The 115,343-nt window shown below is 68.1% G+C and carries 88 protein-coding genes and 3 tRNA genes (1 of these 91 running past the window's edge); 54 read left to right on the plus strand and 37 right to left on the minus strand.

The features are described from left to right. The first annotated feature begins 282 nt into the window (after window positions 1-282). Both DIZ26_RS00010 and DIZ26_RS00015 read left to right on the plus strand, forming a co-directional pair. Window positions 283-3,234, plus strand: coding sequence for a glycoside hydrolase family 3 protein (locus DIZ26_RS00010; protein ID WP_112236489.1), 2,952 nt, complete (start codon window positions 283-285; stop codon window positions 3,232-3,234). Between the two features lie 169 nt (window positions 3,235-3,403). Continuing rightward, the gene (locus DIZ26_RS00015) at window positions 3,404-3,910 is read left to right on the plus strand and encodes a hypothetical protein (RefSeq protein WP_112236490.1); all 507 of its coding nucleotides are present in this window, start codon (window positions 3,404-3,406) and stop codon (window positions 3,908-3,910) included. Between the two features lie 254 nt (window positions 3,911-4,164). Here the strand turns inward: DIZ26_RS00015 and DIZ26_RS00020 are convergent, their stop codons facing one another. Together DIZ26_RS00020 and DIZ26_RS00025 are read right to left on the minus strand one after the other, a co-directional pair. After that, window positions 4,165-4,986, minus strand: coding sequence for a MerR family transcriptional regulator (locus DIZ26_RS00020; RefSeq protein ID WP_112236491.1), 822 nt, complete (start codon window positions 4,984-4,986; stop codon window positions 4,165-4,167). A gap of 320 nt (window positions 4,987-5,306) precedes the next feature. After that, window positions 5,307-5,383: transfer RNA gene (locus DIZ26_RS00025), tRNA-Ile, on the minus strand. 138 nt (window positions 5,384-5,521) lie between these two features. Between DIZ26_RS00025 and DIZ26_RS37710 the strand changes: the two genes are divergently transcribed. After that, on the plus strand, window positions 5,522-5,665 hold the full coding sequence (locus tag DIZ26_RS37710; RefSeq protein WP_166678484.1) for a hypothetical protein: 144 nt from the start codon (window positions 5,522-5,524) through the stop codon (window positions 5,663-5,665). A 171-nt stretch (window positions 5,666-5,836) separates the two neighbouring features. Here the strand turns inward: DIZ26_RS37710 and DIZ26_RS00030 are convergent. After that, window positions 5,837-5,909, minus strand: a tRNA-Asn gene (locus DIZ26_RS00030). A 114-nt stretch (window positions 5,910-6,023) separates the two neighbouring features. After that, a complete protein-coding gene (locus DIZ26_RS00035) occupies window positions 6,024-6,566 on the minus strand; it encodes a hypothetical protein (RefSeq protein ID WP_112236492.1) in 543 nt (180 codons plus the stop codon). A gap of 174 nt (window positions 6,567-6,740) precedes the next feature. On the opposite strand from DIZ26_RS00035, the gene DIZ26_RS00040 reads away from it, so the two are divergent. Then, window positions 6,741-7,184, plus strand: a complete 444-nt coding sequence (locus tag DIZ26_RS00040) for a hypothetical protein (protein WP_112236493.1) — start codon at window positions 6,741-6,743, stop codon at window positions 7,182-7,184. On the opposite strand, the gene DIZ26_RS00045 is transcribed toward DIZ26_RS00040, so the two are convergent. The 3 genes from DIZ26_RS00045 to DIZ26_RS00055 all read right to left on the minus strand — a co-directional run bounded on the left by DIZ26_RS00045 (window position 7,181) and on the right by DIZ26_RS00055 (window position 10,173). Continuing rightward, the gene (locus DIZ26_RS00045; RefSeq protein WP_112236494.1) at window positions 7,181-7,972 is read right to left on the minus strand and encodes a maleylpyruvate isomerase family mycothiol-dependent enzyme; all 792 of its coding nucleotides are present in this window, start codon (window positions 7,970-7,972) and stop codon (window positions 7,181-7,183) included. The two genes, DIZ26_RS00040 and DIZ26_RS00045, sit on opposite strands and share 4 nt — an antisense overlap. A gap of 81 nt (window positions 7,973-8,053) precedes the next feature. Further along, window positions 8,054-9,475 (minus strand): M1 family metallopeptidase, encoded by a 1,422-nt coding sequence (locus tag DIZ26_RS00050; protein WP_198675803.1) that lies wholly within the window; start codon window positions 9,473-9,475, stop codon window positions 8,054-8,056. An 86-nt stretch (window positions 9,476-9,561) separates the two neighbouring features. Further along, on the minus strand, window positions 9,562-10,173 hold the full coding sequence (locus DIZ26_RS00055) for a TetR/AcrR family transcriptional regulator (RefSeq protein WP_198675804.1): 612 nt from the start codon (window positions 10,171-10,173) through the stop codon (window positions 9,562-9,564). Window positions 10,174-10,246: 73 nt separating this feature from the next. Here DIZ26_RS00055 and DIZ26_RS00060 point away from each other — a divergent pair, with 73 nt between their 5' ends. The 4 genes from DIZ26_RS00060 to DIZ26_RS00075 are packed head-to-tail and all read left to right on the plus strand — an operon-like array spanning window position 10,247 to window position 14,283. Further along, window positions 10,247-11,263: a hypothetical protein gene (locus DIZ26_RS00060; protein WP_112236496.1), complete on the plus strand. Its 1,017-nt coding sequence runs from the start codon at window positions 10,247-10,249 to the stop codon at window positions 11,261-11,263. 1 nt (window position 11,264) lies between these two features. After that, window positions 11,265-12,212 carry an aldo/keto reductase gene (locus DIZ26_RS00065; RefSeq protein ID WP_112236497.1) on the plus strand — a complete coding sequence of 316 codons (948 nt, stop codon included), beginning with the start codon at window positions 11,265-11,267 and terminating at the stop codon, window positions 12,210-12,212. Window positions 12,213-12,222: 10 nt separating this feature from the next. Continuing rightward, on the plus strand, window positions 12,223-13,089 hold the full coding sequence (locus tag DIZ26_RS00070) for an exodeoxyribonuclease III (protein ID WP_112236498.1): 867 nt from the start codon (window positions 12,223-12,225) through the stop codon (window positions 13,087-13,089). A gap of 45 nt (window positions 13,090-13,134) precedes the next feature. After that, the gene (locus DIZ26_RS00075) at window positions 13,135-14,283 is read left to right on the plus strand and encodes a hypothetical protein (RefSeq protein ID WP_112236499.1); all 1,149 of its coding nucleotides are present in this window, start codon (window positions 13,135-13,137) and stop codon (window positions 14,281-14,283) included. 28 nt (window positions 14,284-14,311) lie between these two features. Here the strand turns inward: DIZ26_RS00075 and DIZ26_RS00080 are convergent, their stop codons facing one another. Further along, entirely contained in the window at window positions 14,312-14,812 is a 501-nt protein-coding gene (locus DIZ26_RS00080) for a mycothiol transferase (RefSeq protein WP_112236500.1), read from the minus strand. A gap of 131 nt (window positions 14,813-14,943) precedes the next feature. On the opposite strand from DIZ26_RS00080, the gene DIZ26_RS00085 reads away from it, so the two are divergent. Together DIZ26_RS00085 and DIZ26_RS00090 are read left to right on the plus strand one after the other, a co-directional pair. Next, the gene (locus DIZ26_RS00085) at window positions 14,944-15,975 is read left to right on the plus strand and encodes an aldo/keto reductase (RefSeq protein ID WP_112236501.1); all 1,032 of its coding nucleotides are present in this window, start codon (window positions 14,944-14,946) and stop codon (window positions 15,973-15,975) included. Window positions 15,976-16,056: 81 nt separating this feature from the next. Next, complete coding sequence (locus DIZ26_RS00090; RefSeq protein ID WP_112236502.1) at window positions 16,057-17,583, plus strand: phospholipase C; 1,527 nt, start codon at window positions 16,057-16,059, stop codon at window positions 17,581-17,583. Window positions 17,584-17,623: 40 nt separating this feature from the next. Here DIZ26_RS00090 and DIZ26_RS00095 read toward each other — a convergent pair whose 3' ends face one another. Both DIZ26_RS00095 and DIZ26_RS00100 read right to left on the minus strand, forming a co-directional pair. After that, window positions 17,624-18,328: a M50 family metallopeptidase gene (locus tag DIZ26_RS00095; RefSeq protein ID WP_112236503.1), complete on the minus strand. Its 705-nt coding sequence runs from the start codon at window positions 18,326-18,328 to the stop codon at window positions 17,624-17,626. Between the two features lie 605 nt (window positions 18,329-18,933). Beyond that, window positions 18,934-20,097: a hypothetical protein gene (locus tag DIZ26_RS00100; RefSeq protein ID WP_198675806.1), complete on the minus strand. Its 1,164-nt coding sequence runs from the start codon at window positions 20,095-20,097 to the stop codon at window positions 18,934-18,936. Between the two features lie 133 nt (window positions 20,098-20,230). Between DIZ26_RS00100 and DIZ26_RS00105 the strand changes: the two genes are divergently transcribed. From DIZ26_RS00105 to DIZ26_RS00115, 3 genes are all read left to right on the plus strand, one after another. Then, entirely contained in the window at window positions 20,231-22,324 is a 2,094-nt protein-coding gene (locus DIZ26_RS00105; protein WP_112236504.1) for a S41 family peptidase, read from the plus strand. A 58-nt stretch (window positions 22,325-22,382) separates the two neighbouring features. Then, the gene (locus DIZ26_RS00110) at window positions 22,383-23,312 is read left to right on the plus strand and encodes a neutral zinc metallopeptidase (RefSeq protein WP_157979510.1); all 930 of its coding nucleotides are present in this window, start codon (window positions 22,383-22,385) and stop codon (window positions 23,310-23,312) included. Between the two features lie 347 nt (window positions 23,313-23,659). Then, window positions 23,660-24,406 (plus strand): phosphatase PAP2 family protein, encoded by a 747-nt coding sequence (locus DIZ26_RS00115; RefSeq protein WP_232828050.1) that lies wholly within the window; start codon window positions 23,660-23,662, stop codon window positions 24,404-24,406. Here the strand turns inward: DIZ26_RS00115 and DIZ26_RS00120 are convergent. The 3 genes from DIZ26_RS00120 to DIZ26_RS00130 all read right to left on the minus strand — a co-directional run bounded on the left by DIZ26_RS00120 (window position 24,352) and on the right by DIZ26_RS00130 (window position 28,017). Further along, window positions 24,352-26,556: a bifunctional SulP family inorganic anion transporter/carbonic anhydrase gene (locus DIZ26_RS00120; RefSeq protein ID WP_232828051.1), complete on the minus strand. Its 2,205-nt coding sequence runs from the start codon at window positions 26,554-26,556 to the stop codon at window positions 24,352-24,354. The genes DIZ26_RS00115 and DIZ26_RS00120 overlap by 55 nt on opposite strands. Before the next feature lie 145 nt (window positions 26,557-26,701). After that, entirely contained in the window at window positions 26,702-27,109 is a 408-nt protein-coding gene (locus tag DIZ26_RS00125) for a nuclear transport factor 2 family protein (protein ID WP_112236507.1), read from the minus strand. Beyond that, a complete protein-coding gene (locus tag DIZ26_RS00130; protein WP_112236508.1) occupies window positions 27,106-28,017 on the minus strand; it encodes a zinc-binding dehydrogenase in 912 nt (303 codons plus the stop codon). Before DIZ26_RS00130 ends, DIZ26_RS00125 begins: the two co-directional genes overlap by 4 nt. Before the next feature lie 90 nt (window positions 28,018-28,107). On the opposite strand from DIZ26_RS00130, the gene DIZ26_RS00135 reads away from it, so the two are divergent. Next, window positions 28,108-28,488: a winged helix-turn-helix transcriptional regulator gene (locus DIZ26_RS00135; RefSeq protein WP_112236509.1), complete on the plus strand. Its 381-nt coding sequence runs from the start codon at window positions 28,108-28,110 to the stop codon at window positions 28,486-28,488. Then, window positions 28,488-29,261, plus strand: coding sequence for an SDR family oxidoreductase (locus tag DIZ26_RS00140; protein WP_112236510.1), 774 nt, complete (start codon window positions 28,488-28,490; stop codon window positions 29,259-29,261). Before DIZ26_RS00135 ends, DIZ26_RS00140 begins: the two co-directional genes overlap by 1 nt. Here DIZ26_RS00140 and DIZ26_RS00145 read toward each other — a convergent pair. Together DIZ26_RS00145 and DIZ26_RS00150 are read right to left on the minus strand one after the other, a co-directional pair. After that, window positions 29,250-29,999, minus strand: a complete 750-nt coding sequence (locus DIZ26_RS00145; RefSeq protein ID WP_112236511.1) for a DUF427 domain-containing protein — start codon at window positions 29,997-29,999, stop codon at window positions 29,250-29,252. The two genes, DIZ26_RS00140 and DIZ26_RS00145, sit on opposite strands and share 12 nt — an antisense overlap. Window positions 30,000-30,068: 69 nt before the next feature. Then, window positions 30,069-32,159, minus strand: coding sequence for a fibronectin type III domain-containing protein (locus DIZ26_RS00150; protein ID WP_112236512.1), 2,091 nt, complete (start codon window positions 32,157-32,159; stop codon window positions 30,069-30,071). Between the two features lie 281 nt (window positions 32,160-32,440). Here DIZ26_RS00150 and DIZ26_RS00155 point away from each other — a divergent pair, with 281 nt between their 5' ends. Continuing rightward, a complete protein-coding gene (locus DIZ26_RS00155; protein ID WP_232828052.1) occupies window positions 32,441-33,919 on the plus strand; it encodes a lysyl oxidase family protein in 1,479 nt (492 codons plus the stop codon). A gap of 83 nt (window positions 33,920-34,002) precedes the next feature. Here DIZ26_RS00155 and DIZ26_RS00160 read toward each other — a convergent pair whose 3' ends face one another. Beyond that, a complete protein-coding gene (locus DIZ26_RS00160; RefSeq protein WP_112236514.1) occupies window positions 34,003-35,529 on the minus strand; it encodes an MFS transporter in 1,527 nt (508 codons plus the stop codon). A gap of 123 nt (window positions 35,530-35,652) precedes the next feature. Here DIZ26_RS00160 and DIZ26_RS00165 point away from each other — a divergent pair, with 123 nt between their 5' ends. Then, window positions 35,653-36,528: a LysR substrate-binding domain-containing protein gene (locus DIZ26_RS00165; RefSeq protein ID WP_112236515.1), complete on the plus strand. Its 876-nt coding sequence runs from the start codon at window positions 35,653-35,655 to the stop codon at window positions 36,526-36,528. 70 nt (window positions 36,529-36,598) lie between these two features. Here the strand turns inward: DIZ26_RS00165 and DIZ26_RS00170 are convergent, their stop codons facing one another. Continuing rightward, window positions 36,599-37,417, minus strand: coding sequence for a UbiA family prenyltransferase (locus tag DIZ26_RS00170; RefSeq protein WP_232828053.1), 819 nt, complete (start codon window positions 37,415-37,417; stop codon window positions 36,599-36,601). 18 nt (window positions 37,418-37,435) lie between these two features. Here DIZ26_RS00170 and DIZ26_RS00175 point away from each other — a divergent pair, with 18 nt between their 5' ends. The 3 genes from DIZ26_RS00175 to DIZ26_RS00185 are packed head-to-tail and all read left to right on the plus strand — an operon-like array spanning window position 37,436 to window position 40,022. Beyond that, a complete protein-coding gene (locus tag DIZ26_RS00175; RefSeq protein WP_112236517.1) occupies window positions 37,436-38,482 on the plus strand; it encodes a type III polyketide synthase in 1,047 nt (348 codons plus the stop codon). Continuing rightward, window positions 38,482-39,009: an isoprenylcysteine carboxyl methyltransferase family protein gene (locus DIZ26_RS00180; RefSeq protein WP_112236518.1), complete on the plus strand. Its 528-nt coding sequence runs from the start codon at window positions 38,482-38,484 to the stop codon at window positions 39,007-39,009. The genes DIZ26_RS00175 and DIZ26_RS00180 overlap by 1 nt, the downstream gene beginning before the upstream one ends. Beyond that, window positions 39,006-40,022 carry an NAD(P)/FAD-dependent oxidoreductase gene (locus DIZ26_RS00185; protein WP_112236519.1) on the plus strand — a complete coding sequence of 339 codons (1,017 nt, stop codon included), beginning with the start codon at window positions 39,006-39,008 and terminating at the stop codon, window positions 40,020-40,022. Before DIZ26_RS00180 ends, DIZ26_RS00185 begins: the two co-directional genes overlap by 4 nt. Before the next feature lie 313 nt (window positions 40,023-40,335). Here the strand turns inward: DIZ26_RS00185 and DIZ26_RS00190 are convergent, their stop codons facing one another. Then, the gene (locus DIZ26_RS00190) at window positions 40,336-41,883 is read right to left on the minus strand and encodes a PucR family transcriptional regulator (RefSeq protein ID WP_112236520.1); all 1,548 of its coding nucleotides are present in this window, start codon (window positions 41,881-41,883) and stop codon (window positions 40,336-40,338) included. Window positions 41,884-41,973: 90 nt separating this feature from the next. Between DIZ26_RS00190 and DIZ26_RS00195 the strand changes: the two genes are divergently transcribed. Next, window positions 41,974-43,242: an NAD(P)/FAD-dependent oxidoreductase gene (locus DIZ26_RS00195; RefSeq protein ID WP_112236521.1), complete on the plus strand. Its 1,269-nt coding sequence runs from the start codon at window positions 41,974-41,976 to the stop codon at window positions 43,240-43,242. 634 nt (window positions 43,243-43,876) lie between these two features. Here DIZ26_RS00195 and trxA read toward each other — a convergent pair. Continuing rightward, window positions 43,877-44,266 (minus strand): thioredoxin, encoded by a 390-nt coding sequence (trxA, locus tag DIZ26_RS00205; RefSeq protein ID WP_112236523.1) that lies wholly within the window; start codon window positions 44,264-44,266, stop codon window positions 43,877-43,879. Window positions 44,267-45,069: 803 nt separating this feature from the next. Then, a complete protein-coding gene (locus tag DIZ26_RS00210) occupies window positions 45,070-45,945 on the minus strand; it encodes an aldo/keto reductase (RefSeq protein ID WP_112236524.1) in 876 nt (291 codons plus the stop codon). A 947-nt stretch (window positions 45,946-46,892) separates the two neighbouring features. On the opposite strand from DIZ26_RS00210, the gene DIZ26_RS37225 reads away from it, so the two are divergent. The 7 genes from DIZ26_RS37225 to DIZ26_RS00245 all read left to right on the plus strand — a co-directional run bounded on the left by DIZ26_RS37225 (window position 46,893) and on the right by DIZ26_RS00245 (window position 56,625). Then, complete coding sequence (locus DIZ26_RS37225) at window positions 46,893-47,630, plus strand: conjugal transfer protein (RefSeq protein WP_157979511.1); 738 nt, start codon at window positions 46,893-46,895, stop codon at window positions 47,628-47,630. Window positions 47,631-47,655: 25 nt separating this feature from the next. After that, entirely contained in the window at window positions 47,656-47,943 is a 288-nt protein-coding gene (locus DIZ26_RS00220; protein WP_112236526.1) for a hypothetical protein, read from the plus strand. Further along, complete coding sequence (locus tag DIZ26_RS00225) at window positions 47,943-48,503, plus strand: hypothetical protein (RefSeq protein ID WP_112236527.1); 561 nt, start codon at window positions 47,943-47,945, stop codon at window positions 48,501-48,503. Before DIZ26_RS00220 ends, DIZ26_RS00225 begins: the two co-directional genes overlap by 1 nt. Continuing rightward, window positions 48,503-53,452: an ATP-binding protein gene (locus DIZ26_RS00230; protein WP_112236528.1), complete on the plus strand. Its 4,950-nt coding sequence runs from the start codon at window positions 48,503-48,505 to the stop codon at window positions 53,450-53,452. Before DIZ26_RS00225 ends, DIZ26_RS00230 begins: the two co-directional genes overlap by 1 nt. A gap of 156 nt (window positions 53,453-53,608) precedes the next feature. Further along, window positions 53,609-54,394: a hypothetical protein gene (locus DIZ26_RS00235; RefSeq protein WP_112236529.1), complete on the plus strand. Its 786-nt coding sequence runs from the start codon at window positions 53,609-53,611 to the stop codon at window positions 54,392-54,394. 19 nt (window positions 54,395-54,413) lie between these two features. After that, window positions 54,414-55,547 (plus strand): hypothetical protein, encoded by a 1,134-nt coding sequence (locus DIZ26_RS00240; RefSeq protein ID WP_157979512.1) that lies wholly within the window; start codon window positions 54,414-54,416, stop codon window positions 55,545-55,547. Between the two features lie 250 nt (window positions 55,548-55,797). Beyond that, window positions 55,798-56,625 carry a M48 family metalloprotease gene (locus DIZ26_RS00245; RefSeq protein ID WP_157979513.1) on the plus strand — a complete coding sequence of 276 codons (828 nt, stop codon included), beginning with the start codon at window positions 55,798-55,800 and terminating at the stop codon, window positions 56,623-56,625. A 69-nt stretch (window positions 56,626-56,694) separates the two neighbouring features. Here the strand turns inward: DIZ26_RS00245 and DIZ26_RS00250 are convergent, their stop codons facing one another. Next, complete coding sequence (locus tag DIZ26_RS00250) at window positions 56,695-57,798, minus strand: winged helix DNA-binding domain-containing protein (RefSeq protein ID WP_112236532.1); 1,104 nt, start codon at window positions 57,796-57,798, stop codon at window positions 56,695-56,697. 254 nt (window positions 57,799-58,052) lie between these two features. Here DIZ26_RS00250 and DIZ26_RS00255 point away from each other — a divergent pair, with 254 nt between their 5' ends. The 7 genes from DIZ26_RS00255 (at window position 58,053) to DIZ26_RS00285 (ending at window position 68,195) form a co-directional block, all read left to right on the plus strand. Next, window positions 58,053-59,543: a M4 family metallopeptidase gene (locus tag DIZ26_RS00255; protein ID WP_198675807.1), complete on the plus strand. Its 1,491-nt coding sequence runs from the start codon at window positions 58,053-58,055 to the stop codon at window positions 59,541-59,543. 41 nt (window positions 59,544-59,584) lie between these two features. Further along, on the plus strand, window positions 59,585-60,493 hold the full coding sequence (locus DIZ26_RS00260; RefSeq protein ID WP_112236533.1) for an oxidoreductase: 909 nt from the start codon (window positions 59,585-59,587) through the stop codon (window positions 60,491-60,493). 86 nt (window positions 60,494-60,579) lie between these two features. After that, window positions 60,580-62,163 (plus strand): alpha/beta fold hydrolase, encoded by a 1,584-nt coding sequence (locus DIZ26_RS00265; RefSeq protein WP_112236534.1) that lies wholly within the window; start codon window positions 60,580-60,582, stop codon window positions 62,161-62,163. 87 nt (window positions 62,164-62,250) lie between these two features. After that, the gene (locus tag DIZ26_RS00270) at window positions 62,251-63,357 is read left to right on the plus strand and encodes a lactonase family protein (protein WP_112236535.1); all 1,107 of its coding nucleotides are present in this window, start codon (window positions 62,251-62,253) and stop codon (window positions 63,355-63,357) included. A 173-nt stretch (window positions 63,358-63,530) separates the two neighbouring features. Continuing rightward, window positions 63,531-66,041, plus strand: a complete 2,511-nt coding sequence (locus tag DIZ26_RS00275) for a LamG-like jellyroll fold domain-containing protein (RefSeq protein WP_198675808.1) — start codon at window positions 63,531-63,533, stop codon at window positions 66,039-66,041. Window positions 66,042-66,172: 131 nt separating this feature from the next. Beyond that, entirely contained in the window at window positions 66,173-67,093 is a 921-nt protein-coding gene (locus tag DIZ26_RS00280; RefSeq protein WP_112236536.1) for a PD40 domain-containing protein, read from the plus strand. Between the two features lie 193 nt (window positions 67,094-67,286). Continuing rightward, complete coding sequence (locus DIZ26_RS00285; protein ID WP_112236537.1) at window positions 67,287-68,195, plus strand: aldo/keto reductase; 909 nt, start codon at window positions 67,287-67,289, stop codon at window positions 68,193-68,195. Window positions 68,196-68,278: 83 nt separating this feature from the next. On the opposite strand, the gene DIZ26_RS00290 is transcribed toward DIZ26_RS00285, so the two are convergent. Then, window positions 68,279-69,172 (minus strand): hypothetical protein, encoded by an 894-nt coding sequence (locus DIZ26_RS00290; protein WP_112236538.1) that lies wholly within the window; start codon window positions 69,170-69,172, stop codon window positions 68,279-68,281. A gap of 199 nt (window positions 69,173-69,371) precedes the next feature. On the opposite strand from DIZ26_RS00290, the gene DIZ26_RS00295 reads away from it, so the two are divergent. The 3 genes from DIZ26_RS00295 to DIZ26_RS00305 are packed head-to-tail and all read left to right on the plus strand — an operon-like array spanning window position 69,372 to window position 72,353. Further along, window positions 69,372-70,406, plus strand: a complete 1,035-nt coding sequence (locus tag DIZ26_RS00295; RefSeq protein WP_112236539.1) for an AAA family ATPase — start codon at window positions 69,372-69,374, stop codon at window positions 70,404-70,406. Between the two features lie 4 nt (window positions 70,407-70,410). Then, window positions 70,411-71,400: a DUF58 domain-containing protein gene (locus tag DIZ26_RS00300; protein ID WP_232828054.1), complete on the plus strand. Its 990-nt coding sequence runs from the start codon at window positions 70,411-70,413 to the stop codon at window positions 71,398-71,400. Then, on the plus strand, window positions 71,400-72,353 hold the full coding sequence (locus DIZ26_RS00305) for a VWA domain-containing protein (protein WP_112236540.1): 954 nt from the start codon (window positions 71,400-71,402) through the stop codon (window positions 72,351-72,353). Before DIZ26_RS00300 ends, DIZ26_RS00305 begins: the two co-directional genes overlap by 1 nt. Window positions 72,354-72,477: 124 nt before the next feature. Here DIZ26_RS00305 and DIZ26_RS00310 read toward each other — a convergent pair whose 3' ends face one another. Further along, a complete protein-coding gene (locus DIZ26_RS00310) occupies window positions 72,478-74,724 on the minus strand; it encodes a glycoside hydrolase family 9 protein (RefSeq protein WP_112236541.1) in 2,247 nt (748 codons plus the stop codon). A 288-nt stretch (window positions 74,725-75,012) separates the two neighbouring features. On the opposite strand from DIZ26_RS00310, the gene DIZ26_RS00315 reads away from it, so the two are divergent. From DIZ26_RS00315 to DIZ26_RS00330, 4 genes are all read left to right on the plus strand, one after another. Further along, on the plus strand, window positions 75,013-76,026 hold the full coding sequence (locus DIZ26_RS00315; protein ID WP_198675809.1) for a LacI family DNA-binding transcriptional regulator: 1,014 nt from the start codon (window positions 75,013-75,015) through the stop codon (window positions 76,024-76,026). 54 nt (window positions 76,027-76,080) lie between these two features. Next, on the plus strand, window positions 76,081-77,040 hold the full coding sequence (locus DIZ26_RS00320) for an RNA polymerase subunit sigma-70 (protein WP_112236543.1): 960 nt from the start codon (window positions 76,081-76,083) through the stop codon (window positions 77,038-77,040). Between the two features lie 118 nt (window positions 77,041-77,158). Then, complete coding sequence (locus DIZ26_RS00325; RefSeq protein ID WP_112236544.1) at window positions 77,159-77,557, plus strand: SgcJ/EcaC family oxidoreductase; 399 nt, start codon at window positions 77,159-77,161, stop codon at window positions 77,555-77,557. 257 nt (window positions 77,558-77,814) lie between these two features. Further along, the gene (locus DIZ26_RS00330) at window positions 77,815-78,312 is read left to right on the plus strand and encodes a DUF3145 domain-containing protein (protein WP_112236545.1); all 498 of its coding nucleotides are present in this window, start codon (window positions 77,815-77,817) and stop codon (window positions 78,310-78,312) included. A 226-nt stretch (window positions 78,313-78,538) separates the two neighbouring features. Here DIZ26_RS00330 and DIZ26_RS00335 read toward each other — a convergent pair whose 3' ends face one another. From DIZ26_RS00335 to DIZ26_RS00360, 7 genes are all read right to left on the minus strand, one after another. After that, window positions 78,539-79,963 (minus strand): acyl-CoA carboxylase subunit beta, encoded by a 1,425-nt coding sequence (locus tag DIZ26_RS00335; protein ID WP_112236546.1) that lies wholly within the window; start codon window positions 79,961-79,963, stop codon window positions 78,539-78,541. A 43-nt stretch (window positions 79,964-80,006) separates the two neighbouring features. Continuing rightward, window positions 80,007-81,242 (minus strand): beta-ketoacyl-[acyl-carrier-protein] synthase family protein, encoded by a 1,236-nt coding sequence (locus DIZ26_RS00340; protein ID WP_112236547.1) that lies wholly within the window; start codon window positions 81,240-81,242, stop codon window positions 80,007-80,009. A gap of 7 nt (window positions 81,243-81,249) precedes the next feature. Continuing rightward, window positions 81,250-81,387, minus strand: a complete 138-nt coding sequence (locus tag DIZ26_RS37230) for a hypothetical protein (protein WP_157979514.1) — start codon at window positions 81,385-81,387, stop codon at window positions 81,250-81,252. A 29-nt stretch (window positions 81,388-81,416) separates the two neighbouring features. After that, on the minus strand, window positions 81,417-81,665 hold the full coding sequence (locus tag DIZ26_RS00345) for an acyl carrier protein (protein ID WP_112236548.1): 249 nt from the start codon (window positions 81,663-81,665) through the stop codon (window positions 81,417-81,419). A gap of 72 nt (window positions 81,666-81,737) precedes the next feature. After that, window positions 81,738-82,736 (minus strand): beta-ketoacyl-ACP synthase III, encoded by a 999-nt coding sequence (locus DIZ26_RS00350; protein WP_112236549.1) that lies wholly within the window; start codon window positions 82,734-82,736, stop codon window positions 81,738-81,740. A 1-nt stretch (window position 82,737) separates the two neighbouring features. Then, the gene (locus DIZ26_RS00355) at window positions 82,738-83,928 is read right to left on the minus strand and encodes an acyltransferase domain-containing protein (protein ID WP_112236550.1); all 1,191 of its coding nucleotides are present in this window, start codon (window positions 83,926-83,928) and stop codon (window positions 82,738-82,740) included. A 78-nt stretch (window positions 83,929-84,006) separates the two neighbouring features. Then, entirely contained in the window at window positions 84,007-85,218 is a 1,212-nt protein-coding gene (locus DIZ26_RS00360; protein ID WP_112236551.1) for a PucR family transcriptional regulator, read from the minus strand. Window positions 85,219-85,287: 69 nt separating this feature from the next. On the opposite strand from DIZ26_RS00360, the gene DIZ26_RS00365 reads away from it, so the two are divergent. Next, window positions 85,288-86,331, plus strand: a complete 1,044-nt coding sequence (locus tag DIZ26_RS00365; protein ID WP_112236552.1) for a PHP domain-containing protein — start codon at window positions 85,288-85,290, stop codon at window positions 86,329-86,331. A 240-nt stretch (window positions 86,332-86,571) separates the two neighbouring features. On the opposite strand, the gene DIZ26_RS00370 is transcribed toward DIZ26_RS00365, so the two are convergent. After that, complete coding sequence (locus tag DIZ26_RS00370) at window positions 86,572-87,138, minus strand: AAA family ATPase (RefSeq protein ID WP_112236553.1); 567 nt, start codon at window positions 87,136-87,138, stop codon at window positions 86,572-86,574. A gap of 66 nt (window positions 87,139-87,204) precedes the next feature. Here DIZ26_RS00370 and DIZ26_RS00375 point away from each other — a divergent pair, with 66 nt between their 5' ends. From DIZ26_RS00375 to DIZ26_RS37235, 5 genes are all read left to right on the plus strand, one after another. Further along, entirely contained in the window at window positions 87,205-87,543 is a 339-nt protein-coding gene (locus tag DIZ26_RS00375) for an ArsR/SmtB family transcription factor (protein WP_112236554.1), read from the plus strand. After that, window positions 87,540-88,364, plus strand: coding sequence for a VOC family protein (locus tag DIZ26_RS00380; protein ID WP_112236555.1), 825 nt, complete (start codon window positions 87,540-87,542; stop codon window positions 88,362-88,364). Before DIZ26_RS00375 ends, DIZ26_RS00380 begins: the two co-directional genes overlap by 4 nt. Window positions 88,365-88,387: 23 nt before the next feature. After that, the gene (locus DIZ26_RS00385) at window positions 88,388-89,398 is read left to right on the plus strand and encodes a pirin family protein (protein ID WP_112236556.1); all 1,011 of its coding nucleotides are present in this window, start codon (window positions 88,388-88,390) and stop codon (window positions 89,396-89,398) included. A gap of 158 nt (window positions 89,399-89,556) precedes the next feature. Beyond that, window positions 89,557-91,320 (plus strand): HNH endonuclease, encoded by a 1,764-nt coding sequence (locus tag DIZ26_RS00390; protein WP_232828055.1) that lies wholly within the window; start codon window positions 89,557-89,559, stop codon window positions 91,318-91,320. A 171-nt stretch (window positions 91,321-91,491) separates the two neighbouring features. Continuing rightward, a complete protein-coding gene (locus tag DIZ26_RS37235) occupies window positions 91,492-91,635 on the plus strand; it encodes a hypothetical protein (protein ID WP_157979515.1) in 144 nt (47 codons plus the stop codon). A gap of 205 nt (window positions 91,636-91,840) precedes the next feature. On the opposite strand, the gene DIZ26_RS00395 is transcribed toward DIZ26_RS37235, so the two are convergent. Next, window positions 91,841-92,398 (minus strand): hypothetical protein, encoded by a 558-nt coding sequence (locus DIZ26_RS00395; RefSeq protein WP_112236597.1) that lies wholly within the window; start codon window positions 92,396-92,398, stop codon window positions 91,841-91,843. A gap of 148 nt (window positions 92,399-92,546) precedes the next feature. Here DIZ26_RS00395 and DIZ26_RS00400 point away from each other — a divergent pair, with 148 nt between their 5' ends. Further along, entirely contained in the window at window positions 92,547-93,494 is a 948-nt protein-coding gene (locus DIZ26_RS00400; RefSeq protein ID WP_157979516.1) for an LLM class flavin-dependent oxidoreductase, read from the plus strand. On the opposite strand, the gene DIZ26_RS00405 is transcribed toward DIZ26_RS00400, so the two are convergent. Next, the gene (locus tag DIZ26_RS00405) at window positions 93,478-94,971 is read right to left on the minus strand and encodes a peptide MFS transporter (RefSeq protein WP_112236558.1); all 1,494 of its coding nucleotides are present in this window, start codon (window positions 94,969-94,971) and stop codon (window positions 93,478-93,480) included. The two genes, DIZ26_RS00400 and DIZ26_RS00405, sit on opposite strands and share 17 nt — an antisense overlap. A gap of 238 nt (window positions 94,972-95,209) precedes the next feature. Between DIZ26_RS00405 and hisD the strand changes: the two genes are divergently transcribed. Next, window positions 95,210-96,466: a histidinol dehydrogenase gene (hisD, locus tag DIZ26_RS00410; protein ID WP_112236559.1), complete on the plus strand. Its 1,257-nt coding sequence runs from the start codon at window positions 95,210-95,212 to the stop codon at window positions 96,464-96,466. A gap of 101 nt (window positions 96,467-96,567) precedes the next feature. Here the strand turns inward: hisD and DIZ26_RS00415 are convergent, their stop codons facing one another. From DIZ26_RS00415 to aceE, 4 genes are all read right to left on the minus strand, one after another. Continuing rightward, a complete protein-coding gene (locus DIZ26_RS00415; protein WP_112236560.1) occupies window positions 96,568-97,083 on the minus strand; it encodes a GNAT family N-acetyltransferase in 516 nt (171 codons plus the stop codon). A gap of 57 nt (window positions 97,084-97,140) precedes the next feature. Then, a complete protein-coding gene (locus tag DIZ26_RS00420) occupies window positions 97,141-98,760 on the minus strand; it encodes a helix-turn-helix transcriptional regulator (protein WP_112236561.1) in 1,620 nt (539 codons plus the stop codon). Window positions 98,761-98,801: 41 nt separating this feature from the next. Beyond that, window positions 98,802-99,902 carry a flavin-containing monooxygenase gene (locus DIZ26_RS00425; protein ID WP_112236562.1) on the minus strand — a complete coding sequence of 367 codons (1,101 nt, stop codon included), beginning with the start codon at window positions 99,900-99,902 and terminating at the stop codon, window positions 98,802-98,804. 137 nt (window positions 99,903-100,039) lie between these two features. Next, window positions 100,040-102,769 carry a pyruvate dehydrogenase (acetyl-transferring), homodimeric type gene (gene aceE / locus DIZ26_RS00430; protein ID WP_232828058.1) on the minus strand — a complete coding sequence of 910 codons (2,730 nt, stop codon included), beginning with the start codon at window positions 102,767-102,769 and terminating at the stop codon, window positions 100,040-100,042. Between the two features lie 298 nt (window positions 102,770-103,067). On the opposite strand from aceE, the gene DIZ26_RS00435 reads away from it, so the two are divergent. The 4 genes from DIZ26_RS00435 to DIZ26_RS00450 form a co-directional block, all read left to right on the plus strand. Continuing rightward, window positions 103,068-103,514, plus strand: a complete 447-nt coding sequence (locus tag DIZ26_RS00435) for a DUF3052 domain-containing protein (RefSeq protein ID WP_112236564.1) — start codon at window positions 103,068-103,070, stop codon at window positions 103,512-103,514. Window positions 103,515-103,521: 7 nt separating this feature from the next. Beyond that, on the plus strand, window positions 103,522-103,998 hold the full coding sequence (locus tag DIZ26_RS00440; protein WP_112236565.1) for a peroxiredoxin: 477 nt from the start codon (window positions 103,522-103,524) through the stop codon (window positions 103,996-103,998). A 33-nt stretch (window positions 103,999-104,031) separates the two neighbouring features. Further along, window positions 104,032-104,103 (plus strand) — tRNA-Val (locus tag DIZ26_RS00445). A gap of 519 nt (window positions 104,104-104,622) precedes the next feature. Then, window positions 104,623-115,343, plus strand: the 5' portion of a protein-coding gene (locus DIZ26_RS00450; RefSeq protein ID WP_112236566.1) for a non-ribosomal peptide synthetase/type I polyketide synthase. The gene runs 1,315 nt beyond the window's last position; only the first 10,721 of its 12,036 coding nucleotides appear in the window; the start codon lies at window positions 104,623-104,625; its stop codon lies off the right edge, out of view.

Raw genomic sequence — 115,343 nt, forward strand, 5'->3', positions numbered from 1 at the left:
CGCCCCCCGCACCCGCGCCCTCCGCACACGCGCCCTCCGCACACCCGCCCTCCGCACACGCGCCCTCCGCACCCGCGCCCCCCGCACACCCGCCCGCCGCACACCGGGGCCGTCGCCCTTCCCCCGACCGACGCTCGCCGAACGCCGTCGCCCTTCGTGACAGCCGCCGGTTGCACCTCGGGTGGGCGGAATCCACCTCGACTCCGCCTCGTCTGCTCTTGACGAGGCGGGTTCTTGCCCCGATAGTCGAAGCGCTTCGATTCATCGCCGGAGGGAACCGCCATGACCTATCGCCATCGACTTGGGGCCGCCCTGGTGGCGCTGCTGCTCGTCCCCGCCTTCCTGGTGGGCCAACCCGCCCGGGCTGAACCGCTGCCGGAGTTCCGCAACCCGGACCTGCCGCTGAAAACCCGGGTGAACGACCTGACCAGCCGACTCACGCTGGACGAGAAGATCTCGCTGCTGCACCAGTACCAGCCCGCGATCCCGCGACTGGGGATCGCCTCATTCAAGACCGGTACCGAAGCGCTGCACGGCGTCGCCTGGCTGGGTAAGGCGACGGTGTTCCCGCAAGCTGTCGGCCTGGGCAGCACCTGGGATCCGAGCCTGATCAAGCGGGTCGGTTCGGCCGTCGGCGACGAGGCGCGAGCCTTCAACAAGATCGACCCGGCGAAGAACGGCCTGAACCTCTGGGCACCTGTCGTCAACCAGTTGCGTGACCCGAGATGGGGCCGGAACGAGGAGGGGTACGCCGAGGATCCTCTGCTGACCAGCGAGATCGCCACGGCGTACGGGCGTGGTCTGGAGGGCGATGACCCCCGCTACCTCAAGACCGCCCCGACCTTGAAGCACTTCGCCTCGTACAACGTCGAGACGGACCGCGCCGTAATCTCTGCGAGCGTACGGCCGCGCGTGCTGCACGAGTACGAATACAAGGCGTTCCAGCCGGCCCTCACCGCAGGAGCCGCCACCGGCGTGATGGCGTCGTACAACCTGCTGAACGGCAGGCCGACCCACGTGTCACCCGAGCTCGGCGAGACGGTGCGCTCCTGGTCGAAGGATGACCTGATGATCGTCGGGGACGCCGGGGGAGCGGGCAACGTCAGTGGCCTGCAGGGCTACTACCCGACCGCCGCCGAGGGTGCGGCCGCTGCGATCAAGGCCGGCCTCGACAGTTTCACCGAGAACGACGCGAACGGCGGCCCGACCGTTGCCGCCGTCAAGGAGGCGCTGACCAAGGGCCTGCTCACCGAAGCTGATATCGACAAGCCCGTCCAGCACCTGCTCTCGGTCCGCTTCCGGCTGGGCGAGTTCGACCCGGCTGGGCGCAACCCGTACGAGAAGATCGGCCCGGACAGCATCGACACTCCGGCGCACCGCGAGCTCGCTCGCGAAGCCGCCCGCAAGCAGGTCGTACTGCTGGAGAACAAGCAGCAGGCGCTGCCGCTCGATGCAGCGAAGACCAAAGATGTCGCGGTGATCGGTCAGTTGGCCGACACCGTCTACGAGGACTGGTACTCGGGCACGATGCCGTACCGGATCACCCCGAGCGCAGGCATCGCCGAGCGCCTCGGCGCCGCCGGCACGGTCACCACCACCGAAGGCGTGGACCGGATCGCGCTCCGTTCAGTTGCCACCGGCAAGTATGTGACCGCACCGGCCGGAGCCACTGGTGGAGCTCTGACCGCCGACGCGGCGACCGCGGGTGCTGCCCAGTCGCTGGACGTCTTCGACTGGGGCGGCGGGCGCCTGGCGTTGCGCGCGGCTGCCAACGGCAAGTATGTCTCGCGCAGCGGCAACGGGTTGGCGAACGACCAGGACAAGCCCAACGGCTGGTTCGTACAGCAGCAGTTCGGCCTGGAGAAGCTTGCAGGAGGCAACTACGTACTCCGATACCGCGGCAACGAGGTCAAGGAGCCCTGGAACGGCCCCAACCAGTACATCGTTATCGACGCCGACGGGAAGCTCAGCATCGGTGCGGCCACCCAGGACACGGCGGCCCAGTTCAGCCGAGAGGTCCTCGTCAGCGGCACGGCCGCGGCGGTAGCTGCCGCGAAGAAGGCGGACACGGCGGTCGTAGTGGTCGGCAGTACTCCGTTCATCAACGGCCGCGAGGACAACGATCGCCAAGACACTGCCCTGGCCGCCGGCCAGCAGGCGATCGTGAAGGCCGTCACCGCGGCCAACCCGAAAACCGTTGTAGTGCTGGAGTCCAGCTACCCGTTGACGGGTGACTGGACGCAGGCGAAGGCGGTCCTGTGGACCTCGCACGCGGGCCAGGAGACCGGTCACGCCTTGGCGGACGTGTTGTTCGGGGACTACTCGCCATCCGGCCGGCTTCCGCAGACGTGGTACCGCACGGACAAGGAGCTGCCCGCTCCGCTCGACTTCGACGTGATCAAGGCCGGCTGGACTTACCAGTACCACCGGGCGGCGCCGCTCTACCCGTTCGGCCACGGCCTGACCTATGGCACCTTCCGGTACTCCGGACTTCGGGTCAGCTCGCCGGTCATCCCGGCGAACGGACGGCTCAAGGTCACCGTCGACGTGACCAACACCAGCAAGACCGCGAGCGAGGAGGTTGTCCAGCTCTACACCTCTCAGCGCAACTCGCGAGTGGCCCAACCGATCAAGACGCTTCGCGGGTTCCAGCGATTGGCGTTCGCACCCAGCCAACGCCGTACCGTTTCCTTCGAGGTGAAGGCGAGTGACCTGGCGTTCTGGGACGTCACCCGGAACAAGTGGGTCGTCGAGTCCGCCCTCCAGGACATCCAGGTGGGCAGCTCATCGGCCGACATCAGAGCCCGTACGACGGTGGCCGTCCGCGGCGAGGTGATCCCGCCCCGGGACCTCAGCAAGGCCACGGCCGCCACCGATTTCGACGACTACTCGGGCATCGAACTCATCGACGCCACGAAGGTCCGCGGCGACGCAGTCGGCAAGACGTCAGCAGGCGACTGGATCTCCTTCCAGCACGTCCAACTGGGTCACGGCGCCACCCAACTCCAGGCCACCGTCTCCCGCTCCGCAGCAGGAACCGGAAGGGTAGAACTCCACCTGGGAAGCCCCACCGGCCCCGTAGTCGGAACTCTCTCCGTCCCCGCCACCCCCGACCACTACAGCTGGACGACGACCACCACAGCCCTCAACCCTCACCAAACCCGCGGCATCCAAGACGTCTACCTCGTCTTCACCGCCCCCAACACCAACATCCGCAACCTCACCATCAGGTAGCTGACTCCCGGGTCGGGCACCCCCTCCGCCCGACCCGGGACCTTTACGCCAGGGCGTTTCCTGATTTCGACATTGCTCGAAAACCTGGCTGGGCGGTTGGAGTTCCCCTTAGCGTCCTGTGCGGTGACCCGCCGCCCCCAGGCGGTGGGCAGCACACCTGGAGGACTTCGTGGTCGGAAGACACAAGATTGCCGCGGCTGCCGGCGTACTGGCAGGTTTGTTCATCGTGGCAGCAACCGGGGCAGGCGCTCAGGCGCAGACAGTCGCTCCATCCACCGCACAGGTGGCGACCGCCCGTACAGATGGAGCGATCGTCATCCATGCACTCAAACCCACCGCGTCCACACGGACTGTAACCGCGGCGCCGTCGACCTACCCGGCTGTCGAGCGTGTGTTCATCTCCGGTGGCGCGGAAACGCTCTGCTACCCGGGCTATGCCTGCGCGGTCGTGCCGTACGGCAGTGGCTCGTATGTCTTCAAGTTCTTGCACTACGACGGCTACTCCCTGTCGCAGTGGAACGGGTTCGGATACATCATGAACAACCAGACAGGTAGCGCCGCAGCGCGCTGGGACAACCAGGTCGGTGGGGAACTCGGGTGTGTGGCGCCCCCGCTGAAGAGGTTCTTCAGTTGGGACCCGGTGTACCGCATCAGGCTCACCGCCGCAGCTTGCTGACCCGCGACTGACACGCTTCTCACGCTTCGAGCCAGGCCCCGTACCTTCCGGTGCGGAGCCTGGCTCGAGCAATGACCGGACTCATACCTTCTCGCGAGCGTGCCGACGCCGACCCGAGAACAGCGTCCATTACATCCGCCCGTGACGCCGCGCTCTGGAAAGTTGGTAGAAGGACTGATGTCCGGCCGCCGGGTGGCTCTGTCGGCCGGCGGTAGCAGTTGCCGGACGGACGGGGCGGGGGTGAGCTAGGTGCGTCAGGGCTTGGTGACCTCGATCTGGAACTCGTGCACCCACTTGGACTCGTCGTCTGGGTCGAAGGCCAGGCAGACCTCGCGAGCGTAGCCGACGCTGCGGTAGCCGCTGTCGTCGATCCACCGGGCGAGGATCTGCATGCTCTGGTCGGCATCGTTCATCGAGCCCTGGTGGACGATCGTCGCGGCGGTCGTCAGCTCGGGCAGGTCGACGACCCGGAAGTCGCCGTTGGCTGCCTGGTCCGGCTTGACGGTCACGGCGGCGTGGACGACGACAGCCTCGCCGTCGGTCTTCTCGTAGTACGCGACCGGCGGACCGTCCGGCTGGATGTTCGCTGCGCCTAGCCGCTCCCAGATCTGCCCGTACAGCGGCTGGATCACCGGCGTGACGTCGGGTCCTTCGTAGCTCGCCGCCACGGCCGACAGCTCGGCGACGCGGACGGACGGGATCGTCTTCAGTACGACGTCGTCAGTGGACATGTGCCCCTCCTTCTCGATGATCCGGAGCCTCGTCTCGACCGCGTCGAGCCGGATCGCATCCTCGGCCAGCCGCTCCGCCAGCTGGGCGCGGCGGAGCCGGAGCATGCCGCGCAGCTCCTCGGGCCCCACCTTCGCGTCGACGATGTCGCCGACCTGCTGGAGGGTGAAGCCGAGCTCCTTGAGCGCGACGATCCGGTTCAGCCTGCGCAGTTGGTCAGCGGTGTAGTACCGGTAGCTGGTTGCGCTGTCGACGCCGGCCGGTCGCAACAAGCCGATCGCGTCGTAGTGCCGCAGCATCCGCGTCGACACCCGACCGAAGGCGGCGAAGTCTCCGATGGTGAACATGACTCAACGGTGAGCCTTGACACGGTGTGAAGGTCAAGCGGCCTCGCCGTTGCCGAACGGTTCACGGCTGCTTTGCCGGCGAACGCGGTGAGCCCTACCCCTTGAGGCCTTGCACCGTGCCTCGAAGTCCAGTCAGGTCGCGCTGCCATGGGTGTGGGGTCGCTGGTGGCCAGCCGTCGGTGATGTCGGGCTGGTCTGGCAGGCGGTGCAGGCGGCAGTCAGATCCCCGCCTGTCACTCCCAGGTCCCCGAAGTGGACACAGAACATCCTGACAGCGGCATAAGACGAGGTGGGCCTGTTTGGCCGGATGATGGTTGACGTGGTGGGGCGGGTGGGACTCGAACCCACGACCCAGGGATTATGAGTCCCCTGCTCTAACCGGCTGAGCTACCGCCCCGGGCGACGGGTGTGTCGGCGTCGCTGGGTGATGGTATCGGGTCGTGGTGGGAAACCAGGGACTGGTCAGGGTGATGACTGAGCTGTGGCGGGCTGTTGTCGGCGATGATGGGAGCTGGTCCTAGTGAAGGAGCGTTCGATGGGCTGGTTCATCTTTTTGGTACTCGTGGTGGGCGCCGTGGCGGCGTACCGGTTCCGGGTGCCGTTGATCGCCAAGCTGACAGGTCAGCCGCAACACCGCATCCAGCGCGCAATCGACCGCCGCAAGGACGGCCGCAAGTAGCCGTTGAAGAAGGTGCTGGGAGAGAGGGCGCCTGGACAGGTACGGCGACGGTTCGAGCGCGAGCCGAGTTTGCAGGCCTGCAACAACAGGCCGGCTCCGGATGGGTCGGCCTGTGTAGGGCGGAGAATGACAGCAGGCCGACTCCGGTGGAGTCGGCCTGTGGTGGTGTTGCTCCCGCGACTGGACTCGAACCAGTAACCTGCCGGTTAACAGCCGGCTGCTCTGCCAATTGAGCTACGCGGGATCGGGGTGTTTCTTGCTTCCGATCCCTGAGGACCGGATTAGGTTAGCAGGCCCGGGGCGAACTACAAAAATGGGATTCCGGGCGTCTCGTTTCCAGGCTGAAACCGCTTCCGGGTCAGACTCCGAACTCGTCCCGTACGCCGGCCAGGGCCGCCTCGGCGCGGTCGAGCAGGCCGGGTTGGTCGGGCTCCAATCCCTTGTCCAGAACGAAGTTCCACGCGATGGGCGCGTTCGTGTCGGCCGGGTTGCGGCGCCCGACGATCCGGACGCCCTTCTTACCGGCCAGCGGAACGTGCCGCTGGATGACGACGCTGGCGTCGACACGTTCGCGGAGCAGTTGGCCGAAGCGGCCCGGGTCGTCGACGGGGAGATCGGTCGCGCGCAACGGCGTACCGAACGTTGTTGTCTCGTAGACGTGCAGGATGGACTCCTCGGAGTTCCAGGAGGCGCGTTCGATGTGCTCCCAGCCGACGCGGCGTACTGCGGTCGTGCTCTCGGTCGGCAGGTAGACGGCGGCTCGAGTCCCCGCGACCCAGTGGCCGGTGGTCAGCTGGACAGCCGCCAGGATCTCTTCCTTGCCGCTGGTGGAGTGCCGCGCGGCGATCCGTACGGCGTCGGTGAGTTCGGTGGGCCAGGACGAGCGGCGAAGTCTGAGCACGTCCCCATGGTGTCAGCCCGTCGAAATCCCGCCCCGGCGGAGGCCTGTACACCCGCCGGCTGCTGATGTGCTCGGTCGGGATCCACGGCGCCAGTCGACGACGGCGGGGGAGTAGCCGACGCCGGCGGTTCGCTGCCGCCGTGACCAATCCACGAGAACAGGCGTTGTCCTGTTGTGAACAAACACGGGGAAAACACTCAACCTGCTCACGCGGATCCCGGCCTGGCCGCGGCCGCGCTGGTGGTCTTCGCGCACCGGCACGAAGTGGTCCACCTGCTCTACTCGGCGGTCGACGAAGCAGATGCCGTACGGCGTATCGCCAACCTTCTCCAGATCAGCGAGTCCGTCGTCGGCCAGGTGCTGTCCCAGCCGCTGGCCTGGATGCTGCCCCAGTCCCGCGCCGACCTCGAACTCGCCAGCACCAGCCCCGCGGCCCCCGAACTGGCCGCCACAAACCACGACCTGGCGACCACAACCCACGAGCTAGCGACCACCGGCCACGCCAGCACAAGCTCATCCAGCACGAGCTCATCCAGCACGAGCCCGTCGAGCACGAGCCAGTTGAGCGGGAGTCCGTCGGCCGCGGAGCTCGCGGCCGACGGACGGAGTACGGCTTAGTAGCCGGCGAAGACCTGGCGAAGGGTGTCCAGGCTGGCGGCGCCGGTGGTCTGGATACCTTCCGGCGTGTACTGCGGCCGCAGCCGTCCGGCCAGCAGTCGCAGCCAGGCTTCGGCCGGCAACGTCAACGTGCCATCGGCGTTGTCGGCCGGAGCGTTGTCGATGCTCACCGGATCGTTCAAATGGAGCGTCAGCTCAGAAGCCGGCTCGGACGTGGTGACCTGAATCACGGAGAACGAACCGTTGAGCGCGGCCGGCTTGCTGATCCAGCCGATCAGGTTGTTCGGACCTTCCAACAGTTCGACGACCGCTTCCGGCGCGACGGTGGCCTTCTCGTCCAGCCCTGCGCGAACGTCCCACGAGTGCAAGGCGAACTCGTTGAGCCGCATCCGACCGACGGTCGCCACATCAGCAGGCTCCGGCAGGTAGCCCAGCTCGATCCGCAGCTCCTCGCGCTGAGTCGCGTCGAGCGATTCGAAGAGCGCGATCAGGGTCTCGTTCTTCTCCACGAAGCCGTCCGCGCGCTCCTTGGGCGACATCGCGTTCCAGCGGTCCCAGACCGACTGGTTGTAGTCGCCACCGAGGGCGGGATTCCCGTCGAAGGCGGCGCGCACGGTCGACGTCATGATCTCCGCGCCGCTGCCGAGGTGGCTGAGCACCTGCGAGATGTCCCACTCGGCCGCACCCGACGGCCCGGTCAGCTCGGCGTCGCTGAGCTTCTCGACCACCTCAGCGAGGTCGTCGTACCCGGACCGTAGGGCGGCGATGACTGTATCGGCGTTGCTCACAACGTTCTCCTCAGAATGATCACGCGGCAGACCCCCACGGGAGCAACCACCCGCTCGCCCGATCCATTCCTGGCGAGCATGTCAAAGCGTCGGCTTGCCCGCCTGGTAGAGCCAGCTGTGGAAGAACGCGCCGAGATCGCGATGGGTCAGCCGCTCGACGAACCGGATGAAGGTCTGCGTCGAGACGTTGCCGTGCCGGTACGTCGTCGGCCACTGGTTGAGCACCTGGAAGAACGCGCGGTCGCCGATCTTCAGGCGGAGCGCCTGCAACGTCATCGCACCGCGGCTGTAGACCAGGTCGTCGAAGATCTGGTCGCGCCCCGGATCCGCCACCTTGCCGGTCCAGTCTTTCTCGCCGTTGTAGGCCTCTGTGAAGCTCTGTTTCACCGGTACGCCGTTGAACTTCTCCTGGTAGAGCCACTGCGAATAGGTGGCGAAGCCTTCGTTGAGCCAGATATCCGACCAGTGCACCGGAGTCAGGCTGTCGCCGAACCACTGATGGCCGAGTTCGTGCGAGAGCAGGTCGCCGCTGACCTTGCTGGTGCGCTGGTCGTACACCGGTCTGCCCTGGGTCTCGAGGGCGTAGTGGACGCCGACGTCGGCGATGATGCCGCCGGTCGAGCCGAACGGGTAGCGCCCGTACACCGACGACTCCCACTGGATGATCCGCGCCGTGGTCTGGTTTAGCACCTTGCCCTGACCAGCCACGGTGTCGATCGACTGACCGATGGCCGTGATGTTCGGCAGGCCGGCCATCACGCTGCGGGTGACGTTGTACTTCCCGATCGCGAGCATGGCCAGTTCGCTGGCCATCGGCTGGTTCATGTGCCAGCGGAAGGTGGTCTGGCCTGCGTGCTTGGTGGTAGGTCCCGGTTCGCCATTGGCAAGCACGTTGAGTCCGGTCGGGACGGTGACGGTCTGGCTGTACGTCGCCTTGTCGTCCGTCGTGTCGTTCACCGGATAGTAGGTGGCCGCGCCGATGGGCTGGTTGAGCGCGACCGCGCCGTCCTTGGTCGCGACCCAGCCGGAAATGCCCAGCGCCGGGTCGTCGATCTTCTGCGGGACGCCGGCGTAGGTCACGGAGACGGCAAACCTGCTGCCCCGGCGCAGGCCGTGCGCCGGCGTGATCACCAACTCCTGCGCACCGCTGCGGGTGAAGGAGGCGGACCGCCCGTTGATCGAGAGCTTGCTGATCTTCAGCGGTCCCTGGAAATCGAGGTCGAAGCGGGAGAGGTTCTGGGTAGCCCGGGCGAGGATCGTCGTGGTCGCGTTGATCGCCTTGGTTTTGGGATCGAACGCGAGCCGGATGTCGTAGTGGCTGACGTCGTAGCCGCCGTTGCCCATGTCAGGGAAGTAAGGATCGCCCGCGCCGGCTGCACCGGGGGAGAACTGCGGCGCTCGTCCTGTCGCGGCGTTCGCCGCCGGGTTCGCCGTGGCCAGCAATCCGAGGGTCGCAACGCAACTGATCAACAGAAGACGGTGGCGATGGTCGGCACGTCCCATGACTCCTCCTTGGCATTCCTCAACGGCCGGCGTGATCAGTCAGCTACTGCCGGTGGACTGACCCACCCTACGACCGCTCGGTGAACTCACAGGTGGTCGGCCAGACCGTCGAGGACGGCGCGAACGCGGACCAGGTGCTCGGCGGCGACAGCCTCCGCATCCTCACCGGCCAGCACCCGCTGAACCGATGCGAGATGGACGGTCCGGTACGCCGCGACGGCGAGTGCCGCGGTGAGTTCGGGCTCGGGCACCCCCGTGTCTGCCATGGCTCGCGCCATCGCTCGTTCGAGGTGCTCGAGTCGTTCCCGGGCTCGCGTCTGCAGGGCCCGCGACTGCGCAACGAGTCGCCAGAACGGCGCGAACTCGGTCCGGATCGCCGACAAGGGATGTCCCTGCGAGGCCAGCGAGACCAGCAACTCGGCCAGCGCCGAGACTGCCGACCTACCGGCGGCCCGGTCGGTGATCGCGGCCACGACGAGGGCCTCCGCCTCGGGGTACCGGTCGAAGACCAGATCCTCCTTGCGCGGGAAGTGCGCGAACACGGTCGGCCGAGCCACATCGGCGGCTTCCGCGACCTCGGACACCGACACCTCGTCGAACCCGCGCGACAGGAACAAAGCGGTCGCGATGTCCGAGATCCTGGTCCGGACCTCGGTCTTCTTCCGTTCCCGGCGGCCGTGCCGCGGCTGCTCATCCACGAGGGTCAGCCTACGGAACCCATACCCGGATAAAAAATATACTGAGTATGAGTTGGCTGCTAGCCTGCTGAGCATGCGCGCTCTTGGGGTGAACTACGACACCGGGCTGTCGTTCGACGGCCGATCCACCCGCAACCACTTCGACGAGGACACGGTCCGCCGCGAGCTGCGGACCATCGCGGACGAACTGCATGCCCCCGCCGTCCGCGTCTCCGGCAACGACCTCGACCGCCTCACGGTCGCGGGTGCCGCCGCCCTCGAAGCAGGCCTCGATCTCTGGTTCTCGCCGATTCCGATGGACCTGGCACCGGACGAGTTCATCGCTTTCCTCACCGACTGTGCCGCCCGCGCCGAAGAGCTGCGGCAGTACGAGCACGAAGTCGTCCTGGTCCTCGGGTGTGAACTCTCCATCTTCTGCAAGGGATTCGTCCCGGGCGAGACCAATGGTGACCGGATGGCGGTGATGACCGATCCGGCCACCTGGACCGACCCGGCCAAGCTGGCCGAACTGCACGCCGGCCTCGCTCGCTGGGGTGAGGTGCAACAACGCCTGGTCGCGGCGGCCCGCGAGGCGTTCGGTGGCCGGATCACCTATGCCGCGGGCCTGTGGGAGGACGTCGACTGGAGCCTCTACGACATCGTCGGCATCGACGCCTACCGCGACGCGCAGAACAAGGCGGCGTACGGCGAGGAGCTGGCCGCCCGGCTCAAGTGGGGGAAGCCGGTCGCCATCACCGAGTTCGGGTGTTGCACCTATAAGGGTGCCGGCGACCGCGGAGGGATCGGCTGGACGATCGTCGACCGATCGGTGCAGCCGCCGGCGATCGCGGGCGAGTTCGAGCGGCACGAGGACGAGCAGGTGAGCTATCTGTACGAGTTGGTCGAGGAGTTCGACCGGATCGAGTTGGCGGCGGCGTTCTGGTTCAGCTTCGCCGGGTACGAGTTGCCGCATCAGCCGGGTGATCCGCGACACGACCTCGACCTGGCGGCGTACGGGCTGGTGGCGATGAATCCCGACGGCACCAGTTGGCGACCCAAGCGGGTGTTCTCCGCGCTCGCGGAGCTCAACGCGGCCCGGACGGGGAACTGAGATGGACTACACCAGGCTCGGCTCGACCGGGTTGTGGGTCTCGCGGATCTGCTTGGGCATGATGAGTTTCGGCACCGGTGGTGCCCGCGAGTGGCATCTCGGCGAGGACGCCGCCGAGCCGATCGTGCGGCAGGCCGTCGAGGCCGGCATCACGTTCTTCGACACTGCCGACGCGTATTCCAAGGGCACCGGCGAGGAGCTCACCGGCCGGTTGTTGCGGAAGCTCTTCGCGCGCCGCGAGGACTACGTGCTGGCCACGAAGGTCTACTACCCGACCGGGCCCGGGCCGAACGATCGCGGCCTGTCCCGCAAGCACATCCTCGACGCGATCGACGCTTCGCTTCGCCGGCTCGGCACCGACTATGTCGACCTGTACCAGATCCATCGCTGGGACGACGAGACGCCGATCGAGGAGACGATGGAGGCGCTCGCGGACGTAGTACGGGCTGGAAAGGCTCGGTATCTCGGGGCGTCGAGTATGGCCGCGTGGCAGTTCGCCAAGGCGCAGGGAGTCGCGCCGATTCCCTTTGTCTCCATGCAGAACCACTACAACCTCGTGTACCGCGAGGAAGAGCGCGAGATGATCCCGCTCTGCATCGACCAGGGCGTCGGCGTGATCCCGTACAGCCCGCTCGCTCGCGGATTGCTGGCACGAGAAGCCGGTACTACGGCTCGCTCGGGCAGCGACCCCGTCGCCGACGACCTGTACGACGCCGGTGATCTCGAGGTCGTCGCGGCGGTCCGTGAACTCGCGAAGGAGCGTGGTGTCGCGCCCGCCCAGATCGCCCTCGCCTGGCTGCTCGGTGCGAACGGCGTGACCGCCCCGATCGTCGGCGCCACCAAACCGCGGCACGTCGAGGACGCCGTGACCGCCCTCGGAGTCACCCTGACGCCTGACGAACGGTCGCGCCTCGAAGCGCCGTACCGGCCGCACCGGGTGATCGCCTAACGTAGGTCGGGTGCGAGTAGCTACCTGGAATGTGAACTCGGTCAAGCAGCGGATGCCACGGTTGCTGGATTGGCTCGATGAGCGCCAGCCCGATGTGGTGTGCCTGCAGGAAACCAAGCTGGCCGACGACGCGTTCACCGCGTTGCTGGGCAAGGAGCTGACCGGTCGCGGCTACGAGACCGCCCTGTACGGCGAGGTGCAGTGGAACGGCGTCGCTCTGCTCTCCAAGGTCGGGCTGGAGGACGTCGTCACCGGCATCGCGGGTGCGCCCGGGTTCCCCAATCCGGAGGCGCGAGCAGTCGCCGCGACATGTGGCGGGATCCGGATCCACTCGCTGTACGTGCCGAACGGGCGGACGCCGAACTCCGATCACTACCGCTACAAGCTCGCCTGGCTCGCCGCGCTGAAGGAGGTTGTCGCGGCAGGCCCTGCCGAGGCGATCGTCTGCGGTGACATGAACATCGCCCCGACCGACGCCGACGTCTTCGATCCGGCGGCGTACGTCGGGTCGACGCACGTCACCGCGCCGGAGCGGCAGGCGCTGGCCGACCTGATGTCGACCGGGCTGCACGACGTCGTACGGGATCGCTGGCCGGATGAGCGTGTCTTCAGCTACTGGGACTACCGGGCCGGCATGTTCCACCAGGACCTCGGGATGCGGATCGACCTCGTCCTGGCCTCCGATCCGGTCGCCGAACGGGTCAAGGCAGCGTGGGTCGATCGCAAGGCCCGCAAGGGCACCGGCCCGAGTGACCACGCGCCGGTGATCGTCGATCTCGACACCGCGCCGGACGGCGACATCGGACCGGTCGTTCCGCCGCCGTCGGCTCCTCGGACGACCCGCAAACGCACCACGAAGTTGCCGCAGAACCGCTGACTCGACGGGGTAGCTGGCCGGATCGGCCCGGCACATAATGTCGGGATGCCGAACCGAGCCTTGGTGGCGCTGCTGGCAGCGACCCTGATCGTCAGCGCCTGTAACAACTCCGACGCGGAGGGTCCCCAGCAGGGCGATCCGGTGACCTGGACGAAGGTCGACCTGCCGGCCGGCGGGGAACCGGTGACGCTGACCCCCGACGGCGAGAAGCTGCTGATCGGCCTGCGGCACCGGGGCGCGAAAGTCGTTCCTGGCTTGACGATCCGCTCCGCCGACGGCAAATTGACGCCGATCCCGCTGAAGCCGACCAGCCCGTATGCCTTCGAAGCGATCTGGCAGTCGGTGGCGATCGACGGTACGACGATCCTCGCGCTGGGTGGAGCGGCCGGCGGAGCGCACTCAAACACCCGCTACACGGTCTGGACCGGGACGACTTCGGGAGTGGTGGAGAAGCCGCAGGAGTTCAACACGTTCGGCGGTCAGAATGCCGGTGGCGTGATCGGGGCCGTGTTGACGCCGAGCGGTGGCGCGCTGCTCGGCACGTGGGGGAGCGCGGTCTCGGGCCTCGACGCGGCGGTCTGGCTACCGGAAGGTGAGAAGAAGTGGGTCCGGCAGAACGTTGCCGGTACTGCGTTGCAGAGCTCCGCTGCTCTCCTGGTCGGTCCGACCTCCGGCACCGTCGCCGGGGACGACATCGTGCTGGGCGGCTCGCAGGTCAAGCTCGGGCCGAATCTCGTCGAACAGCATGCCGCACTGTGGCGTTCGAACCGGCTCAACCAAGGCTGGTCGCGGCTCGAGCTGCCCGAGGCCGGCACTCGCAGCGAGGTGCGGGCGATCACTTGCACCAAGACGACCTGCCTTGCCTCCGGGTACGTCGATGGCAAGCTCGCGATCTGGAAGATCGAGGGCGACAAGGCCACGCGGTACCAGGGCGTGCCCCAAGTTGCCGTCGGCGACAAGGACCGGGTGCCGTCGGCCGTCGAGTCTGACGGCAAGCTGATCCAACTCGCTGCTGACGGCGGCAGGGTAAAGGTACTGATCGGCGACGACACCCAATGGACCGTCCGCGACGTGACCGGCCCGACTGAGCAAGTCGCGCAGACCGTGCTGGTCGCCGGCGCCCTTTACCTGCTGTCAGGCCCGGTCGGCGGCCCGCTCACCTTGTGGCGGGCCGAGATCGCTGCACTCCATTAGTTGCCCATAGCATCAGTTGCCCACGGCATCAGCTCAGCAGCCCGCGGACGTACGCCGCCTGGCCTGCGTGTTGCAGGTCGTCGGAGAGGACGCTGACCAGTCGCACGCCGAGCGTGACCGGTGGGTTCCACCTCTTGTCGACGACGCGGTCGAGGTCCTCGCCCGTCAGCGTCTTCAAGTAGTCGACCGAACGCGCGTGCACAGCGTCGTAGTACCCGGTGAGTTGGTCGGCCGAGAGTTGGACGGCCGCGACCTGGTCGGCGGAGTGCCCGTAGCCGGTGTCGGACGCGTCGAACGGCAGTCCGAGCCGCTCGTGCCAACCGTCGGCGGTGTAGACCTGCTCGTAGCCGCCCGCATCGGCCAGGTGATCGTCCTGGATCCGGGTCAGGTGCCAGACCAGCCAGGCGATCGAGTTGCCGCTGTCTTCCGGCCTGGTGCTCAGGGTCTTGTCGTCCAGGCCGTCGAGCAGGCCGTGCACGACTTCCTGGATCCGGCCGTAGGAATCGAGCAGCAGTTCGCTGGTGTTCACGGTTCTTCTCCTTCGGGTCATGCGATCGAAAACCACCGTAGCGCGACCTCCCGACAGTTCTGCGTCACCGGGTCGGAAGGCGGTTTAAGGTGGCAAGCGGTCCTCTGTCCCCGATCTCGAGGGAGCAAGCTGTGGAATACCGCACTCTGGGCAACAGCGGCACCATCGTGTCGACGTACGCGCTCGGCACGATGACGTTCGGCAACGAAACCGACGAGGCGGGCGCGCACGAACAGCTCGACCGGTACGTCGAGGTTGGCGGCACCCTGATCGACACGGCCGACGTCTACACCGCCGGCGCTTCGGAGAAGATCATCGGCCGCTGGCTGGCGACGAGCTCCGCGCGCAACACCGTCGTACTGGCTACCAAGGGTCGGTTCCCGACCGGTGACACAGCCAACGATGTCGGTACGTCGCGTCGCCATCTGCGGCGGGCGCTGGATGCGTCGCTGACCCGCCTCGGTGTCGACCACATCGACCTCTACCAGCTGCACGCGTGGGACCCGATCACGCCGTTGCAGGAGACGCTCGGCTTCCTCGAGGACGCGGTCCGGGCCGGCAAGATCTCCTACGGCGGGTTGTCGAACTTCACCGGCTGGCAGCTGCAGAAAGCGTGCGACCTGATCGACCGGCACGGCTGGTCGCCGCTGGTGACGCTGCAACCGCAGTACAACCTGCTGGTCCGGGAGATCGAGTGGGAGATCGTGCCGGCCGCGATCGAGAACAAGCTCGGCCTGTTGCCGTGGTCACCGCTCGGCGGTGGCTGGCTGACCGGCAAGTACTCGTTCGACGAGGAGCCGACCGGCGCGACGCGGCTCGGCGAAGATCCGAACCGCGGTGTCGAGTCGTGGCACCGGCGGAGCAAGAACCAGCGGGTCCGCGAGGTGGTCGACGCCGTCCGCCGGATTGCCGAGGCTCGCGGGATCTCGATGGCGCAGGTCGCGCTGGCCTGGCTGGTGGACCGGCCGGCGGTCACATCGGTGATCCTCGGCGCCCGGACGACGGAGCAACTGGACGACAACCTCGCGGCGGCCGACCTGCACCTCACCGACGAAGAGCGGGCGGCGCTGGACGAGGCGAGCGATCCGGGTGCGGCGGACTACCCGTACGGCGAACCGGGGCTGGCGCAGCGGGATCGCCCGATCGAAGGTGGCCGAGGCTGAGTCTCGCGCCGTCCACCTGGCGGTGTTACTTTCCGGTGGTCTTTCAAGAACCGCAGTGCAACGGTTTCGAAGGAGAAAGTCATGTCTGTCAGGAGTACCCGCCGGATTCCGCTCGTGGCCGCTCTGGGGTCGCTCGTCCTGCTCGGAGCCGCCGTCCCGGCGGTCGCGCTCGGCCATGACCAGAGCGTGCGGACGACGACACCGATCAAACACCTGGTGGTGATCTTCCAGGAGAACGTGTCGTTCGACCACTACTTCGCGACCTACCCGACCGCCGCCAACCCGGTCGGCGAGCCGCGCTTCACCGCCGCACCGGGCACGCCGAGCGTCAACGGGCTGAACACCCCGCTGCTCGCGCCCAACAACCCGAACTCGGTCCAGCCGTTCCGGCTCGGCCGCGACCAGGCGCAGACCTGCGACCAGGACCACAACTACGCCGACGAGCAGAAGGCCGTGCACTCCGGCCTGATGGACCGGGTCGTCGAGACGGTCGGCCGGGGAGCCGGCACCTGCGCGGACTACGGGCACGGGATGGGCCTGGTGATGGGGTACTACGACGGCAACACCGTCACCGGGCTCTGGAACTACGCGCAGCGGTTCGCGATGAGCGACAACTCGTACGGAACCAACTACGGTCCCTCGACGCCGGGCGCGATCAACCTGGTCTCCGGTCAGACGCACGGTTTCAGCGCCGACGCCGACGCCGTACCGGCTGCCAGCGGCACGATGATCGGCGACCCGCAGCCGGCCGGGGACAAGTGCGACACCCGGGACAGCTCCGCGTCGGTCGACCCCAAGAACAAGAACGTCGGCGACCTGCTGAACGCCAAGGGCGTGAGCTGGGGCTGGTTCCAGGGCGGCTTCGCCGACTGCAATGCCAGCCACACCGACGTCGGTGGCGTCACCAGCAAGGACTACATCCCGCACCACGAGCCGTTCCAGTACTACGCGAGCACGGCCAACCTGCAGCACGTACGCCCGGCCTCGGTGAAGGAGATCGGGCACAACGGCCCGGCGAACCACCAGTACGACCTGACCGACTTCTGGGCTGCCGTGAACCACGGCAACATGCCAGCGGTCAGCTACCTGAAGGCGGCGGCGTACCAGGACGGTCACGCCGGCTACTCCACGCCGCTCGACGAGCAGCACTTCGTGGTCGACACGATCAACAAGCTGCAGAAGTCGAAGGACTGGAAGAACACAGCTGTCGTCATCGCCTACGACGACAGTGACGGCTGGTACGACCACCAGGTCGGCCCGGTCGTGAACCAGTCGAACGACCCGGCCCACGACGGGCTGACCGACGGCAACAACTGCGGCACCAACCCGGCGCGGATCGCCGGCGGCTACCAGGACCGCTGCGGGTACGGACCCCGGCTGCCCTTACTCGTTGTTTCGCAGTACGCGAAGCAGAACTTCGTCGACCACTCCACCACCGACCAGACCTCGGTACTGCGGTTCGTCGAGGAGAACTGGAACCTCGGCCAGGTCGGCAATTACTCCTTCGACGAGAAAGCCGGAAGTCTGAACAACCTGTTCGACTTCAGCCACCGCTCGCACGGCACTCTCCGGCTGGACCCGTCGACAGGTCAGCCGACCAAGCACTGACCAACTCGGTGGCGCCGGGCTCACCCCGGCGCCACTCGGGTCAGTTGGGCAGCAGACCGGACCAGACGACCCCGAGCGCAAGGCACGCGAGCGTCACCAGACCGAACGCGCCGACCCACAACAACGCCGGTACGCCGGTCAGCCGGCGCAACTGGTCGGCATCGGAACTGCGGCCGCCACCGCCGCGCCGGGAATGCTGCAACTCGAGCACCGCGCGGGGCGCCGAGAGCAGCAGGAACCACGTGAGCAGATGAGCGAACGCTGACTGCACCGACGGCGAACCCCACCAGGACACCGCGAACACCACGGTGCCGAAGGCAACTACCGACCAGAGCCCGAAGAGGTTCCGGATCTGCAGCAGCAGAATCACCAGTGCCAGGAGGAGACCCCAGAGCAACGCCACGGCGTACCCGCGACTCAGGACGAACGCAGCTGCCAGGCCGAACAACGCAGGTCCTGGGTAACCGGCCAGCAGAACCGCGATCATCCCCGGTCCCGTCGGCCGACCGCGCGAAACGGTGACGCCGGAAGTGTCGGAGTGCAGCCTGATCCCGGCCAGCTTGCGCCCGACAACGAGCGCGATGATGCCGTGCGCACCCTCATGCGCGATCGTCACCACCTGCCGCGTATGCCGCCACACCGGTCGCCACGCGATCAGCGCCAACGCAACCACCCCGGTAGCAACCACCACTTGCACCGATACGGCAGGCTGCGCCGAGGTGATGTTGTCCCAAACCTCACTCATCACCCCATCCTCGCAGCCCTCCGGTCAACCCACGTACGACGGCCCGCTTCGCGTCCTCCTCCGTCGGCCGCTCGACCCACCCACCCCGGTTCGGCGCTCCTCCGTCGCGGCTCGGTAGAAGCGTGGCGGGCCGGGAAGATTCTGCTGGTACTACGGCCCGCTTCGCGTCCTCCTTCGTCGGCCGCTCGTCCCACCCACCCCGGTTCGCCGCTCCTTCGTCGCGGCTCGAACCCCATACGCCGACCCGCTTCCCACCGCCGTACTACAACCCGCTTCGCCCCTCCTACGTCGGCTGCTCGACCCACCCCGAGACGCCGCTCCTACGCCACGGCTGGAAGGCGGGTGCCGTGGGCGGTCGCATGCGGGTTGTCGTTAGCCGATGACCGGCTTCGCATCAGGGTGGCGTACATCCAGCCAGGCAGTGTGCTGGATGTGCCGACTGCTGGCGACGGATTTGAGCGTAGCTCGCGCCCACCGAGCCGACCACTGCCGGTCTGGGGGAACACCAACCCGGCTAGAAAGCGTGCCGAGCCGACAGATTCTGCCGGGCTGCTGGTACGACGACCCGCTCCGCACCCTCTTTCGACGTCCGCCCTCCGAGTAGGTCAGCTCCAAGGGATGTGGGCGACCACTCGTTCTCGGAGTTGTTCGCTCAGGAGCCATAGCTCGTTTGTCGCCGGCCAGTAGGAGAGGTTCTCTGTGTTTCGGGGTGCCTTTGTCCAGACGGTTGTGGAGCTGCCGCCCACTCCTCGGTGTAAGCAGCTTGGGTAGTCGACGCCGTCGCCGATGTTGTCTGCGTACTCCGGACACACCCCCGTGATCACGAACTTCCCCTCGTAAGACACCGCACCCTGCATCCCCCAGACCGGCGAGTCGAAAGCCTCCACCGCCTGGACCACGCCATCGACCGCACGCGGCAGGCCGGCGGCTTCGTCCAGCGGCCAGCGGACGATTCGGCCGCCGCCTCGGGTCGTGTGTTCGGCGGCGACGAAGGAACCACTGCCCGAGTGGTCGATACCGAGGCTCGCGAAGCAGGGTTTCGTGCCGGTGGTGTTGGCGCACCCACCACCGGCGTACCAATAGGCCCCGATCTGCGGCAGTGCGAACGCGTGCCAGAGCGCGTGGTATTTGCCGTCGGCACCTAATCCGACCTCGCCGGTCGACGTGTCGGTCCGCCAGATGTGGGAGAGGTCGAAGACCCGCAGTACGGAACCGCTCGTCGCGACCACGAGTTTGTTGCCGGACCAGAACATGCCGTGTCCGTGTCCCGCGATCGCGGTGAAGTTGCCGTCGGAGGTCGGTTCGACGAGCAGAACATGCCGGTACTTGTACGTCGTCAGGTCGACGAACGACACCCGGATCGCGGTGTCGTTCGCGTTGTGCCAACTCGCCGCCACCACGCGCCGCCCACCTCCCGCGTCGCCCGAACCGGTGACGCCCTGCGGGATCCACACGTTCTCATCGTCGTCCTCACCGTCCTGCCAGCAGAACCCCTTCGGATTCAGAGCGGCCGTCAGGTACGTCGAATGGCACAGCGCGCGCCCGGTCCGATTGGCAGCAGCCAGTACTTCGGTGACGCCGACCGGGGTGAGCCCGGGCTTCTGTTCGAGTGCCGTGACCCGGTCGCCGTACGTCGCGAACGTGTCTCCCGAGACCAGTTGGAACCCCGACGCGTCGATGCGCGGGAAGGACGCAGCAGCGTGCGCCGTCGGTGCTTGGCAAAGGCCGATCAACAGGGCGGCCGTCATCAGTGAACGTGTGATCCGCATGCGCTCGATCGTTGTTCACCGCCGAGGCGTTGGCCATCAGGACAACCGCGTGCCGAGCCGTTGACATCGCCCAGGCCGCGACGGACGGTAGTGGCATCGCGGCCCAGGGGAGGGGCTGCATTTTGGGGGAGTCATGCCTGGACCACGCAAGACCGCTGCCAAGAAGACGACAGCGAAGAAGACCGCCGCAAAGAAGACCGCCGCAAAGAAGACCGCCGCAAACAAGACCGCGGCAAAGAAGACCACTGCGAAGAAGTCCGCGGCAAAGAAGGCAGCCGCAAACAGGATCGTTGCAAACAAGAGCGCCGCCGCAAAGAAGGCCGCCGCGCCCGCGGAACAAGCTGCGACCGTCCCATTGCCGCAGTTTCTCGCGTCGGCGGGGACGTTGACGCTCGACCAGCGGAAACTGCTGGTCGACCAGGCGCTGGTGCTGCTCGAGCAGAACTACGTGCATCTGCCGGAGAAGGTCGCGATGCACGCCGTGAATCCGCTGCAGCGGCTGCGCGTCATGCGGGCCCGGATGGAGCGCCGTACCGCAGAGTCGATGGAAGCCGAATGGATGTTCCACCGGGAGATGTCCAGCATCTTCCATTCGGTCCGCGACCTGCACACCAACTACCTGCTGCCGGCGCCGTTCGCGGGCAAGATCGCCTACCTGCCGTTCATGATCGAGAAGTGCTACGACACGACCGGCGAGCACTACCTGATCACCACCATCGTCACCGGCTACAGCGCTCCGCAGTTCGGCCCGGGCGTCGAGGTGACGCATTGGAACGGTACGCCGATCGCGCGCGCCGTCGCGCTCAACGGAGCCCAGTTCGCGGGCAGCAACGACGCCGCGAACCTCGCCCGCGGTCTCGAATCCTTGACCCTGCGGCCGTTGGTGATCCAGGCGCCGCCGGACGAGGACTGGGTCACCTTGAGCTATGTCGGCCTCGACGGTTCCGCCCAGGAACTGCGTGAGCAATGGAAGGTGACCACCAACCTGCCACCGATGACGAACCTGGACGCGGTCACCCCGGCGTCGGCCTCGATGGGTCTCGACCTCGACTCCGACGAGAAGGCGCGCGCCAAGAAGGCGCTCTACGTTCGTGAGGTGGTCGACCTCGAACAAGGCCAGACGTCGGCCGAACTCACGAAGCCCGTCGCGGTCGGCGGCGCGGACCTGGCGACTACGATGCCGGGCGTCTTCCGGGCCCGCGAGGTCGTCACCGCGCACGGCACCTTCGGTCACCTGCGCATCTTCACCTTCAGTGTCCCGGACCCGATCGCGTTCCGCGACGAGTTCGTCCGGCTCGCGGCGGCGCTGCCCCAGAACGGGCTGATCGTCGACGTCCGCGACAACGGCGGCGGGCACATCTACGCCAGCGAGTTCACCTTGCAGACGATGACGCCGCGGTACATCTCGCCCGAGCCGGTCCAGTTCATCAGTACGCCGCTCAACCTGCGGCTGTGCCGGCGCCACAAGGACAACCCGGCCGGTATCGACCTCGGACCATGGTTCGACTCACTCGACCTCGCCACCGAGACCGGCGCGGCGTTCTCCGCCGCGAAGCCGATCACACCCGAGGACGGTGCGAACGAGATCGGCCAGACGTACTACGGCCCGGTCGTCCTCGTCACCGACGCGAGGGTGTACTCCGCGACCGACATCTTCGCGGCCGGCTTCGCCGATCACCGGGTCGGCAAGATCCTCGGCGTCGACGACAACACCGGCGCCGGTGGAGCGAACGTGTGGACCCACGGGTTGCTCACCACCTTGCTGAACGAGCCCGCGCCACCGGACGCTAGTTCGCCGTACCAGGCGCTGCCCAACGGCGCGAACATGCGGGTCGCGATCCGCCGCACCCTGCGGGTCGGCGAATTGTCCGGTACGCCGGTCGAGGACCTCGGCGTACGGCCCGACGCCACCCACAAGATGACCCGCGCCGACCTGCTCGAAGGCAACGTCGACCTGCTCGACGCCGCCGGCGCCCTGCTCGCGGCGATGCCGATCAGGCGCCTCGGGGTGACGGTCTCACTGGCCGGTACCACGTTGACGGTCGGCCTCGACGTGGACGGTATCGACCGTGTCGACGTGTACCTCGGCGACCGCCCGATCAGCTCGGAGGACCTGGCCGCTGACCCGGTCAACGTGACCGTCCCCGACGTCACCGCCGGCCAGCTCCTGCGCGCCGACGGCTACTCCGGAGGTGAACTGGTCGCGTCACGACGCGTCACCGTCTGAGGTTGCAGCTTGATGTCAGCCGGCGGTCGACACTGCCTCTGCGGGCTATGGTCTGCGGGTGAACCGGACACGGGGGCGGAAGCTGATCGCCGGCGGCGCTGCATTGCTTGCCTTCGGCATCATCGCGGTGGGTGCGATCAGCTGGGACCGCCATCAGGGCGGACAGGCCGACCCAGAAGCATCCGTCGCAGCGGCCGAGGCATCAGAGGCGGCCAAGGCACGCGCTGCCCTGCCCAGTACTACGCCGTCGTCCGCCGATCCGACCGCTGACGACGTCGCGTCGGCCCCGCCGCAGCCCGCGCAGCTGACCAACAACCCGCTCTACCGGGTCGGCAAGCTGCCGGCCACGGGTTGCATCCAGCCGGAGCAGGAGCCCACTTCGGTTGCCAATGTCCGGGCCTTCGAGACCGAACTTCTCCGTTGTCTGAACCGGGCCTGGGCGCCGGTGATCCGCAAAGCCGGCTTCAGGTTCAAGCCGCCGAAGCTGGTCGTGGTGAAGGGAAGGTCGCCGTCGTCGCCCTGCGATGTCGACGACAGCGACGGCTACTACTGCGGCGACACGATCTACGTCGACGCGACCGCCTTTCTCGACGGCTGGCAGGACAACCCGGGCGAGACGCTGGCCTACCTCACGTTCCTGCTCGGCCACGAGTACGGGCATCACCTCCAGGCGCTCACCGGGATCCTCAAAGCCGAATACCAGTGGCAACTGCCGCTCAACGGCATCGACCTCTCCCTCCAGGGCAGCCGGCGCGTCGAACTCCAGGCGAACTGCCTGAGCGGCGTCTCTCTCGGCGCCGAGCAGGACACCTACCTGATCGGCGACGAGGACCTGACCGACTGGCAGGCCGTCGTCCGGAACTTCATCGACCCCAAGCGCGACCACGGCAGCACCGAAAACGCCGCCACCTGGAGCCTCGCCGGGTACACCACCCCCGACCCCAGAACCTGCAACACCTTCACCGCCCCCACTCCCCAGGTCGCCTGACCTCCACCCCGGCCCAAGCCGACAAGGTGTGAGCATCTTCATATCATTCGCAACTATCACTATATTGCGATAATTTGGAAGAGTCCTGCGTGTGCGGGATCACAAGCGAAAACGAATGACCGTTCTTGCGGACCGATGAGATTCGGCGGAACAGTTGGTCTATAGAGAACAGGCATTCGGTTTCTTGGAGGGGGTTGCGGATGGCACAAGTTCACATAGGGCCGGTCGAGCGGGGGGTTCGGGATGACAAGCCGCCGGACGAAGGTCGCCGCCATCTGCGCTTGGTGCCATGTCCCCGAGACGCACCGCGAGCCAAGCTCTGGCGCGTTCTCCGTGAAGTGCTGTTCGTGGCGTTCCTGTTCGGTGCCTACAACCTCGGTCGATACCTCTCAATGGGCCACGCCGGGGAAGCGTTCGCTCACGCCCACCGCCTGATCCAATTGCAGTCGCAGCTCGGTCTTCCGAGTGAAGCGAGCGTCCAGCGAGCAGCTCTGCACGTCCCCGACCTGGCACAAACGGCCAACCGGTACTACGAGTTCGTTCACTTCCCGTTGACCGCGCTCGTGCTGCTGTGGTTGATGATCCGCCGCGCCGCGCAGTACCCGAAGGCTCGTTGGGCGCTGGCCTCGCTGACTGGACTGGCCTTGATCGGGCACCTCGTTTTCCCGCTGGCACCGCCGCGGATGATGCCGGGCTGGATCGATACCGGCGCTTTGCTGGGGCAATCCGTGTACGGTCCGGACGCCCAGAGCGGTCTGGCCAACCAGTTCGCCGCGATGCCGAGTCTGCATGTCGGCTGGGCGTTGATGGTGGCCGTCTTCATGATTCGCGCCACCCGTTCGCGGTGGCGATGGTTGTGGATCGCACATCCGGTGCTGACGTTCACCGTCGTCGTGGTGACGGCGAACCACTACTGGTCGGACGGCCTCATCGCGATCACCCTCGCCGTACCACTGCTCATCGTCTTCCGGCCGAAGCAATTCAAACCGAACGGGCGGGTACGCCGGGACAGCGCACCCGCCCTGCTCGGGGCGACCGATCAGTCGGCCGGGGTGGTGGCCGTGGCCAGCTCCTCGTCCGCGCGGACCAGGTAGGGCTCGCGGTCGAGCACGAGCCGGGCCGCGGCCGCACCGATGTCGAACCAGAGCCCGACCAGTTCCAGCCGGCCTTCGCTCTCGGCCCGCTGCACGCAGTCGAAACTCCGCAGGTTCTCCAGTTGCACCGCCACGTTGGTGACAGACAACTTGTCCGCGGCCGACAACTTGACCCCGGTCACCGGGTCGGCGATCTCCGGAGCCCGAGCGGACCGGCGTACGGATGCGTCCAGGTGGCGAAGCCAGTTCTTCAGCGCTGAGCCTTCGTCCGGTACGCCGTCGAGCGCGGCCGCCGCCGCGCCGCAGTGGGAGTGACCGCAGACCACGATCGAGGCGACGCCGAGCACTTCGACGGCGTACTCGATGGTTGCCGCGACGGACGAGCTGTTCGAGCCGTACGGCGGGACGAGGTTGCCCACGTTCCGCACGCAGAACTGGTCGCCCGGTCCGGTCGTGGTGATCAGGTTCGGCACGATCCGCGAATCGGCGCAGGTGATGAACAGCTGGGTCGGACGTTGCCCGTCCGCCGCGAGCTTCGCCAGTATCGGCCGGATCGGGTCAGCCGACGCCTCGAACTCCCGAATGCCGTCGAGCATCGAGATCCGCTGATCCGGCTCGAGCACCACCTGACCGTGCTGCCACGGGTGCAACCAGCGCGACCGCGTCGACTCGCCGTGCAGCGCCGCCCGGAACGCCGCTCGGTTGAGCTCGACCGAACCGCCGCGCGCGAGGTGCCCGCGTCGCCAGTCCTCGATCGCCTCGTACGCCGCGTGGTCGAGGTGGTCGACCTGAAGCTCCACCCGGACGGGCGTGCCGACCGGGATCGTCCGCAACGTGCGAACCAGCGAAGCCACTCCGAGAAAGACGAGCGCGCCGCGGATTCGCACGACCCACACTCCATCCTCTTCGGTCGCGGTGACAGTGGCCCGGGCGAGCCGCAAGAGCACTCGGACAAGGGCTAGTGCAAGCCCCGCGAGCACCCCCTCGGCCAGACCGAGAACGGCTACCCCGGCCGCGGTCACGACGTACACGAGGAGTTCATCGTGGCGTCGCAGTGTGCGGATGTGGGCGAGCTGAACCAGGCGAAGACCGGTGACGAGCAGTACGCCGGCCAGTGCGGCCATCGGGATGAGCTCCAGCATCGCGCCGGCGGCGAGCACGAACACCGCGATCCAGACACCGTGCAGGACCGCCGACGCCCGAGTGCGCGCTCCAGCGGCAACATTGGTCGAACTGCGCACGATGACTCCGGTCACCGGCATCCCGCCGAGGGCGCCGGAGACCGCGTTCGCCATGCCCTGACCGATCAGCTCGCGATCGAGGTTGGTGCGTCGGCCGCGATGAAGCTTGTCCACGGCAACGGCAGAGAGCAACGACTCGACGCTGGCGACCAGGGCAACCGTCAGCACTGCGGTGGCGATCTGCAGCGCGCCGCCCTCGGGCAGCACCGGGACGATCAACTCCTGTAGCGGAGCACTCGGCAGGTCGACCCGGGTGACGTCGATCTTGAGCATCGCGGCCAGCGCAGTGACGACGACCACCGCGACCAGCGGCGCCGGAACGATCCTTGCCTTCGGCAACCTTGGCCAGAGCAGGAGGAGCAGTACGGTCAGTACGCCGACCAGTACCGCGCCGGGATGATGGGCCACCAGTTGCGCGGGAAGCCCGGCCACGTTGGCGATCAGGGAACTCTGCGCCCGGCCACCGAGCACCACGTGCAACTGCTGAACCGCGATGGTCACACCGATGCCCGCCAGCATGCCGTGCACGACAGCCGGGGACAACGACAGTGCGAGCCGGCCGATCCGGGTGATGCCGAGCAGGATCTGCAGGAGACCGGCTGCGCAGGTGATGGCCGCGGTGGCGGCCCAGCCGAACTGGGTGACCAGTCCGGCGACGACAACGGTGAGGCCGGCGGCAGGACCGCTGACCTGCAAGGGGGATCCGCCGAAGGTTCCGGCGATGATCCCACCGACAACGGCGGCCACCAGGCCCGCGATCAGCGGGGCTCCGGAAGCGGCGGCGATTCCCAGTGAGAGGGGGATCGCGATCAGGAAGACCACCAGCGAGGCTGGTAGGTCATGACGAAGAATGAGGTGCCACGAGCCGCGCTCGGGCGGCGAGTGGGCATGGGAATCGGAAGTGGTCATGGTCGGCACGGGTCCTCCGGCGTCGGTGCTAACGGCATCTGAACGTCGAAACAAAGGGTGTCGATCTGACTACTGATAGTACTGACCGGATCAAGCCCGCACGAGCGCCAATTCCAATTCGTTGCCTGCGGCCCCTTGGATGGCTCTATCCGGCGCTGAACAGAACCCGCCGGGCATGGTCGGTGTCGAGATACTCCCGGACGGCAACGATCTGCCCGTCGCGAACGGTGAAGACGCCCCCGCACCGGTTGTCGTACGTCGCACCGGACAGCGCGGTCGCCTGAGCTGTCCACTCGGCGAACACCTGGTCGCCGTCGGCGAGAATGTTGACCAGCTTGATCACCACCGGAGCGTCGGCAGCGAAGAGTTTGCCCGCGGCCGCGCCGAGGAAGTCGTTGATCACCACATCCCGCCCACGCCACGTACCGGACAGCGGCAGGTCTCCCGGATACGTCCATTCGACGTCGGGGGAGAAGCTGGCCTCGATGGTCGGCAGATCGCCCGCCGCCACTGCCTCGACGTACCGGGTCACGACGGTCTTCGGGTCCTTCATCGTTGTTCCTTCCTGATCATCAGTACTGCGTTGCCACGGATCCGCCGGTCGCGGAGTTCGTCGAGTACGACGTCGGTCTCCGACCAGTCCGCGATCCGCCCGAGCTCCGAATGCAGCCGGCCGGTCGCCACCAGTCGCACCAGGGTCGCCAGATCGGGGCCGTCCGCCGGCTCGGAGTCGTAGTGGAAGTGCTTGATCGAAGCCGCCTCGGGCCCGGCGAAGAAGTCGAAGAAGTCGATCCGCGGCGCCTCCCGGCTCGCCTGGCCGAACCAGATCAGCGTCCCACCTGGCCGCAGCTTCGACAGCGCGACCGGCAGGCTGCTGCCACCGACCGACTCCAGCACCAGATCGAAGGGTCCGCGCGCATCGCTCACGTCGTACGCCAGCGCCTCTGCGCCGAGTTCCAGGAGCCGCGCGCCGCGCTCGGGGGACGAGACGACGGCGGTGATCTCGGCCCCGGCCGCCAGTTCGGTGAAGTAGTGTCCGACCCCGCCGGACGCACCGGTCAGCAGGATGCGCCGGCCGACGACGCTTCCCGCAGTACGCAGGAGCCGGAGCGCGGTCAACCCAGCCAGCGGCAACGCAGCGGCCTGCTTGAACGAAACAGCATCAGGCAGTACTGCGACCTGCTGCGCCCGTACTGCGGCACGCTCGGCCCAGCCCGAGTGCGGTAGATGCGCGACGACTCTCGTGCCGACGGCAGGACCGTCTTCGGTCGTCCGGATCACCGACCCGGCAACATCCTTGCCCGGCCGCCACCCGGGTCGATCCGTCTCCAGCTGGAACGTCTCGCCTCGATTGACCGAGAACGCGGCGACCTCGATCAACACCTCCCCGGGCCCGGCCGAAACCTCCTCCACTTCGCCGAACGAGACCTTCCCAGGTCCTACCGGCACCACTGCGTACACCGAACTCCTCCTTCACTAGACTCGGCAACGAAGCTACGGGCCCTGAATCGGGTCGTGGAAGACGGCACTTTCTACTGCTAAAGGCACCAAATGGATACCGACCAGGTCAGCGGCAGGTGGGACGCCACCAAGGGCGCCTGCCCGACGCGTCAGGTCCTCGGCCGGATCGGTGACACCTGGACGATGCTCGTGATCAGCACGCTGGAGAGCCGGGGCACGCTGCGCTCGGGTGAACTGAAGGCGGCGATCGAGGGGATCACGCAGAAGATGCTCACCCAGACCCTGCGCCACCTGGAGCGCGATGGCGTCGTACGGCGTGACGTAGTTCCTACTGTGCCGATCACCGTCACGTATACGCTGACGCCGCTGGGCGTGAGCCTGAGCGCGGCGGTCGCCACCATGCGCACCTGGGCCTACACACACATGGACGACATCGTTGCTGCCCGCAACGAATTCGACGAGGGGCACTAGTGGATCTGCAACTGACCGGCCGGACCGCTGTTGTCACCGGGGCGAGCAAGGGGATCGGGCTGGCGTGTGCGGAGGCGCTGGCCTGGGAGGGCGCGGAGGTGATCGCGATCTCCCGCAACGCGGAGAATCTCGCGGCGGCCAAGGAACAGCTGGCCGCCAAGGGTCTGGCGCTCAACGTCGTCGCGGCAGATCTGACCGATGCCCACGCGACCAAGGTCGTCTTCGAGCGGATCGGGGCGGTCGACGTGCTGATCAACAGTGCCGGCGCGGCCCGGCGGACGCCGGTCGACGAGCTGAGCAGCCAGACCTTGCACGCGGCGATGGAAGCGAAGTACTTCACCTACATGCACGCGATCGACGCCGTGATTCGCGGGATGGCCGAGCGTGGCAGCGGCGCGATCGTGAACGTGGTCGGTCAGGGTGGGCGTCAGGCCAACGAACTGCACATCGGCGGCGGCGCGGCGAACGCGGCACTGATGCTCGCTTCCGTCGGCTACGCGAAGGCGTACGCCGGCCGCGGCGTCCGGGTGAACGTGATCAACCCGGGGATGACGCTGACCGGTCGTGTCGACGAGGGCCTGGAGGCCGCGGTGCGTTCGACCGGCCGGCCCAAGGAAGAACTGCTCGCCGAGATGGTCCAGAGCATCCCGATGGGTCGCGCGGGCGAGCCGGCGGAGGTCGCCAACGTCGCGACCTTCCTCGCCTCACCGCGGGCGAGCTATGTCACCGGAGCCGTCATCACCATGGACGGCGCCGGCACGTCAGCCATCTGAGGGTGGGATCCCGCCGGAGAACGCCGTTCGCGGGCGCGGGACCGCTTGACCGTCGATGGTGATGTCGACCCGCTCGTTGAAGAACGCGATCAGTCCGGCGATCGGCAACAGCGCAGCCGTCGGGAAGTCGTAGCTCCAGGCGAGATCGGGATGCTTGCCCACTGACCAGTACCCCGTCGTGCGGCCCTTGTAAGGGCAGGCGGTCCTGGTCTCGCTAGGCGTCAGGTGCTCGAAGTTCACGGCGAGCCGGGGGAAGTAGTACCGCGGCGGCAACCCGGTCTCGAAGACGATCACGGTCGACGACGACTCGGCGAGCACCAGCCCGTCCCGTTCCACCTTGACCGACCGCGACGACCTGATCGCATCGCACCGGCTGTACGGGTCGCGGGGATGGACGAAGACCTCTTCCTCTTCCTCGAACCAACTGTCCATCGCGTCCCAGTCGAAGCGCACCAGCCCGGCGGCCACCCCGTCGTCGTACACGCGAGCCTGACCTTTCCCGGCCGTGTGCACCCGGGCCTTGCCCCGATCGTGCTGCTCTGTCTCACCCGTATCGACCAGTACGCCGTCCGCCACGTCCGCCAGCGGCACGTAGTACTGGGGATAGGGCGGGAACTCCCACAGGTACTTCGCGTCAAGCGTGTCGAGGACGACCCGGCCGCCCAGCGTCGCGCGGATCCGCCGCGGCACCGGTTCCACGTGATCGATCCGCCCGACCACTTCGGGGTATCCGCTCATCTGCCCACCATAAGCGCGCAACGTCCGAAGTACCGAGGGTCAGGGCCCTCGGTACTTCGGACGTAAGCGTCAGACGGTGATCCAGTCAATGTCGGCGATGTAGCCGTTCGGGTTGCTCACCTTGATCGAGTTGGAGCCGGCCTGGAGCTTCACCGGCAGGTAGACCACCTGTGGCGTACCCCAGTCGTTGTCGCCGAGACCGTGGTAGTTCACCCAGTAGGTGTCGGCGTCGTTGATCGTCAGCATGCTCTGCCGGCTGGTGTCGCCGTCGGTGTGGGCGATCTTGACCAGGTACGTCCCGGTCGTCGGCACCGTGATGCCGTTCAGCGTCACGGACGCGTCGTACCCGATGTTGCCGATCTTCTGCCCACCCGAGCACAGCGTGCACCCATTGGCGCTCGCGTTGCCGGTCAGCGTGCTCGTCGATGCCTCCGCCTCGTACCGGGTCGGCCCACCCGACTTCGCAGTCAGCATCGTGACCGGCGCGCTCGCCTCCGACGACTTGCCGCCGTCGACACCCTTGACCTCGAACGTGTACTGCGTCTGCGGAAGCAACCCGGTGACCACGACACTGGTCGACGCACTCGTCGCCACCTGCTTGCCGTTCGCGTAGACCTTGTACGACGTGGCGCCGGTGCTCGGCCGCCAGTTCAGGGTCACCGTCGTCCGGCTGACGTCGGTCGCCTTGACGTTGGCCGGCTTCGAGACCGCGCCGAGGTTGTTCGGGTAGATCTTGTACAGCTTCGACCCGTGGGCAGGCAACGTGGCGCTCACCTGGCCGCTGACGTCGCTGGTGTTGCTGCCGGCCCAGACGTCTCGCACCTTGGCCTTGCCGGTGATGCCCAGCTCGTCGAACCGGCCGGCCACGGTGGCCGGGCTGTCGGCGAGGTTGAAAAGGCCGACCGTGACACTGCCGTCGGCGTTCTTCGCGTACCACGTCTGCTGCAACTGGTTCTGGTTCAGCGGCCGGGCCGGTACGCCGGCCTGGTCGATCGCGATCACCTCGCGATTCGTCAGCAGCCTCAGCCCGTACGCGTCGAGCTTGGTCAGGTCGTCACCGGCGAACAACGGCGCCGAGTTGATCGCCCAGAACGTCATGTACGTCTGGCGCTCGGTCTCGTTGACGCCGTCCATCGCGCCGACGCCCACGTTCAGCGCGTCGAGGTTGTTCCAGTGTCCCGGTCCGGCGTCGTCGACCCACTGCGCGACGTCCCACCAGCGCTGCACCACCGAGCCGGTCCAGCGGACGATGGTGTCGCAGTAGCACTCGACGTCGGTGTCGATCCGCCAGCCGTTCGAGTTCGCCTTCCAGGTGTCGGCGTACCGGTGGCTGAGGGACCACGACAACGTGTACTGCATCGGGCGGCCGGCGTTCTGGACCGCGCGCCACCAGGACTCCACGTCCTCGGTGTTGTTGTGGTTCGGGTCGTCCGGAGCGCCCTTCCAGGAGCCGGGACCGACGCCGTCCATCTTGATGAAGTCGACACCCCAGCTCGCGAAGGTCTTCGCGATCGAGTCGGCGTACTTCTGCGCGCAGGGGCTGGCGTAGTTGATCTTGTACGCCTGGTCCCAGCCGTTGGTCGTGCGCAGGTCGGGGTAGACGATGTCGCGGGTGAAGCAGCCGGGCGCGTCGTAGATCGGTGTGTTGCCGTCGCGGTAGACGTCGAAGCCGAGACCGACGACGGTGTAGATGCCGAACTTCAGCCCGAGCTGGTGAATGTCGTCGCCGAGCGCCTTCATCCCGCGCGGGAAGCGGGCGGGATTGGCGACAGGGCGGCCGTACTCGTCGCCGCCGAGTTGCCAGCCGGCGTCCACGTTGACGTACTCGTAGCCGTACGGCTTCAGCTTGGTCGCCAGCGCGTGCGCCTGGGTGAGGATGTTCTTCTCGCTGATGAAGCAGCCGGGGCCGTCCGGGTTCACCCCGGGATAGTTGGTGGACTGCAGACTCCAACTGCTCCACCCCATGTACGGCTTGGCCGCAACCTGTGGATAGCTGGCAGGCACTGGCGTCTTGGCGGCGGGGATGCCGGCGCTGGCTGGGGCGATCGCGGCTGCCGATACCAGGGCGGCAGCTGCGAGAGCGGCGACGCCGGTACGCCGGCGGGCGCGGGTTCGGCGTACGGGCGGGGGTTGCGGGGCGGCAGTAGGGCGGACTGACATGTGTTCCTCCGTCGCGTCCGAGATCTGGGGGAGCGGACGGTGCCGAGCCTAGGTGCGCTTAATTTACAACGTCAAGTAACAGCCGTTGGTAACTGCCCGTAGTGCTGTGACTCAACTGCGACACAACTGACATCAACATTGCGACCACCGGGCTCCGTCATACCCCGTGTAAGTGAGGCGCGGCCCGGGAGGCGGGCCCGCTCGTATGGGAGGGGTAAACCATCAACACTTCAAGGAAATTCGGCCGTACCGCGATCGCCGTCGCGGGTGCCGCGGCACTGGTGGCCGCGGCCGCCGGCGCCGCCGGTGCCGCAACATCCGGCCCGGACAAGGCAACCGCTGGAGCCGCCGCGACGCCGGCGCTCAAGTTGGTTGCCGGAAGCAATGATGTCACGCTGGACCGGATCCCGGACTACGGCGTGATGATGGACTTCGGGACGCACGTGGTCGCCGGCCAGAAGCCGGTCGAGATCCGCGCCACCCGCAAGTCGTACGGCGACCCGATCGTCGCCAAGCAGTACGTCGGCGGGTATCCCGTCTCGTTGCCGAAGGGCTCGGTCACGGACTGGTCGGGGCTCAGCAAGTTCCTGCATGTCACGCTGACCGACGCGACCGGCAAGAAGGTGCTCGACCGCGACCAGGCCTTCTGCCTCAACGGTGAGGGCTCCCGGACCCGGCCGGACGCGCCCGACACCTCGCCGTACCCGTCGGAATGCAGTGCGAACCCGTTCACGCTCGGCGCGGTCTGGGGGCTGCAGGCCGGCTGGTCGGCGAACACCTACAACTACTACGACGAACAGGCTCCGACCGACCTGCCGGTCGGCAAGTACACCGCCAAGATCAGCATCAACAAGCAGTACCGCGACTACTTCAAGATCGGTACGGCGGACTCCGCCGTCACGCTCAACGTCACGATTCAGGACGAGCAGGGTTGCGACCCGGGTCACGGCGTTGTCCGAGGCTGCAAGTCGAAGGTCGCCCAGTCGCTCAAGCCGGGCACCATGAAGAGCGCCGCGCTGACTCCGAACGCCAAGCGGCCGACCGGTAAGGCGAGCGTGCCGAAGGGCCCGAAGCCGGACCTGCGTCCGCTGCCGGCCTGGCAGATCACGGTCGCCCCCGGCGACGAAGGCCCGAGTGCCCAGCGCGACTACCTGTCGTTCGCAGCGAACGTGTGGAACGCCGGTCCGTCCAAGCTGGTCCTCGACGGCTTCCGTCAGCAAGGCAAGGATCTGATGGACGCCTACCAGTACTTCTACGACGCCAACGGCAAGCAGGTCGGCTACCAGAACACCGGGACGATGGAATGGGACGCCCGGGAAGGCCACAACCACTGGCACTTCACCGACTTCGCCCGCTACAGCCTGCTGTCCAGCAACCAGACCGAGGTCGTCCGCAGCCAGAAGGAAGCCTTCTGCCTGGCCGCGACCGACTCGATCGACTACACGGTCAAGAACGCCGAGTGGCACCCGCAGAACACCGACCTGCACACCGCGTGCGGCAACCACGGTTCACTGTCGGTCCGCGAGGTTCTCGACGTCGGCTCCGGTGACACCTACATCCAGTCGCTCCCGGGCCAGTCGTTCGACGTGACCGACCTCAAGAACGGCACGTACTACGTGCAGGTGGTCGCCAACCCGGAGAACCGCCTGTTCGAGTCCAACACCAAGAACAACGTGTCGCTGCGCAAGGTCATCCTGGGCGGCACCCCGCACCACCGCACCGTCAAGGTCCCGCCGGTCCAGTTGGTCGACGCGCCCTGATCCCTGTCGCCGGCAGGCACCTGGGGGGCCTGCCGGCGATCGGTACTAGTGGTGGCTTACGTCTGTGGCGCTGAGGCTTGCGTCTAGTGGTGCTGGGGCTTGCGCCTCGTACGCCGGGGGCGCGGGGCCGGGTCGCCGCCTCGGTGATGCCTTCTGACCAACGGGAACGGCCGGTCGATCCGAGGTGCCGCGGGCCGGGCGAGCCGGACGGGGACCTGCTCGAGGCCCAGCCGGACCGATGGTTGCAGCCACGGCGAACGCGGCGAGCGGTGAACGACCACCCGGAAGCGCCCGGCCCGGGCGAGAGTGATGCCGATGGCAACCGTCGCGGTGGCCGGGATCAGCCCGGCCAGCAGCAGACCGGTCCGCGCACCCCAGTGTTCGGCGATCCAGCCGACCGTCGGCCCGCCGATCGCGCCGCCGCCGATGAAGACCAGGTTGTAGATGCCGGCCACCCGGCCGCGGAGCCCGTCGGGCGTGGTCAGTTGCACCATCGACTGGGCGGCGGTGAGGAACATCAGTGTGGCCATCCCGAGCGCGCACAGCAGCGGCAGGAAGGTCCACAACGAGGGCTGGATCGCGGCCACCATCTCGGTGATCGCCAGGATGGAGGCGATCCCGACCAGGTTCCGCAACCGGGTCGGACGGATCCGCCGGGCCGACAACAGCGCCCCAGCGAGGGATCCCACGGCGACGACGGAGTTCAGTACGCCGTACCCGGTGGCGCCGGTGTGGAAGACCACCTTGGCGAACGCGGTCAGCGTCACCGGCAGGCTGATCGTGAACATCCCGAAGATGCCGACCAGGACGACGGCCCAGCGGACGGCGGGCTCGTGGAAGGCGTACCGGACGCCGTCGCGCAGGCCGTCGCGGATCCGGATGCCCGCGCTCGCCTTGCGGGACGCGTTCAGGCCGGGCATCTCGTGCTCGCGCATCATCAGCAGCGCGGAGATCGAGCCGAAGAACGTCACGGCGTTCAGCGCGAACGCCCAGCCGGTGCCGATGGCACCGATCATCGCCCCGCCGAGCGCCGGGCCGATCAGGCCTCCGAGCTGGAACGTGGACGAGACCATGCTGATCGCGTTGCGGAGCCGCTCGCGGCCGACCAGTTCGGTCACGAACGACTGCCGGGTCGGGTTGTCGACGGCGGTGGCCAGGCCGAGGATCAGCGCGAGCGTGTAGACCTGCCAGACCTGCACTCCGCCGGTCAGGGCGAGAACGGCGAGAATCCCGGCGAGGGTGCCCATCGTGGACTGGGTGACCAGCAGGATCTTGCGCTTCGGGAAGCGGTCCGCGATCACTCCGCCGTACAGGCCGAGCAGGAGGGTCGGGAGGAACTGCAGTGCCGTGGTGATGCCGACGGCGGTGGCGCTGCCGGTCAGCGTCAGCACCAGCCAGTCCTGCGCGATGCGCTGGACCCAGCCGCCGGTCGAGCTGACGAACAGGCCGCTGACCAGCAGACGGAAGTTGCGGACCTGCAGAGCGCTGAAGGTGTCTTTCAAGCCCGGCCGGCGCTGAGTGGCCGGGAGCTCGTCGACGGGAGTTCGGGTGTCGCGATGGGTGTGGAAGTCGGGGACGTGATGGACAGAACCGGTGGCCCGGGTGGTCAAGAGTCATCCCTACGCAGTGGGCTGTCAGGGGAGGTCTCTTCCATCCTCAACGTTGGAGAGCTGGTTCCGACAGCGAATTACTCCTATTAGTCTTATTGCGTCCTGCAATGAAAGGGTGGGCCTGTGGCTTACGATCCGGACCAGTTGCGTACGTTCCTCGCCGTTGCCCAGTCGCTGAGTTTCACGCAGGCGGCGGAGCGGTTGGGGATCCGCCAGCCGACCGTCAGCCAGCACGTCCGCAAGCTGGAGCTCGCCGTGGGGCGTCCGCTGTTCGTCCGCGACACCCGGACGGTGACGCTGACCGCCGACGGCGAGGCGATGGCCGGGTTCGCCCGGACGATCCTGGCCGCGCACGAGGAAGCGGTCGGGTATTTCACCGGATCGGAGTTGCGCGGGCGGTTGCGGTTCGGGGTGACCGACGACCTGGCGCTGACGCCGCTGCCGCGGATCCTGCGTGACTTCCGCCAGCTGTACCCGCGGATCGATCTCGAACTGACCGTTGCCCAGAGCCCCAATCTGCTCCGCCGGGTCGAGTCCGGTCACCTCGACCTGGCCTACGTGAAGCACACGGCGGGCGCGGGCTCCGAACTGAACGGCAGGCTGGTCCGCCGGGACCCGCTGGTTTGGGCCGGCATCTCGGGCACGCGGATCGCACCCGACGGCCCGGTCCCGTTGGTGGCGTACCAGGCACCCAGCCTCAGCCGCTCACTCGGCGTACAGACTCTCGAGCAGGCCGGCCGGTCGTGCCGGATCACGTGCATCGTGCGAGGCGTCAACGGCGTACTGGCGGCGGTTCGGGCCGGGCTCGGGATTGCGATCTTCGCGCGCAGCCTGATGCCGGTCGACCTGGTCGAGCCGCCGCCGAGCGCGGGGCTGCCGGAGTTGCCGGCGATCGATTTGGTGCTGATCACGAATCCCCGCGCCGCCAAGGAGCCGGCCGAAGCGCTCACCGCAGCCATCCTCGGCAGCAACGCCCCACTGAAACCGCAGCCGAGCTAGCCCGCCGGCGGGCCCCGGATGACGGAAGCCGCGGCCCGAGCCAGCTGGGCAGCGCGTCGCCGCCGTCGTGCTAGCTGGTCAGCGCGTCGCCGCGGATGACCAGGGTGACGATCGCGACGGCCGCCACGGCGAGGGTGACCAGAAAGGGCGCGTTCTTCCAGGCGACGATCGCGACCAGCAGGCCTGCGTTGACGGCCAGGGTGATCCAGCCGATTGCGCCGATCGGGCCGTCCGGCGCGATCACCAGCAGGGCCGTGGCGACCGCGAGCGGCAGCGGCGCCAGCACCCGGGCGGCTTCCCCGAGCCGCTGCGGCCAGCCCCGGACACCGGTGGCGAGGTCGTCCGCGAGATCCGGTACGACGTTTGCCAGATGGGCACCGACACCCAGGAGCGCGCCGGCGGCGGTGGCCCACCACGGCGCCCAGGTGTCCGCGGTACCGAGGGTCACGAAGGACGGCAGCAGGCCGAACGCGACGGCGTACGGGAACCAGGAGATTCGGGTGGACTTCAGTTTCAGGTTGTACGCCCAGGCAGCTGCCACGGCGACGAGATGGACCAGTCCCGCGAGCAGTCCGCTGGCCAGCGACAGCGGCACGCAGGCGATCGCCATCACGACCGCGCCGATGCCGACCGTCCGGCGACTCACCAGTCCGAGCACGATCGGTTTGTCTTTCCGGGCCACACTGGTGTCGCGGGTTGCGTCAATCGCGTCATTGCTCCAGCCGATCGAGAGGTGGCCGGTGAGGATTGCTGCGGCGACTAGGAAGCAGCCGGCGGCGTTGCGGCCGGCCGACCAGGCGACCACCGTGATCAAGGTGGTGACGGCGACGGTCGGACCCGGATGGGATGCCATCCCCAGACCCTTGAGGGTGCGCGCGAGGCTGCTCACCGGAGCAACGATGCCACGATGACCCGGATCGCCGCGGCACAGGCCGCGTTCCCGCCCCACCGGTACGAACAGCACGAGCTCACCGACGCCTTCGCCGAGATCTGCCTGCCCGACGGCAAGGGGCACGCCCTGCTGCGCCGGTTGCATGAGAACGCCGGCGTCTCCCATCGACACCTGGCGCTGCCACTGGAGCAGTACGCCGTACTGAAGGACTTCGGCGAAGCCAACGATGCGTGGATCTCGGTGGCGGTCGACCTCGGTGCGGCTGCCGTCTCGGAGGCGCTGGCAGCGGCGGGCTTGTCCGTGTCGGACGTCGATGTGCTGATGTTCACCACGGTCACCGGGGTGGCCGCGCCATCGATCGACGCGCGGGTCGCGATGCGGCTCGGGCTGCGGGAGGACGTCAAGCGGCTGCCGTTGTTCGGACTCGGCTGCGTCGGGGGAGCGGCGGGGATCGCCCGCCTGCACGACTACTTGCTGGCCTGGCCGACGCACGTCGCAGTACTGCTGTCGGTGGAGTTGTGTTCGTTGACCCTGCAGCGGGACGACTCGTCGTTGCCCAATCTGGTCGGTGGCGCGTTGTTCGGGGACGGCGCTGCTGCGGTGGTGCTGACCGGTTCGGACCACCCGGCTGCTGCCGGGCCTTCGGTGGTGGCGACCCGGAGCCGGTTGTATCCGGACTCCGAGCGGGTGATGGGCTGGGACGTCGGGTCGGGTGGGTTCCGGATCGTGCTCGGTGCGGACGTGCCGGACGTGGTGCGCAAGTACCTCGGTGGGGACGTCGGGGCATTCCTCGGCGACCACGGGTTGACCGTGCCCGAGATCGGGACCTGGGTGTCTCATCCCGGCGGCCCGAAGGTTCTGGAGGCGGTGTCGGAGACGCTCGGGTTGCGGCCCGGCGCGCTCGACGTGACCTGGAGATCGCTGGACGCCGTTGGCAACTTGTCGTCATCGTCGGTCCTGCACGTGCTCGGTGACACCCTGCGGCTGGATCCTTCAGGTATGGGCGTCCTGCTGGCGATGGGCCCCGGTTTCTGTTCCGAGCTCGTCCTGCTGGAGTGGTGATGTCAACGTCGTTGTGGCTGTACGTCGTACTGATCGTGCTGGTCGGCCTGGAACGTGTCGCGGAGCTGGTGGTGTCGCTGCGCAACGCCCGGTGGAGCTTCGAGCGGGGCGGGGTGGAGACCGGCAAGGGGCACTACCCGTTCATGGTCGTGCTGCACACCGGGTTCCTGGCGGGCTGTCTGGTCGAGGCGATCGTCGCGGACCGGCCGTTCATTCCGGCCCTGGGGTGGACGATGCTTGCCGTGGTGCTGCTTGCACAGGGGTTGCGGTGGTGGTGCATCACGGTGCTCGGCCATCAGTGGAACACCCGCGTGATCGTCGTACCGGGATTGTCATTGGTTGCCGCCGGCCCCTATCGGTGGATCCGTCATCCGAACTACGTCGCGGTGGTGGCTGAGGGGATCGCCCTGCCGCTGGTGCATACGGCCTGGATCACGGCGGTGGTGTTCCTCGTGCTGAACATCCCGCTGCTGACCGTCCGGATCCGCGCCGAAGAGGCTGCGCTGGACGGTGCGCTGACGAAGTGATCGACCTTCTCGTCGCGGGGGCCGGTCCGGCCGGTGCGGCAACCGCGATCCGGGCCGCGCTCGCGGGGCTGTCGGTCGTCGTGGTCGAACCGCGCAAAGGGCCGATCGACAAGGCCTGCGGCGAAGGGATCGCGCACAGTGCGGTCGAATATCTGCAGCGGCTCGGCGTTCGTCTGGAAGGCCGGCCGTTCGCCGGGATCCGGTATCTGGATTCCTCGCATTGTGTCGACGCCCGCTTCCGGGCCGGCCCGGGACTCGGCGTACGGCGTACGGTGCTGCAGGCCGCCCTGCTGGATCGCCTTGCTGCGCTGGAGGTTCCGGTCATCGCGAGCCGGGTCGACGCGATCAGTCAGAACGCTTCGTCGGTCACTGCGGCCGGGCTCACCGCCCGCTATTTGGCGGCTGCCGATGGGTTGCATTCACCGACCCGGCGTCAACTCGGGTTGGGAATGGAAAGGTCGGGGGAGGTACGGCGAGGGCTGCGGCGGCATTTCTCGACTGCGCCTTGGACCGAGCTTGTGGAGGTCTATTGGTCGCCGCTCGGCGAGGCTTATGTGACGCCGGTGGCGGACGACCTCGTCGGTGTCGCTGTGTTGACTTCGGCCCGGGGGTCTTTCGATTCCCATCTCGAGGCGTTTCCTGCTTTGAAGCGCCGGCTGGAGGGTGCTTTGCCGGCTTCCGAGGTGATGGGTGCGGGGCCGCTGCGTCAGCGGGTGCGTAGTCGCGTCGCGGGTCGAGTGATGCTGGTCGGCGACGCGGCCGGATATGTCGATGCGCTGACCGGCGAAGGGATCGCCGTGGCCTTGCGTACCTCCGCGGAACTGGTGCGCTGTGTGGTCGAGGATCGTCCCGCGGCGTACGACGCGGCCTGGCGACGGGTTTCGCGAGAGGCTCGTTTCCTCACCGCATCGTTGCTGTGGGCCCGCAACAGGTCGTTGCTCACTCCCCGCATCGTGCCGGCGGCGGCTGTCCTGCCTGGGCTCTACGGCGCGATCGTCAACCGGCTGGCTTGATGCCGGTTGTCTTATGCCGGTTGTCTGCTGCCGCCGGAAAACGCGCGGGCCCGGCGATCGCTCAGACAATCGCCGGGCCACGCGGTGCCCGAGCATCCTGGTGAAAAGCTCGGGCGTTCGTCCCAGCATCCTGGTGAAATGCTGGGACGGTTTGCCTCAGCATCCTGGTGAAAAGCTGAGACAAGTCCGTCAGGTGATCGAGTCTGCTGTGCGAGCGACCCGGCCTCCCTTGTGACCTCAACAATTCCATCCGGATGTTGCTCAACGATTGCCGGAATATGAAGCCTTGTTACCCAGGCCTGTGGCGTAGGTCTCAGTGCTCGGTCCGGACGGCGGCGATCTGGAGCTGGAGAGCGAGCCGTTCGCGCGGATCGGACAGGTCGAGCGTCGCGATCTCGCCGATCCGCTTCATCCGGTGCCGCAGGGTGTTCGGGTGCAGGTGGAGTTGCTTGGCCGCTTGCTGCGGCTGGCCGGGGTAGTTGAGCCAGGCCTGCAAGGTGTCGACGAAGTCGGTGTCGTGCTCGATGTCGTGCCTCAGGAGCGTGGCCAGCGGACCGTCCAGTTTGGTCGTATCCAGCGAGGTGACGGCCCGGTGCACGGTCAGCAGGTGCCAGGCCTGCTCGACACGAATGGCCGGCCCCGGCGCGGCTCCACGGCGTACGAGGCCTAGGAGCTCGACTGCCTCCGCCCTGGAGCTCGGGAGGTCTGCGGGGCCACGTGCGCGGCCGCCTGCGGCCGCCGTAGTACCGGGGGCGTCTTTGACCAGGTCGACCATGAGTCGGCGCAACCAGCGCCACGACCCGGGTCCGTCCGCGTCTGTGACGACCGCTAGGACCGTGCCGTCGAGATCGGCCAGCTGTGGCTCGCTCCACCCGTGCCGGCGACCCGTCGACTCCCAGAGGTCGAGCTGCTGCGGTACGTCGTACCCGCTGGGGGAGCCGAGTGCTACGACGCGCCACGGTGGCGGTGGGAGGCGTACGTCGACAGTGGTGTCCGGTGAGAACTGTCTGAGGACAGTGCGCAGACGGTCGATGGCACTGCGCCTCGCGACGTCGGCTTGAGCCCGGAGCCGCAGGAGGTGCAGTGCGAGGACAGAGGCCGCGTTGCTCAGTTCGGCGGTCACCTCGTCGCTGACCGGCCCGTCGACCACCGCCCAGATGGACCCGAGCCACTCACCCCCGGCCCGGACCGGTACGACGAGGCGCGGGCGGATGCCGTTGGGGCCGTTCGGGACCAGGAACGGCTCGCTCGACCTCGCCAGGCGGCGGAAGATCCCGCGGGCGCGGAAGTGCGCGATGACCTCGGCAGGGACCCGACGGCCGACGATCGTGGAGACGCGGGTGGGGTCGGTGAGGTCCTGACCGGAGGAGTACGCCAGTACGCGGCTCTGGTTGTCCTCGATGGTCACTGGAGCGTCCACGATCGCTGCTGCGGCGTCTGCGAGTGCGAAAAGCTCTTGGTGTACTCCGGCGTCACCGGCGACGGGGGAGTCGGGTGCTGCCGCTCTGTCGATCACGCCGCGCAGTAGCCAGACGACGTGGGCCCAGGTGACGCTCGGCTGGAGTGCGACGAGCGTGATGAGCCACCGCTCGGCTGTCGCGACCACCAGGGGATCCCTGGCGAGGGCGGCCCGTAGTACGACTCCTGACGCGTTGCCGGCGGCGCAGCGCTCCAGGAGCTCGACGGCGTCCTCGGCGTCACGTAGGCCCAGACCGAGTACCAGGTCGCCGGGTTGACCGGTCGCCGCCTCCTGCGGGTCGGCGAGGAAGACATCGCGGACCTCGTCGTCCCCGTGGCCGCGGACGACGACTTCGAACAGAGCCGGTCCGACGGCAACGACCAGGTCAGGCGCAGTGATCATGAAGTTATTGTGCGCTGAGCACTGTCATTTCACGCATCAATGGTGCGATCGCACCATGACAGTGCCTCGGCGCGGCGGCACCATCGATACATGGTCGCTGCTGGTTCTTCCACACACATCGTCCCCGACCGGGTCGCCATCGTCGGCGCCGGCATGGTCGGCCTCGCCACCGCCTGGTTCCTGCAGGAGCGTGGCATCGAGGTCACCGTGCTCGACCGCCAGGGCGTCGCCGCCGGGGCCTCCTGGGGCAATGCCGGCTGGCTGACTCCCGGCCTCGCCACCCCGCTGCCGGAACCGGCCGTCCTCAAATACGGCGTCCGTGCGGTGCTGAGCCCCTCCTCGCCGGTCTACGTACCGCCGACTGCGAGCCCCCGACTGCTGTCGTTCCTGACGCGGTTCGCTCGCAACAGCACCGCCGGACGCTGGAAGACCGCGATGGAGTCCCTCGTCCCGATCAACCGCCAGGCGCTCGGCGCCTTCGACCTGCTGGCCAAGGCCGGCGTCGAGGCGGAGACCTACGAGGCGAAGTCCTTCCTCGCCGCGTACCGCACCGAGGCCGAGCGGACCGTGCTGCTGGACGAGATCGAGCACATCCACGCGGCCGGCCAGGGCATCGAGTTCGAGGCGATCACCGGCGACGACGCCCGCGAGATCGAGCCGTCGCTGTCCGACGAGATCGGCGCGGCCATCCGGCTGCACGGCCAGCGCTTCATCAACCCCGGTGAGTACGTCCAGATGCTCGCCGACTCGGTCGTCGCCCGCGGCGGCAAGATCGTCACCGACGCCAACGTCTCGGACATCGTCGACGAGATCCGCGGCGTCCGCATCGTCACCGCCGACGGCGAGAGCGAGGCGTACGACGCCGTCGTGATGGCAACCGGTGCCTGGCTCGGCGACCTGGCCCGCCGCTTCGGCGTACGGACCGTCGTCCAGGCGGGGCGCGGGTACAGCTTCAGCGTCCCGATGGCGCACGTGCCGGCCGGCCCGGTGTACTTCCCGGCGCAGCGGATCGCCTGTACGCCGCTCGGCGACCGCCTCCGCGTCGCCGGGATGATGGAGTTCCGCAAGGCCGACGCGGCGCTCGACCCGCGCCGGATCGACGCGATCGTCGAGGCCGCCCGCCCCCTGCTCCGCGACGCGGACCTGGACGCCCGCACCGACGAGTGGGTCGGCCCACGCCCCTGTACTCCGGACGGCCTGCCCCTGATCGGCGCGACCGCCTCACCCCGAGTCTTCGCCGCCGGCGGTCACGGCATGTGGGGCATCACCCTCGGCCCCATCACCGGCCAACTCCTGGCCGAAACCATCACCACCGGCACCACCCCCAACGAACTAACCCCCTTCAACCCCCTCCGCTGACCCCCTCCATTGACCGCGGGACCGGGCGCCTTCCTCCGGCTCCAACCCACACCGCTGACCGCGGGACCGGGCGCCTCCTCCGGCTCCAACCCAGACCGCTGACCGCGCGACCGGGCGCCTCCTGCGGATCCAACCCAGACCGCTGACCGCGGGACCGGGCGCCTTCCTCCGCTGACCTCGGGGCCGGCTCTGGTCTCGCACTTCGACCGCTTCACCAGCAATCCCCGGCTCGGCCCTGCGCTCGTGCTCTCGGCCGATCCACCACGACCCCCCGGTCGGCTGGCTGCTGACAACCCCCTGTCCCAGCCGGCCGGGACCGATCGACCCGCCTTGACTGGCGGGGTAGCCGCACCGGGCCGCGGGGGCCTGATGCGGCGAGAGCGTGGCTCCCCGAATCTGCCCGTCCCTGCGCGGCGCGAAGATTCCGGGAGCCACGCTCTCGAGCAATCACCCCCGGCCCACAGACCAGCAGGGCAGTTGCACACGATGCGCCATGTGCGACTGCCCTGCTGTTTTATCCGCTTGTCTGCAGCTGCAAGTGCTACTGCAACTGCTGCCGTTGCTCCTGCTGCTGCTGGTGGTGCTGCTGGTGCTGGTGCTAGTGCTAGTGCTAGTGCTAGTGCTAGTGCTAGTGCTAGTGCGTGTGCGGCTCGGTGCCGTGCTCGGCCTCGTGGGCCGCGATCTGGGCACGGACCTCGTCCATGTCGACCGCGCGAAGCTGCCCGATCAGGTCCTCCAGCGCGGCGGCCGGAAGCGCGCCCGGCTGGGAGTACAGCACCACGCCGTCACGAACGGCCATCAACGTCGGGATGGAACTGATCTGGAACGCCTGCGCCAATTCGACCTGCGCCTCGGTGTCCACCTTGCCGAAGGTGATGTCCTCGTGCTTCTCGGACGACTTCTCGAACACCGGTCCGAACATCTTGCACGGACCACACCACTCCGCCCAGAAATCCACCAGGACGAGCCCGTCGGAACCGACGACCTCGTCGAAGTTCTGCTGGGACAGCTCGACCGTTGCCACTACAACCTCCGGAAGTTAGACGACTACCCCCACCACAACACCACACCCCCGCCCCCTGTTCCCGCCACGCCCCCACCTCGCGCTACAGGCCCATCAAGACGTCCCACGCCAGACGGGCAGCACCCCGTCAGCTGCGCCACTCCCGCGCGCCAACGCCTCCCCTCCAGCCACGCCCGACTTGCCGCCCCCGCTTCAGCCGGCCCGCCGACTTGCCGCCCCGCTTCAGGCGGCCCGCCGACCTGCCGCCGCGCTTCAGGCGGCCACGCGCGCCCTACCGCTTCGCGTCAGCCACGCCGACCTGCCGCCCCGGTTCAGGCGGCCACGCCCGACCTGCCGCTCGTCTTGAGCAGGCGCCGGCCTCGGCTCCGCTCAGCCCGCGCCCTCCCTACCGCTTCGCGTCAGCCACGCCGACCTGCCGCCCCGGTTCAGGCGGCCACGCCCGACCTGCCGCTCGTCTTGAGCAGGCGCCGGCCTCGGCTCCGCTCAGCCCGCGCCCTCCCTACCGCTTCGCGTCAGCCACGCCGACCTGCCGCCCCGGTTCAGGCGGCCACGCCCGACCTGCCGCTCGTCTTGAGCAGGCGCCGGCCTCTCCGCTCAGCCAGCGCCCTAGCACCGCTCAGCCGGCGCACGCCTGCCTGGTCAGCCTTCGTCTTCCCCTGTCGCCCATGAGCCGGGCAGCTCAGGGTAGGCCCGGCTTGCCCGGGGCAACCCGCTCGCAGTGGCAACCCGGCCGTCGACGCGAAGGGACCTTCGGCGTCGGCGACCGGGCGTACGTAGTACAGGAGGTGTTTGAAGCGGATGAACTACCAGGGCATGGAGATGAAGGGGGAGCTGTAGTCGTCGACTTCTTCGAGGATCGAGGCGGCCGCCTCGGGGGTGATGTCGGCGCGCTCCTTCTCGGCGGTGATCATCTGTTGCAGCAGCCGCGTCTCGCCGGCGGTTGCCAGGCCGGTGATCTCCGGATGCCCGTTCAGCAGCCAGGCCGTGGCCGCCGAGATGTAGCGCTGTTCGTCGAACGGCCGGTACCAGGTGTCGTACGTCTTCTCCTCGCCGTCCTGCCAGTTCCGCCGGGCGATCATCTTGATCGTCATCAGGGCGGCGTCCGATGCCCGGACGGCTTCCACCAACTCGGCGTAGTCGTCGGCGTACTGCGGATCGGTCGACAACCGGTAGTTCAGCGGCGTCAGCACGCTGTCGAAATCGAACCGGCGCAGCCCTTCGCGGTGCACCGACGGCGCGGCCGCGGTGTGCCCGGTGATACCGATCGCGCGCACCAGGCCCTCCTCCTTGGCCCGGATCGCCGCCTCCAGCGAGCCACCCTTGCCGGTGACCAGGTCGAGGTTCTCCAGATCGCAGACCGCGTGCATCTGGATCAGGTCGACGTGGTCGGTCTGCAGCCGCTCCAGCGACCGGTTGATCTCGGTCCACGCCTCGTCGTACGTGCGCCGACCGGTCTTCGTGGCCAGGAAGATCCGGTCCCGCATCTCCGCCATCCGCGGTCCGAGCCGCAGCTCCGCGTCGCCGTAGTCGGCAGCCACGTCGAAGTGGTTGATGCCGGCATCGAGCGCGAGCTGGATCGAGGCATCCGCCACGTCCTGGTCGACCCCGCCGAGCGCCGCCGCGCCATAAATCAGTACCGAGCTTTGGTGTTCGAGCCGCCCGAGCCGCCGAGTCTCCATGCCAGTCCTTCCGTGGGGATCTGTGATCGTTCAAAAGCCTAGTACTTCGCCCCCTCGCCACGGCAAGGTTTTCCACAGGCTGGGCACGGGAATCGGTTACTATGCGTGATCAGTTGGTGCGGTCCGCTTACCATGTTGTTCGCACGGATTTTCGAAGCTGTCGGGTCCGTATGGCAGGGTGTGCGCAGCCTGATCGAAGCGGGTCGGGCATGAGAGAGGAGCTATGGCGACGGTACCGAAGGTGTCACGCTTCGAACCGAGGTGTGCATCTGTGCGCGAGTGGGGTAACAGTATGGCTGCGGGGAGCGATCTAGCATCCGGATCCTGGCCTCAGGACTCCCGGAGGACAGTTGCTTGCCGTATTCTCCCGGCTACTGTCCGCGTAACTGCTGTCTGAGGGGCGGGTAGCGATGAGTTGGTGGCGAACGTTGCTGAATCTGCCGCCAAAAGGTGAGCACTGGGCGGACCAGCGGCGCACGAAGCAAAGCCGTCCGAAGAAGGCGGGCAAAGGACGCCCGCAGAACACCGCACCGGAGTGGTGGGCCCACCCCGATGGACCGGTGTCGCCGACGCCTCGGCAGGCACAGGGTGTAGCGGCGCAGTACAGCGCTCCGCCGCCGGATGCGGGTGGAGTCATGGCGCCTCCTCGGCGACCCCAGCAGCCGCCCGCCCACCGCAGTACGACGGCGCCCGGCCAACCGGCTCAGCAAGGCCCGCGCCCGCCGGAGCGGCTTCGGCAGAGATCACCGCACGGCGCCCACGCCGCCCCAATGCCACTGCAGGCGCCTCTCGAGCCGAATCAGACACCCTGGTCGACCGAGCCGGAATCCTCGTTCTCGACCTGGGCACGGCGCTTTTTCCGCGGCCTGGTGGTTGCCGTGCTGTTGCTCGCTGCGATCTCGGGTGTGCGGTCTTGGATCCGGCCTGACAGAACCCCCTCGACCGTGGTGAGCGGCCAGTCGGGCTATCCCGCCAACGAGGCCCGGGCGATCGCGACCCGCTTCGCCGTCTCGTACCTGAACTGGGACGAGGACAACCCCGACGCCAGGCCGCAGCAGCTCAGCGTGGACCTCGCGGCCGGCCTCGACGCGCGCGGTGGCTGGAACGGCCGCGGTAAACAGACCGCCAACGCGGCGTACGCGGGGGAGGTCACCGTCGATCCGGGTGGCGTCGCGGCAGTTGTCGACGTCCGGGTGCAGGTGCGCCCGTTCACCCGCAGCGGCCGCAACTGGGTCGGCGGCCAGTACAGCTGGCGCCGCGTCTCGGTGCCAGTGGCCCGTACGGCGTCGCGCGTGGTCGTCAGCGGAGCGCCGACCTTCATGCCCGACGACCGGGCCGCACTACCGGACAACATGCCCGAGGCGGCCGCGCCGGACGACGACTTGACCGCGGCAACCCTGAAGGACGCGGAAGCGTTCTTCAGCGCGTACGCCGAATCGGACACCAAGGTGGCCGCGGTGACCGCGCCGGGCGTGACCATTCGCAGCCTGGGCGGAACGGTCAAGCTGGACCAGTTGAAGGACTGGCAGGTCTACATCGGAAACGACGACGAGCGAAAAGCCACCGCCGCCGTCACCTGGGACGGTACTGGGGACACCACCCTCGACCAGACCTACACGCTCACGCTGCGGCGCACGGTCGCCGTGAACGGAGCACAACGATGGCAAGTGGCTGCCGTCGGATGACCACCGTTACAAGGGAGATGCCGCAATGATGACTCACCAACTGGCCGCGAGCGTGGTGGAGCTCGTCGTGCCGCTCGCCGACCCCAACGTCCCGACAGGCGCGGATTTCAAGGACTGGGTCCTGGTCATCGCGGGGAACATCTTCATCGCCATCCTCGTCCTGCGCGCGATCGGGCACTACTTCAAGCGGGAGTGGGGCGAGCTGTTCGGCCACATCGCCGCGGGCGTCCTGGTCGGCGGCTTGATCTATGCCAACAACCAGACGATCAACGTGCTCAAGGGCTTCTGGGGATTGCTGTCCGGAGGTAATTGATGCGCGTCGGCCGGACCCTGACCCACCACTTCGAGATCGAGACCCGGCAGTACGACCTGCTCGGGATCGACCTCGGAGAAGGCGCCCGTCGCCGGATGATCATCTTCGGTGCGGTGATCATCATCGCCTGGATCGCTTTGCTGGTGCCCTTCATCGGGGTGCCCAAGAAGCCGACCGTCAGCCTGTACGTCGTACCGCCGTTCGTGATCACCGCGTTCGGCTGGCGCGCGGGCAAGCACCACGAACGCCGCCGCCGCGTGACCGAGTGGGCGCTCGCCGTCCGCTACGCGTTGCGCTCCCACCGCCCGATCATCGGACTCGGCGCCCGGGCCGCCGACAAGACGGAGTACCTGCCATGGCGTGAGCGCATCGCGACCCAGAAGGTGGCCAACCTGGCGAGAGCCAGGGTGACGCCGGAATGGGATCGCGAGGTCGTGGTCGACATCGATCCCCAGGTCCGCGCGGGAGCGGACATCACGGTGAGCCAGCGTGCTCGCCTGCTGGGGGCGGATTACGTCCAGAAGGTCAGCCGCAGGACACCGTCGGGGAAGAGGCACTGATGAAGATCGCTGACAAGTTCCTGAACCTGGTCGGGATCGGCCGGGACCGTGGCCTGCCACCGCCCCGGCTGGTGGCCATCGCCGACGGTCTGCTGGTGACCGAGCGCAGCGCCGAGGCGTGGTTCCTGATCTCGGTCGCGAACACCGACCTGGCCACCGAGGCCGAGCAGGATGCCGCCCTCGACGCCGCGGTGAGTGCCGCCGCGACGATCCTCGGCGACCGGCTCAGCCACCTGAAGGTCGTCTGGGGCCGCTCGACCGGTCAGGACTACCTCGACAGCGTGGCCGGCCACTACCGGCTCGGCGACCACGAGGCCTGGGCCCAGACCCGCGCCGACCGCATCGACGAGATGCGGATGCCGGAGCGGTACGTCGCGCTCGGCGTGCACCTCAGCGATCGGGACCCGCGCGCCACCGCGCAGGTCCGCGGCTCCATCAGCGACGCCCTCGGTACGACGTCGTGGCGCGTCAGCGCGCGCGAACTCGCGCACCTGGACGAGCGCGTCCGCAAGCTCGGCCGCCAGCTCGGCTCCACCGTCTGGCGCGCCCACACCGCACCCGCCGAGGTGATCTCCTGGCTGATCAGCCGCGAGATGCACCGCGGAGCCGTCGCCGCGCCGCGCCGTGGCTTGATCACCGGCGCCTCGCTGGCCCGGCTGACGTCCGGCCGGGTCGTGCCGTACACCGACCACCTGCGCATCTACGACGCCCGCGGCCAGATCGCGGCGTACACGACCGTGCTCGCGATGACCGACTTCCCCGAGGAGCTGGAGACCCCAGGCGCCGGGGAATGGCTGCGGACGCTGAGCGAGATCAAGGCGATCGACGACGACGGCGACGAGATCGACGTGACCGTCGAGGCGTCCGTGCGGTTCCGGGTGCTGACCAAGAAGACCGCGCGGCACCTGGTCGACGAGACCCGCAAGAGCGCCAAGGAGCAGCGGCGCTCGGCTGCCAAGGGCACCGCCGAGGAGACGGCCGACGAGATCGTCGAGACCGAGCGGATCATGCGCGAGGTCAAGCGCGACATCAACCGGTCCGGCCTGACGCTGGTCGAGGATCACCCACGACTGCTGGTCAGCGCGGATACGCGCGAAGACCTCGAGACCTATGTCGACGCGGTCGTCGCGCACTATGCCGACCGCGGTATCACTGTGGCCGCCGGCGCCGACGAGCAGCGCGATCTCTGGCTGGAATCGCTGCCAGGCGACCAGCTCCGGGTGCCGGATCTCGGCCACGTCCGCGAATCGACCGCATTCTTCGGCTCCTGGTTCTGGGGCGGCGCCTCGATCGGCGACGCGACCGGCCCGGCGATCGGTTACCTGACCGGCTCCACGCCCGGCCTGGTCCGCTTCGACGCCGCTGCTGGTTCGGCCCTTGGCGACGCGACGACGACTTTGTTCCTCGGCCGCTCGGGTCGAGGCAAGACGACGGCCGCGATGCTCGGTGGTCTGGACTCGGCCTTCGCCGGCGCCTGGGTTCCTCTTCTGGATTTGAAGGGCGACGCGGCCGGTGTTTCGGCAGTGGCCGCGGAGTACGGCGTACCGACTGCTGTCATCGAGATCACGGCCCAGTTCTCCGGGGCGGCCGACCTCCTTCGTGTGCTGCCCGTCGACGACGCGTTGTTGCAGGCGCCTTCGCAGTTGATGCTTCTGCTCCCGCCACATCTGCGTGGTGCCGCCGAAGCTCCCGTGATGGCGGCGACCCGCGCCGAGATCCAGTCGCCCGACCCGTCGTCGTGGGGCGTCATCCAACGCCTCTGCGCCTCCGAATCCGAGACCACCCGCACGGTCGGCTTCGCCCTGCGCGACCTGGTCGAGACGGGCCTCGGCTCGGTCGTCGCCGGCCCACCCTCGGGCCTGTCCTCCTTGACCACGAACCCGGGCCTCTGGGTAGTCCAGATGCCGGGCCTCACCCTGCCCTCGCCCGAATCGGCCCCGGAATCGTGGTCCCCGATCGAACGCGTCGGCATGGCCTGCCTCCGCGGCTGCCTCGCCTGGATGGTCCGTACGACGGGTCGCCGTGAGTTCCGCGGCCGCTCCAAGGTCGTCATCGTGCCCGAGGTCCACCTGCTCACCAAGACCCCCGACGGCGCTTCGTTCCTCGACTACATCGCCCGGGTCGGCCGTGCGCTCGGCGCCTCCCTCGTCCTGGACACCCAGGACCCGGCGTCGATCCTGAAACTCCCCGGCCTGGTCGAGCAGATCACCACGCTCTTCGCCTTCAGCCTGCGCTCCCGCGAACAGGTGGACTCACTCCTCGAGCTCCTGGGTCGCCCGCAGACCCCGCCGTACCAGACCCTCGTCCGCGGCATCAACACCGCCGCCAACGGCAAGAGCATCCGCCACGGCCACTGCATCATGCGCGACCGCTGGGACGAGGTAGCCACGGTCCAGATCGACATCCCGAGCCAACGCGTAGCCGACCTCCTGCGTACCACCCCGGAGTCGGAACACGACCTCGAACCCACCGTCCCGATCGCCGCCCCGTACGAAAACCCAGACCCCTTCGCAGACGACTACGAGGATCTCGACGACGCCCTGGAACCAGCAGCCCAAGCCCACGCCCAAGCAGCCGCCCACACCCAGGAACCGATCCAGGACGACCCGCTCCCGTCGGTGCCGGTCGTAGAGACCTCAAGCCACCACGCCCCACCCACGCCACCTCCCCCCGCCGTGTCTTCCCCCACCCCCCAGGTAGCCCAACAAAACGGCGCAGCCCCCGCCCCCGCAGCCCCCAACGGCTCCGCAGCGCCCTCTAACGGCTCCACATCCCCCTCGAACGCCTCCCCAGTCCCGCACCCACTCCGGCCGCTACGACGAGCCCATCGGCCCCGACGAGGTCTACGACCAAGAAGCCGACGAAGCCGCCTACAACGAGGCGATGTACCCCTCCACCCCAGACGACGACCCAACCCCCACCAGCTCCCCCAAAAAGGAGCACGTCGCATGAGGTCCCCGCGCAGACTCCGTACTGCGCTGACGACCGTGGCTGTGAGCACCATCCTCTTCTGCCAAACAGCCCTGGCCGCCGACCCCAACACCGGCCCCACCAACCCCACCGGCTTCGCCGACCTCCTCCCCACCCCCGACCTAACCCACGGCGACACCAGAACCCTCTTCGAGCAATACAGCCCGATGGTCTACGGCCTCGATTTCGACACAAGCATTCGCGATCCGTTAGAGGCTGTTTTCAACGGTTATGCACATCTGGTGATGATGTACATCGTCGCTATCACTAGGGGTGCCATCTCAGTGGGCTGGTGGCTTTTCTCCTTCACCGACATCAAGCCTCTGACAGAGGCGACGTCCACGACGATCGGCGCTACCAGCACGCAACTGGTCGGCTGGCTGCTACCTTCTGCGCTCGCATTCGGTGCGATCGCGGCGTATGCACAACGTCGGAGTAGTGGAAGTGCGTTGGGACAATTGGTCTGGGTGTTGGTCGCGGGTGTGCTGAGCATCAGCTTTGCGCTCGCTCCAGCGACCTGGCTCAAAGGAGTGGATGGAGCCCGGCAATTGGGGGCGGGCGCGGTGATGAGCGCCTCATCCGACGCAATGGGCCCCACCATGCAGAGTCCAATCGCCTGGCCCGAGCCAGGATTCAGCGGCACATCGCGCGATACCCTTCTCAGGAAATCCGCTGACGCCAGTTGGCGTGGGTTTGCCGTTACGCCGTGGTGCATTGCTGAGTTCGGGTCCTTGGCGGCCTGTCAGCGATACGGCAAGGGCATGCTGGATGCGGGCACGGACTCAGACGCGCGGAAGAAGTACGTCGACACGGTGGTGACTCCGGCGGAAGGCGGCGGTGACGCGGCGACCGTGAAATGGACCAAGGGGGACAATGCCTTCGGTCGTGTGGGAGTTGTCATGCTGGCGGCTATCGCTGCCACGCTCTTCGCGTTTTTGAACATCGCATTGGCGTTCACGGCGTTGATGGCATTCGTGGGATGCTTGTTGTTATTGGTGGTCGGTGTGTTTTTCGCATGCTTGTGGATCATTCCGGGCCGTCCTCGCCAATGGGGATTGAACTGGTTCGAAGCACTCATCGGTCTGGTCCTGCAGTCATTCCTGGCGATGCTTGTCTTCGGTACCGCTCTGACTTTGGTGACGGCCGTGTTCAGCCTGAGCGGCACGCTCGGATGGTTGCCGGTGAGTGGTCTGGCAATCGCCGTTCTGATCGCGGGCTTCCGACTGCGTCGGCTTTTGGACAATCTGACCACGATGATGAGGCCCGGTGCGGGCAGCATCATGCTCGGGGGGCTTGCGCGTAGGGGTGCGACTGGAGCCGTTCGCCGGATGCTCGGTGCATTGAGCAGCCGAAGCTCCGCGCCGTCGATAGCCGAACGCAGTCGGGAAAGGAACGCTCCGAGTGAGGGAGGAACCCAGCGGGTTTCGTCGGTGCGGGTCTACCGGCAGGCACCTGCGGCGGGTGTGCTGGCTCGTGCGGGTTCGGGGAGCAGTCCTCACGAGCTGACGACCGGAGCCGAACGTCGGAGAGCTGATGGTGGCGCGGGGGCAGTTGGTGGAATGGCTCCCGGTCAGCACACCGGTGGAGAGCCTGTACGCGGAGCCGGCGCAAGCTCGACGCGGACGACCTCGGCGCTGAACTTGGCCAGGGCTCGGACTCAGTCGAGAACCGAAGGCCGCCGGACCATCTCGGTCTCGGCTGCCGGCGCCGCTCCGGCGGCCGCGGCCGGAGGTGGGTCGGCCAAGGGTGGGTCAGCAGACGCACCCAAGGGACGTCACTCCCGGCGGCCTCAACCCAGTACTGCCAGCGACGTTCGGTACGAGCCACGGATCAGCACCCCGTCGGCCAGCCTTCGGGAAGGGCCGCCGAAGGCTCCGCGTGTCCGGCGCCGCTCGCCCGGGCAGCAACAGCGTCGCTTCCGGGAGTACTCCTCCTTCACCAAAGACGGCGTAACCGTCCACGTGCCGGCGCGCAGGTGATGGTCGATGGCACGCAGACGGCGCGATGCACCCGACCGTCGGGAGGGATCCAACAGCAGGCCGGGGAATCGCGCCAACAGAGGTGAATCGGCCGGCGACTACGACCGGACCTCGGATCGCCCTCGCCCTCAGGCTCCCGACGGTTGGCGCTCATTGATGAGCACCGACTACGACTACCCGGATGATCTGGACGAGCTCGACAGCCGGAGCCGGCGGCGAGCCAAGAAGAATTGGCGGCGCGATGACCACGCGCAGCGGATGGACTGGCTTCGAAGTCAGCGCCAGGCTGAACCGACAAGTCCGGTAGCGGTCATTGCGGTCGTCGTCCTCTTGGCAATCGTTATTCTCGGGCTGGGCGGAGGTCTGCCACGGCTTCTCGGCGGTGACGATTCCTCGGACAAGAAGCCGGTGGGCCTGCTCACTCCTGGCGGACCTGTCGTGCTTCCGACAGTGCCGGCATCGAGTCGGACGGGCTCCGACCTCCCGAGCGGGGCTCCGTCGTCGGTACAAACGACACCACCCCCGGAGACGAGGCGACCTGGTGCTGAGGTAACCGCCAAGGCGTCTGAGGTCGTTGGTGCCTGGGCGCGCGAGTTTTATACCCGCGATCCTGCTGCCGAGACCTATGCGGCGCTGGTTGCGAAATGTGCCAAATACACGACACCCGAAGTCGCCGCCAGCTTCAGCTCGGCCGGCGATCCCACCTACGAGGCCCTCAAGAAGGACGCTGGAAAGTCGACCGTGCTGGCGGCATCCGTGAGCGCTCCACAGCCGGATGCTGCGCCGGTCGACACGCCGACCAGAATCACCCGTTTCGTCAAGGTCACCATCAACGTCACGGGCAAGAGCGCGCAGCGATTCGACCTACCGCTCCTCATCACCGTGGTAAGTCAGAACGACCAGTGGCTCATCAGCGACGTATCGGGCGGGACCGGTCCATGAGCGCCGTGCGGGAGGTCTGATGTTCGACGAGCGCGATTTGGGCCGGGCTGTCACGTTCGCCAATAGGGGCATTTTCCTGAAGGCGACAGGGGTGCTCGCATTGGTAGGTGTCGTGAGTCTGCTGATGCTTGCCCCCTTCGGAGGCGCCAGTACGTCGCAGGCCGCTTGTTCGCCCTTGGCACCAGGCCAGGGTGGCGACCCGAATCCTGGCGGGTCGCTGCGAGACACCCAGATAGCGTTCGCGAAAATCATCGACGAAGTAGCTGTTCATCGTGGCCTGCCTGGTCAGGCGACCCTGGTAGCACTGATGACGGCTCTGCAGGAATCGCAGCTTCAGAACCTGACCTACGGCAGCGCGGATTCCGTCGGGTTGTTTCAGCAGCGGCCCTCGACCGGCTGGGGCGACCGGGACCAGATCTTGAAGCCTCGCTATGCGGCAAACGCGTTCTTCGGCGGGGCGGCAGCGCCGAGCCCGCCTGGACTGGTCGACATCGACGGATGGCCGCAGATGTCCTACAACGACGCGGCTCAAGCCGTCCAGGCCTCAGGACATCCGGATCTGTACGCGCAGCACGAACAAGAGGCGAAGGACATCGCGGCAGCCGCCGGCATCGACCTGAACCGATCAGGAGATCCGTACGCCGGCCGGGCTGGCGGCGCCCCACCGAACGAAGGCAACGAGAATCTCGCCGAGGACGAATGCGGGCAGGGGCTGGTCGCGGGACGACCGGTTAATGGGGTCTGGCCGGAACAGGACGCGACCGTGACGGACCCGACTGGGACCGGCGGGATGGTCACTCCGCGAACGGCGGCGTGGGTGGCGCAGGCGCAGAAGACCCTCGGAGCCCTCAGCATGACTTGCTGGGATGCGCACGCTTGGAATCCCACCAGCGACCATCCGAAGGGGCGAGCCTGTGACGTGATGGTCGGCGCTGATGCGCGGCGCTCCCCGGCGGCGAAGGCGCGCGGAGACCAGATCGCGAATTGGGCGATCCAGACCGCTGGGCAAACCGGAGTTCATTACGTGATCTGGTACGGCAAGATCTGGTCTGCGCGGCGCGGCACCTGGATTCCGTACAACGGCGGTGGCGTATACAACCCAACCGATGCGACCGGTGGGCACTACGACCATGTTCACGTCTCGCTCTGGTGACGAGAACCGTAAGTTTCTCCAGTGTCGATCTCCCGCCCGAGGAAGCGAGTGTGCAATGACCGGCCCGTATGATCCGAACGATCACAACGGCCCCGCGGGCGAAAACCCGTGGCAACCAACAGAACCCCCGTACGGCCCGCCGAACCCCCTTCCGCCGCCACCCAGGGCGCAGTTGCCGTCGGACGCCGGAGGTCGGTCTGAGCCACGGGGGCGGGTCGAGATCTCCGCGGCAACGGCACTCTTCTCGGCTGTGCCGTGGTTCTTCTGGAGTTTCGTAGTCGTCTCATGGCTGGCAGGGATTGTCGGCTTCGGGTGGGGCTGGATCATCGTCCTGCTCTGGGTGTTGTCCGGCGCCGTGGTCTTTCTTCGGCCAGTCGAAGACCTTGTCGCTCGTTACCTGTTCAGATTGCGCAAGCCGACACTGGTCGAGCAACAACGGCTCATGCCGGTCTGGCAGCAGGCGACTGGACGTGCTGGTGTCGATGGGACCAAGTACTTCTTATGGGTACAGGAGTCGGACGAAGTCAACGCAAGTCCTACTCCCGGTCACACGGTCGCGGTCACCAGGTGGGCGCTTTATACATTGCCTGGCTCGCATCTGGAAGCAGTTCTCGCGCACGAACTCAGTCACCATTTAGGTGGTCGCACCTGGTTGAGCCTGCTCAGCTTCTGGTATTCGATCCCCGCCCGCTGCGCCTTGATCGCGGCGCGGGCGATTATGCGGCTGATGAGGGCAGTCCCAGCGGTCGGTTGCGCTATTGGGGGCTTCCTCCTGATCGCGTACGTCGGCATTCTTCTCGCCGTACTGACTTTCGGTAAAAGCCTCACGTTCCCGCTGCTCTTCTTGACTCCGTTCGTCGCTCCACCGATTCTTGCTTGGCTGAGCCGACGAGATGTCAAGCAGGCGGATCGGCGGGCTGCGGCTATGGGGTATGGGGCGACGTTGGTGCAGGTGTTCTACGGGTGGCAGATGCAGCATCAGCAGACGTTGGGGCGGGAAGGCAGCCGGCGGTCGCAGTTGATGTCCAGTACGCCGTCCGTGGTAGAGCGCGTTCAGGCGCTGGAGGGTAGTCGCTGATAAGCGCACATACGCGCTAGTGGCTGCGGTTTCGGCTTGCTTTTGCAGGCTTGTGGTTCGGGGGAGTGGCTAGAGGTATTTGATCTCAGTGGCCGCGGTCGACGGCGTGGCGAAGGTTAGTAGGTGTTCGGCTTCGGTGGAGATTGCGGTGCGGGCCGGCCTGGTCAGTTTGGTGAGGGGTTCGATTTCCAGGGTGGCGGATTTCTTGCCCTGCCGTATGAGTTTCCACATTGCGGTTACTCGGCCGTCGTGGAGGACTGCGCCTCGGGTGAGGACCTCTTGGAGGAGGCGTTCGCGGAGGGGGTCGGAGAGCCAGCGGGTTCGGTTGGTGTGGGAGAGGAGGAGGTTGTCGTATTCGGGGAGGAAGCGGGTGGGGACCTCGAGGTCTTCTGGGGGGAGGTCGATGGTGGGGAGGTCGAAGAGTTCTCGGGAGGTGGCGGCGTCTGTGTAGGTGCGGAGTTGGGGGCGTAGGCGGTCGAAGACTTCGGTGAGGTGGGTGAGGCCGGACCAGGATTGGGCGTCGGCGACCGAGGCGGGGCCGTAGGCGGCGAGGTAGCGGAGGACGAGGTTGTCGATCGACGGGGTTGGGGTCACGTCTGAGCCGAGCCAGAGGGCGGCGGTCGACATGGTGGGGTTGCCGGACTTGCCCCAGACGCCGCGGGGTGGGATCTGGATAGTGGGGAGCAGGCAGCGTACGGCGTGGGCCAGGGATGGGGCGTCGCGGTTGGGCCAGAGGGGCTGGAGGTGTTCGCGGAGTTCGGCTGCCGTGGCGGGGGAGGTGGCCAGGCGGGCGGCGCCGGCGGCGAGGACGGCATCCATGTCGAGGCCCTCGAGGCGTTTGCGGCCGTAGGTCTGGTTGGCGAAGACCTCCCGTTCGAGACGGGGCTGGACCAGCGGCCGGATCGCCAGGAAGTCGCGCGAAGACATCAGGTGGATCGTTGCCCTCATCATCGAGCCGCGGACCGCCTGCCGGTTCTCCAGCAGCGAGGCCAGTTCGGAGGTCTCGAAGGAAGCCAGCCGCGACCACAGGCCGACGTACGGCGAGAGGGGGACCTGGGCCTGCATGCCGACGAGGTGCTCCACCGCTTCGAGTGCGGTGGCGGTACGGCGTTCGGTCAGCCACTGTCTCTCCAGCGTGGCACGGTTCAGGGCGCGCAGACTCAGCTTCGTCATGGCCGATCCTCTCCTCAGGTCTGCAGCAAACTCTAGGAAAGGTTCAGGCCAGATCCTGTCCTCTACTCGCCACCCAAGCAGACGCGAGCAGGCCCATGCAGGGCGCAAGCAGGCGCAAGCAGACAACTAGATGTTTTCCCTTGCCCCGTCAGAATGACGCGAAGTTTTGCTTCCCAGCAGGGTGTCCGGCGAACTAGTGTCGCGACGGATCGTAGTCGTACCACCACGGTCGTCCACCATGGGAGGGAATGCGCATGACCAAGCACCTGCGCCGCCGGCAGGCGGTCGCGGCCATGACTGCCACAGCGGCGGTCCTGGCACTCGGGATGTCGTTCACCAGCGCAGCGGGGGCCGCGCCGGCGAAGGGCACCAGCACTGTCGCAGTGCCGGCCAACCTGAAGCTGATCAAGACCAAGACATCCCTGCTCGGCAAGCACTACTGGTACCAGCAGACCTTCAAGGGCCTGCCCGTGATCAACGGGTACTACGCCCAGCACACAGACAAGTCGGGCAAGGTCGTCCAGACGAACGACGGCCGCGACGCCGTACCGGATTCGCTCGACGTGAGCGCAAAGGTGCCCGCGGCAACGGCGACCCAGTCGGCCAACACCGTCGTAACGGCGCGCGCCGCCCGGAGCCGGATCGCGGCACCGAACAAGAACGGTACGCCGACGCCGACCGCCACTCAGGGCGCCGCCCAGCTGGCTGTCATCGGTGGCCCGAATGCCCGGCTGGTCTGGAACGTCACGTCGCGCTCGAGCGAAGGTGTCAGCCGTTCGCTGGTCGACGCCAAGTCGGGCGCCGTCGTGGACTCGAAGGTGATCAGCCACAACGCCGACGGCAAGGGCTCGGTGTTCGACCCGAACCCGGTCGTCACGCTGAAGAACGAGAACCTGACCGACCAGAACGACCAGAACCAGGACGCGCTGTTCCTGGCGCAGAAGAACGTCATCCTGCGCAACCTGGACGGGTCGGGCAAGCTCAACGGCACCTATGTGAACATCAAGGAGGCCAAGGGCGGCCTCGCGTCGAGCAAGACGAACACCTTCGTCTACCAGCGGCACAGCGACAAGTTCGAGCAGGTCGAGGCGTACTACCAGGTCAACCAGACCCAGGAGTACATCCACTCGCTCGGCTTCAAGGACGTGAACAACGAGTCGCAGGACTTCTCGATCAACACGTTCGCCGGTGACAACTCGTTCTACGACCCGTCGACTGACATGATCACGATGGGCGAGGGTGGCGTCGACGACGCCGAGGACGCCGAGGTGATCTGGCACGAGTACGGTCACGCGATCCAGGACGACGTCGTCCCGGGCTTCGGCGAGTCCGAGCAGGCGGGAGCGATCGGCGAGGGCTTCGGCGACTACTGGGCCGTGCAGCAGTCCATCCCGGTCAGCAAGGGGTACGACATCCCCTGCGTGATGGACTGGGACTCCACGTCGTACACGGACGGGCCGAAGCACTGCCTGCGTCGTACGGACACGGGCAAGACCACCGACGACATCGACGGTGAGGTGCACGACGACGGCGAGATCTGGTCGAACGCGCTCTGGGACATCCAGAAGTCGCTCGGCCGGACCAAGGCCAACAAGGTGATCCTGCAGGGCACGTTCTTCTACGCGCCGGACACCTCGTTCGCCGACGCTGCCCGGGTGACCGTGCAGTCCGCTCGCCTGCTCTACGGCAAGGCGGCCGCCGACCAGGTGACCACCGCCTTCAAGGCACGCAAGATCCTGTCCTAGCAAGAGCCGAGGCTCATGCGCCCACTGGCTACTGTGGGCGCATGAGCTGGAGCACTGCGGATATCCCTGACCTGACCGGGCGCCGCGCCCTCGTCACCGGCGCGACCAGCGGACTCGGCTACGAGACCGCGCTCGAGCTTCTGCGGCACGGCGCCGAGGTGATCCTCGCCGCGCGCAATCCGGAGAAGTCGGCCCGAGCGGCCGCGGATCTGAAGGCAACCACGGGACAGACGCCCGAAGTACTCGAGCTCGATCTCTCCGATCTGACGAGCGTCGCCAAGGCCGCCGCGCAGCTCACCGAGCCGCTCGACCTGCTGGTCAACAACGCGGGCGTGATGGCGACGCCGTACCGGCAGACCGTCGACGGGTTCGAGTTGCAGTTCGGCACCAACCACCTCGGGCACTTCGCGCTCACTGCCCAGCTCCTGCCGCTGCTGATGCGAGCCGACCGGCCGAGAGTCATCACCGTCAGCTCGTTCATGCACAAGTCGGTGCGGGGGATCAGTCAGGGCGACTTCCGGGCCGCGAACGGCTACCGGAAATGGGACTCGTACAGCAAGTCCAAACTCGCCAACCTGCTCTTCATGCTCGAGCTCGACCGGCGTGCCCGCGCCGCCGGATCCAGCCTGCTGAGCGCCGGCGCACACCCCGGCTACGCCTCGACCAATCTCCAGACGGCAGGCGCCGGGCTCGACGGCGTCACGCTGGAGTCGCGACTCCTGGGCCTCGGCACCAAGCTCGTCGCTCAGTCCGCGGCGGCGGGAGCAATGCCGACCTTGTACGCCGCGACGCTGCCCGGCCTACCGCCTGGCTCGTACGTCGGCCCGTCGTTCCTCGAGTTCCGCGGCGCACCCAAGATCGTCCGCCCGACCAGAACGGCGCAGGATCCGGAGCTGGCGCGGCGGCTGTGGGCCTGGTCGGTCGAAGCCACCGGACTCGACTTGTTCTGACGCAAAGTATCCAGCTAGTGACAGGCCGGCACAGAGGTGGTTACCCTTCGGTAAAACCGCCCAGTAACACCAGTCGGAGGTCACCGATGCGCAGACTCGTGATCGCCCTCGCCCTGATCGCCGCGAGCGTCGGTCTGGCCCCGATCCCAGCCGAAGCCGCACCAGGGTTCAGTACGGCGTACCAGCGCATCCCCGGCGCAGGTGGGACCGAGCTCGGTGCCGTCGTGCTCACCCCGACTGGCCAGGGTGCGGGGCCGTTCCCGCTCGTGGTGATGCCGTCGAGCTGGGGTGTGCCGAACGTCGAGTACGTCGGTCAGGGCAGCAAGCTGGCGACGGCAGGATTCCAGGTGATCTCGTACTCCAGCCGCGGGTTCTGGGACTCGGCCGGCGGGATCGACATAGCGGGGCCGCCGACCGTCGCCGACGTCAGCGACGTGATCGACTGGGCCGGCGAGCACACTCCCGCGGACACCTCGCGGGTCGCCGCGGTCGGTATCTCGTACGGCGCCGGCGTTTCGCTGCTCGCCTCGGCACAGGACCCGCGGATCAAAGCCGTCGGGGCGATGAGCGGCTGGGCGGACCTGATCGCCTCGCTGAACCCGCACGACACGGTCAATCTCCAGTCGGTCGCGGCGCTCCTTGCCCTTGGCAACCTCACCGGCAGGCCGGGTCCGGAGATGCAGTCGCTGCAGACCAAATTCGTCGGCGGCGACTTCGACGGGGCGATCGCGGAGGCCGAGGCGATCGCGCCGGTCCGGTCCGCCGCGACCATGGTGGACAAGATCAACGCCAACCATCCAGCCGTCTTCCTGGCGAACGCCTTCGAGGACTCGATCTTCCCGCCGACGCAGTACACGGACTTCTTCACGCGGCTGACCGGGCCGAAGCGGCTGCTCTTCGCGCACGGCGACCATGCGACGCCCGAGGTGACCGGTGCGATCGGCCTGCCGAACGAGGTCTGGGACGAGCTGGCCCCGTGGCTCCGGCATTTCCTGACCGGCGCAGACAACGGGGCCGATCAAGAAGCACCCGTACAACTCAAGTCCCAGCGAGGCGTCTGGCGGAGCTACCCGAACTGGGCAGCCGTCGGCACACCGCGTACGTCGTACTTGTCGAAGCCGGCCGGGTTGTCGAGGACCGGCGCGCTGCAGGGGAGTGCCGCGACTGGCTGGTCCAACGCCATCGGGGCGGGCGTTCCCACCGTGGCGGACAGCGGCGTCGCGATCTTGTCCGGCGCTTTGCAGGGTCTGCTCTCGATCCCCACCGGTGTCGCGATGCCCTTGGTGGACAGGAGTTTCGCCGGAGTCTGGTCGGGGCCGACGTACAGCTCGAGGACCGTGGTGAACGGATCGCCGCGATTGCATGTGACGGTGACGCCGAGCGGCGCCAACACGTCGCTGTTTGCCTACCTGTACGACGTCGACGCGCTCGGCGGTGGATCGCTCATCTCGCACAAGCCGTTCACCCTGCGCGCGGTGACTCCCGGAGTGGCGCGCGAGGTGGACATGCGGCTCGAGGCAACCAGTTGGGAGGTGCCGGCAGGACATCACTTGGTCCTGGTCGTCGACACGGTCGACCCGCGGTATCTCGGCCGGAGCTCGCTGGGGACCACGGTGCGCTTCAGCTCACCGGCGGGCGATCCCGCCTGGTTGAGCGTACCTGTTGCGTAGCGTGCAACTCAGATTGTATGTCTTGCCACATCGCTCCGGGTGGGCCACTGTGTGTGGTCGAACCGGCACACACCTCGGAGGATGTTCATGGGTACGAGCCGCCGTCGTTTCCTCGGACTCACCGCCGCTGCCGTCGGCAGTGCCGCAGTGGGAGTCACGCCAGCCGGAGCGAGTTGCCGGGAGAGCGGGACGCTCTATCTCGGCACCTACACCTCGGCGGACGGCGGCGGCACCGGGATCGGACTCGCGACGTACGACGGCACCACCGGGGCGATCACGTCCACTGGCTCGCTGACCGGCGTACAGGATCCGTCCTTCCTGGTGATGGCTTCGTCCGGTCGATTCCTCTATGCCGTGAACGAGCAGACGAGTGGAGGCGTCACCGCGGTCGCGGTGGATGCCCCCGGCAAGTTGCGGGTGCTGAATCGCCAGCCCAACGGCGGTTCCGGGCCTTGCCATCTCGCGCTGGTTGCCAACGGCAAGTACTTGCTGAGCGCCAACTACGGCTCGGGTGATGTCGCGGTTCACCCTGTCCGCGCTGACGGCAGCCTCGGCGCGCGGACAGATCTGGTGAAGCACGTCGGAGCGACTCCACATGCGCACCAGGTGGTGCAGGATCCAACCGGCCGGTACATCCTCGCCGTCGACCTCGGCACCGACTCGATCTACACGTCCACGCTGTCAGCGACCGGCAAGCTCATCCAGAAGTCGCAGGCCAAGGTTGCGACCGGCGCCGGCCCGCGGCACCTCGCGTTCCACCCCAACGGCCACTACGCGTACGTCGCCAACGAGGTGAACAGCACCATCACGGTCTGCCGGTACGACGGAACGACCGGCAAGCTCACCCCGGGTGCCAGCCAGCCCACGGTGCCGGCCGGATCGCCGCAGAACTACCCCGGCGAGGTGATCGTGTCGCCGGACGGCCGCTTCGTCTACCTCACCAACCGCGGCCACAACAGCGTCGCGGTCTTCGCTGTCGAAGCGGCCGGCGCCTCGCTTCGCCTACTGGCGACGCCGTCGTGCGGCGGCAATTGGCCGCGCCACTGTGTCCTCGACCGCACCGGCACGTTGCTGTTCGTCGCCAACCAGAACTCGGGCAACGTCACCACCTTCCACGTCGACGTGCAGACCGGCGCGCTCACCAGGGCGTCGGACTTCAGCACACCGATTCCCGTCTGCGTTCTGCCGGCCTGACAGCGTCCGACATCCGCTGCCCTCGCGCGGGTGGCGGATGTTCGGTTTTGGGTGAGCTCTTGCGTTTCTGTGAGCCTCGGCTTTGAATAACGTGCGTGTCCGTTCGATCACGCTTCGTCATGACAGCGTTGTAATGGACTCGACCTTTCTCCGCCCACGAAAGGGACGCACAGATGAGCCGATCGACCTCGATGCGACGAGTGGCCGCGGTCGCGGTGGCAGGTCTCCTCGCCGCCACCGCACTCGCGGCCGGCAGTTCCACCGCGGCGCCGCCACCGGACGCCGCAGTACCGGTAGGTGGCTGGCACGCCGGGACGCCGCCACTGAGTACGCCGTGGACGGCTGAGGTGTCGCCGAGCAATGCGTTGCCGGAGTACCCACGTCCGCAGCTCACCCGGCCGCAATGGCAGAACCTCAACGGATTGTGGGAGTTCGCGGCCGCCGCGACCGGAGAAGCGCCGCCGATCGGGAAGACACTGGCCGAAAAGGTGCTGGTGCCGTACCCGATCGAGTCGGCGCTGTCCGGTGTGCAGCGGCACGAGGACCGAATGTGGTACCGGCGGACCTTCACCGTGCCGGACAACTGGAAGAACAAGCGGCTGCTGTTGCACTTCGGCGCGGTCGACTACGACGCGAAGGTCTGGGTGAACGGCCGCCAGGTCGCCACCCATCGAGGCGGCTACGACGGCTTCGACGTGGACGTGACGAGTGTGCTGCACAGGTCCGGCCCGCAGGAGTTGATCGTCTGGGCCGAGGATCTCACCGACGAGACGTTCCAGCCGATCGGCAAGCAGCGTGAGGTGTCCGACCACGGCATCTTCTACCAGGGCAGTTCCGGCATCTGGCGAACCGTCTGGATGGAACCCGTCGCCACCTCCTCGATCGACCGCCTCCAAATCACCCCCGACCTGCCGGCCAGCAGTCTGCGGCTCACTGCGGACACCAGCGGCCCGGCCGGCCTGACCGTCGAGGCCACGGCGTACGACGGTCAGCGCGTCGTCGGGACCGTTCGTGGCAAGGCGGACACCGAGCTCAGGCTGCCGATCAGGAATCCGAAGTTGTGGTCGCCCGACAGCCCGTTTCTCTATGACCTGAAGGTGAAACTGATCGACGGCGCCAAGACCGTCGACCAGGTCGGTTCGTACGCCGGGATGCGGTCGGTCGGCAAGGTGAAAGGGGCCGACGGCAAGCTTCGGATGGCGCTGAACGGCAAGATCCTGTTCAACCTGGCCACCTTGGACCAGGGCTTCTGGCCGGACGGGCTGAACACCGCGCCCACCGACGCGGCGCTGAAGTTCGATCTGGAGCAGGACAAGGCGCTCGGCTTCAACACGGTCCGCAAGCACATCAAGGTCGAACCCGATCGCTGGTACTACCACGCGGACAAGCTCGGCCTGATGGTCTGGCAGGACATGCCGGCCACGAAGCCGGACCCGATCCCGCCGGCCTGGCAGGCCCAGTTCAAGTCCGAGCTGCATGAGCTGGTCGACGAGCACAAGAGCTTCACGTCGATCACCACGTGGGTGCCGTTCAACGAGGGCTGGGGCGAGTGGGATCTCGCCGAGACCGGCCGGATCGCCGACAGCGTGAAGCAGCAGGACCCTTCGCGACTCGTCAACGCCCACAGCGGGATGAACTGCTGCGACTCGCTGGGCGACTCCGGGCGCGGCGACATCATCGACCACCACGCGTACCTCGGCCCGGCGACACCGAGTCCGGCCGGCGATCGGGTCTCGGTGGACGGCGAGCACGGCGGGTTCGGACTGAAGGTGCCCGGCCACATGTGGTTCGGCGACGGCTTCGCGTACGAGATGACGCCGGACAGCGCGACCCTCACCCGCCGGTACGTCGAGAACCAGCGCGACGTACTGCGGTCTGCCAACTCCTGTGGGATCAGCGGTTCCGTCTACACCCAGATCACCGATGTCGAGGGTGAGCTGAACGGCTTCTACACCTACGACCGGCAGGTCCCGAAGATGGACTTCGCCCAGGTCCGCGCGGTGAACGAGTCGATCATCCGCGGCGCGGGCGGCACCGGCACCTCCGGCCCGACCCCACCACCCGGTACGCCGGGGATCGACGGCATCCACTTCTACCCGCTCGACGGGACGACAGAAGATGCCGTCGGCAACAATGACGGTACGCTCGTCGGCGGCGCGACCTTCGGACCTGGGAAGAACGGACAAGCCCTTGTCCTGAACGGATCCGGGCAGTTCGTCGACACCGGTGCGCAACTTCTCGATACGGCCGGCAGCTACAGCGCGTCGGCGTGGGTGAAGCTGAACAAGGCCGACGGCTCCTTCCAGACCGTGGTCAGCCAGGACGGCGATCGCGACAGCGCGTTCTTCCTGCAGTACTCCGGTGCCGACCAGCGGTTCGCGATGAGCTTCACCGGCTTGCGGGCGTTGTCGCCGACCAAGCCGAATCCTGGCCAGTGGTATCACCTCACCGGCGTACGGGATGCCGCCAAGGGGGAGCTGAAGCTGTACGTCGACGGTGAACTCGTGGCGACGAAGGCCGCCTGCAGCCTGGACTCGACGTCGACCGGGCACACCGTGATCGGCCGGGCCAAGTTCGGTGGCAACTCCGTCGACTACCTGGACGGGAGCGCCGACCAGGTCCACCTGTTCGACCGTGCGCTCACCGACACGGAGGTGAAGGACCTCTACACCTCGGGTCGCTGACGTAGTACCAGGGGCCGGGCCGGTTGCAGCTTGTTGCAGCCGGCCCGGACTTGCAGTTGTCGGTTCTGCTCCGTAGCGTGCGCGGGAAGGCGTGGGGGGACCACGCGGTCGGGCGTTCCGTGGGGGAGCAGATGAGACTCAGATCGATGGTGGCTGCGCTGTGCGTGATCGGGCTGGCAGCAACCACCGCAGTACCGGCCGACGCGGCCACGCCGGCGAACGGCAATCTGGTGTTCGTGCAGTTCGGGGGGCTGGTTGTCGTGCCGGGCGGGACGCCGGCGCCGTACAGCTCCGAGATAGCGGGCGACCGGCCCAAGTTCTCGCCGAACGGGCGGCAGGTCGCCTTCGTCCGGGACTACTCGGTCTGGACGCGCACGTTGAGCAGCGGCAGCGAGCGGCTGCTCTACACCTACCCGGCTGACGGGGAGCACTACGCGATCGGATTGGCCTGGTCGCCGGACGGTCACTCGATCGTCACCGCCTATGGTTCGCAGCTGGATCGGATCGCCGTCGGAACCGGCGCGCGCTCGCCGATCTGGACGGCACCGGCCGGAACGGGCCGGCTCACCTCGCCGGCGTGGTCACCGGACGGAAGCCGGATCGCCTTCAGTACCGGCAACACGATCAAACTCGTCCATCCGGACGGCACGAATCCGCGCACGCTGACGTCCAGCCCGGTCGGAGTCATCAACAACTACCCGGACTGGTCGCCGGACTCGCAGAAGATCGCCTTCATCACCAACCGGTACCGCGGGGCCGAGCACACCGAGCTCGTCTCGCTGCCGCGAAGTGGCGCCGGTGAACCGTTCCGGATCAGCTACCAGGCTTATCCGCAAGGGATCTTCTACATCGGGGTCGCCTGGTCGCCGGATGGGAAGAAGATCGCGGCGCTGCAGTTCAACCGGAACGCGTTGCCGGATCCGGAGGACACCGACGAGCGGTTCAAGGTCCGTGGTTACCTGCCGGACGGCAGCCACAGCTACTCCTTGACCGGTCCGATCGCCGGCGACGACGGGCCCGAGGGACTCGACTGGGCGCCGAAGGTTTCCTGACCGCGGCAGGCCGATGAGCTGATGCAGGGGTGGAGCCGGGGCGGGTTCCACCTCTGCATCTTGAATCCGGACAGTGGTGCATTGCTGGGCAGTGGTGCTGCGCCGGTCGAGATGCAGTGCGTCGGTCGAGATGCGAAGTCGTCGCAGAGCCCTGATCCTGGTAGTTACACCGGCCAGGGATGGGAGGAGCCCGATGACCGCTCCCAGTCATGTCCTCCTCAGCCGCTCGACGCACCGGTTCCGGCCGCCGCGGTTCGGCCTCGGTGGATCGCCGATCGGCAATCTGCCCGCGCCGGACGGGGATGCCCGGGCGGCCAGCACGATCGATGCGGCGTACGGCGCCGGCATCCGGTTCTTCGACACCTCCCCGGCGTACGGGCTGGGCGTTTCCGAACAACGCTTCGGTACGGCGCTAGCCCGGCACCCGCGCGGCGAGTACCTCGTATCCACCAAGGTCGGTGGCATCGTGACGCCTCGCGGGCTGCGGGCCGACTTCTCCGCCGCGGGGATCAAACGCTCGCTCGCCGAAAGCCTCGAGCGGCTGCGGCTCGAATCGCTCGATCTCGTGTTCATCCAGGATCCGGGCGAGCACTGGCAGCAGGCGATCGACGAGGCGTACCCGGTACTGCACGAGCTCCGCGGGCAAGGCGTTCTGCATGCGATCGGCGCGGCCATGGACGACTGGCGGCAGCTGGATCGCTTCGTTCGCGACACCGATGTCGACACCGTCCTGCTGGCCGGCCAGTACTCGTTGCTCGACCAATCCGCCCGGCCGCTGCTCGATCGTTGCCAGGCGCGCGAGGTGGCGGCGATCGTCTCCGGGGTACTGACCCCGGAGGTGCTGCAGATCGACCGGTCCAAGAAGGCGAACGTCGACGTCACGAACGTCCGCGCCCGCCGGATCGCGGCAGTGTGCGAGGCGTACGGCGTATCGCTGCCGCAGGCCGCGCTCGCCTATCCGAGTCGGCACCCGGCCGTCACGTCGGTCCTGATCGGCGCGGCCAGCCCGGCCGAGATCCGCGCCGACGCGGCCCTGGTCCGCCAGCCCGTACCGGCGTCGCTGTGGACCGACCACGAACTGAGAAAGCTACTGACCGGCTGAATCCTTGCCGCCGGTGCAGACCGAAAGCTGGAGCACCTTGGCGTTGGCCGAGGCTGATCGATCGGCCGTGGCTTGCCGGTCGGTCAGAAGCGGTCGCCCGGGTCGTCGCCGGGGCTGCCGGTGCCGCTCGGGATGTCGGTGGGGATCGGGCCGGTTGGGGAGACCGTCGGGCTGCCCGGGGTCTGCGAGGGGCCCGGGCTGTTGGGCGATTCGGTAGCCGGGGGCGGCGTGGTCGGCGTGACTGTGACCGTGGTCGTCCCGTTCGAGTTCGTCGGGATCACCGGGCCCGGGTCGACCTCGGGCGCGTTCCTGAACAGCAACCAGGCGATGAACATCGCGACGGCCATGATGATCGCCATCGTCAGGAGGGCCAGCGCGAGGGCGAGGCGGGAGGCGGGCCGTAGTACGGCGGGCCAGGGGAGCGGCCAGATCCGGAACAGGCCGGGGCGGCGACGGTTCTCCCAGTGGTGCCGGAAGTCGGGGCCGCGGAAGCGGCCGAGCTGCGGGATGCGGTCCATCAGGACGGCGGACAGCACTTCCTCGCCGCGGCGCTCGGCGATCAGGCGCTCGTCGGCCGCCGAGCTGGACCCGTCGTCCTCGCGGATCGGGCCGAGCGCGACCCAGAGCGCAAGGTCGTCGTCGTCGGTGTCGTTGTGCGCGAGGACCGCCTCGTCGGGAAGGTTGTCGACGGCTGTCACGAACCGGTCCCGCGCGGCGGCGTCGTCGGCGGAACCCTCGGTCATCATCGCGACCACGGCGGATCGGCCGGTCTCGTCGCTCGCCGCGTACAGATAGCCGGCCGCGTTCGCGCCGAGCCTGCTCCGGAGCCAGAAGTCCCCGACCCGCGGTGGGTCCTCCGGCAGCAGCGGAAGACCCTCCGGGATCACCCGGGCGGGTGAGCCGGACGGCGGCCCGGCCGGGGGACCTGCTGGAGGTCCTGCCGGCGGCGCGTCGGGTCGGGAGTCGGTCGCGGTCATCGCCACCAATCCTTCCAGACACCCGGTAGCACTGTCGCCCAGCCCGCGGCGGACGGCGTACTGGGTTGTGGATTTGGGTGGGTGGGGAGGATGGGGAGAGGAACGGGCGGGGCGCGGTCGTGGCCGGACCCGGGGATCTGATGGAATGGCGGCAGTTCGCGAGCAGCTACGGTCCGAAGTGGACCCCGGAAGGACAGGCATGACCGAAACCACTGTGCCCGCTGGGTCAGTCGCCCAGCAGTCCCACTTGGTGAGCGAGGCCATCAACGAGGTCAAACGCGTCATCGTGGGGCAGGAGCACATGGTCGAGACCCTGATGGTGTCCCTGCTGGCCAAGGGACACTGCCTGCTCGAAGGTGTCCCCGGTGTCGCCAAGACGCTTGCCGTGCGGACCTTCGCCTCGGTGGTCGGCGGTTCGTTCGCGCGGATCCAGTTCACCCCCGACCTGGTGCCGTCCGACATCGTCGGTACCCGGATCTACCGGCAGACCAGGGAAGCCTTCGACATCGAGCTCGGCCCGACCTTCGTGAACTTCGTCCTCGCCGACGAGGTGAACCGGGCGCCGGCCAAGGTGCAGTCGGCGATGCTGGAACTGATGGCCGAGCGGCAGGTGTCGATCGGCGGCCAGACCTTCCCGATGCCGAAGCCGTTCATCGTGATCGCGACCCAGAACCCGATCGAGTCCGAGGGCGTCTACCCGCTGCCCGAGGCGCAACGGGACCGGTTCCTGGTCAAGATCGACGTGCCGCACCCGCGCGGGCACGAGGAGTTCGAGATCCTCCGCCGGATGAGTGTCGACCCGCCGCAGGCGCGCCAGATGCTCAAGCCCGAGACGATCATGGAGTTGCAGCGCTCGGCCGAGCAGGTCTTCGTGCACAACCTGGTCGCGGAGTACGCCGTACGCCTGGTGATGGCGACCCGCACGCCGTCGGACTTCCACCTGCCGGATCTGGAGCCGATCATCGAGCTCGGCGTCAGCCCGCGGGCCACCCTCGGCCTGGTCTCGGCCGGCCGGGCGCTCGCGCTGATCCACGGGCGTGACTACCTGCTGCCCAGTGACGTCCAGACCGTCGCGCTCGACGTGATGGGTCATCGGCTCGGACTGACCTTCGACGCCGTCGCCGACAACATCGACCCGCGCGCGGTGGTCGAACGCATCCTCGCCACCGTGCCCCCGCCGCAGCCGGTCTGGCGCGACGGCAACGACGGCAGCGGCCGCCCCGAGTTCGTTTAACCGCATGGCCAACCGACCAGACCCGCGGGCTGCGATGACGATCTCGCAGCTCGCTCCCGAGCGTGCGCTGCGGCGGCTCGAGCTCACGGTCGTCCGGCGGCTCGAAGGCTACCTGCACGGCGAACACCTGGGCCTGCTGCCCGGCCCCGGTACCGAGCTGGCCGAGGCCCGCGAGTACCAGGTCGGCGACGACGTCCGCCGGATGGACTGGGCCGTCACTGCCCGTACTACGGTTCCGCACGTCCGCGATCTCATCGCCGACCGCGAGCTGGAGACGTGGGCGATGGTCGACCTGTCCGCCTCGATGGACTTCGGCACCTCGCAGCTGGAGAAGCGGGAGCTCGCCGTCGCCGCCGTCGCGACCGTCGGGTTCCTCACCCACCGGCTCGGTGACCGGTTCGGCGGGCTGATGCTTCGCGACTCGTCGCTGCGACGCTGGCCGGCCAGGTCCGGCCGACTGGCACTCTACGGTCTGCTCCGCGCTTTGCTGGCCGAGCAGGACAACGGTGAACTCCAGGCCCGCAGCGATCTGGCCGGCGCGCTGGACTCGATGGCCCGGACGCAACGCAAACGCGGTCTGCGCGTGATCGTGTCGGACTTCCTCACCCCCGAGGACGGCGAGGTCGACAGCCGGCTGGAGCCGTCGTGGGAGCGCGCGATGCGGAAGCTCACCGCGCAGCACCAGGTGCTCGCGGTGGAGATCATCGACCCACGCGAGCTGGAACTGCCCAATATCGGCGTCGTGATGATCGGCGACCCCGAGACCGGCGCGATCCGTGAGATCGACACCCGCAAGCGCCGGGTCCGCGACGAGTACGCCGCGGCCGCGCTCGCGCAGCGGGAACGGACCCGGATCGCACTGCGTAGGGTAGGAGCTGGACACCTCGTCCTGCGGACCGATCGCGACTGGGTGGCCGACACCGTGCGGTTCGTGCTCGCCTACCGCCGGATGGCACCGCGCTTGCATCAACCGCCGAAGGGAGTGGCTCGCTGATGGAGTTCCTGTCTCCGGCCAGACTGTGGTTCCTGTTGTTCATCCCGCTCGTCGTCGCGGGGTACATCTTCCTGCAGCACCGGCGAGCGCAGTACGCGCTGCGGTTCACCAACATCGCGCTGCTGGACCGGGTCGCACCGCGCCGGCCGCAGTGGCGCCGGCATGTGGCCGTGGTGCTCGCGTTGCTGGCGACCGCGTCCTGCATCCTTGCTTTCGCCCAGCCGAAGGCCGAGGTGAAGGTGCCGCGCGAGCGGGCGACCATCGTGGTCGCGATCGACGTCTCGCTGTCGATGATGGCGACCGACGTCGACCCGAACCGGCTCGAGGCGGCCAAGAAGTCGGCGAAGAACTTCGTCAACGCGCTGCCCGCCAAGTTCAACGTGGCGCTGGTGAACTTCGCCGGTACGGCGTCCATCATCGTCCCGCCGACCACCGACCGGGCCACCGTCGTACGGTCGATCGACGGGCTCGAGCTGGCCGAATCGACTGCCACCGGTGAGGGCATCTTCACGTCCTTGCAGGCGCTGACCCAGGTGCCCCCGGACCCGGAGCACCCGAACGACCCGGCGCCCGCGCGCATCGTGATGCTGTCGGACGGCAAGCGCACGGTGGGGCGGACGGCGCAGGAAGGCGCGCAGGCGGCGAAGGCGAAGAACACGCCGGTCTACACGATCACCTTCGGCACCGACTCGGGCTTCATCGAGATGGACGGCATCCGCCAGCGGGTCCCACCGGACCGCGCCGAGCTCCGCAGCGTCGCCGAGATCAGCGGCGGCGAGGCGTACACGGCCGAGTCCGCGGGCGAGCTCGAAGACGTCTACAAGGACATCGGCTCGTCGGTCGGCTACGACAAGGTCGACAAGGAGATCACGTCGAGATTCGCCGGGATCGCCATGCTCTTCACCCTCGCGGCCGCCGGCGCCTGCGTCGCCCTGGCCTCCCGCTTCCCGTAACGAGAGCGGCCCGCCGCCTCGGCGAACCGAGGGCCCGCCGAACCGAGGGGCCCGGCGCACCGAGCGGCCCGCCGTACGGCGTACCGAGCGGCCCGCCGCACTGGCGTACGGCGGGCCCTTGGTTTCAGCTATGGCGTCCGGTGCTGTCGGCGAAGGCGGTCATCCAGGCGAGTGCCGAGTTCCAGTTCACCGCGACCTCGTTGGTGGAGTACGACCCGATGTCGTCGAGGTAGCAGGTCGCCGGGGCGCAGCCCTGAAGGTTGCGCTCGGCAACGGGATCCTGCAGGCCGGAATTCGGTCCACCCGCAAGGGATCCGGGCGCCGGCGACGGCAGCGACGGATCGAGCGAGTGCGCCCAGAACCGGTGGTGCTGGTTGTGGCTGGCCCGTTCGCCGTACCCGGTCACATACGACTGATTGATCGCGTTCCGCCCGAGCAGATAGTCCATCGCCTCCAGCGCCGCAGCACGGTACTTGCTCCGATGCGTCAGGTCGTAAGCCGTTGCCATGATCATCGAGTTGTTCGCGACCGCGCTGTTCGATCCCCAGACATACTTCCCGTCCGCAGGCAGGAACGGATTCGCAAAGCCCTGCGCGCGCAGATCGGCGACGTACTTGTCGGCCACCTTGCTGATCCGTACGACGAGCTTCGCCAACTCCGGCCGTGACAAGCGCCATGGCATCCGCGCCAGGGCAAGATCCGCAAGCCCGCCCGTCTCCTGCCACGAGAAGCCGTCCGCGGCCGACAGTGTCGTGGTGGTGAACTTTTTGTACGACGAATCGCCAGTCGTCGCGAACAACTCAGCAGCCGCCCACGAGAACTCGTCCGTCACCTTCGTGTCGTCGTACGCCCCGCCGCCTTCGCCCCCAGCGGGCGCGTAGATCGCCGGATGGGCCAACGCGGCCTTCCATGCCGTCCGGGCAGCCACCAGGCACCGGCCGGCGAGCTTCCTGTCCCAGTGCGCGTAAACCCGCGCACACCGCGCGCCGACCGCCGCGAGGTTCAGCGTGGCCGCCGTCGACGGGGGATAGAGGTACCGCTGCTGCGGATCCGCAGCCGGCGCCAACGGCAGCCCGGTCCACTTCTCGTCGTGAATCTTGTGGTGCACCATCCCGGCGAGCGGCTGCCCGGCCGGAACCTGCATCCGGAGCAGGAAGTCGAGCTCCCACTTCGCCTCGTCCAGTACGTCGGGATCGCCGTTACCCGCTTCGGGAATCCGCAACGTCCGATCGGCGACACCACGATCCCGATGCGTCGCGGACCGCTCGTACAGGTCCAGCAGCTGCCAGGCCGCGAGCGCGCCGTTCACGACGTACTTGCCGTGATCGCCCGCGTCGTACCAACCACCCCGTACGTCGAGGCTGTAGTCGCACGTCCCCGGGAAGCACGGCACAGACGTGTCGCCCTTGTTCGGCGCGATCCCGAGATGCCCGGCTGCCCGCGCGTACGCGTCCCCGACGTACTGGGCCTCGATCGGAATGCCGCTGCGGTTGTTGTAGAAGTACGCGAGCGCATCGCCGCGCAGCGACTTGTAGATGTCGTCGCCGAGGTCGAACGGCTCGCTGACGTCGTCACCGACGGCCAGCCGATAGCCCTTCCCCTTCGAGCGAACTGCTCCGAAGTCGATCAGCTGAACGTTCTCGCCCGACATCGCGTCCGCGCCGTACGGGGTGGTGGTTCCGGTCGCGACGGTGGCGCTTGTCGAGTCGAGCAGCCGCCAGCCGAGTGGGCCGGTCGCATCCGTCACGTACGTGGCCCGCTTGGGACCGGTGGTGAGATAGCCGACCTGGTTCACCCGCACCGGCGAGCCGAAGTCCCGTACCCCACCAGGTGGCACGACTCCGCCGACGAAGCTGATGTTGTCCAGGCACAACGTGTACGCCGTGGTGGCGCCGCCGACCTGGAAGCTGACCTGGCCGTGTGCGCTGTCGACGCTCGAGGTCGCGGTGAAGGTGAAGGTCTGCGGCGTCGTGGTGACGCTGGCGGTCTCGTTCAGCACCGACGTGTACGGCGTGGCGCCCAACTGCGCCACGGACCGGATGTCCACCGGGCGAGAGGCAGACGCGTCGAACCGCAGCGTGTACGGCTGACCGCTCTCGAACGGTACGTCGTCCTGCCCGATCAGCGCGTCCCACGGATTGACTGTGCCCGCTGGGATGTCGGCGCACAGCCGGCCGTCGACGACGCTCGCCGGCGTGTTCCCGCTGGTCCACCACGGGCTCTCGCTACCCGAGTCGAATGTCCCGTTCAGCACCCGCTCGTACTGCGTGTCCGCGGCGAGCGCGACGCTGTCCGTGGCGACGGCAGCCAGCGGAACGGTGAGGACCAGAGCGGTCAGGGCGGTACCTGCTCGCCTTCGGAAAGGAAACATAGGGGCTGCCTCCGGGAGTGGGGAAATGGGCTGGGAGCGCTTTCAGTTTCGGTGATTGAAGCAGCGGCGCCTCTGAGCATGGTTCCGAGGGCACTCCGGCGTGTCAAGAGCGAGATCCGCTCTGAAACCGAGCACTTCTCAGGTCCCCGGCTTTGCTCTATGGTCGACTGGAAGCGCTCCCGGTATCCGGCCCCGAGTGACCTGCTCGGGGTCGACTGGGGCGCCTGCTCACCGGACGCACGAAGGTCGGTGCTCCTCGGCCGAGTTGGGACGACTACCTTGGACCAGGTGACGACCGATACCCCCAGGCGGCAGCCGACCCTTGACGAGGTCGCCGAGCGGGCCGGGGTGTCGCGGTCCGCCGCGTCCCGGGTGATCAACAACGCGCCGCACGTCAGCCGCGCCAAACGAGAAGCCGTACGCCGGGCGGTCGACGACCTCGGTTACGTGCCCAATGCAACGGCTCGCGCGCTGGCCACGAAGCAGGCCGGATCGGTCGTGCTGGCGATCTCGGGCGACGACCCGGCGATGTTCGCCGACCCGTTCTTCGCCGAGGTGGTGGTCGGCGTCAACGCTGTACTGGAGGAGACCGACCTCGAGTTGATGTTGTCCCTGGCGACCTCCACCCGCGGCCAGGCCCGGCTCGAACAGTTGCTGCGAACCCACCAGGCCGGCGGGGTGATGCTGATGTCGCTGCACGGCGACGACCCGCTCGCGGCGCTTGCCCAGCAGGCGTCGGTGCCGGTCGTCTTCGGCGGCCGGCCGCTCAACATCGAGGCGCGGTACTACGTCGACGCCGACAACCGTGGGGGAGCGAGGCTCGCCACCGAACACCTGATCGCGTCGGGCCGGCGCAAGATCGCGACCATCACCGGCCGCATCGACGAGGGGGCCGGAATCGCCCGTCTGCAAGGGTTTCAGGACGCCCTCGCCGTCGCCGGCCTGGACAACTCGCTGGTGGAGCCGGGGGATTTCAGCGAGGACGGCGGCGGTACGGCGATGGGCCGGCTGCTCGACCGGGCCCCTGACCTCGAGGCGGTCTTCATCGCCTCCGACCAGATGGCCATCGGCGCGCTCCGGACGCTCGCTCGCGCCGGCCGCACGGTTCCCGGCGATGTCGCGATCATCGGCTTCAATGACATCCCGGCCGCTCGCCACACGACGCCGCCGCTCACCACCGTCAACCAGCCGATCGAGGCCCTCGGCCGGGAGATGGCCCGCATGCTGCTCTCGCTGATGTCAGGCAAAGAGCCGAGCCCCCTCATCCTCCCCACCCGCCTGATCCACCGCGACTCGGCCTGATTGTCGGCGCTTGCGGATAGGTTCCTTGCGACAGCGGCAGAAGGGGTGCGTGGGGTGGCGACAGAGGTAGCAAGCTTCGAGCAGCTGATCGAACCGTTCCGGTCGGAGTTGCTGGCCTATTGCTACCGCATGCTCGGCTCTGCTCACGACGCCGAGGACCTTGTCCAGGACACCTACCTTCGAGCGTGGCGGGCCCGCGACCAGTACGACGAGTCCCGCAGCTCACGGCGCACGTGGCTCTACCGGATCGCCACCAACGCGTGCCTGACCGCCTTGGAGGTCCGAGGCCGCCGTCCGCTGCCGTCAGGCCTGGTGCCCCCGTCGGATCCTCGCGGACCACTCGTCCACGGCGAAACTCCCTGGCTCCAGCCGCTGCCGGACTCGTTGCTTGGGTCAGGTGATCCAGCGCGCGCGGCGATCGACCGCAGCAGCCTTCGACTCGCGTTGGCTGCCGCACTGCAGCACCTGTCGGCTCGTCAGCGTGGCGCGCTGATTCTGCGCGACCTGCTCAGCTTCTCTGCGGCAGAGGCCGCCGAGGTGCTCGACACTACCGTTGCCTCAGTCAACAGTTCCTTGCAGCGGGCGCGGGCCCGGGTGAAGGACGCCGGGGTTGTGCAGGATCAGTCCAGTGAGCCGTCCGCGGCTGAGCAGCGCGCCTGGGTCGATCGCTACATGCGGGCGTTCGAGCGAGCCGACGTCGAGGGGCTCAAGCGGCTGCTCACCGAGGACGTGCTGATGGAGATGCCGCCGATGGTGAACTGGTTCGTCGGCACCGCCAACTACGGCGTGTTCATGGAATGGGTCTTCGACAAGGCCGGCACGGACTGGCGACTGGAGCCGATCGCGGCCAACGGGCAACCCGGGTTCGCTGCGTACCGGCGTACGGGCGACGGGTACGAGTTGCACACGGTGCAGATCTTCACCGTCACCGCCGAGGGCATCAGTCGGAACTCGGTGTTCCAGGAGGCCGAGATCTTCGCCTCCTTCGGTCTGGCCGGTCGGCTCGACGACTGACGACGCTTCCTGTCGCAAAGGTTTCTTCTGCGTTTGCGATGAGTTCCGGCCGGGCCGCCGGTATGTATTCGCGAGTTGACCGGATCGGCCGGTCGAAACGCTCGCAGAGGAGATCTCGATGTCAGACAGTCGTGCGCAGGACGAGGCCGCGATCCAGGCCGTGCTGGTGAAGTCCTACCAGGCTTGGGAGGACGGCGACGCCGCCGGGATGGTTGCCGACTACACCGAGGACGCCACCGCGATCATGCCCGGCTCACTCCGTGGCAGCCGCGACGTGATTGGCGAGAGCATGGCGCAGGCGTTCGCGGGACCGCTCAAGGGTAGTTCGACGGAGAACAAGCAGCTCAGCCTGCGCTTCCTCGGCGACGACGCCGCGATCGTCGTCAGCGAATCCGGCATCCTGTTCGCCGGTCAGACCGAGTTGCCGGACAGCGCGAAGGTGAACGCGACGTGGGTCTTCACGAAGCGCGACGGCGAATGGAAGATCGCGGCGTACCACAACAGCCCTGCGCAGTGAGCCGTTGTTGGTGACCGAGCGGCCGCAGGACCGTTGACGGTCGGTCCCGCCGCGTGAAGTCCCTCGCCGAAGTGGGTAGCAGGTGCGGGGGACTTCGCGCGGTTTGCGGGACCGCGACACGACGGTGATGTAGTTGACACGGCGAGGTTGCTGGTGTTGGAGGGGTCGGTGGTGCAAGATGTACCTGCTGTCGCCGGGCTTTCCGGTCCAGGTTCGAGAACGCTGGGGAAGGCGCCCCTCGAACACAGGAGGTCCCGGTGGCGACAACTCGTGGCGTGCTTTACGTCCACACGGTGCCGTCGGCGTTGTGTCCACATGTCGAGTGGGCGGCGGGCGGCATACTCGGCGTGCCCGTGAAACTCGACTGGACGCCGCAGCCCGCAGCTCAAGGGAGCTACCGGGCCGAGCTGTCGTGGCAGGCCGAGGCCGGTACGGCGGCCAAACTGGCGTCGGCTCTGCGCGGTTGGCAGAAGCTCCGGTTCGAGGTGACCGAGGAACCGAGCAACGGCGTCGAGGGCGAGCGGTACTCGTTCACTCCCTCGCTCGGCGTCTTCCACGCGACCACCGGTGTGCACGGCGACATCATGGTGCCGGAGGAGCGGCTGAAAGCAGCGATGCTGAAGGCCGCGAGCGGTGAGGCCGATCTGACCGAGGAGGTCGAGCGTTTGCTCGGCCGCCCGTGGGACGACGAGCTCGAACCGTTCCGGTACGCCGGCGACGGCGCACCCGTTCGCTGGCTGCACCAGGTCGTCTAGGAGTTTCCTGAGAAGTTGAGAAGAAAGCCGCCGAAGGGAAGATTTCTTCCAAGTTTTCGACCATGCTGTTGGACAGACGTTGAGGCCAAGGGCAGGGAAACAAAGCCGTGGCCGCTGTGGCCACCGGGTGTCGGGACACCCCCGGTTGTCGTACAACAGCGGCCGCACCACGTAGAAAGGCGCGGACCATACGGTCCGCGCCTTTCTCTTTGTCTGGTTGGGGTTTCTACAGCGGGATGTTGCCGTGCTGCCCGCGGACCCGGCCGCCGGACTCGGCGGTAGCGATGGCGGCGGCGAGGGCAGAGCGGGTCGCGCTCGGCTCGACGACCTCGTCGACGACACCGATCTGACGGGCGCGCTCGATGCCGCCGGCGATCTTCTCGTGCTCGGCGGCGAGCTCGGCCTCGACCTGCGGACGCAGCTCGATCGGTACGTCGGCCAGCTTGCGCCGGTGCAGGATCCGGATCGCGGCGATCGCACCCATCACCGCCACCTCCGCCCGCGGCCACGCGAACACCCGAGTCGCCCCGAGCGACCGCGCGTTCATCGCGATGTAGGCGCCGCCGTACGTCTTCCGGGTCACCAGCGTGACCCGCGGCACCACCGACTCCGCGAACGCGTGGAGCAGCTTGGCGCCACGCCGTACGACGCCGTCCCACTCCTGACCGACACCCGGCAGATAGCCCGGTACGTCGACCAGCACGACCATCGGTACGCCGAAGGCATCGCACATCCGCACGAAGCGGGACGCCTTCTCGGCCGACAGCGCGTCCAGGCAGCCGCCGAGGCGGAGCGGGTTGTTCGCGATCACGCCGACGGTCCGGCCACCGAGCCGGCCGAGCGTCGTGACGATGTTCGGCGCCCACCGCTGGTGCAGCTCGACGCCGGACTCCTCGTCGAGCACCCCGCCGACCAGCGGATGGACGTCGTACGCGCGTTTCGCCGACTCCGGCAGCAACCCGGACAGGTTGGTGTCCGGTACGTCGGCGGACACGTCGCCCTGGTTCGCGAACAGGTCGGCCAACCGGCGAGCCTTCTCGATCGCGGCAGCCTCGGAGTCGGTCGTGATGTGGACGACGCCTGATCGCCGGCCGTGCGGCTCAGGACCGCCGAGGCGCAGCATGTCGACGTCCTCACCGGTCACCGAGCGGACCACGTCCGGACCGGTCACGAAGATCCGGCCCTCCGGCCCGAGAATGACGACGTCGGTCAGCGCCGGACCGTACGCCGCTCCGCCGGCCGCCGGGCCGAGCACGACCGAGATCTGCGGGATCTTGCCCGAGGCCTGGGTCATCTCGAAGAAGATCTTGCCGACCGCGTGCAGCGACAGCACACCCTCGGCGAGCCGGGCACCACCGGAGTGCCACAGCCCGATGATCGGCAACTCCTCCTGACGGGCCACCTGGTACGCCTTCACCACGACCTCGCAGCCCTCGTCGCCCATCGCCCCGCCCATCACGGTGGCGTCGGAACAGAAGGCGATCACCGGCGCACCGCTGATCGTGCCCCGGACGGCGAGCATGCCGGACAGGTCGTCCGGCGTGATCAGCTCGAGCGTGCCGGGGTCGAGCAGGGCGGTGAGCCTGGTGACCGGATTGCGCGGGTCCTGCTCGCGCGGCAACTTCGCCGGCTTCACGGGTGCAGTGGTCATCAGGCTCTCCAGGTCGGGCGGACAGGGGCTACATCAGACGGAGCTACACAGATTTGAAGGCGAGCGCGACGTTGTGGCCGCCGAAGCCGAACGAGTTGTTCAGCGCGGCGATGTCGCCGTCGCCGAGCTTGCGCGGCTCGGTGGCGATGTCGAGCTGTACGCCGTCGTCGAGCTTGTCCAGGTTGATCGTCGGCGGCACCACCCGGTGGTGCAACGCGAGCACGGTGGCGATCGACTCGACCGCGCCGGCGGCGCCGAGCAGGTGGCCGATCATCGACTTCGGCGCGGTTGCGACCGCGTGGTCGGCGGCGCTGCCGAGTGCCTTCCGGATCGCCACCGCCTCGGCGACGTCACCGGCCGGTGTGGAAGTGGCGTGCGCGTTGATGTGCACGATGTCGCCGGTGGCCAGGTCGCCTTCGCGCAGCGCGAGGTTCATCGCGCGCTCGGCGCCGGAGCCGGTCGGGTCGGGCTGGACGATGTCGTGGCCATCGGCGGTGATGCCGGAGCCGGCGAACTCGGCGTAGATCTTCGCCCCGCGGGCGACCGCGTGGTCGTAGCTCTCCAGGATCAGGACGCCGGCGCCCTCACCGAGCAGGAAGCCGTCGCGGTCGACGTCCCACGGACGCGAGGCGCGCTCCGGGTCGTCGTTGCGCTTGCTGAGCGCCATCATCTGACCGAACGCGGCCAGCGGCAGTGCGGTGATCGACCCCTCGGCGCCACCGGCGACGACGATGTCGGCGCGGCCCAGCCGGATCTGGTCGGCGGCCAGCGAGATGGCCTCGTTGCTGGAGGCGCAGGCGGAGACCGGGGTCTGCACGCCGGCGAGCGCGCCGAGCTCCAGGCCGACGTTGGCGGCGGCCGAGTTCGGCATCAGCATCGGGATCGCCAGCGGCGAGACGCGGCGCGGGCCCTTCTGCAGCAGGTCGTAGTTCGTCAGCGTCGTGAGCAGGCCGCCGATACCGGTGGCGATGGCGACACCGAGCCGGGTCTTGTCGAGCTCCACATCGGCCAGGCCCGAGTCGGCCCAGGCCTCGCGGGCGGCGACCACGGCGAACTGCGCGTTGCGGTCCAGCCGACGCGCCTTGACCCGCTCGATCACCTCGGTCGGCTCGACGGCGGCGGGCGCGGCGATCTTCACCGGAAGCTCCTCGACCCAGTCCGCGGTCAGCAACTTGGCGCCGGACTTGCCGGCCAGCAGTGCGTCCCAGGTGCTGGCGACGTCGCCCCCGACCGGGGTGGACGCTCCGAGCCCGGTGACGACGACTCGGGTCTTCGACATGGTTACCTCATCCTTCGGCGTGAGAGCTGTGGGTCGAGTTGGCGTGGAACTGCAGCAGCCGCGGGTACGGCGTACGCCGTACCGGCCGGTGGTGGTTGCCGGAAGCGGCGGCCCACCGGATCACGAAGACCCGGTGAGCCGACACGGCTGCCAGCACAGATCGAGTGGTCTCGATCAGCCGTTCTGGGCGCGCTCGATGAACGAGACGGCGTCACCGACGGTCTTCAGGTTCTTGACCTCGTCGTCGGGGATCTTCACGCTGAACTTCTCCTCGGCGGCCACGACGACCTCGACCATGGAGAGCGAGTCGACGTCGAGGTCGTCGGTGAACGACTTCTCCAGCTGGACGTCCTCGACCGGGATGCCCGCGATCTCGTTGACGATCTCGGCGAGGTTGGAACGGATCTCTTCGGTGCTGGCCATCTTTGTGGTTTCCCTTTCGGAATTTGCTGTGACAATCGCCGGGCCGGCCACCTGAGCCGTCCCGGACATCTTTTAGGGGAGCCGGACCACCTGGGCGGCGTACACCAGGCCGGCGCCGAAGCCGATGATCAGGGCGAGGTCGCCGGACTTGGCTTCACCCTCCTCGCGCATCGTGGCGATCGCGAGCGGGATGGATGCGGCCGATGTGTTGCCTTGCCGCTGGATGTCGCGGGCGACCTTGACGGTCTCCGGCAGCTTCAGGGTCCGGCGCATCGCGTCGGTGATCCGCTCGTTCGCCTGGTGCGGGATGAACAGGTCGAGGTCCTCGGCCTTCACCCCGGCCACGTCGAGCGCCTGCTGAGCGGCCTTGGCCATCTCGAACGAGGCCCACCGGAACACCGGGTTGCCGTCCATCGTCAGGTGCGGCCACTGGTAACTGCCGGCCGCCTCCTGCCAGGACTCCTTCTGGCTGATCACCTGGTGCTGCGTGCCGTCCGAACCCCACACGACCGGGCCGATACCCGGCTCGTCGGAGGGTCCGACGATGGCCGCCCCGGCGCCGTCGGCGAAGATGAACGCCGTACCGCGGTCGGTCCGGTCGGTGATGTCGCTGAGCCGCTCGACCCCGATCACCAGCACGTACTTCGCGCTGCCGCCGCGGACGAGGTCGCTCGCCATCGCGATGCCGTAGCAGAACCCCGCGCAGGCAGCCGAGATGTCGAAGGCCGCGGCCGTCGGTGCGCCGACCGCGACGGCGAGCTGGGTCGCGATGGCCGGGGTCTGGTAGAGGTGCGTGACCGTGGCGACGACGACGCAGCCGATCTGGGCCGGGTCGATACCGGAGTCGGCCAGCGCTTCCTTGGCCGCGTTGGTCGACATCATCAGGATCGTCTCGTCCGGATCGGCCCAGCGGCGCTCCTTGATCCCGGACCGGGTCTGGATCCACTCGTCGCTGGAGTCGATCTGCTCGAGAATCTCGGCATTCGGCACGACGCGGCGGGGCCGGTACGAGCCGAGGCCCAGTACTGCGGCGTGCTCGGCGCCGATGGACTGGTTGATCTGGCCGCCCATGTCAGTTCCCCGCGCTCGGGTGGAGCCGGACCAGCGGCTGACCGGGGGAGACCGGGTCGCCCTCTTCCACCAGCCACTCGACCACGATGCCGCCGTGCGGGGCGCTGACCTCCAGCTCGTCACGCAGGCTCTTCACCTTCGCCACCACCTCTCCGGCCGCGACGGCGTCGCCGGGCTCGCGTTGCGTCTGACCCTCGCGGGTGAACGTGCCCTTCATCGGAGCCACCAGCAGCCGCCAGGTCGGCGACGCGTCGATCTCGGAAGGGCTGCCGTGCTTCTCGACGAACGCGCGGGCGTCGTCCAGTTGGTCCGGGGTCTTCAGGGCGAACGTCTCGACGCCCTTCAGGGCGCGCTTGGCGATGCCGGTCAGGGTGCCGGCCGGCGGCATCTCCAGGATGCCGGTGACCTGCAGGTCGGCCATCGTCTGCATGCACAGGTCCCAGCGGACCGGCGCGTTGACCTGCTGCACGAGCCGGCGCAGGACGTCCTGGCCGTCGTGCACGATCTGGCCGTCGCGGTTCGAGATCAGCCGCGATCGGGGGTCGTGGGTGGTGATCGACCGGGCATAGCCGGCCAGCGTTTCGACCGCCGGGGCCATGTGCTTGGTGTGGAACGCACCGGCCACCGACAAGGGGACGAGCCGGCTCTTGGCGGGCGGATCGGCCTGGAAGGCGGCCAGCTCCTCGACGGTGCCGGCGGCAACGATTTGGCCGGGACCGTTGTCGTTCGCCGCGGTCAGGCCGTGCTCGGCGATCTTCGCCAGCACCTCGTCACGGTCACCGCCCAGGACAGCGGTCATCGAGGTGGCGGTCTGCGCGGCGGCAGCGGCCATCGCCTTGCCGCGCTCGCGGACCAGCACCATCGCCTGCTCGGCGCTGATCACGCCGGCGCCGACCGCAGCGGCGATCTCACCGACGCTGTGCCCGGAGACCGCGCCCATCTGGGCGAACGCGTCGGACGGGTGCGGGAAGACCGCGAGGGCCGCCAGCATGCTGGACGCGACCAGCAGCGGCTGGGCGATCGCCGTGTCGCGGATCGTGTCCGCGTCGGCCTTGGTGCCGTAGTGGGCCAGGTCGAGACCGGCGACCGCGGACAGCCAGTGCAGCCGGTTCTCGAAGGCGGGGTCCTCGAGCCAGGGCTCGAGGAAACCTGGGGTCTGGGCGCCCTGTCCGGGCGCGACGATGACGAGCACGTGACAACTCTCCCTGAGCCGAGCGGTTTCCGGGCCACAATGTGGCACGAATTCTACTGGGCCGACTTTGTAGGAATCCTATAAAACGGAGGCGCCCGGCTCCGGGTTGAGCAGGCGGCCGAGGCTCAGTGCGACACGCAGTGTGAAACTGTCGCGCGGATTGCCGGGCGAGTACCCCGTGATCTCGCCCACACGTTTCAGCCTGTACCGGACGGTATTGGGATGGATGAACATCGCCCGGGCGGTCGCCTCGATCGAACCGCCCGAATCGAGGTACGTCGAAACGGTGTCCAGCAGCACCCCGTCGCCCATCGTGAGCGGGCCGTAGACGTCGGTGGCCAGCTGACGCCGGGCATGACCGTCGCCGGACAGGGACCGCTCGGGCAGGAGTTCGTCGGCATGGACGGGTCGCGGCGCACCCGGCCACGCGGGTGCCGCGCGGAGTCCGGCCACGGCCGCGCGGGCGGAGGTGACGGCCGACATCAGGTCCGGGACCAGCGGTCCGACGACGATCGGGCCGGGTCCGAAGAACTCGGCGAGCGTTTGTACGATCTCGACAGGTTTACTCGTACCACCGAGTACTATCACCAGCCGGTCGCCCTGCATCGCACACAGAGCATCGGCCCCGGCTTCCCGAGCGGCATGCCGTACGGCGTCGGCCACATTGGTGCTGCCCGGCTCGCTCGACGGCGCCCGGCCGACGACGACGGCCACTTCAGCGGAGCCCGCAGTACCGGCGCCCGCAGTACCGGAGCTGGTCCAGCCGAGGGCGGAGGCGCGGGAGCGGACCGACTCGTCGGCCTCGCCGCGGATCACCGAGTCGACCACGAGCGCTTCGAGTCGTGCGTCCCAGGCGCCGCGCATCTCGGCGGCCTGCGCGTAGACCGTCGCGGCTGCGAAGGCGACCTCGCGGGCGTACCGGTTCATCGCCTCGTGGACGAACGGGATGTCCTCGCTGGGCAGCAGTTCGCCGATCGTGTTCTCGATCATCTCGATCGTGGTCCGGACCAGGTCGACCGTCTGGTGCAGCGAGATCACCCGGGTGAACTCGCGTGGCGCGGAGCCGAACATCCGGGTCGGCATCGACGAATGCGCGTCCGGGTCGCGGAACCAGTCGACGAACGCGGTGATCCCGGACTGCGCGACCAGCCCGATCCAGGACCGGTCCTGCGCCGACAGCTTCCCGAACCACGGCAGCTTCTCGTCCATCGCCGCCATCGCAGCCGTCGCCAGCGCCCCGGTCGCGTTCTGCAACCGCTCCGCCCGCGCCTTGTGCCCTTTGGCTGCCATCCTCCGACCCTAGCCCCACCTTCTATACAGAAGCTCACAGTTGTCCCCCCGAGGCGCAATGATGTGGTCATGAGCGACAAGGCGGGTGTGGCGGAGGCGGTCGAGGCGCTGCGGGCGATCGGCTACTACCTGGAGCGGGACCGGCAGCCGACGCACCGGGTGAAGGCGTACCGGCGGGCCGCGGACACGATCGAGGCGCTGCCCGCGGCCGAGGTACGGGCCCGGAAGCGGGCCGGCACATTGACCGAGTTGCCGGGAATCGGGCCGAAGACCGAAGCGGTGATCCTGGAAGCGATGGACGGCGCAACTCCGTCGTACCTGACCAAACTGGAACAAGCCGCTGGTTCGCTGACGGATTCCGGTACTGCGATGCGCGCGGCGCTGCAGGCCGATCTGCATCTGCATTCCGAGTGGTCCGACGGGGGCAGCCCGATCGAGGAGATGGCGCGTACGGCGGCCCGGCTCGGGCACAAGTACATGGCGCTGACCGACCACTCGCCGCGGCTGACCGTCGCCAACGGACTGTCCCGGGAGCGGCGGCTGCAGCAGATCGGGGTCGTCGCCGAGCTGAACAAGAAACTGGCCGACGAGCTGGACGGCTTCACCATCCTGAACGGGATCGAGGTCGACATCCTCGACGACGGCTCGCTCGACTGCGACACGGAGATCTTGGCACGGCTAGACATCGTGGTCGCCAGCGTGCACTCCAAACTGCGGATGGCGTCCGAACCGATGACCGAGCGCATGGTCCGCGCGATCGCGAACCCCCACGTCGACATCCTCGGCCATTGCACCGGCCGCCTGATCACCGGCGGGCGCGGCACCCGCCCGGAGTCCGAATTCGACGCCGAGGTCGTCTTCGAGGCCTGCCGCCAGTTCGGTACGGCGGTCGAGATCAACTCCCGGCCGGAACGCCTGGACCCGCCGAAGCGCCTCCTTTCCCTGGCCGTCGAGACCGGTTGCGTCTTCTCCATCGACACCGACGCCCACGCGCCGGGACAGCTGGACTGGCAACCCTACGGCTGCGAACGAGCCGAAGAATGCGACGTCGCGATCGAAAACGTCATCAACACCTGGGACGCCAAAAAGCTACTGGAGTGGACGAACGCCTAAGAGCACCCATTTTCGCGCTCTCCTGCGTCGGCGCTCACCCGCCCACCCGGTCTCGCCGCTCCTTCGTCGCGGCTCAGATGCTGGCGCCGCGAGCTGGATCATCGGGTGAAGCCCCGCGGCTCGGCGCTCGTGTGTCGAGTGGCGAGGTCGGGCTACTCGCTCGCGTCGACCCGGCCGCCCGGCGTACGGGCACTTCCGGCCGGGGCTCGAATTCCTCCGCGAGGCGAGCGGGGTGTGCGACTACCCGGTGGCGAGCGTGTAGATGTCGGGTAGCGACGGCCAGCGTTCCGAGGCCCAGGTGGACCACGTGGCGTGCTCTGGTGGGGCTGGTGGGAGGTGGGTGCCTCGGAGTTCCTCGTCGTCTGGTGGTTCGAATTGGAGGCGCCATTGGGTGAGTTCTACGTCGCTCATGTGGAACGTCTCGTTCGGTGTGGTGGCGAAGCGGGTGGTGACTCGGCGGCGTTGTTCTTCGTGGTCGATCGGTAGGTAGACCACCTGGCTGTGGGCGCCGATGATGGTGGCGATCCAGCGGAGTGCCGAGCGTTCGTCCTTGCCCCAGAAGCCGAAGTCGAAGACGACGTCGGTGCCGAGTTCGGCCGCGCGCATCCCGAGTTGGATCAACTTCCCCTCGACGAGGTCGCGCTTGTCCGGTGGGTTCTTGTCGCCGAACAGTGCGATCTGCCATTCGTCCGGCGTCAGTCGCAGGGCGGGCGCGCTGAGCTCCAGCTCCTTCGCGCGAGTTGTCTTCCCGGCGCCGGGGAGGCCGACGATCAGGTAGATGGTCGCGGGTTCCAGAGGTGGAAGCATGCGACGAGGATGACGCACAACATCCACCTATTGCCAATAGTTAACAGAACCGGTAACTATTGACACATGGTGGACGATTCGGTTGATCGGTTCTTCGAGGTCCTCGCCGACCCCACGAGGCGGCAGGTGGTGCGGCTGTTGGGCGAGGGTCCGCAGCGGGCCGGTCGGCTGGCGCAGGCGACCGGGACGTCCTCGCCGGCGATGAGCAGGCACTTGCGGATTCTGCTGTCGGCGGGAGTCGTCACCGACGAGCGGCTCGCGGACGACGCCAGAGTGCGCGTGTTCCGCCTGCGCCCTGAGCCGGTGGTCGCAGTACAGGCCTGGCTCGATCAGGTGCAGGCGCACTGGCAGGAGCAGTTGGGGGCGTTCAAGAAGTACGTCGAGCAGACCGGGGAGACATCGTGACGAAGCAGTCCGCATCCGCCTCGGTCGAGGTCGGTGTCGATCCGCTGACCGCGTTCCGGGTCTTCACCGACGACATCGACCTGTGGTGGGTCCGCGGCCCGATCAACTTCTTCGACTCCGCCCGGGCGGTGGGCATGAAGATCGAACCAGGCGTGGGCGGCCGGATCTTGGAGGTCTACCAACCGGCGACCGAGACAACCACCGAAGACGTCCTCGTACTCGGCGAGATCACCGTCTGGGAGCCCGGCGAGCGATTCGCGTATCGCAGCGAAGTGGACGACACCGAGACCCGGATCGACTTCGAAGCGTTCAACGGCGGCACCAGAGTCACCGTCGAACAGACCTTGCGCCAAGGCGGCGAGAAGGCGTTCTACTTCTGGCCGAACGTCATCCACTGGTTCCCGTCCTGGATCGCCCGTCACGACTCCGCACCAGGTGAGCCGCGCGAGCTCGACCGGCTCGCCATCGCCTTGTACTACGAGGATCCCGCCGCGGCCGCGCGTTGGCTGCACACCGTCTTCGGACTGGACTCCTGGGACAAGATCCCCGCCGAAGGCGGGCACCCGGACTGGCTCGAACTCCACGTAGGCCGGCGAGCGATCCTGCTCTTCAAACTCGCAGAGCACCCTGTCAGCGAACGGCCGGTCGACCACGCGATCTGGGTGTACGTCGACGATCTCGACGCGCACTTCACCCGGAGTTCGGCGTACGGCGCGAAGATCGTCGCCGAGATCCACCAGCACGGGTACCGGCGCTACGAGGCGGAGGACCTCGAAGGACATCGGTGGACGTTCGCGCAGGCTCGGCCGACGATGAGTTGACCGGCGAAGTACATACTCGTCGTATGAGTGATCTGGAGAAGGATCCGGACGAGGTCGTCTGCCCGGCGGGTGTGGCCGAGGGGCCGGTGGAGGAGTTGCTGGAGGCTCGGCAGGTGGTGCTCGGGCGGACCACCAAGGTCCGCCGATTGCTGCCGAACAAGAACCGGCGGATGGTCGGCGCCTGGTGCTTCGTCGACCACTACGGCCCGGACGACCTGACCGGCCGGGTCGACTCGTACGACGTACCGGGTGATCGCGGGATGCTCGTGCCACCACACCCGCACACGAGTCTGCAGACCGTCAGCTGGTTGTTCGAGGGCGAGATCGAGCACCGCGACAGCGTCGGCTCGCACGCGATGGTCAGGCCGGGCGAACTCAACATCATGACCGCGGGCAACGGCATCGCGCACTCCGAGGTCTCCCTGCCCAGCGCGCCGCCGACGCTCCATGGCGCGCAGCTCTGGGTCGCGCTGCCCGATTCGGCGCGCACGACCGTTCCGCCCGCGTTCAACGCGTACGCCGATCTGCCGACCCTGGTACTCGACGGCGCCGAGGCGACCGTGATGCTCGGGACGGTTGGGGGAGTCACGTCGCCGGCACCGGCGTACACACCGCTCGTCGGCGCCGACCTCCACATCGAAGCGGGTCGCACCGTCTCGCTCCCGCTGACCGCGGCCTTCGAGTACGCCGTACTCGTGGTGGACGGGTCCCTGCGAGTCGGTGAGCTCTCACCAGGTTTCGGTGAGATGGCCTACCTCGGCAGCGGCCGCGAGTCGGTCGAGCTGACCGCTGCCCCGGACGGTGCCCGCTGCCTGTTGCTCGGCGGCGAACCGTTCGAAGAGGAACTGGTGATGTGGTGGAACTTCATCGGCCGCACGCACGAGGAGGTAGTTGCTGCGCGCAACGACTGGATGGCGGCGATCGATGCTGATGGCAACGACCACTTCCCGATGGTCTCCGGCTACGACGGTGCACCCCTGCCGGCGCCGGCACTTCCTGGTACACGGTTGAAGCCGCGTCCTCGGTCGCGCTGACAGCCTTGGGGAAAACTCCGCTGCTATCGGGGTGATACGTGTTCGGTCTCGGCGTGTCTGTGGATAACATGGCTGGATCTTGATCATCGTCAATCTCCTTGTTTTCAAGGGGATTGACGATTCGGAAACTGTCGGCGGGGGCGTCTAGAGTTGGCTGCATGGAACTCCCGGAGCTGCGGCCGGCCTGCATGATGAGTGGCGAGGAATCGCTCGCCGCTCTCGATGCCCTGCATGCCCAGCTCGCGCTCCTGGAGACCTATCGGCTGGAGCTGCTGGTGCGACTGGACGACACCGGTCACGCCAAGGAGATCCACGCCCACGACACCGCCCGGCTGATCGCCAAACGCCACCGCCGCAACCTCGGCGCAGTACGCCGCGAACTGACCTTCGCCAAGGCCCTACCGAAGTACACGGCAGTCTCCGCCGCTCTACCCGACCCCCACGCCCCCCGCGGCAACGACCCACTGATCCAGTACGCCGAGGCCCCGGCGGCATCCGCCGCTCTACCCGACCCGCACGCGCCACGCGGCAACGACCCATTGATCCAGTACGCCGAGGCCCCGGCGGCATCCGCTGCATTGTCCGACCCCCAAGCACCGCTGGGCGAGGTCGAGGACGCCGAGGCCGCGGCGGCATCCGCCGCTCTGCCCGATCCGCACGCCCCACGCGGCAACGACCCATTGATCCGGTACGCCGAGGCCGCGGCGGCATCCGCTGCACTACCCGACCCCCACGCCCCACGCGGCAACGACCCATTGCTCCAGTACGCCGAGGCCCCAGCGGCGGAGGCGCCGGAATTGTTGCCGGTGTTGCTGCATCCGGCCCAGGCGCAGGCGATCGTCGCGGCTCTCGAGGCGGTGCCGTCGGCTGCGATGGTCCCCGTGGAGGAGCTGGTCGTCGCCGAGGAGCAGATGGTGGAGGCCGCGCGACACCTGGCGCCTTGGGAGCTGGCTCGGCTAGGTCAGCAGGTCCGCGAGGTACTGGACACGGATGGCCTCGAACCGGCCGAGGAAGCGGCGGCGCGGCGAGAGGCGTTCTGGCTGAAGAACGCAGACCAGGGTGTGAAGTTCGGCGGATACCTGTCCAACGAACGGGCCGCGTTACTGCGGACGCTGATCGAGCCCGGCACGCTGCCACGCAAGTCCTTGGACGGTGAGCCCGACCCGCGATCCCGGGAGAAGCGGCAGGCCGACCGATTCAGCGACGTCCTGCAGTCGGCTGCCTCGGCGGGCGAACTCCCCGGAAGCGGCGGCGTCAAACCCCACATCACCGTCACCATGGACCTCGCTGACCTGATCCAGTCCGGCAAGAACGCAACCGGAGACCTGCTGTTCGGCGATTCCCTCTCAGCAGGTGCCGTACGCCGATTGGCCTGCGACGCCGAGATCATCCCGATCGTGCTGGGTACGGAGTCCCAGCCGCTCGACGTCGGCCGGGCGAAACGACTGATCACCCCCGCCATGCGCAAGGCCCTGAACCTGCGCGACAAAGGCTGCGTGGTCTGCGGAGCGCCCCCGATCTACTGCGACGCCCACCACATCGTCTCGTGGCTGGACGGCGGCCCCACCTCGATCGACAACCTCGCCCTCTTCTGCCGAGCCCACCACACCGACGTAGACCACGGCCACTACACCGTCACCATCACCAACGGCACAGTTCACGTATCCCGCCCGACCTGGGCCGACCCACCCCCACCCCGCCATCCGGCCGGCCTCCACCATGGTCCGAACGTCTGGGACGACTCGGACGCAAAGCCCTGCCCTGACACAGAAGCAAAGACACCCGTGTCGAGCGAACGAGTTGATGCCACCGGCAAGCACCTTCGCCCGGTCCGCGCCTACCCACTCGTCAACGATCCACCACCCCTGATCGCACCCCCGGACTTCGCCCCCTGGGGCCCCGAAAACCTCAACACCGGATAGCACCACGAACCCCCACCGAACCAAACTCCTGGTCCCGGAGGGCTCCGAAGCCTGCAAACTTGGCCAGGTTTGGAGGGTTCCGGAGCCTGCAAACCTTGGCCAGGTTTTGCCCTGCGTCCAGGCCTCGGCCGTGTCCGAGCCGCGACGGTCTGCGGACTTCGCGTCGGGTGGGTGCTGCCTGCCGGTGTACAGATCTGGCGTCGGCGGGATGCTCTTATGGCGATGGCGATGGCGATGGCGATGGCGATGGCGATGGCGATGGCGATGGTGCGGGGACGGGCTGGTCGAGCCGCACCCGCACGGTACGAAGGGTGATTCCCGCTGCAGCCGCTTGAACCGTCGACCCGCAGCGGTGCTGGTCTGCGGTCTGCGGTGCTCGTCGGCTGGGTGCTGACTGGAGCGGTCTGCGGACTTCGTGTCGGCCTGGCGGTCTGTGGGTGCGGGGGCGGGGTCGTGGGTGGTGGCTTGGTGGTGGTTGCTGGTTTTGATGGTGGTTGCGGGGGTGGGTTCTGGGGTGGGGTTAGGGGGCCGCTGTTGGGGTGGGGTGTTGGGGGGTGGGTGGGATGGAGGGGGTTGTCGTGCGGCGGCGGTAGTAGGCGTAGGTGAGGATTAGGAGCGCTGGGCCCCAGAGGTTGAGTGGGGCGTAGCAGGTGATCATGAGGGCGGCGGCTGTGTCGGAGGAGAACGGGATGAAGTCGCCGGTGAAGCCGCTGCGGAAGGCGTACGACCAGAGGGCGATCAGGGCGAGGCTGCCGAGCGTCGCGGGGATGATGGCGGCGTACGGGGCGACGCGGCGGCCGCCTAGCCAGGGGATCCAGCGGGGGACCACCTCGCCCCAAGGGCGGACCATGCCGAAGGCGGTCAGGGCGACTGCTTCGGAGAAGAGGGTCAGGCAGACGACGTAGAGGTGTTCGCCGAAGCCGTGCAGGTGGGCGGGATGGCCGGCGTCGTCGAGCATGCCCATCGAGGAGCCGGCGACCAGGCCGAGTCGCCAAAGACCCGACGGGAGGACGAGGAACGGAATCACGTGCGCGAGGCGGTCGGCCCAGCGTGGTACCGGATGCTCAGTGCTAGTCACGTACCGAGCATCTCGATCTACCGAGCCCAGATCCTCACCCCACAGCGGGATCCGGCTCCCTCCCAAGGCTGATCATGCCGCGCACGCATGGAATCCACCCGCAGAAGGCATTGGACGCAGAAAGGCTCGGACGAAGAGCCTGAAAGGCATGCAACCCAGCTTCGGCATCCTTCACGACTTCCGTCAACCGCTGCCGCACCGAGAATCCATGACCCGGTACTACGCCGACTGCCTCGAAGAGGTAACGGTCGCCGAGGAAGTCGGCTTCGAGACCATCTGGATGCCGGAGCACCATCTCGCGGCAGACGGGATGTTGCCCTCCCCGCTGGTGATGGCGGCGGCGGTCGCCGCGCGGACGCAGCGGATCCGGATCGGGACCAGCATCCTCGTCCTCCCGCTGCACCACCCGCTCCGGATCGCGGAAGACGCCGCGGTGGTCGACCTGATCTCCGGCGGCCGATTGGTCCTCGGCATCGGCCAGGGTTACGCGGCGGAGGAGTTCGCCGCATTCGGGGTCGAGCGCCGGCACCGTGCCCACCTGCTCGAGGAAGGCATCGCAGTACTGCGTCAAGCCTGGTCAGAAGCGCCCGATGTCCAAGGCAATCAGGTGACTCCCAAGCCCGAGCGCCCGATCCCGCTGTTCATCGGCGGAGTCACCAAGGCCGGACTCGAACGCGCAGCCCGGCTCGGCGACGGCGTGATCGTGTACTGCGCGACGCCGGCCGACCTGCTCGCGCGGCGCCGCTTGCTCGACGAGCTGAAGATCGACCTCCCACTGGTCTGCACGAGCATCCTGCACGTCGCGCCGGACGCAGACCAGGCGTGGGCCGAAGCCGAGCCCGGAATCGCTTACCTGGAAGGACAACTCGCGCAGTACGCCGGCCAGGAGAAGCAGCCGAAACTGAACCGCGACGACTATCTCGTCGGTACTCCGGCCGAGGTCGCCGGCCGATTGATCGCGCTTGCCCGTGAGTTGCGGTTCAGCCAGTTCGCGCACTGGGCCAGGTTGCCCGGGCTCGCCCATACCCGCGCCTCAGAGACCCTCCGACTGATCGCAGCCGAGGTGATCCCGCCCGTCCTCAGTGCGCTGCGGTAGCGGGAGTCTCGTCGTGCACGTCGGCGTGGCGGCGGATCCACGGCGCCAGGAAGTAGAGGACCAACGCGAAGGCGATGGTCACGGCGGCGAGCCAGCCGAAGTACGCCGTGTCCGAGATGCCCGCGGTCGCCTGGACCACCTGGGCGGTGATCGCCTGGCCGGCTGACGGGGCGAGGAACCACAGCGCCATCATCTGGCTGGTGAACGCCTTCGGCGCGAGCATCGTGGTCGCTGCGAGGCCGACCGGGGAGAGGAACAACTCGCCGAGGGTCTGGATCACGTAGACCAGCACCAGCCACAGCGGCGAGGCCAGGTCCTTCCCCGAGATCGACGACGCCAGCGACATCACCGCGAACGAGATGCCGGCCAGCAGCAGCCCGGTGGCGAACTTCTGGCCGATACTCGGTCCGCGATCGCCGAGCTTGATCCAGATCACGGCGAAGATCGGCGCCAGCACGATGATGCTGAACGGGTTGACCGACTGGAAGAACTCCGGCGAGATCGAGATGCCGAACAGGTTCAGGTCGGTCCGGTCCGCGGCGAACGTGGTCAGCGTCGTCGCGGCCTGTTCGAACAGCATGAAGAACAGCATCGCGGCGATGAAGAGCGGGATGTACGCCCGGACGCGGCGGCGTTCGGTCGGCGTGACCAACGGGCTGCGGAGCAGCATGGTGAAGTACGCGATCGGCGCCAGGAAGCACAGGTAGGAGATCGCGTCCACCACCGGCTTCGGGCCGACGCCGCCGGAACGCCAGGCGGACAAGGCGAACACGACGATCAGCAGCGCGGCGACCGCGGCGGAGATCTTCAGCATCGTCGGCCGGTCGTCGGCGGTGAGCGGGTTCGGCGGGGTGTCGCCGCGGCCGTGCAGAGTCCGCCGCCCGAGCACATAAGCGACCAGCGCCAGCGTCATCCCGACCGCGGCGGCCGCGAACGCGACGTGGAACCCGAACTCGCGGCGCAGGAACCCGACCACGAACGGCGCCGAGAACGAGCCGATGTTGATGCCCATGTAGAAGATCGAGAACGCCGAGTCGCGCCGGGTGTCGTCCTTGGCGTAAAGGGTCCCGACCATCGTGGACACGTTCGGCTTGAGCAATCCGGTGCCGAGGGCAACCAAAGCGATCCCGGCGTACGCCATGCCCTCGACCGGCAGCGCCAGACAGATGTGGCCGGTGACGATCACGCCACCGCCGTACAGGACGGTACGGCGGGCGCCGATCACCCGGTCGGCCAGCCAGCCGCCGAGGACGGAGAGCAGGTAGACCGAGGCGCCGTAGATCGAGACCACGGCCTGGCCGAGCGACTCGCCGAGGCCGAGGCCGTGCGCCTTGTCGGTCAGGTACAGCAGCAGGATCGCGCGCATCCCGTAGTAGCTGAAGCGCTCCCACAGTTCGGTGGTGAACAGCGTCATCAACCCGCGCGGATGCCCGAAGAAGGTCTTCTCCCCGGCCGTTGCCTGTTGCGTTCCGGACACGCTCGACTACTCCCTGTCCATCGAAAACCGATCCTGCCGACCGTAGTTGGTTGGAAACCCCAACCACCAATCGGGGGTGTCGAAAGTCAGCAGGGCTCGCCAGGTAGACCAATGGCGACAGCGTGGTGGGCGGGGCCGACGTGGTCCACCCCGGTCCGTTCCGGCCGTTACGCCGGCCGGTGTCCGGCGCGTATCTTCGCGGCGATCGCACGTCGCTACGGGCAGTGGAGGCATCGTCATGGCCGAGTACCTCAAGACCGGATGGCCGCAGCGGGTCGAGCGGCAGCAGGAGGTGATCGACACGGTCAGCCGGATCCTGTCCGAGGTGGAGCGCGAAGGGCTGCCGGCCATCCGGCGCTGGTCGGTGCAACTCGACGGCTGGGATCCGCAGTCGTTCGTCGTACCGGCCGACGAGATCAAGGCTGCTGTCGTCGATGAGGAGCTCGCTGAGCAGCTGGAGTTCGCTCGCAGTCAGGTCGAGGGGTTCGCCCGGGCCCAGCGCGCGACGATGACCGACCTCGAAATCGAGACTATGCCGGGGGTCGTACTGGGCCATCGGCACGTGCCGATCGCGAAGGTGGGCTCGTATTCGCCCGGCGGCCGGTATCCGTTGATCGCGTCCTCGATCATGACCGTCACCGTGCCGAAGGTGGCCGGGGTGGACACGGTCGTCGCGGTCGCGCCGCCCCGGGACGGCCGCGGCATCTACGGTCCCCAGCTCTTCACGATGAACCTGGCCGGCGCCGACGTCATCGTGTGCCTGGGCGGCGTACAGGCCTTTGCTGCGTTGGCCTTCGGCGTCGAGGAGGTCGAACCGGTCGACCTGGTGGTCGGTGCCGGGAACGCGTACGTCGCGGAGGCGAAGCGGCAACTGTTCGGCAGGGTCGGCATCGACTTGCTGGCCGGGCCGACCGAGGTCGCGGTGATCGCGGACGAGTCGGCCGATCCTCGCCTGGTGGCAGCCGATCTGCTCGGGCAGGCCGAACACGGCTTCAACAGCCCGGCCCTGTTGATCACGACGTCGCAGGACTTCGGTACGGCGGTGATCGCCGAGGTCGAGCGCTGGCTGGCAGGGGACTGGCCGACCGTCGAGGTCGCCGGCGGGGCCTGGCGCGAACACGGCACGGTCGTGGTGTGCTCGTCGCGCGAGGAGGTCGTCGAGATCTCGGATTCGTACGCTCCGGAGCATCTGGAGATCCAGACCAGCCAGGACGACTGGTACGCCGAGCACCTCCGCAACTACGGCTCCCTCTTCATCGGCCCGGAGGCAACCGTCGCCTTCTCCGACAAATCGATCGGCACCAACCATGTCCTTCCGACCGGCCGGGCCGGCCGCTACACCGGCGGTTTGTGGGTCGGCAAGTTCCTGAAAACGGTCACCTACCAGCGACTCACGACCGACGGTGCCCGCACGATCGCCCCGTCAACCGCGGCGATCGCCGACGCCGAGCTGATGTTCGGCCACGCCCTCACCGCCCGCCTGCGGATGGAGTGAACCCGCCGCGCCATGTGGTCCACTCCTCGTCGTGGGGTTACCACACTGCTGGAACAATGGGGTAACCCCACAAGGGAGAGTGAAGCCCGCTTACCGTCGGATCAGAGGTCGATCCAGTAGCGGCGGGTCAGGCCGAGCCAGGTGTCGCGGACGTCCTCCAGTACGCCGCCGTTGCGCTCGATCGTGCGGGCCGAGGCGAGGTTGTCGTCGTCGCAGGTGACCAGCACGCGGTCCAGACCGCTCGCCCGAGCCCGGTCGAGCACCTGGCCGAGCGCCCACGTCGCCAGACCGCGACCTCTGGCCGACGGACGTACGCCGTACCCGATGTGCCCGCCGCCGTCGAGCAGGCGCTCGTTCAGCTCGTACCGCAGCGTGATCGCACCGGCGTACTCACCGTCGTCGACGATCCACCAGTACGACGCGGGCACCCGGCCCGGCTCGACCACCGCGTCACGTTGCCGCCGCAGCCGCTCGATCCAGCGGACGAATCCCTCGACGGTGCCGACCTGGTCGTCCTCCTGCAGACCGGACCCGTGCTGGGTCTCCGATCCCCACTCGGCCGCCGACTTCAACCAGGAGTCCCGCAGCGAAAGGGTCGGCTCGATCAATTCAGGCATGGGTTCAGGCTAGGTCTGTCCGCGCTCCGGTCTCACCTTGTTTTTCACTGCTGGGCACTAGAGGAGATCGTGTTCGCGGGCGTACGCGACCGCCGCCGTACGGGACGGCACGTCGAGTTTGGCGAAGATGTTGGACATGTGTCGCGCCACGGTCTTGTCGCTGAGCACGAGCTGCTGGGCGGTCGCGGTATTGCTGTTGCCAGCGGCAACCAGTCGCAGAACTTCGAGTTCGCGCTGGGTCAGGCCACCGAGCGCGTTCCGGCCGAGCAGCTTCTCGACCTCTTGGCGGCTCGCCGCGGCACCCAGCTCGTCGAAGCTCCGGAGCGCGGCACCCAGCTCGCGGGTCGCGGAGTCGTCGTCACCCAGTTCCCGGAACGCCTTGCCGACCAGCACTCTGCTCCGAGCCACCTCGTACGGCGCTTGCAAGGTGCCCCATAACTGCATCGCCTGCCTGGCCTGCGGGAGTGCGCGATCGGGGTCACCGGCGGCGACGGCGACCAGCGCGGCGCAGTACGCGGCCATCGCGCGCAGGCCGCTGCAGCCGAAGCTCTCCGAAATCTTTGCCAGCTCGGCCGCCGCCGCTTCGGCCTCGTCGCCGCTGCCGGTGGCGACGAGGATCTCGACCGCCGCGGGGAGGAGCCGGGATCGTTGCACCAGGCCCGCATTCTCGGCCAGCAGCCGCCGTACTGCCGCAGACGCCGCAGGTAGCCGGCCGCGAGCGAGCCAGAGCAGCGCGAGTCCGGGCTGGGGTTCGTAGCCGAACCCCGAGGCCTGCTCGTAGCACTTCTCGGCCTGGGCATAGGCGCCGCGGATCCGCAGTACGTCGCCTGCCTCACTCATCGCCAACCCGGCAGCGCCCTGGATCCCCGAGGCCGCATAGCGGCGGCAGGCCGCTTCGAACTCCTCCAGCGCCTCCTCGAATGCTCCGCGCAGGCGCAAGATCTGGCCGCGGTGCACCGCGCACTGCCCGGTGAAGGGGACCAGCCCGTGCTGGCTGTCGCACCAGCGGGTCAGGCCAGTCGTCCAGGCGGAGGCGCGGCCGAAATCGAGCACCTCCTGGCAGGCCTCGATCATCGCGCAGTAGACGTTGCCCGCGAAGATCGGCGACAGTTCACCGGCGGCGACCGCGACCATCGCCTCGTCCAGCAGCGCGAGTCCTTCTGGCACCTGGCCGGCGTACATCATGGTCCGGCCCTGGCAGACCAGGCCCTCGGCCAGCAGATCTGGTTCAGCGTGCCGGCGGCCGAGTTCGGTGATCTCGGCCGCGACCCGCACCGCGCCCGGGAAGTTCTGCTGGTCGAGGTGCCGGAAGAAGTCGTGGATCAGCAGGTAGCCGCGTTCGACCACGTCGGCGGGCTGGTCCGCGAGCAGCCGCTGGGCCCGGGCCGACCAGCCGCCGGCCACCGCCACCTCGCCGCGAACGCTGAGGACCAGCCCGAGCCAGAAAGCGAAGCGGACGGCGCGCAGGGTGTCGCCACCGTCGACAGCGACCTGATAACCACGCTGCAGCGCCCTGACGCACGCGTCGTCGTCGCCGGCCAGGTACGCCGCCGTGCCCAGCTTCAGCAGGTCGTCGGGGCCGAGGTCGGCCACCACTGCCAGCTGGTCGTAGGCAGTGGCCCAGTCCCGCTGTTCGAACGCCCTGCGTGCCTGCTCGAGGTCGTCGACGATGCCCATCGCGTAGCCCCCTTCCCGCCGAGGATACGCGCGGACGAGCGTCACGCGGCAGCGGCAGAACGGATCGCTCCCGAGCGGGCCACGATGCGCTCGGCAACGTATTTCGCGTCCCGGCCCACGCCCGGCAGGGTCATCGAGGCGAAGGCGAACTGGAAGCACAGGCCGCAGAAGAACAGGCCAGGTGCGCCGGCGGCGACCCCGCGCATTTCCTCCGGCCACCCGTCCGGACCGAACACCGGCAGGTCGATCCAGTCGAACACCTGCCGGAATCCGGTGCTCCAGACGACGTTGGCGACGTCCAGCACCCGTCCGTCGTCCAGCATCGGCCGCCCGTTGCTGACCCCGGTGACCCGGTGGTGGACCCGCTCGACCCCGCGCGCGAGCAGGTCCTCCCGCTTCACCCTGAGCATCGGGCCGCCGTGGTAGCGCAGTTCCCGCATCTCCTTGCGGCCCATCGGTGTACGCCGGGTCAGCAGGTGCCTGCCGACGAAGAGGAAGACCGGGAAGAAGAGCCGGGCCCCCTTCTTCTCCAGCCGCACCGGGATCTGGCCGGGGTCGCGGCCGCAGAGCACGGTCGGGTGGGTCATGGCGGTCTCGTAGGCGATGTCGGTGCCGGAGTGTGATCCGCCGACCACGAGAACGGGTCCATCCTTCAACTGCCCGGGACGCCGGTACTCGCTGGAGTGGAGTTGGCGGATCGCGGGATCGAGATCCACGGCGTACTCCGGTACGTACGGCGTACGGCCGAAGGTTCCGGTGGCAACGACGACGTTCCTGGCGAGGATCTGGTCGTCGCCGATGGTGACGACGTACCCGTCCTCGGCCGCTTCGACCCGGTCCACCCGGGTGCTGGTCCGCACCGGCAGGTCGAAGCGGGCGGCGTAGGACTCCAGGTAGTCGGCGACCTCGTCCTTACCGGGGTACGACCAGCGGTCGCCGGGGAAGGGCAGACCCGGCAGGCCGTCGTACTTCCTCGGCGTGTACAGCCGAAGGGTGTCCCACTGCGCCCGCCAGTTGTCCCCCAGCCGGGCGTTCCCGTCCAGGATGACGAACTCCCGGTCCAGCTTCCGCAGGTGATAGCCGGTCGACAGGCCGGCTTGGCCAGCTCCGATGATGACAGTCTCAATGCTCTCGGTATTCATGCGATTGACGGTAGGAGCCGCACATCCCCGTCCGCGTCGACTGAATTACCCATCCTGCTACTCATCGTCTGCGTCATTTGTCGCAAACGACGAAGGGCCGTCCACCGAATCGATGGACGGCCCTTCGCGGCACTACGTCAGGCTCCGGCGCCCTCTTGCTTGACGCCGGCGACCGCGGTCGGGTCGTCGATGCGGTACTTGCGGGCGGCCTCGGCGGCTACCTCGCGCTTGACGTCACCGCGCTTGGCCAGGATCTCCAGCGTGGCGACGACGATCGACTCGGCGTCCACGTGGAAGTGGCGGCGGGCAGCGGCCCGGGTGTCGGCCAGACCCCAGCCGTCGGTCCCGAGCGAGGTGTAGTCGTTCGGCACCCAGCGGGAGATCTGGTCCTGCACCGCGCGCATGAAGTCGCTGACCGCGACGACCGGGCCCTTGGTGTCCTTCAACTGCTGGGTGATGAACGGCACCCGCTCGTCCTCGTCGGGGTGGAGCAGGTTGTGCTCCTCCGCGGCGATCGCGTCGCGACGCAGCTCGTTCCACGAGGTGACCGACCAGATGTCGGCGGCCACGGAGTACTCCTCGGCGAGGATCTGCTGGGCCTTGCGGACCCACGGCAGCGCCACGCCGGACGCGAGCAACTGCACCCGCGGTACGTCGTCGCCCTCGGCCGTCTCGTATTCGTTGAAGCGGTACATGCCCTTGAGCAGGGCCGCGACGTCGAGGTTCTCCGGCTCGGCCGGCTGCGGAACCGGCTCGTTGTAGACGGTCAGGTAGTAGAAGACGTCCTCACCGAAGGGCTTCTTCTCGTCCAGCCCGTAGCCGTACATCCGGCGCAGGCCGTCCTTGACGATGTGCGCGACCTCGTAGGCGAACCCAGGGTCGTAGTGCACCGCGGCCGGGTTCGACGAGGCGAGCAGCGGCGAGTGCCCGTCGGCGTGCTGGAGACCCTCACCGGTCAGCGTCGTACGGCCCGCGGTGGCGCCGATCAGAAAGCCGCGGCCGAGCTGGTCGCCGAGCGCCCAGAGCTGGTCGCCGGTGCGCTGGAACCCGAACATCGAGTAGAAGATGTAGAACGGGATCATCGGCTCGCCGTGCGTCGCGTACGCCGTACCGGCAGCGATCATCGAGCCCATCGCGCCGGCCTCGCTGATGCCCTCGTGCAGCAGCTGGCCCTTCTCGGACTCCTTGTACGACAGCAGCAGGTTGCGGTCGACCGCCTCGTAGGTCTGCCCGTGCGGCGAGTAGATCTTCGCCGTCGGGAACATCGAGTCCATCCCGAAGGTCCGGTACTCGTCCGGGGCGATCGGGACGATCCGGTGCCCGATCTCCGGGTCCTTCATCAGGTCGCGGAAGAGCCGGACGAGCGCCATCGTGGTCGCCACCGGGGTCTTGTCGCTGCCCTTGCTGAGCGGCTTGTAGACGGCGTCGCCAGGAAGCTTCAGCGTCTTCGGCCGGACCCGGCGCTCGGGCAGGAAGCCGCCGAGCTGCTTGCGCCGCTCCATCATGTACTGGTGCTCCGGCGAGTCCGTGCCGGGGTGGAAGTACGGCGGGTTGTAGGCGTCCTCGAGGTCCTTGTCGTCGATCGGCAGGTAGAGCCGGTCGCGGAAGGCCTTCAGGTCGTCCGAGGTCAGCTTCTTCATCTGGTGGGTCGCGTTGCGGCCCTCCAGCGCCTCGATCGTCCAGCCCTTGATCGTCTGGGCCAGGATCACGGTCGGCTGGCCGACGTGCTCGGTGGCGTTCTTGAACGCGGCGTACACCTTGCGGTAGTCGTGACCGCCGCGGGGCAGCTTGCGCAGGTCCTCGTCGGACAGGTTGCGGACCATTGCCTGCAGCCGCTGGTCGCCGCCGAAGAAGTTGTTCCGGATGTAGTCGCCGGACTCCACCGAGTAGGTCTGGAACTGGCCGTCGGGGGTGGTGTTCATCTTGTTCACCAGGACGCCGTCGTGGTCCTGCGCCAGCAGCGCGTCCCACTCGCGGCCCCAGATCACCTTGATGACGTTCCAGCCCGCACCGCGGAAGAACGCCTCCAGCTCCTGGATCACCTTGCCGTTGCCGCGGACCGGGCCGTCCAGCTGCTGCAGGTTGCAGTTGATCACGAAGGTGAGGTTGTCCAGCTCCTCGCGGGCGGCCAGGCCGATCGCGCCGAGCGACTCCGGCTCGCCCATCTCGCCGTCACCGAGGAACGCCCAGACGTGCTGCTGGCTGGTGTCCTTGATGCCGCGGTGGTGCAGGTACCGGTTGAAGCGGGCCTGGTAGATCGAGTCCAGCGCCGCGAGCCCCATCGAGACCGTCGGGTACTCCCAGAAGTCCGGCATCAGCCGCGGATGCGGGTACGACGACAGGCCCTTGTGCGCGCCCCGGGAGACCTCCTGGCGGAAGCCGTCGAGCTGGTCGGCGCTGAGCCGGCCCTCGAGGAAGGCGCGCGCGTACATCCCGGGGGAGGCGTGACCCTGGATGAAGATCTGGTCACCGCCACCGGGGTGATCCTTGCCGCGGAAGAAGTGGTTGAAACCGACCTCGTACAGGCTGGCCGCGGACTGGTAGGTGGCGATGTGACCGCCGACCTCGAGGCCCTTGCGGTTGGCCTTGCTGACCATCACCGCGGCGTTCCACCGGATGAAGGCCCGGATCCGCCGCTCGATGTGCTCGTCACCGGGGAACCACGGCTCCCGCTCGGGCGGGATCGAGTTGATGTAGTCGGTACTGCGCAGCGCGGGCACCCCGACCTGTCGCTCCCGGGCCCGCTCGATCAGCTTGAGCATCAGGTAGCGCGCCCGGCCCTTGCCGCGTTCGTCCAGCACGGCGTCGAGCGATTCGACCCATTCACGAGTTTCGTCGGGGTCGATGTCGGGGAGCTGGGTCGGCATCCCCTCGGTGATGATGGCTGGTGGTTCGTGTCCGGAAGCCACGGTGTCCTGCCGTTCTCTCTAGGTCGGTCCTCCCGGCAATCCTGTCACCTGTTCGGAATGCGTTCTACTTTGCATCCACAACGATGCACTTTCCGGCCGCCGGGGCCGGGTCGCAGCGGACACGGAACGTCCACGGCACGCGCATACCGGACACGTCACGGAACCCTCGTGCATACTTGCGCGACGCGGTAGGCCACGATGGACTACTGCTACTGACGCCTACCCCCGCGAAGGTGGGGACGACGGAGGAGGACACGTGAGCGCGACCGCGGACCACGCGGACGGCAAGAGCGGCGAGCCCAACATCGCTGCCCGGCTCGGTTTGGAGACCGGCTGGGTCGTGCAGGAGCTCGGCTACGACGACGACTGCGACGAGGACTTCCGCGACGCCATCCAGGAACTGACCGGTGAGCAGTTCGCCGGCGAAGACACCGACGAGGTGGTCGACGCCGTCCTGCTGTGGTTCCGGGAGGACGACGGTGACCTGGTGGATGCCCTCTTCGACGTGCTGACCGATCTGAAGGCCGGCGGCGTGGTCTGGCTGATGACCCCGAAGGTCGGCCGCGAGGGCTACGTCGACGCCAGCGAGATCGCCGAAGCCGCACCGACCGCCGGACTGTCCACGACCAGCAGCCTGAGCCCGACCGAGGACTGGTCGGCCACCAAGCTGATGATGCCGAAGTCGCCCCGGGTCAAGAAGTGATCCGCCGGTGACCGCTGCCGTCCCCGCGGTCGGCAGCCAGGCACCGGACTTCGTCGCCCGCAACCAGCACGGCGAATCCCTCCGGCTCTCGGATTTCCGGGACCGGCGGGACGTCGTGCTGGTGTTCTACCCGTATGCCTTCAGCGGGGTGTGCACGAGCGAGTTGACCGCGCTGCGCGACCGGCCGGACCTCGCCGCCGCCGCGGAGATCCTGGCGGTCTCCTGCGACCCGATGTACACACTGCGGGCGTACGCCGACGCCTCCGGGCTCGAATTCGGTCTGCTGACCGATTTCTGGCCGCACGGGGCCATCGCCTCGCAGTACGGGGTCTTCGACGCCGACCGGGGTTGTGCGGCGCGCGGGACGTTCGTGATCGACCAGGCAGGTGTGATTCGGTGGTCGATCGTCAAAGGCATCGCCGAGGCCCGCGACCCGAACGACTACGCCAGGGCCTTGGCGGAACTTCGCCCCGGTCTCGGATAGACTCCTCGCTCGGTTCGGCAAGCAGTAGTTCCAGGGCGCTTAGCTCAGCGGTAGAGCGCTTCCCTTACAAGGAAGATGTCGGGGGTTCGATCCCCTCAGCGCCCACTCCCAACTCCCTTTGCGGGCCCTCTGGAGGGCCTCCACGGTGCGATCTGACCGCACTGCGGACGTTCCCTTCGATCACGTATCGCAAGCCTTCGACGCTCGTTGACACCGTTAGTAGCCGACGGGTTGATTCTTAACCTTCGGCTGCCGGAACTGACTCTGCCAGGCCCGTTGTCGGCTGGTAGGGTTCACGGCTGTCGGTCGGACGATGACGCACCGGGTGTGCCCGGTGACGGACTCGCTTCGGCCGGCGGTTTTACGGGGCCTGTTCTGTCGGTGAGAGCTAGCGAGACGGGTATGCCCTGAGCCCGGCTCCGTCCAGTTGGGGAGGCGCGTGTCCGTGGGTCGCCGACTGGCTGGCGCCTCCGCTGAACCTGCGGAGCCCGCCGCACTCCCGCGGCCTGCCCTCGCACCAGCTCCGCCGCTCGCTGCGGTCCCCGGGCCCACCCCGACCCCCGCCGCGGTGCTCGCCCCGACCCGCGCGGCGGTGGTCGCCTCGTCCCGTGCGGCGGTGGTCGTGTGGTGAGGAACGGGGCGGATCGGCCGGCGATCAGTACCGGGCCGGCGTTGATGATCCCCGCCGGGTACCCGCGCGACCTGCCCAGCGCGCTGCTGCGGGCCGCCCGCGACTTCGGTACGTCGGGCGTCGTCGAGATCGGCCCGGACGGCCGCGAGACCCGGCTCGACTTCCCGACGCTCCTCGAGCTCGCGGCCCGGATCCTGGCCGGCCTGCGCGCGAACGGCGTACGGGCTGGTGATCCGGCCGTCGTGCACTGCACCGAGCCGGTGGGGTTCTTCGCCGCGTTCTGGGCCTGCACGCTCGGCGGCATCAGGCCGCTGCTGATGGCCCCGGCCGCCGAGGGCGACCGGACCGAGGAGGGTCGCGAGCGGCTCCGCAAGGTCACCGATCTGCTCGGCTGGACCGTGCTCATCGGCCGTCCGTCGGACCTGCCGGACGACCTCGGGCTTCCGGTCCTCGATCCGGACGCGCTGGCCGGACACGAGCCGACCTCGGAGTTCCACCGGCCGGCCGCCGACGACGTCGCAGTACTGATGATGTCCTCCGGCAGCAGCACCGGTACGCCGAAGATCATCCAGCTCACGCATCGCGGCCTCGTCGAGTTCGCCGCCGGTACGCCGGCGATGCTGCCGGTCCGGCCCGGGCAGACCACGCTGAACTGGCTGCCGCTCGACCACAGCGGCGCGTTCCTGCTGTACCACCTGCTGCCGGTGTTCGCGGGCTGCACCAACATCCACGTCGCGACCGACTGGGTGCTGTCGAACCCGCTCCGCTGGCTCGACCTGATGGACGCTCACCGGGTCAACCACTCCTGGGCGCCCAACTTCGGCTACCGCCTCGTCACCGCCGCGATCGCCGGCGAGCCCGATCGCCATTGGGATCTGTCCGCGCTGCGCAGCCTGGTCAGCGGCGGCGAGCAGATCACGGTCCCGGTGATGAGCGAGTTCCTGAGGCTGACGAACCGCTTCGGCGTCGTACCGGAGACCTTCGTCGCGGCCTGGGGGATGACCGAGACGGTCACCGGGATCACGTTCGCCCGGCCCGGCCTGACGCCGAACGTCCACCGCGTCCGGATCCCACCGACCGGCGTCGTCGAATGGGTCGACCAGCGGGCCACGGCCGGCAAGGTCGCCGTCGCGCGGCCCGGCAAGACGCGGGCGGAAGCTCCCGGTGTACTCTCGCTGGTTTCCGTCGGTACGCCGGCGCCCGGCGCGACCGTGCGCATCGTCGGCCCCAACGGCGCCGTACTGCCCGAAGGCCGGATCGGCCAGCTCCAGATCGCCTCGGCCCGGGTCACGCCTGGGTACCTCGGCAACCCCGACGCCGACCGGGCCGCCTTCCCCGCCGGGAACTGGCCGGCCCGCAAGTGGCTGGCGACCGGCGACCAGGCGTTCATCACCGGCGGCCAGGTCGTCATCACCGGCCGCGACTCCGAACGCATCATCCTGAACGGCCAGAACTACTACGCCCACGACATCGAGACCGTCGCCGCCTCCGTGCCCGGCGCCGAACTCGGCCTGGTCGCCGCCTGCGGCATCGCCGACGCCTCGTCCGGCACCGAACGACTCGTCGTCTTCTTCGCCACCACCGAACCCTTTGAGGAGGGCTCACCTGACGCTGTAGCCGAGGCGATCCGGGGGATCCTGCACGACCGCCTCAAACTCACGGCTCAGGTCGTCGGCGTACCGCGCCGCCACTTCCCGACCACCCCCGGCGGCAAGATCCTCCGCCCGCTGCTCAAGCAACGCTTCATCGACGGCAGCCTCAACGCCCCCAACTCCCCGTACGGCGAACCGCTCCGCGCGAACACCCCGTACGACGCGCCCGCCGCCGCCGAGGACGACTCCGAGCAGACAACCGAACTCCCGGTCGTCCGCCTCGCCTGGCGCCGTACCCTCGCCGACTCCATCCCCACCCCACCCCAACGCCCCACCCTCGGCGCCAACCGCCACACCACCACCCCACCCCCAAACCCCACCGAGCCGCCTGCAGACGCCTGGCGCCCCGAGCCAATCACCCCGGAAACCCCAGAAGCCGGCCACCCATCGACCGACCCCGAACCGACCGACCCGCCCCAACTCGCCGACGCCAAGGCGCCCGAAGCTGACCCCCAGCAACCAACCGAGTCCCCCAACCCCGACCCGCTCACCGCGCCGAACGAGGTCGAGACAGCCGCTGCCGACGCTGCGCCCGAGAACCTAACCGAGTTCGTCGAGCCCGACCCGCTCACCGCGTCGGACGGGCCGGAAGCGCCTGCTCCCGCCGCTGACCCCACGGAAGCGGCCGAGGCCGCCGAGCCCCACCCGTTCACCGCGTCGAACAAGGTGGAGGCATCTGCCGCCGACGCTGAGCCCGCGGAAGCTGCCGGGGCTGAGCCCACGCAACCAACCGAGGCCCCCGACCCCGAGCCCCTCACCGCGCCGAACGAGGTGGAGGCCCCTGCTGCGGACGCGGAGCCCGAGAAGCCAACCGCCGCAGCCGAGCCCGACCCGCTCACTGCGCCGAACGAGCCCGAGGCGCCTGCTCCCGCCGCTGAGCCCGCGGAAGCGGCCGCGGCCCCCGAGTCCGAGCTTCTCACCGCGTCAAACGAGGTGGAGGCACCTGCCGCCGACGCTGAGCTCACGGAAGCGGCTGAGCCTGCCGAGGCCGCCGCCTCTGCGAAGGTCGAGCCCTCCGAGATCGCCGGACCGTCAGAGACCGCCGAGTCGACAGGCCCCGAGCCGACCGACATCGCAGGTGAGGCTGATGCGTCGATTGCCGATGGTTGGCCGGCGGAGGCCGCCGACGCTGAGCCCGCGGAAACCGCCGAGGCAGAGCCGACGGAAGCGACGGAGATTGCTGAGCCGACCGAGGTCGCCGCTGCGGATGCCGAGCGTGGCGAGTCGAGCGTTGCCGTCGCGTCTGAAGATGACGAGCCGGCCGAGATTGCCGAGTCGGGGGAATCTGAGCCGGCTGCCGTGACGAGCGGGGCGAATGCGCCGGTTGTCGACGGTGAGCCCACGGAACCGGCTGTCGATGCGGACTCCACGGATCCGGTTGTTGACGCTGGGCCCACCGAACCGGCTGTCGATGCGGAGCCCACGGAACGGGTTGTTGACGCGGGAACCACCGAACCGGTTGTTGCCGCGGGGCCCACGGAACCGGTTGTCGATGCGGAGTCCACCGAACCGGTTGTTGACGCTGGGTCGAGGCAAGCGGCTGCCGAGGGTGAGCTGACGGAAGCGACCGAGTCTGCTGCGCTGGTCGAGGTTGTCGCCTCTGCGGATGTCGAGCCGTCGGAGATCGCCGGAACCGCTGAGTCGACCGGGCCGGAGCCTGCCGTCGAGGCAAACGCGCCGGTCGGCGATGAGGCGGCGGAGTCTGCTCCTGCTGCCGTGGCGAGCGAGGCCGATGGAGGCGCGCCCGAGGGCGAAGCCGGTGAGCCGCCGGCCGACGCCGAACCGTCGGAAGCAAGCGACTCTCCTGCCGTGGCGGCCGAAGCCGATGTGCCGACTCCCAGAGGCGAACCTACTAAGCGGTCCGCCGACGCTGAGCCCACGGAAGCGACCGAGGGTGTTGAGTCGGCTGTTGCCGTCGTGTCTGCAGTTGCTGCGCGCACGGAAGCGGCCGAGGCTGTCGAGTCGGCTGTTGCCGTCGTGTCTGCGGATGCTGCGCGCACGGTAGCGACCGAGGGTGTGGAGTCGGCTGTTGCCGCGGCGTCTGCAGATGCTGAGCCCACCGAGATTGCCGAGTCGGTGGAGGCCGCGCCGGCTGCCGTGACGAGAGCGGCCGATGTACCGACCCTCGATGGTGAGCCTGCGGAACAAGTCGCCGACGCTGAGCCCACTGAACGGGCTGCGGATGCTGAGCGTACCGAACCGGGTGTCGAGGCTGACGCGGAAGAAGTCGGCGCATCGATGAAGGTCGAGTCTTCGGCTGCGTCAGGTGCCGAGGAGATCGCCGAGGCGATTGACGCTGCCGTCGAATCGGACGAGGTCTCCGCTAAGGCCGATGAGCCATCGACCGAGTCCAACGAGTCATCGGCCGAGTCCGACGAGGCCTCGGCTGACTCCGAGGAGCGGCCCGCCGCATCCGACGAGCCGGCCGCCGCATCCGACGAACCGTCGACCGAGTCCGACGAGGTCTCGGCCAAAGCCGATGAGCCCCCGACTGAGTCCGACGAGTCGCCGGCTGCGTCCGACGAGCCCTCAGCTGACTCCGAGCAGCCGCCCGCCGCATCCGACGAGCCGCCCGCGGAGTCGGACGAGCCGTCGACCGAGTCCGGCGAGCTGTCAGCCGACTCCGACCAGCTCTCGGCCGAGTCCGGCGAGCTGGTCGCCGACTCCGACGAGGTGTCGACCGCAGCTGAGCAGGTGGTGGGCGAAGCTGGTGAGGCTGGGGGCGGAGCTGCTGAAGCTGAGGTTGGAACCGATGAAGGCTTGGTTGGGACCGGTGACGGTGAAGGGGAGTCTGGGGTCGCGGCAAAGGTTGCGGTTGTTGGTGGGGCTGCAGCAGGGGACGACTTCGCCGAAGGTGTAGCGGCGCCCGAGGTCGTGGCGGCCGGTGTCGGGAGTGCGGGCGCGTGGGTTGCGGATGTTGTTGGGGTATTTCGTGGCGTGTTGGGCGAGGACGTCGACGAGCGGACCGGGTTGATCGGGCTGGGCGTCGACTCCGTTGCCATGGTTCGGGTGCATACGCGGTTGCAGGATGTGCTGGGGATCGAGTTTCCGCGGGCGGTGATGTTCGAGCAGGGGTCGATTCTTGCTTTGAGCAACTACCTGGAGCGGCATGCCGACGAGTTCCGCAGTACGGCGGCGGCGCATTCGACTGAGCAGGTGCGAAGCCAGGGCAAACCGGCAAGAAAGCCGGCCAAGAAGCAGGTGGCCGAGCCGATCGCGATCATCGGGTTGGCCGCGCGGTTCCCGGGTGCGGACACGCTGGAGCAGTTCTGGGACAACCTGGCCGGCGGGGTGGAGAGTCTGCGCCGGTTCACCCCGGACGAGGTCGGCGGCGCGAAAGATGCCTTCGGCAACGAAGAGCTGGTGGCGGTGAGTGGTGCGCTCGACGACGTGGAGTCGTTCGACGCCGAGTTCTTCGGCCTGAGCGACCGCGAGGCAGAGCTGACCGACCCGGCGCAGCGGATCTTCCTCGAGGTCTGCCAGCACGCGCTCGAACACGGCGGTCACGCCGGAGCGGCCGGTCGGATCGGCATCTTCGCCGGCTCCGGGATGAACCTCTACACCCAGCAGAACCAGCCGCCGGACTTCCTCGCGACCAGAGTCGCCTACCGCCTCGGACTCACCGGCCCGGCCATCGGCGTACAGGCTGCGTGGTCGTCGTCACTGGTCGCGGTTCACCTTGCCTGCCAGGCGTTGCGGTCGGGCGACGCGGATCTCGCCCTCGCCGGTGCCGCCGCAGTACACGTGCCGCAGGCAACGGGTTATCACCCGAGCCCGGAGTCGATCCTGTCGCCGACCGGGCATGTCCGGGTCTTCGACGCCGCCGCCGATGGCACCGTCGGCGGCAACGGTGTCGCGGCGGTCCTCCTCAAGCGTCTCGACCAGGCGGTCAAGGACGGCGACACCGTGTACGCCGTGATCCGCGGCTCCGCTGTCAGCAACGAGACCGATCAGGCCGACCTGATCGAGCACGCGCTGGAGAAGTCCGGCGTACCAGCCGATTCGATCAGCTACATCGAGGCGAACGCGACGGGGACCGCCGTCGAGGACGCCCGCGAGTTCCGCGCGCTCGCGACCGTACTGCGCAAGCACACCGACAAGGTCGGCTTCTGCACGATCGGTTCGGTCAAGCCGAACATCGGCCACCTCGACAGCGCCGCCGGCATGGCCGGGTTGATCAAGACCGTGCTGATGTTGCAGCACCGCACGCTCGTCCCGACCATCAACCACACCAAGGTCGATCCCGAACTCCCGATCACCAACAGCCCGTTCGTGATCGGTACCGAGCTGCGCGAGTGGGAATCCGGTACGCCGTTGCGCGCCGGCGTCAGCGCGCTCGATGTCGGCGGGACCAGCGCACACGTCATCCTCGAAGAAGCACCTCGGCAGGTACGCCGTGGCGACGACGGCCCTGTCGTCCTCCCGCTGTCGGCGCCGGACCCTGAGGCGCTCACCGAACTCGTTGAGCTGTTCCGCGCCGACTTGGAGCACGGCACCGGCCACCGCCTCATCGACCTCGCTAGTACTGCGGCGCTCGGCCGGCAGGCCCACCGTCATCGCGTAGCCGTGACGGGCGCGTCCGAAGAGGAGCTGGCCGAGGCACTCGGTACTGCGCAAGCCGTCGCCGTACCGCGCGGTGGGCCCGGCCCACTTGGCTTCGCCTTCACCGGCCAGGGTGCTGCCCGTCGCGGGATGGCTGCAGGGCTCGCTGCGCGGTTCCCGGTCTTCCGGTCGGTGCTGGACGAGTGCGACAAGGTGTACGCCGAGGAGTTCGGCGGCAGCCTGCTGGAGCTCCTACTGACACCCGCTGGCGGGTCAGAAGGCGTGTGGCCGACTGAGACGGCTCAGCCCGCGTTGTTCGCCTTCGAGGTCGCGTTGGCGCGGCTCTGGCAGTCGTTCGGTGTGCAGCCCGCGCTGGTTGTGGGACACAGCGTTGGCGAGTACGCCGCATTGTGCGTGGCCGGCGCGCTGTCGCTGGCGGACGGCGTACGGCTGACAGCTAAGCGCGGCGAACTCATGCAGCGCGGGACGGTACCGGGTGCGATGGTGGCGGTTCGTGCCGACGCCGATCGGGTACGCGAGCTCGCGCAGTCCTCTGGCGTGGAGATTGCCGCAGGCAACGGACCGCAGTCGTTCGTGCTCACCGGTACTGAGGTGATCGTCGGGCAGCTCGCCGAGCAGCTCGACCGGCTCGAGGTGTCGTGGCAGCGGCTGGACGTCGATCGGGCGTTCCACAGCTCGCTGGTGGATCCGATTCTTGGCGAGTTCGCCGACGTGGTCGCACAGATCTCGCTGCGTCCGCTGCGGATGCCGATGGTGTCGAGCTGGTCCGGTGAACTGCTCGAGAGCGGTACTGCGCTCGACAGCGACTACCTGGTCGGGCAGTTGCGGCAGCCGGTGTTGTTCGGTGACGCGGTGGAGGCGTTGACCGCGGCCGGGTGCCGTCGGTTCCTGGAGCTCGGGCCGGACGCAGTACTCAGCCCCGCGGGCCGGCGGATCGCGCCGAACAGCACCTGGATCCCCGCGCAACGCCTCGGCCAGGACCCGGTCCTCGCGACGATGAACGGCCTCGCCGAGCTGTACGCGCAAGGCACCGAGATCGCCTGGTCAAAGGTCTACCCGAACGCCGGCCGCGTACCTCTGCCGCTCTACCCGTTCCGCCGCGTCCACCACCCGGTCGACACCACCAGCACCCCACTCGCGGCACCCGTCGCATCTTCATTGCCCGGAGCAACAGACCTCGGTACTGCGGCGCGCCCGGTCATGCGTGCCGAGGGTGGCGAAGCGCGCTTCCGCCCAGCACTGAAGAAGATCCCCCTCGACCCGCCGAGCTCGAACGGCTTCACCGAACAAACCCCCGAGGAGCCCGAAGAACACTCCCCGTTCGCCCTCCCCGCAGAAAACACCCACCCCGCCAAACCCGCCGAACTCAAAGCCGCCCCCACCCCAGCAACCACCGAGACCCCGCCCACCACCGAGCCGTCGAGCGACGCCGAACAGGCGCTCGAAGCGGAGTCACTGGCTGTCGTCGAGCCACCGAGCGACCGCGAGCAAGCGCGCGACCGCGAGCAACCGAGCGAGCCCGAGTCGTCCGATGAAGCCGAGTCGCCGATGGGCGTCGAGTCGTCGAGCGACGATGGGCAATCGGCCGAAGCCGAGTCGCGTGACGCTGCCGAGCCGTCGAGCGACGCCGATCCGGACCCTGTGGTCGAGCCCAAGTCGCCGGAGGTCGAGCCGCCGAGCGACCGCGAGCAAGCAAGCGAGCCCGAGTCGTCCGATGAAGCCGAGTCGCTGATGGGCGTCGAGTCGTCGAGCGACAATGGGCAATCGGCCGAAGCCGAGTCGCGTGACGGTGCCGAGCAGTCGAGCGACGCCGATCCGGACCCTGTGGTCGAGCTCAAGTCGCCGGACGAGATCGAGCCGCCGAGCGACCGCGAGCAAGCGAGCGAGCCCGAGTCGTCCGATGCGGTCGAGGCGCGGGTCGGTGTCGACTCTTCGAGCGACGGCGAGGCGGTAGCCGAGTTCGGGTCCCCGGACGACGCTGAGTCGCCGAGCGACGCCGAGTCTGCGTCCGCGGATGCGGCCGACTCTTCGAGTGACGCCGGGTCTGCGTCTGCGGGTGCGGTCGAGTCGTCGGGTGACGACGAGCGGGTGGTTGAGGGCGAGGGGCTGGCCGGCGCCGAGTCGTCGGGGGACGGCGGGCAGGCGGCTGTGCCTCAGGTGGCGAGCGGTGTTGGGTCGTCGGCCTTGGGCGAGCAGGCGGCCGAGGTGGAGACGCCTGGCGGAGGTGCCCGTGCTGCGGATGAGGTGGCGGAGAGGTACCGGGATTCGCTGGCCGTCGTACTCGATCTGACTGGGGAGCAGTTGGGGCTTGATCCGTATGACGTGACGGTGGATCACACGTTCGCCGAACTGGGTGCGGATTCGTTGTCGATGCTGCGGGTGGTTGAGGAGGTTGGGCAGCGGTTCGGGGTCGAACTGGCGGTGAGTGAGCTGTTCGACGAGCTGGATACGCCGCACAAGCTTGCGTCGGCTGTTGCCTCGCGCAACCTTTCCGATGGTGCGGTCGATCCGCTGGACCTGCTGCGGCAGGCGGTGCCGGAGAAGGCGCGGGCGGACGAGGCGGGTGCCGGCGACGCGCGTACCGACGACACGGGTGGCGCTGAGGCGGATGCTGCTGAGGCGGATGCTGGCGAGGCGGGCGCTGCTGAGGCCGGTGGTGCTGAGGCCGGTGGCGCTAAGGCGGGTGGTGCTGAGGCGCGTGGTGCTGACGCGGGTGCTGCTAAGGCGGGTGCTGCTAAGGCGGGTGCTGCTGGGGCGGGTGCTGCTGGGGCTGGTGCTGCTGGGGCGGGTGCTGCTGGGGCTGGTGCTGCTGGGGGGAAGGATTCGCGGACGGCGTTGGCTGTGCTCGGGTCTGGGCTGGCGGAACTGGCGGCGAAGGTCGACGCTGCCGCGGCGGCGACGAGTGCGGCTGATCTACCTGGTTCGGGGATGGCGGCTTTGATGTCGCAGCAGTTGCGCGTCGCCGGTCAGCTGGTCGACGGCGTCACCAAGCTGATGCACGAACAACTCGCCCTCCTCAACGAATCCACCCAGCAGACGCGCGCTGAAAAGCCAACCAGCGCTGAAGAATCAACCGCCACCGACCCGAACACGAAGAACGCGGGCACGGCGAACCCGCAGGCTGCTGGCGACGCGGGGACGTTGGGCGAGGCGGGGATCGCCGACGCCGCGGAGACAACGGGCGAGGCGAGGGCAGCAAAGAGCGCGGTCGCGACGGAAGCGCGGGTTGCCAAGGGCGCCGGGGCGGCGGAGAGCGCGGTCGCGACGGAAGCGCGGGTTGCGAAGGGCGCCGGGGCGGCGGAGAGCGCGGTCGCGACGGAAGCGCGGGTTGCGAAGGGCGCCGGGGCCGCGGAGAGCGCGGTCGCGACGGAAGCGCGGGTTGCGAAGGACGCCGGGGCCGCGGAGGAAGCTGGGGCGGCGGGGAGCGCGGTCGCGAAGGGCGTGGAGGCAGCAGCGGGGGAGGACAGCGAGAGCGCAAAGGTAGTCGCTGGGGGCGCCGAGGGGGCAAAGGTGGCCGCTGGGGGCGCGGAGGTAGCGGGGGGCAAGGATGCGGAGGGTGCGAAGGAGAGGCGGGGTGGTGATCTGGCGTTCTGGCGGGGGATGTTGGCGGGGGCGCAGCCGCTGGTTTTGCCGACCGATCAGCCGCGGCCTGCGGCGCGGCCCGAGGTTGCCTCCGCAGCGCTGGAGCTTGATTCCGAGCTGGGCGACGCGATTTTCGTGTTCAGTCGGGAGCGGCGGGTCAGTCCGTTGATGACGATGCTGGCGGCTGTTGGCACGGTGCTCGGGCGGTTTGCGGCGCAGGATGACATCACCATCGGCACGGCGCCTCTTCGCGGCGCGAAGAACACCTCCACGAGAGGAACCCGCGCGCTTCCGCTTCGCATCGACCTGTCCGGCGAGCCGCAGCTCGGTGATCTTGCGCAGCGGGTCGGTGAGATCACGATCGCCGCTTTCGACCACGCGAGCGTCGACCTCGCCGTACTGGAGCAGGATCCGCTCTTCCAGGTCCTGGTCGAGTTCGAGCCCGGTGACGACGACCTGGCGCCCGGCCTCGATCTGCGGCTTCGCCTCGCGCATCACCCCGGCGGCATCCGCTGTACTGCGGACTATCGGTCCGGCCTGTTCGACCAGGCGACCATCGAGCGCGTCCTGCACTACCTCGAAGCCGTACTGCGCCGCGCGATCGCCGACCCGGAACTGAGCCTGCCCGACCTGATGCTCCCGATCGAAGCCGACCGCGTACTCCTCAACGAGCTCGAAGGGGAGCCGGCACCGTCAGGCCCGATCGGTCGCGTACGCCGGAACGCCGTGGTCGCCGGTGAGCTCAGCGGTTTGCACACGTTGTTCGAGCAGCAGGTCGCCAGGACCCCCGACGCGGTCGCCGTCATTCAGGGCGACCGGGAGTTGACGTACGCCGAGTTGAACCGTCGATCGAACGCGGTCGCCTGGCAGTTGGTGGACCTCGGCGTCAAGCCGGGCCAGCTGGTCGCCGTACGGGT

Origin of the sequence: Kribbella monticola (genome assembly GCF_003261635.1) — a bacterium.
GTDB classification, from domain to species: Bacteria; Actinomycetota; Actinomycetes; order Propionibacteriales; family Kribbellaceae; genus Kribbella; species Kribbella monticola.

What these genes read in the sequence shown, in the direction of transcription:
- DIZ26_RS00135 (WP_112236509.1), top strand. Translation starts at nt 28,108, where the DNA reads ATGGATACCGACCAGGTCAGCGGCAGGTGGGACGCCACCAAGGGCGCC.
- DIZ26_RS00210 (WP_112236524.1), bottom strand. Translation starts at nt 45,945, where the DNA reads ATGGAGACTCGGCGGCTCGGGCGGCTCGAACACCAAAGCTCGGTACTG.
- DIZ26_RS00385 (WP_112236556.1), top strand. Translation starts at nt 88,388, where the DNA reads ATGAGTGATCTGGAGAAGGATCCGGACGAGGTCGTCTGCCCGGCGGGT.
- DIZ26_RS00270 (WP_112236535.1), top strand. Translation starts at nt 62,251, where the DNA reads ATGGGTACGAGCCGCCGTCGTTTCCTCGGACTCACCGCCGCTGCCGTC.
- DIZ26_RS00195 (WP_112236521.1), top strand. Translation starts at nt 41,974, where the DNA reads ATGGTCGCTGCTGGTTCTTCCACACACATCGTCCCCGACCGGGTCGCC.
- DIZ26_RS00300 (WP_232828054.1), top strand. Translation starts at nt 70,411, where the DNA reads ATGGCCAACCGACCAGACCCGCGGGCTGCGATGACGATCTCGCAGCTC.
- DIZ26_RS00425 (WP_112236562.1), bottom strand. Translation starts at nt 99,902, where the DNA reads ATGAATACCGAGAGCATTGAGACTGTCATCATCGGAGCTGGCCAAGCC.
- DIZ26_RS00325 (WP_112236544.1), top strand. Translation starts at nt 77,159, where the DNA reads ATGTCAGACAGTCGTGCGCAGGACGAGGCCGCGATCCAGGCCGTGCTG.
- DIZ26_RS00340 (WP_112236547.1), bottom strand. Translation starts at nt 81,242, where the DNA reads ATGTCGAAGACCCGAGTCGTCGTCACCGGGCTCGGAGCGTCCACCCCG.
- DIZ26_RS00105 (WP_112236504.1), top strand. Translation starts at nt 20,231, where the DNA reads ATGCCTGGACCACGCAAGACCGCTGCCAAGAAGACGACAGCGAAGAAG.
- DIZ26_RS00280 (WP_112236536.1), top strand. Translation starts at nt 66,173, where the DNA reads ATGAGACTCAGATCGATGGTGGCTGCGCTGTGCGTGATCGGGCTGGCA.
- DIZ26_RS00350 (WP_112236549.1), bottom strand. Translation starts at nt 82,736, where the DNA reads ATGGGCGGCCAGATCAACCAGTCCATCGGCGCCGAGCACGCCGCAGTA.
- DIZ26_RS00010 (WP_112236489.1), top strand. Translation starts at nt 283, where the DNA reads ATGACCTATCGCCATCGACTTGGGGCCGCCCTGGTGGCGCTGCTGCTC.
- DIZ26_RS00230 (WP_112236528.1), top strand. Translation starts at nt 48,503, where the DNA reads ATGAAGATCGCTGACAAGTTCCTGAACCTGGTCGGGATCGGCCGGGAC.
- DIZ26_RS00240 (WP_157979512.1), top strand. Translation starts at nt 54,414, where the DNA reads ATGTTCGACGAGCGCGATTTGGGCCGGGCTGTCACGTTCGCCAATAGG.
- DIZ26_RS00060 (WP_112236496.1), top strand. Translation starts at nt 10,247, where the DNA reads ATGCGCGCTCTTGGGGTGAACTACGACACCGGGCTGTCGTTCGACGGC.
- DIZ26_RS00335 (WP_112236546.1), bottom strand. Translation starts at nt 79,963, where the DNA reads ATGACCACTGCACCCGTGAAGCCGGCGAAGTTGCCGCGCGAGCAGGAC.
- DIZ26_RS00370 (WP_112236553.1), bottom strand. Translation starts at nt 87,138, where the DNA reads ATGCTTCCACCTCTGGAACCCGCGACCATCTACCTGATCGTCGGCCTC.
- DIZ26_RS00090 (WP_112236502.1), top strand. Translation starts at nt 16,057, where the DNA reads ATGTCTGTCAGGAGTACCCGCCGGATTCCGCTCGTGGCCGCTCTGGGG.
- DIZ26_RS00400 (WP_157979516.1), top strand. Translation starts at nt 92,547, where the DNA reads ATGCAACCCAGCTTCGGCATCCTTCACGACTTCCGTCAACCGCTGCCG.
- DIZ26_RS00305 (WP_112236540.1), top strand. Translation starts at nt 71,400, where the DNA reads ATGGAGTTCCTGTCTCCGGCCAGACTGTGGTTCCTGTTGTTCATCCCG.
- DIZ26_RS00360 (WP_112236551.1), bottom strand. Translation starts at nt 85,218, where the DNA reads ATGGCAGCCAAAGGGCACAAGGCGCGGGCGGAGCGGTTGCAGAACGCG.
- DIZ26_RS00285 (WP_112236537.1), top strand. Translation starts at nt 67,287, where the DNA reads ATGACCGCTCCCAGTCATGTCCTCCTCAGCCGCTCGACGCACCGGTTC.
- DIZ26_RS00275 (WP_198675808.1), top strand. Translation starts at nt 63,531, where the DNA reads ATGAGCCGATCGACCTCGATGCGACGAGTGGCCGCGGTCGCGGTGGCA.
- DIZ26_RS00420 (WP_112236561.1), bottom strand. Translation starts at nt 98,760, where the DNA reads ATGGGCATCGTCGACGACCTCGAGCAGGCACGCAGGGCGTTCGAACAG.
- DIZ26_RS00265 (WP_112236534.1), top strand. Translation starts at nt 60,580, where the DNA reads ATGCGCAGACTCGTGATCGCCCTCGCCCTGATCGCCGCGAGCGTCGGT.
- DIZ26_RS00150 (WP_112236512.1), bottom strand. Translation starts at nt 32,159, where the DNA reads ATGTCAGTCCGCCCTACTGCCGCCCCGCAACCCCCGCCCGTACGCCGA.
- DIZ26_RS00020 (WP_112236491.1), bottom strand. Translation starts at nt 4,986, where the DNA reads ATGTTCACCATCGGAGACTTCGCCGCCTTCGGTCGGGTGTCGACGCGG.
- DIZ26_RS00095 (WP_112236503.1), bottom strand. Translation starts at nt 18,328, where the DNA reads ATGAGTGAGGTTTGGGACAACATCACCTCGGCGCAGCCTGCCGTATCG.
- DIZ26_RS00415 (WP_112236560.1), bottom strand. Translation starts at nt 97,083, where the DNA reads ATGCCTGAATTGATCGAGCCGACCCTTTCGCTGCGGGACTCCTGGTTG.
- DIZ26_RS00180 (WP_112236518.1), top strand. Translation starts at nt 38,482, where the DNA reads ATGTCAACGTCGTTGTGGCTGTACGTCGTACTGATCGTGCTGGTCGGC.
- DIZ26_RS00250 (WP_112236532.1), bottom strand. Translation starts at nt 57,798, where the DNA reads ATGACGAAGCTGAGTCTGCGCGCCCTGAACCGTGCCACGCTGGAGAGA.
- DIZ26_RS00345 (WP_112236548.1), bottom strand. Translation starts at nt 81,665, where the DNA reads ATGGCCAGCACCGAAGAGATCCGTTCCAACCTCGCCGAGATCGTCAAC.
- DIZ26_RS00310 (WP_112236541.1), bottom strand. Translation starts at nt 74,724, where the DNA reads ATGTTTCCTTTCCGAAGGCGAGCAGGTACCGCCCTGACCGCTCTGGTC.
- DIZ26_RS00290 (WP_112236538.1), bottom strand. Translation starts at nt 69,172, where the DNA reads ATGACCGCGACCGACTCCCGACCCGACGCGCCGCCGGCAGGACCTCCA.
- DIZ26_RS00365 (WP_112236552.1), top strand. Translation starts at nt 85,288, where the DNA reads ATGAGCGACAAGGCGGGTGTGGCGGAGGCGGTCGAGGCGCTGCGGGCG.
- DIZ26_RS00120 (WP_232828051.1), bottom strand. Translation starts at nt 26,556, where the DNA reads ATGACCACTTCCGATTCCCATGCCCACTCGCCGCCCGAGCGCGGCTCG.
- DIZ26_RS00145 (WP_112236511.1), bottom strand. Translation starts at nt 29,999, where the DNA reads ATGAGCGGATACCCCGAAGTGGTCGGGCGGATCGATCACGTGGAACCG.
- DIZ26_RS00220 (WP_112236526.1), top strand. Translation starts at nt 47,656, where the DNA reads ATGATGACTCACCAACTGGCCGCGAGCGTGGTGGAGCTCGTCGTGCCG.
- hisD (WP_112236559.1), top strand. Translation starts at nt 95,210, where the DNA reads ATGGCCGAGTACCTCAAGACCGGATGGCCGCAGCGGGTCGAGCGGCAG.
- DIZ26_RS00225 (WP_112236527.1), top strand. Translation starts at nt 47,943, where the DNA reads ATGCGCGTCGGCCGGACCCTGACCCACCACTTCGAGATCGAGACCCGG.
- DIZ26_RS00190 (WP_112236520.1), bottom strand. Translation starts at nt 41,883, where the DNA reads ATGATCACTGCGCCTGACCTGGTCGTTGCCGTCGGACCGGCTCTGTTC.
- DIZ26_RS00295 (WP_112236539.1), top strand. Translation starts at nt 69,372, where the DNA reads ATGACCGAAACCACTGTGCCCGCTGGGTCAGTCGCCCAGCAGTCCCAC.
- DIZ26_RS00255 (WP_198675807.1), top strand. Translation starts at nt 58,053, where the DNA reads ATGACCAAGCACCTGCGCCGCCGGCAGGCGGTCGCGGCCATGACTGCC.
- DIZ26_RS00065 (WP_112236497.1), top strand. Translation starts at nt 11,265, where the DNA reads ATGGACTACACCAGGCTCGGCTCGACCGGGTTGTGGGTCTCGCGGATC.
- DIZ26_RS00050 (WP_198675803.1), bottom strand. Translation starts at nt 9,475, where the DNA reads ATGGGACGTGCCGACCATCGCCACCGTCTTCTGTTGATCAGTTGCGTT.
- DIZ26_RS00075 (WP_112236499.1), top strand. Translation starts at nt 13,135, where the DNA reads ATGCCGAACCGAGCCTTGGTGGCGCTGCTGGCAGCGACCCTGATCGTC.
- DIZ26_RS00375 (WP_112236554.1), top strand. Translation starts at nt 87,205, where the DNA reads ATGGTGGACGATTCGGTTGATCGGTTCTTCGAGGTCCTCGCCGACCCC.
- DIZ26_RS37710 (WP_166678484.1), top strand. Translation starts at nt 5,522, where the DNA reads ATGGGCTGGTTCATCTTTTTGGTACTCGTGGTGGGCGCCGTGGCGGCG.
- DIZ26_RS00175 (WP_112236517.1), top strand. Translation starts at nt 37,436, where the DNA reads ATGACCCGGATCGCCGCGGCACAGGCCGCGTTCCCGCCCCACCGGTAC.
- DIZ26_RS00260 (WP_112236533.1), top strand. Translation starts at nt 59,585, where the DNA reads ATGAGCTGGAGCACTGCGGATATCCCTGACCTGACCGGGCGCCGCGCC.
- DIZ26_RS00100 (WP_198675806.1), bottom strand. Translation starts at nt 20,097, where the DNA reads ATGCGGATCACACGTTCACTGATGACGGCCGCCCTGTTGATCGGCCTT.
- DIZ26_RS00390 (WP_232828055.1), top strand. Translation starts at nt 89,557, where the DNA reads ATGGAACTCCCGGAGCTGCGGCCGGCCTGCATGATGAGTGGCGAGGAA.
- DIZ26_RS00235 (WP_112236529.1), top strand. Translation starts at nt 53,609, where the DNA reads ATGAGCACCGACTACGACTACCCGGATGATCTGGACGAGCTCGACAGC.
- DIZ26_RS00125 (WP_112236507.1), bottom strand. Translation starts at nt 27,109, where the DNA reads ATGAAGGACCCGAAGACCGTCGTGACCCGGTACGTCGAGGCAGTGGCG.
- aceE (WP_232828058.1), bottom strand. Translation starts at nt 102,769, where the DNA reads ATGCCGACCCAGCTCCCCGACATCGACCCCGACGAAACTCGTGAATGG.